The organism is Paenibacillus sp. 1781tsa1 (genome assembly GCF_024159265.1).
Taxonomy (GTDB): domain Bacteria; phylum Bacillota; class Bacilli; order Paenibacillales; family Paenibacillaceae; genus Paenibacillus.
This window is the reverse complement of record NZ_JAMYWY010000001.1, coordinates 2,191,512-2,306,854: the sequence shown is the minus strand read 5'-3', so window position 1 is coordinate 2,306,854 and position 115,343 is coordinate 2,191,512. Positions and strand designations below refer to the sequence as shown.

General features: G+C 46.2%; 109 protein-coding genes, 2 tRNA genes, 1 other RNA gene, 1 pseudogene and 1 riboswitch (2 of these 114 cut by a window edge). Of the genes and pseudogenes, 39 read left to right on the top strand and 74 right to left on the bottom strand.

Translation table 11 applies throughout. The features are described from left to right. From NKT06_RS10415 to NKT06_RS10405, 3 genes are all read right to left on the bottom strand, one after another. Positions 1-1,272: the 5' portion of an extracellular solute-binding protein gene (locus NKT06_RS10415; RefSeq protein WP_253433430.1), read on the bottom strand. It extends 42 nt beyond the left edge of the window; 1,272 of the gene's 1,314 nt are visible here — the first part of the coding sequence; the start codon lies at positions 1,270-1,272; its stop codon lies beyond the left edge, outside the window. Positions 1,273-1,528: 256 nt separating this feature from the next. After that, positions 1,529-3,613 (bottom strand): acyltransferase family protein, encoded by a 2,085-nt coding sequence (locus NKT06_RS10410; protein ID WP_253433427.1) that lies wholly within the window; start codon positions 3,611-3,613, stop codon positions 1,529-1,531. Positions 3,614-4,189: 576 nt separating this feature from the next. Continuing rightward, positions 4,190-4,750: a flavin reductase family protein gene (locus tag NKT06_RS10405; RefSeq protein WP_074094479.1), complete on the bottom strand. Its 561-nt coding sequence runs from the start codon at positions 4,748-4,750 to the stop codon at positions 4,190-4,192. Positions 4,751-4,981: 231 nt separating this feature from the next. Here NKT06_RS10405 and catA point away from each other — a divergent pair, with 231 nt between their 5' ends. Further along, positions 4,982-5,629: a type A chloramphenicol O-acetyltransferase gene (gene catA, locus NKT06_RS10400; protein WP_253433424.1), complete on the top strand. Its 648-nt coding sequence runs from the start codon at positions 4,982-4,984 to the stop codon at positions 5,627-5,629. A gap of 83 nt (positions 5,630-5,712) precedes the next feature. Here the strand turns inward: catA and NKT06_RS10395 are convergent, their stop codons facing one another. After that, on the bottom strand, positions 5,713-9,489 hold the full coding sequence (locus tag NKT06_RS10395) for an LAGLIDADG family homing endonuclease (RefSeq protein ID WP_253433420.1): 3,777 nt from the start codon (positions 9,487-9,489) through the stop codon (positions 5,713-5,715). 460 nt (positions 9,490-9,949) lie between these two features. Between NKT06_RS10395 and NKT06_RS10390 the strand changes: the two genes are divergently transcribed. The 3 genes from NKT06_RS10390 to NKT06_RS10380 all read left to right on the top strand — a co-directional run bounded on the left by NKT06_RS10390 (position 9,950) and on the right by NKT06_RS10380 (position 14,070). Further along, complete coding sequence (locus tag NKT06_RS10390) at positions 9,950-11,713, top strand: DEAD/DEAH box helicase (protein ID WP_253433417.1); 1,764 nt, start codon at positions 9,950-9,952, stop codon at positions 11,711-11,713. 3 nt (positions 11,714-11,716) lie between these two features. Next, positions 11,717-12,910: a YqhG family protein gene (locus tag NKT06_RS10385; protein WP_253433414.1), complete on the top strand. Its 1,194-nt coding sequence runs from the start codon at positions 11,717-11,719 to the stop codon at positions 12,908-12,910. Positions 12,911-13,113: 203 nt separating this feature from the next. Further along, positions 13,114-14,070, top strand: coding sequence for a hypothetical protein (locus tag NKT06_RS10380; protein WP_253433411.1), 957 nt, complete (start codon positions 13,114-13,116; stop codon positions 14,068-14,070). 152 nt (positions 14,071-14,222) lie between these two features. Here NKT06_RS10380 and NKT06_RS10375 read toward each other — a convergent pair whose 3' ends face one another. Continuing rightward, positions 14,223-14,441, bottom strand: coding sequence for a YqzE family protein (locus NKT06_RS10375; RefSeq protein ID WP_253433408.1), 219 nt, complete (start codon positions 14,439-14,441; stop codon positions 14,223-14,225). A 193-nt stretch (positions 14,442-14,634) separates the two neighbouring features. On the opposite strand from NKT06_RS10375, the gene NKT06_RS10370 reads away from it, so the two are divergent. Next, positions 14,635-15,420: an N-acetylmuramoyl-L-alanine amidase family protein gene (locus NKT06_RS10370; RefSeq protein ID WP_253433405.1), complete on the top strand. Its 786-nt coding sequence runs from the start codon at positions 14,635-14,637 to the stop codon at positions 15,418-15,420. Here the strand turns inward: NKT06_RS10370 and NKT06_RS10365 are convergent. Beyond that, positions 15,395-16,231, bottom strand: coding sequence for a divergent polysaccharide deacetylase family protein (locus NKT06_RS10365; RefSeq protein ID WP_483311617.1), 837 nt, complete (start codon positions 16,229-16,231; stop codon positions 15,395-15,397). The two genes, NKT06_RS10370 and NKT06_RS10365, sit on opposite strands and share 26 nt — an antisense overlap. 410 nt (positions 16,232-16,641) lie before the next feature. Between NKT06_RS10365 and xynC the strand changes: the two genes are divergently transcribed. Next, positions 16,642-18,336, top strand: a complete 1,695-nt coding sequence (xynC, locus tag NKT06_RS10360; RefSeq protein WP_301289885.1) for a glucuronoarabinoxylan endo-1,4-beta-xylanase XynC — start codon at positions 16,642-16,644, stop codon at positions 18,334-18,336. A 151-nt stretch (positions 18,337-18,487) separates the two neighbouring features. Here xynC and NKT06_RS10350 read toward each other — a convergent pair. Then, a tRNA-Leu gene (locus NKT06_RS10350) sits at positions 18,488-18,572 on the bottom strand. Between the two features lie 172 nt (positions 18,573-18,744). Further along, a complete protein-coding gene (gene pelA, locus NKT06_RS10345; protein WP_253433398.1) occupies positions 18,745-19,707 on the bottom strand; it encodes a pectate lyase in 963 nt (320 codons plus the stop codon). Between the two features lie 419 nt (positions 19,708-20,126). Beyond that, a riboswitch (cyclic di-AMP (ydaO/yuaA leader) is annotated at positions 20,127-20,258 on the top strand. Between the two features lie 5 nt (positions 20,259-20,263). On the opposite strand from pelA, the gene NKT06_RS10340 reads away from it, so the two are divergent. Then, positions 20,264-20,728 carry a C40 family peptidase gene (locus tag NKT06_RS10340; protein WP_253433393.1) on the top strand — a complete coding sequence of 155 codons (465 nt, stop codon included), beginning with the start codon at positions 20,264-20,266 and terminating at the stop codon, positions 20,726-20,728. A 99-nt stretch (positions 20,729-20,827) separates the two neighbouring features. On the opposite strand, the gene NKT06_RS10335 is transcribed toward NKT06_RS10340, so the two are convergent. The 4 genes from NKT06_RS10335 to NKT06_RS10320 form a co-directional block, all read right to left on the bottom strand. Continuing rightward, positions 20,828-21,157: a carboxymuconolactone decarboxylase family protein gene (locus NKT06_RS10335; protein WP_017689352.1), complete on the bottom strand. Its 330-nt coding sequence runs from the start codon at positions 21,155-21,157 to the stop codon at positions 20,828-20,830. A gap of 141 nt (positions 21,158-21,298) precedes the next feature. Beyond that, a complete protein-coding gene (locus NKT06_RS10330) occupies positions 21,299-21,517 on the bottom strand; it encodes a hypothetical protein (RefSeq protein ID WP_062833668.1) in 219 nt (72 codons plus the stop codon). Between the two features lie 123 nt (positions 21,518-21,640). Then, positions 21,641-21,970 (bottom strand): hypothetical protein, encoded by a 330-nt coding sequence (locus tag NKT06_RS10325; RefSeq protein WP_036609615.1) that lies wholly within the window; start codon positions 21,968-21,970, stop codon positions 21,641-21,643. Positions 21,971-22,067: 97 nt separating this feature from the next. Further along, positions 22,068-22,649, bottom strand: coding sequence for a xanthine phosphoribosyltransferase (locus tag NKT06_RS10320; protein ID WP_036609617.1), 582 nt, complete (start codon positions 22,647-22,649; stop codon positions 22,068-22,070). A gap of 204 nt (positions 22,650-22,853) precedes the next feature. On the opposite strand from NKT06_RS10320, the gene NKT06_RS10315 reads away from it, so the two are divergent. Next, positions 22,854-23,918, top strand: a complete 1,065-nt coding sequence (locus tag NKT06_RS10315; protein ID WP_253433390.1) for a YkvI family membrane protein — start codon at positions 22,854-22,856, stop codon at positions 23,916-23,918. Positions 23,919-24,041: 123 nt separating this feature from the next. Here the strand turns inward: NKT06_RS10315 and NKT06_RS10310 are convergent, their stop codons facing one another. From NKT06_RS10310 to NKT06_RS10285, 6 genes are all read right to left on the bottom strand, one after another. Beyond that, the gene (locus tag NKT06_RS10310) at positions 24,042-25,172 is read right to left on the bottom strand and encodes a glycosyltransferase family 4 protein (RefSeq protein WP_253433387.1); all 1,131 of its coding nucleotides are present in this window, start codon (positions 25,170-25,172) and stop codon (positions 24,042-24,044) included. A 408-nt stretch (positions 25,173-25,580) separates the two neighbouring features. Next, the gene (locus tag NKT06_RS10305; RefSeq protein ID WP_253433384.1) at positions 25,581-26,129 is read right to left on the bottom strand and encodes a GNAT family N-acetyltransferase; all 549 of its coding nucleotides are present in this window, start codon (positions 26,127-26,129) and stop codon (positions 25,581-25,583) included. Positions 26,130-26,235: 106 nt separating this feature from the next. After that, a complete protein-coding gene (locus NKT06_RS10300) occupies positions 26,236-27,276 on the bottom strand; it encodes a hypothetical protein (RefSeq protein WP_253433381.1) in 1,041 nt (346 codons plus the stop codon). Positions 27,277-27,373: 97 nt separating this feature from the next. Further along, the gene (locus NKT06_RS10295; RefSeq protein WP_253433378.1) at positions 27,374-28,177 is read right to left on the bottom strand and encodes a Cof-type HAD-IIB family hydrolase; all 804 of its coding nucleotides are present in this window, start codon (positions 28,175-28,177) and stop codon (positions 27,374-27,376) included. Between the two features lie 579 nt (positions 28,178-28,756). Beyond that, complete coding sequence (locus NKT06_RS10290) at positions 28,757-29,503, bottom strand: pseudouridine synthase (RefSeq protein ID WP_253433375.1); 747 nt, start codon at positions 29,501-29,503, stop codon at positions 28,757-28,759. After that, positions 29,500-31,197 (bottom strand): RsmB/NOP family class I SAM-dependent RNA methyltransferase, encoded by a 1,698-nt coding sequence (locus NKT06_RS10285; RefSeq protein WP_253433373.1) that lies wholly within the window; start codon positions 31,195-31,197, stop codon positions 29,500-29,502. Before NKT06_RS10285 ends, NKT06_RS10290 begins: the two co-directional genes overlap by 4 nt. 221 nt (positions 31,198-31,418) lie before the next feature. Here NKT06_RS10285 and NKT06_RS10280 point away from each other — a divergent pair, with 221 nt between their 5' ends. Next, positions 31,419-31,967, top strand: coding sequence for a thioredoxin family protein (locus NKT06_RS10280; protein ID WP_253433370.1), 549 nt, complete (start codon positions 31,419-31,421; stop codon positions 31,965-31,967). A gap of 218 nt (positions 31,968-32,185) precedes the next feature. Here NKT06_RS10280 and NKT06_RS10275 read toward each other — a convergent pair whose 3' ends face one another. The 3 genes from NKT06_RS10275 to NKT06_RS10265 all read right to left on the bottom strand — a co-directional run bounded on the left by NKT06_RS10275 (position 32,186) and on the right by NKT06_RS10265 (position 34,702). After that, positions 32,186-32,668, bottom strand: a complete 483-nt coding sequence (locus tag NKT06_RS10275; protein ID WP_253433366.1) for a DUF309 domain-containing protein — start codon at positions 32,666-32,668, stop codon at positions 32,186-32,188. Further along, complete coding sequence (gene yjbM, locus NKT06_RS10270; protein WP_124113953.1) at positions 32,655-33,470, bottom strand: GTP diphosphokinase; 816 nt, start codon at positions 33,468-33,470, stop codon at positions 32,655-32,657. The genes NKT06_RS10275 and yjbM overlap by 14 nt, the downstream gene beginning before the upstream one ends. Positions 33,471-33,604: 134 nt before the next feature. After that, complete coding sequence (locus NKT06_RS10265; protein ID WP_253433363.1) at positions 33,605-34,702, bottom strand: quinone-dependent dihydroorotate dehydrogenase; 1,098 nt, start codon at positions 34,700-34,702, stop codon at positions 33,605-33,607. Between the two features lie 253 nt (positions 34,703-34,955). Here NKT06_RS10265 and NKT06_RS10260 point away from each other — a divergent pair, with 253 nt between their 5' ends. After that, positions 34,956-35,093, top strand: coding sequence for a hypothetical protein (locus NKT06_RS10260; RefSeq protein ID WP_017689367.1), 138 nt, complete (start codon positions 34,956-34,958; stop codon positions 35,091-35,093). A gap of 42 nt (positions 35,094-35,135) precedes the next feature. Here the strand turns inward: NKT06_RS10260 and NKT06_RS10255 are convergent, their stop codons facing one another. The 3 genes from NKT06_RS10255 to NKT06_RS10245 all read right to left on the bottom strand — a co-directional run bounded on the left by NKT06_RS10255 (position 35,136) and on the right by NKT06_RS10245 (position 38,458). Continuing rightward, entirely contained in the window at positions 35,136-36,578 is a 1,443-nt protein-coding gene (locus NKT06_RS10255) for a L,D-transpeptidase family protein (protein WP_253433360.1), read from the bottom strand. 218 nt (positions 36,579-36,796) lie between these two features. Beyond that, positions 36,797-37,039, bottom strand: coding sequence for a ferredoxin (locus tag NKT06_RS10250; RefSeq protein WP_090924741.1), 243 nt, complete (start codon positions 37,037-37,039; stop codon positions 36,797-36,799). 117 nt (positions 37,040-37,156) lie between these two features. Next, the gene (locus NKT06_RS10245; protein WP_253442473.1) at positions 37,157-38,458 is read right to left on the bottom strand and encodes a DNA polymerase IV; all 1,302 of its coding nucleotides are present in this window, start codon (positions 38,456-38,458) and stop codon (positions 37,157-37,159) included. A 532-nt stretch (positions 38,459-38,990) separates the two neighbouring features. Between NKT06_RS10245 and cimA the strand changes: the two genes are divergently transcribed. Next, positions 38,991-40,610 (top strand): citramalate synthase, encoded by a 1,620-nt coding sequence (gene cimA, locus NKT06_RS10240; RefSeq protein ID WP_253433357.1) that lies wholly within the window; start codon positions 38,991-38,993, stop codon positions 40,608-40,610. A gap of 78 nt (positions 40,611-40,688) precedes the next feature. Here cimA and NKT06_RS10235 read toward each other — a convergent pair whose 3' ends face one another. Further along, entirely contained in the window at positions 40,689-41,240 is a 552-nt protein-coding gene (locus tag NKT06_RS10235) for a TlpA family protein disulfide reductase (RefSeq protein WP_253433354.1), read from the bottom strand. A 226-nt stretch (positions 41,241-41,466) separates the two neighbouring features. On the opposite strand from NKT06_RS10235, the gene NKT06_RS10230 reads away from it, so the two are divergent. Then, positions 41,467-41,958: a M67 family metallopeptidase gene (locus NKT06_RS10230; protein WP_253433351.1), complete on the top strand. Its 492-nt coding sequence runs from the start codon at positions 41,467-41,469 to the stop codon at positions 41,956-41,958. On the opposite strand, the gene NKT06_RS10225 is transcribed toward NKT06_RS10230, so the two are convergent. The 3 genes from NKT06_RS10225 to NKT06_RS10215 are packed head-to-tail and all read right to left on the bottom strand — an operon-like array spanning position 41,944 to position 45,205. Beyond that, complete coding sequence (locus tag NKT06_RS10225) at positions 41,944-42,681, bottom strand: exonuclease domain-containing protein (RefSeq protein ID WP_253433348.1); 738 nt, start codon at positions 42,679-42,681, stop codon at positions 41,944-41,946. The genes NKT06_RS10230 and NKT06_RS10225 overlap by 15 nt on opposite strands. Further along, a complete protein-coding gene (locus NKT06_RS10220; protein ID WP_483311616.1) occupies positions 42,678-43,763 on the bottom strand; it encodes a DUF294 nucleotidyltransferase-like domain-containing protein in 1,086 nt (361 codons plus the stop codon). Before NKT06_RS10220 ends, NKT06_RS10225 begins: the two co-directional genes overlap by 4 nt. A 41-nt stretch (positions 43,764-43,804) precedes the next feature. Next, positions 43,805-45,205 carry an ammonium transporter gene (locus tag NKT06_RS10215; RefSeq protein WP_253433342.1) on the bottom strand — a complete coding sequence of 467 codons (1,401 nt, stop codon included), beginning with the start codon at positions 45,203-45,205 and terminating at the stop codon, positions 43,805-43,807. A gap of 352 nt (positions 45,206-45,557) precedes the next feature. Between NKT06_RS10215 and NKT06_RS10210 the strand changes: the two genes are divergently transcribed. Both NKT06_RS10210 and NKT06_RS10205 read left to right on the top strand, forming a co-directional pair. After that, positions 45,558-45,986 carry a MerR family transcriptional regulator gene (locus NKT06_RS10210; protein ID WP_017689377.1) on the top strand — a complete coding sequence of 143 codons (429 nt, stop codon included), beginning with the start codon at positions 45,558-45,560 and terminating at the stop codon, positions 45,984-45,986. 28 nt (positions 45,987-46,014) lie between these two features. Next, positions 46,015-46,695, top strand: a complete 681-nt coding sequence (locus NKT06_RS10205; RefSeq protein WP_036609646.1) for a zinc metallopeptidase — start codon at positions 46,015-46,017, stop codon at positions 46,693-46,695. A gap of 43 nt (positions 46,696-46,738) precedes the next feature. On the opposite strand, the gene gltC is transcribed toward NKT06_RS10205, so the two are convergent. Together gltC and NKT06_RS10195 are read right to left on the bottom strand one after the other, a co-directional pair. Beyond that, positions 46,739-47,650, bottom strand: a complete 912-nt coding sequence (gene gltC / locus NKT06_RS10200; RefSeq protein WP_062833647.1) for a glutamate biosynthesis transcriptional regulator GltC — start codon at positions 47,648-47,650, stop codon at positions 46,739-46,741. A 69-nt stretch (positions 47,651-47,719) separates the two neighbouring features. Further along, the gene (locus NKT06_RS10195) at positions 47,720-48,346 is read right to left on the bottom strand and encodes a rhomboid family intramembrane serine protease (protein ID WP_253433339.1); all 627 of its coding nucleotides are present in this window, start codon (positions 48,344-48,346) and stop codon (positions 47,720-47,722) included. A gap of 148 nt (positions 48,347-48,494) precedes the next feature. Here NKT06_RS10195 and tpx point away from each other — a divergent pair, with 148 nt between their 5' ends. Further along, the gene (gene tpx / locus NKT06_RS10190; protein ID WP_253433335.1) at positions 48,495-49,013 is read left to right on the top strand and encodes a thiol peroxidase; all 519 of its coding nucleotides are present in this window, start codon (positions 48,495-48,497) and stop codon (positions 49,011-49,013) included. A 72-nt stretch (positions 49,014-49,085) separates the two neighbouring features. Here the strand turns inward: tpx and NKT06_RS10185 are convergent, their stop codons facing one another. The 4 genes from NKT06_RS10185 to cshA form a co-directional block, all read right to left on the bottom strand. Further along, on the bottom strand, positions 49,086-49,478 hold the full coding sequence (locus NKT06_RS10185; RefSeq protein ID WP_017689382.1) for a DUF1499 domain-containing protein: 393 nt from the start codon (positions 49,476-49,478) through the stop codon (positions 49,086-49,088). A 182-nt stretch (positions 49,479-49,660) separates the two neighbouring features. Then, a non-coding RNA gene (gene ssrS / locus NKT06_RS10180) (6S RNA) lies at positions 49,661-49,852 on the bottom strand. A gap of 51 nt (positions 49,853-49,903) precedes the next feature. After that, complete coding sequence (locus tag NKT06_RS10175) at positions 49,904-50,716, bottom strand: YesL family protein (RefSeq protein WP_017689383.1); 813 nt, start codon at positions 50,714-50,716, stop codon at positions 49,904-49,906. 207 nt (positions 50,717-50,923) lie between these two features. Continuing rightward, on the bottom strand, positions 50,924-52,519 hold the full coding sequence (gene cshA, locus NKT06_RS10170) for a degradosome RNA helicase CshA (protein ID WP_253433332.1): 1,596 nt from the start codon (positions 52,517-52,519) through the stop codon (positions 50,924-50,926). Between the two features lie 304 nt (positions 52,520-52,823). Between cshA and NKT06_RS10165 the strand changes: the two genes are divergently transcribed. The 4 genes from NKT06_RS10165 (at position 52,824) to NKT06_RS10150 (ending at position 56,908) form a co-directional block, all read left to right on the top strand. After that, complete coding sequence (locus NKT06_RS10165; protein ID WP_091017520.1) at positions 52,824-53,645, top strand: YitT family protein; 822 nt, start codon at positions 52,824-52,826, stop codon at positions 53,643-53,645. Positions 53,646-53,818: 173 nt separating this feature from the next. Next, positions 53,819-54,007, top strand: coding sequence for a hypothetical protein (locus NKT06_RS10160; RefSeq protein WP_029880762.1), 189 nt, complete (start codon positions 53,819-53,821; stop codon positions 54,005-54,007). A 161-nt stretch (positions 54,008-54,168) separates the two neighbouring features. Further along, positions 54,169-55,350, top strand: a complete 1,182-nt coding sequence (locus tag NKT06_RS10155) for a putative glycoside hydrolase (protein WP_253433328.1) — start codon at positions 54,169-54,171, stop codon at positions 55,348-55,350. A gap of 205 nt (positions 55,351-55,555) precedes the next feature. Next, a complete protein-coding gene (locus NKT06_RS10150; RefSeq protein WP_253442471.1) occupies positions 55,556-56,908 on the top strand; it encodes an MATE family efflux transporter in 1,353 nt (450 codons plus the stop codon). A gap of 83 nt (positions 56,909-56,991) precedes the next feature. On the opposite strand, the gene pfkA is transcribed toward NKT06_RS10150, so the two are convergent. After that, entirely contained in the window at positions 56,992-57,963 is a 972-nt protein-coding gene (gene pfkA / locus NKT06_RS10145; protein ID WP_253433325.1) for a 6-phosphofructokinase, read from the bottom strand. Positions 57,964-58,016: 53 nt separating this feature from the next. Continuing rightward, positions 58,017-59,096, bottom strand: a complete 1,080-nt coding sequence (locus NKT06_RS10140) for a tetraprenyl-beta-curcumene synthase family protein (protein WP_175623655.1) — start codon at positions 59,094-59,096, stop codon at positions 58,017-58,019. Positions 59,097-59,274: 178 nt separating this feature from the next. Here NKT06_RS10140 and NKT06_RS10135 point away from each other — a divergent pair, with 178 nt between their 5' ends. Both NKT06_RS10135 and NKT06_RS10130 read left to right on the top strand, forming a co-directional pair. After that, positions 59,275-60,615 (top strand): polysaccharide biosynthesis protein, encoded by a 1,341-nt coding sequence (locus NKT06_RS10135; RefSeq protein ID WP_253433322.1) that lies wholly within the window; start codon positions 59,275-59,277, stop codon positions 60,613-60,615. Between the two features lie 40 nt (positions 60,616-60,655). Next, complete coding sequence (locus NKT06_RS10130) at positions 60,656-61,828, top strand: MFS transporter (protein ID WP_253433319.1); 1,173 nt, start codon at positions 60,656-60,658, stop codon at positions 61,826-61,828. A gap of 153 nt (positions 61,829-61,981) precedes the next feature. Here NKT06_RS10130 and NKT06_RS10125 read toward each other — a convergent pair whose 3' ends face one another. Next, positions 61,982-62,179, bottom strand: a complete 198-nt coding sequence (locus NKT06_RS10125) for a cold shock domain-containing protein (protein WP_017689394.1) — start codon at positions 62,177-62,179, stop codon at positions 61,982-61,984. Positions 62,180-62,341: 162 nt separating this feature from the next. On the opposite strand from NKT06_RS10125, the gene NKT06_RS10120 reads away from it, so the two are divergent. The 5 genes from NKT06_RS10120 to NKT06_RS10100 all read left to right on the top strand — a co-directional run bounded on the left by NKT06_RS10120 (position 62,342) and on the right by NKT06_RS10100 (position 66,432). Beyond that, a complete protein-coding gene (locus NKT06_RS10120) occupies positions 62,342-62,575 on the top strand; it encodes a hypothetical protein (protein WP_017689395.1) in 234 nt (77 codons plus the stop codon). Between the two features lie 3 nt (positions 62,576-62,578). Next, positions 62,579-62,764, top strand: a complete 186-nt coding sequence (locus NKT06_RS10115) for a hypothetical protein (RefSeq protein WP_047842378.1) — start codon at positions 62,579-62,581, stop codon at positions 62,762-62,764. A gap of 213 nt (positions 62,765-62,977) precedes the next feature. Further along, positions 62,978-64,768, top strand: a complete 1,791-nt coding sequence (pepF, locus tag NKT06_RS10110) for an oligoendopeptidase F (protein ID WP_253433316.1) — start codon at positions 62,978-62,980, stop codon at positions 64,766-64,768. Between the two features lie 130 nt (positions 64,769-64,898). Beyond that, positions 64,899-65,279 (top strand): LapA family protein, encoded by a 381-nt coding sequence (locus tag NKT06_RS10105; protein WP_253433313.1) that lies wholly within the window; start codon positions 64,899-64,901, stop codon positions 65,277-65,279. Positions 65,280-65,391: 112 nt separating this feature from the next. Further along, entirely contained in the window at positions 65,392-66,432 is a 1,041-nt protein-coding gene (locus NKT06_RS10100; protein WP_253433310.1) for a M42 family metallopeptidase, read from the top strand. Positions 66,433-66,552: 120 nt separating this feature from the next. On the opposite strand, the gene NKT06_RS10095 is transcribed toward NKT06_RS10100, so the two are convergent. The 9 genes from NKT06_RS10095 to NKT06_RS10055 all read right to left on the bottom strand — a co-directional run bounded on the left by NKT06_RS10095 (position 66,553) and on the right by NKT06_RS10055 (position 76,000). After that, positions 66,553-67,491 (bottom strand): hypothetical protein, encoded by a 939-nt coding sequence (locus tag NKT06_RS10095; protein ID WP_253433307.1) that lies wholly within the window; start codon positions 67,489-67,491, stop codon positions 66,553-66,555. A gap of 161 nt (positions 67,492-67,652) precedes the next feature. After that, entirely contained in the window at positions 67,653-69,584 is a 1,932-nt protein-coding gene (locus NKT06_RS10090; protein ID WP_253433304.1) for an ABC-F family ATP-binding cassette domain-containing protein, read from the bottom strand. A 61-nt stretch (positions 69,585-69,645) separates the two neighbouring features. Next, positions 69,646-70,224 carry a TetR/AcrR family transcriptional regulator gene (locus NKT06_RS10085; RefSeq protein ID WP_253433300.1) on the bottom strand — a complete coding sequence of 193 codons (579 nt, stop codon included), beginning with the start codon at positions 70,222-70,224 and terminating at the stop codon, positions 69,646-69,648. A 12-nt stretch (positions 70,225-70,236) separates the two neighbouring features. Beyond that, a complete protein-coding gene (locus NKT06_RS10080; RefSeq protein ID WP_253433297.1) occupies positions 70,237-71,046 on the bottom strand; it encodes a DUF92 domain-containing protein in 810 nt (269 codons plus the stop codon). A 227-nt stretch (positions 71,047-71,273) separates the two neighbouring features. Further along, on the bottom strand, positions 71,274-72,047 hold the full coding sequence (locus tag NKT06_RS10075; RefSeq protein WP_253433294.1) for an ABC transporter permease: 774 nt from the start codon (positions 72,045-72,047) through the stop codon (positions 71,274-71,276). Positions 72,048-72,064: 17 nt separating this feature from the next. After that, positions 72,065-72,841 carry an ABC transporter ATP-binding protein gene (locus NKT06_RS10070; RefSeq protein WP_074094443.1) on the bottom strand — a complete coding sequence of 259 codons (777 nt, stop codon included), beginning with the start codon at positions 72,839-72,841 and terminating at the stop codon, positions 72,065-72,067. A gap of 27 nt (positions 72,842-72,868) precedes the next feature. Next, positions 72,869-73,924, bottom strand: coding sequence for an ABC transporter substrate-binding protein (locus tag NKT06_RS10065; RefSeq protein WP_253433291.1), 1,056 nt, complete (start codon positions 73,922-73,924; stop codon positions 72,869-72,871). Positions 73,925-73,935: 11 nt separating this feature from the next. Further along, positions 73,936-75,384, bottom strand: a complete 1,449-nt coding sequence (locus NKT06_RS10060; RefSeq protein ID WP_253433288.1) for an aryl-sulfate sulfotransferase — start codon at positions 75,382-75,384, stop codon at positions 73,936-73,938. 58 nt (positions 75,385-75,442) lie between these two features. Next, positions 75,443-76,000 (bottom strand): MarR family winged helix-turn-helix transcriptional regulator, encoded by a 558-nt coding sequence (locus NKT06_RS10055; protein WP_253433285.1) that lies wholly within the window; start codon positions 75,998-76,000, stop codon positions 75,443-75,445. Positions 76,001-76,385: 385 nt separating this feature from the next. Here NKT06_RS10055 and NKT06_RS10050 point away from each other — a divergent pair, with 385 nt between their 5' ends. Then, positions 76,386-76,793, top strand: coding sequence for a hypothetical protein (locus NKT06_RS10050; protein WP_253433282.1), 408 nt, complete (start codon positions 76,386-76,388; stop codon positions 76,791-76,793). Positions 76,794-76,913: 120 nt separating this feature from the next. On the opposite strand, the gene NKT06_RS10045 is transcribed toward NKT06_RS10050, so the two are convergent. The 6 genes from NKT06_RS10045 to hemE form a co-directional block, all read right to left on the bottom strand. Beyond that, a complete protein-coding gene (locus tag NKT06_RS10045; RefSeq protein WP_253433278.1) occupies positions 76,914-77,546 on the bottom strand; it encodes a fumarylacetoacetate hydrolase family protein in 633 nt (210 codons plus the stop codon). A 46-nt stretch (positions 77,547-77,592) separates the two neighbouring features. Then, complete coding sequence (locus tag NKT06_RS10040; protein WP_253433275.1) at positions 77,593-78,345, bottom strand: glycerophosphodiester phosphodiesterase; 753 nt, start codon at positions 78,343-78,345, stop codon at positions 77,593-77,595. 24 nt (positions 78,346-78,369) lie between these two features. Further along, on the bottom strand, positions 78,370-79,785 hold the full coding sequence (locus NKT06_RS10035) for a CapA family protein (protein WP_253433273.1): 1,416 nt from the start codon (positions 79,783-79,785) through the stop codon (positions 78,370-78,372). A gap of 183 nt (positions 79,786-79,968) precedes the next feature. Beyond that, the gene (gene hemY, locus NKT06_RS10030) at positions 79,969-81,393 is read right to left on the bottom strand and encodes a protoporphyrinogen oxidase (RefSeq protein ID WP_253433270.1); all 1,425 of its coding nucleotides are present in this window, start codon (positions 81,391-81,393) and stop codon (positions 79,969-79,971) included. Then, a complete protein-coding gene (gene hemH / locus NKT06_RS10025; RefSeq protein WP_253433266.1) occupies positions 81,393-82,343 on the bottom strand; it encodes a ferrochelatase in 951 nt (316 codons plus the stop codon). The genes hemY and hemH overlap by 1 nt, the downstream gene beginning before the upstream one ends. Further along, positions 82,336-83,400: a uroporphyrinogen decarboxylase gene (hemE, locus tag NKT06_RS10020; protein WP_253433263.1), complete on the bottom strand. Its 1,065-nt coding sequence runs from the start codon at positions 83,398-83,400 to the stop codon at positions 82,336-82,338. The genes hemH and hemE overlap by 8 nt, the downstream gene beginning before the upstream one ends. Positions 83,401-83,604: 204 nt before the next feature. Here hemE and NKT06_RS10015 point away from each other — a divergent pair, with 204 nt between their 5' ends. Continuing rightward, positions 83,605-84,816, top strand: coding sequence for an MFS transporter (locus NKT06_RS10015; RefSeq protein ID WP_253433260.1), 1,212 nt, complete (start codon positions 83,605-83,607; stop codon positions 84,814-84,816). Between the two features lie 106 nt (positions 84,817-84,922). On the opposite strand, the gene NKT06_RS10010 is transcribed toward NKT06_RS10015, so the two are convergent. Continuing rightward, positions 84,923-86,125 carry a cytochrome P450 gene (locus NKT06_RS10010; protein WP_253433257.1) on the bottom strand — a complete coding sequence of 401 codons (1,203 nt, stop codon included), beginning with the start codon at positions 86,123-86,125 and terminating at the stop codon, positions 84,923-84,925. 485 nt (positions 86,126-86,610) lie between these two features. Between NKT06_RS10010 and NKT06_RS10005 the strand changes: the two genes are divergently transcribed. After that, positions 86,611-87,819: an asparaginase gene (locus NKT06_RS10005; RefSeq protein WP_253433254.1), complete on the top strand. Its 1,209-nt coding sequence runs from the start codon at positions 86,611-86,613 to the stop codon at positions 87,817-87,819. Between the two features lie 241 nt (positions 87,820-88,060). Here NKT06_RS10005 and NKT06_RS10000 read toward each other — a convergent pair whose 3' ends face one another. Further along, positions 88,061-88,693, bottom strand: a complete 633-nt coding sequence (locus NKT06_RS10000) for an O-methyltransferase (RefSeq protein ID WP_253433250.1) — start codon at positions 88,691-88,693, stop codon at positions 88,061-88,063. Between the two features lie 238 nt (positions 88,694-88,931). Between NKT06_RS10000 and NKT06_RS09995 the strand changes: the two genes are divergently transcribed. The 4 genes from NKT06_RS09995 to NKT06_RS09980 all read left to right on the top strand — a co-directional run bounded on the left by NKT06_RS09995 (position 88,932) and on the right by NKT06_RS09980 (position 93,622). Further along, positions 88,932-90,086 carry a THUMP domain-containing class I SAM-dependent RNA methyltransferase gene (locus tag NKT06_RS09995; RefSeq protein ID WP_253442469.1) on the top strand — a complete coding sequence of 385 codons (1,155 nt, stop codon included), beginning with the start codon at positions 88,932-88,934 and terminating at the stop codon, positions 90,084-90,086. A 216-nt stretch (positions 90,087-90,302) separates the two neighbouring features. Continuing rightward, positions 90,303-92,303: an LTA synthase family protein gene (locus tag NKT06_RS09990; protein WP_253433246.1), complete on the top strand. Its 2,001-nt coding sequence runs from the start codon at positions 90,303-90,305 to the stop codon at positions 92,301-92,303. 74 nt (positions 92,304-92,377) lie between these two features. Further along, the gene (locus tag NKT06_RS09985; RefSeq protein WP_253433243.1) at positions 92,378-92,806 is read left to right on the top strand and encodes a cytidine deaminase; all 429 of its coding nucleotides are present in this window, start codon (positions 92,378-92,380) and stop codon (positions 92,804-92,806) included. A gap of 81 nt (positions 92,807-92,887) precedes the next feature. Further along, on the top strand, positions 92,888-93,622 hold the full coding sequence (locus tag NKT06_RS09980) for a DsbA family oxidoreductase (protein ID WP_253433239.1): 735 nt from the start codon (positions 92,888-92,890) through the stop codon (positions 93,620-93,622). A 342-nt stretch (positions 93,623-93,964) separates the two neighbouring features. On the opposite strand, the gene NKT06_RS09975 is transcribed toward NKT06_RS09980, so the two are convergent. Further along, positions 93,965-94,795, bottom strand: a complete 831-nt coding sequence (locus NKT06_RS09975) for an aldo/keto reductase (RefSeq protein ID WP_253433236.1) — start codon at positions 94,793-94,795, stop codon at positions 93,965-93,967. A 174-nt stretch (positions 94,796-94,969) separates the two neighbouring features. Beyond that, positions 94,970-95,251, bottom strand: coding sequence for a hypothetical protein (locus tag NKT06_RS09970; protein WP_253433233.1), 282 nt, complete (start codon positions 95,249-95,251; stop codon positions 94,970-94,972). Positions 95,252-95,401: 150 nt separating this feature from the next. On the opposite strand from NKT06_RS09970, the gene NKT06_RS09965 reads away from it, so the two are divergent. Beyond that, a complete protein-coding gene (locus NKT06_RS09965) occupies positions 95,402-95,800 on the top strand; it encodes a hypothetical protein (RefSeq protein ID WP_253433230.1) in 399 nt (132 codons plus the stop codon). Positions 95,801-95,911: 111 nt separating this feature from the next. Here the strand turns inward: NKT06_RS09965 and NKT06_RS09960 are convergent, their stop codons facing one another. From NKT06_RS09960 to NKT06_RS09915, 10 genes and pseudogenes are all read right to left on the bottom strand, one after another. Next, positions 95,912-96,133, bottom strand: a complete 222-nt coding sequence (locus tag NKT06_RS09960) for a YuzB family protein (RefSeq protein WP_017689421.1) — start codon at positions 96,131-96,133, stop codon at positions 95,912-95,914. Between the two features lie 21 nt (positions 96,134-96,154). Next, positions 96,155-96,457 (bottom strand): heme biosynthesis protein HemY, encoded by a 303-nt coding sequence (locus NKT06_RS09955; RefSeq protein WP_036670085.1) that lies wholly within the window; start codon positions 96,455-96,457, stop codon positions 96,155-96,157. Between the two features lie 141 nt (positions 96,458-96,598). Continuing rightward, the gene (locus NKT06_RS09950) at positions 96,599-96,856 is read right to left on the bottom strand and encodes a hypothetical protein (protein WP_017689423.1); all 258 of its coding nucleotides are present in this window, start codon (positions 96,854-96,856) and stop codon (positions 96,599-96,601) included. A 192-nt stretch (positions 96,857-97,048) separates the two neighbouring features. Beyond that, on the bottom strand, positions 97,049-98,260 hold the full coding sequence (locus NKT06_RS09945) for a M14 family zinc carboxypeptidase (protein WP_483311568.1): 1,212 nt from the start codon (positions 98,258-98,260) through the stop codon (positions 97,049-97,051). A 228-nt stretch (positions 98,261-98,488) separates the two neighbouring features. Next, a complete protein-coding gene (gene racE, locus NKT06_RS09940) occupies positions 98,489-99,298 on the bottom strand; it encodes a glutamate racemase (RefSeq protein ID WP_367399853.1) in 810 nt (269 codons plus the stop codon). 219 nt (positions 99,299-99,517) lie between these two features. Continuing rightward, complete coding sequence (locus NKT06_RS09935; protein ID WP_253433224.1) at positions 99,518-99,895, bottom strand: YtxH domain-containing protein; 378 nt, start codon at positions 99,893-99,895, stop codon at positions 99,518-99,520. A gap of 186 nt (positions 99,896-100,081) precedes the next feature. Continuing rightward, positions 100,082-100,996 carry a DUF4261 domain-containing protein gene (locus tag NKT06_RS09930; protein WP_253433220.1) on the bottom strand — a complete coding sequence of 305 codons (915 nt, stop codon included), beginning with the start codon at positions 100,994-100,996 and terminating at the stop codon, positions 100,082-100,084. A gap of 10 nt (positions 100,997-101,006) precedes the next feature. After that, the gene (locus NKT06_RS09925) at positions 101,007-101,468 is read right to left on the bottom strand and encodes a DUF86 domain-containing protein (protein WP_253433218.1); all 462 of its coding nucleotides are present in this window, start codon (positions 101,466-101,468) and stop codon (positions 101,007-101,009) included. 173 nt (positions 101,469-101,641) lie between these two features. Beyond that, on the bottom strand, positions 101,642-101,929 hold the full coding sequence (locus NKT06_RS09920; protein ID WP_253433214.1) for a Dabb family protein: 288 nt from the start codon (positions 101,927-101,929) through the stop codon (positions 101,642-101,644). A gap of 285 nt (positions 101,930-102,214) precedes the next feature. Then, positions 102,215-102,598 (bottom strand): annotated as a pseudogene (locus NKT06_RS09915) (phage holin family protein); the annotation flags it as partial. A 447-nt stretch (positions 102,599-103,045) separates the two neighbouring features. On the opposite strand from NKT06_RS09915, the gene NKT06_RS09910 reads away from it, so the two are divergent. After that, positions 103,046-103,642, top strand: a complete 597-nt coding sequence (locus NKT06_RS09910) for a helix-turn-helix domain-containing protein (protein WP_017689431.1) — start codon at positions 103,046-103,048, stop codon at positions 103,640-103,642. 228 nt (positions 103,643-103,870) lie between these two features. Here the strand turns inward: NKT06_RS09910 and NKT06_RS09905 are convergent, their stop codons facing one another. Continuing rightward, positions 103,871-105,019 carry a sn-glycerol-1-phosphate dehydrogenase gene (locus NKT06_RS09905; protein ID WP_253433211.1) on the bottom strand — a complete coding sequence of 383 codons (1,149 nt, stop codon included), beginning with the start codon at positions 105,017-105,019 and terminating at the stop codon, positions 103,871-103,873. Positions 105,020-105,177: 158 nt separating this feature from the next. Between NKT06_RS09905 and NKT06_RS09900 the strand changes: the two genes are divergently transcribed. Beyond that, positions 105,178-105,363, top strand: a complete 186-nt coding sequence (locus NKT06_RS09900) for a hypothetical protein (protein ID WP_253433208.1) — start codon at positions 105,178-105,180, stop codon at positions 105,361-105,363. A gap of 99 nt (positions 105,364-105,462) precedes the next feature. Here the strand turns inward: NKT06_RS09900 and NKT06_RS09895 are convergent. Beyond that, a tRNA-Leu gene (locus tag NKT06_RS09895) sits at positions 105,463-105,547 on the bottom strand. A 222-nt stretch (positions 105,548-105,769) separates the two neighbouring features. On the opposite strand from NKT06_RS09895, the gene NKT06_RS09890 reads away from it, so the two are divergent. The 3 genes from NKT06_RS09890 (at position 105,770) to NKT06_RS09880 (ending at position 107,796) form a co-directional block, all read left to right on the top strand. Then, on the top strand, positions 105,770-106,762 hold the full coding sequence (locus NKT06_RS09890; RefSeq protein WP_253433205.1) for a Gfo/Idh/MocA family protein: 993 nt from the start codon (positions 105,770-105,772) through the stop codon (positions 106,760-106,762). Between the two features lie 54 nt (positions 106,763-106,816). Continuing rightward, the gene (locus NKT06_RS09885) at positions 106,817-107,212 is read left to right on the top strand and encodes a DoxX family protein (protein ID WP_253433201.1); all 396 of its coding nucleotides are present in this window, start codon (positions 106,817-106,819) and stop codon (positions 107,210-107,212) included. Positions 107,213-107,433: 221 nt separating this feature from the next. Continuing rightward, on the top strand, positions 107,434-107,796 hold the full coding sequence (locus NKT06_RS09880) for a winged helix-turn-helix transcriptional regulator (protein ID WP_253433198.1): 363 nt from the start codon (positions 107,434-107,436) through the stop codon (positions 107,794-107,796). Positions 107,797-107,846: 50 nt separating this feature from the next. Here NKT06_RS09880 and NKT06_RS09875 read toward each other — a convergent pair whose 3' ends face one another. From NKT06_RS09875 to NKT06_RS09850, 6 genes are all read right to left on the bottom strand, one after another. Beyond that, positions 107,847-109,463 (bottom strand): sensor domain-containing diguanylate cyclase, encoded by a 1,617-nt coding sequence (locus NKT06_RS09875; RefSeq protein ID WP_253433195.1) that lies wholly within the window; start codon positions 109,461-109,463, stop codon positions 107,847-107,849. Between the two features lie 163 nt (positions 109,464-109,626). Next, entirely contained in the window at positions 109,627-110,364 is a 738-nt protein-coding gene (locus tag NKT06_RS09870) for a spermidine synthase (RefSeq protein WP_253433191.1), read from the bottom strand. A 161-nt stretch (positions 110,365-110,525) separates the two neighbouring features. Beyond that, entirely contained in the window at positions 110,526-111,428 is a 903-nt protein-coding gene (locus NKT06_RS09865) for a LysR family transcriptional regulator (RefSeq protein WP_253433188.1), read from the bottom strand. 4 nt (positions 111,429-111,432) lie between these two features. Beyond that, a complete protein-coding gene (locus tag NKT06_RS09860) occupies positions 111,433-112,116 on the bottom strand; it encodes a DUF1266 domain-containing protein (protein WP_253433185.1) in 684 nt (227 codons plus the stop codon). Continuing rightward, on the bottom strand, positions 112,100-114,703 hold the full coding sequence (locus NKT06_RS09855; protein WP_253433182.1) for a J domain-containing protein: 2,604 nt from the start codon (positions 114,701-114,703) through the stop codon (positions 112,100-112,102). The genes NKT06_RS09860 and NKT06_RS09855 overlap by 17 nt, the downstream gene beginning before the upstream one ends. A gap of 245 nt (positions 114,704-114,948) precedes the next feature. Beyond that, positions 114,949-115,343, bottom strand: partial view of a MerR family transcriptional regulator gene (locus NKT06_RS09850; protein ID WP_253433179.1) — the 3' portion only. 43 nt of this gene lie beyond the right edge of the window; only the last 395 of its 438 coding nucleotides appear in the window; its start codon lies beyond the right edge, outside the window; its stop codon occupies positions 114,949-114,951.

Below are 115,343 nucleotides of genomic sequence, written 5' to 3'. Positions count from 1 at the left end.
CGCAATGTCTTCGGCTTTACCTCCCATGAGCAACTCTTGCAAAGCATTGTTAATAACCTCAACTGTTGCTGATCCCAGCTTGGAATCGTATACTGGCGTAATTTTCACTTCCTGCATCAGATCGTATAATTCAACGAACAATGGATGCGCCTTGGTTTTGTCCAGATCAATCTTGTAACTCACCAATGTGCTACTATCCAATGTGGCCTTCTGACCATCTGGTCCTGCCAGTGCGTAGAACAGCTCCATCGCCGCCTCTTTTTGTGCACCGCTCAGCTTTTTACTTACACCCAACCCGGTTCCCACAACACCGGATGTTGTTCTTGGTTCTCCCTTACCTCCGTCCACTGGAGGAAGGATTGTAATATGTGTGTTGTTCAGCACCTCTTCAGGTGCATTGTTCACCAGATTGGCCAAAGCCCATCCGCCGTTCATGACCATCGCTGCCTTACCTTGGAAATAAAGCTGCATCATCTGTGTCTCATCGATACTGTTGAATCCATCCTGGAACGCCTTGCTGTTGCCAAGCCCCTGCATTTTGTTCAGGGCCTCAATAAATGGTGGATCGGTAAAACTTGCACCATCTTGTGCTGTCGCTTTCAGGAACCAGTCTGTGCCGGTGATCCGGTCAGCCAGGGTACTGAATATGGTTGATTGTGCTACCCAGTTGGCCTTGTTGCCAAGCGCCATGGGAATGACTTTATTTTGATTAAACGTAGCAATCGCTTGTTCCAGTTCCGCCCAAGTCTCAGGCACTTTCACGTTGTACTGCTTGAAAAGAGCTTCATTGTAATAGATGAAGGAGCTCGGCGCCAGATTCATAGGCACGGAGTAGATATTCCCGTCCACGGTGTATCCGTCCAGTGCATTCGGGATAAAATTATCTTTCCACTCCGGCTTAGCGTCCAACTCTGTATTAATGGGTTGTAACAGATCCCCTTTTACAAATTCCTTAGTCATGGCATCCGGCCACATCACGAACAGGTCTGGCATCTCGTTGGCAGCTGCTACCGTGCGAAGTCGGGTTTTGAGACCATCTGTAGGCAGTCCTTCATCCACGACTTCAATATCTGGATGTGCCGCGCGAAAATCTTCAATAATTTGGCGCATTGCAACCGCCTTTGCATCCTGTCCGGTCCAGTTGTGCCAGAGTGTGACGGTTACTTTGTCATTGCTGCTGCCTCCTTCTGAAGTATCCCCGCCAGCACACCCAGCTAGAATAATGGAGAACAACGTTACTGCCAGGAAACCCGAAAGCCATTTTTTCAACATCTCTATATCCCCCTCGGTGATTTGATTACACTTATTGTAAATGGTAACGCTATCATACCGTAAGGTGACGATCCACGGATGCAGGGGTGAAAAATATCGGTTCCCCTGTTTGGAACTTACTTTGCTGACTTATTGTTCATAACAACTAAAAAGAGCCCTCACAATGAGAGCTCTTTCTTGTTGCAACCATCGGCAGCTTAAACCTAGGTTATATATAATGAATAAGTGCTAAATCGTTTTGAATATGGATTGCATATTATTGGATGCTGTTCTTCACCAGTTCTGCAAAAGCTTCTGACCCTTGCGTAGTGAGATGTACACCGTCTTTTTCAAAGTATTCGTCATGTCCTTCACTTGCACTGTTCCAGTCGATCAGCGAGACATTGCTGTAGTTGGATGCTGCCTCATTCAATGCCCTGTTCACCGTTCGTTCCCACGGACGAGGTACACGCACAGTAACCAGATACACCTGATCCTCTTCCTTCAGATAATCAAGCACCGCATTCAAGTTTTTGGAGTTAAAGGAACCATTCGTCCCGAGCTCCAGCACCACCTTGCCGCCCATTTGGTTGTTTTGCTTCAGCCCTTCCAATACATCGCCAGCCTGCCACATCTGTCGGCCAACATGTCCGTCCACGTACACTCCCGATATATTTTGCTCCAGATACGGTTTTGCATCCAAAATCACTGAATCTCCAATGACGGTATAATGAATCTTGCCATCCTGGGCAGGAGGAGCCGTTTCTTCATGTTCCTTAGATGAATCAGGTGTATCATCCGTTTCATCGGATGGGTTCGCTCCAGCGTTGTCCGGAGTATCATTCTCGTTAGTCACGGACTCATCAGCCGGCTTATCTTCAGACGGACCATCCTTAACAGCATTCGTTGAATTGTCCTGATCCCCAGGTTTGGAGTCTGGAGCCGACTCTTCTGTAGGCTTCTCATGTTTCCCCGGATCATCTTTCGTTCCTGCTTCCGGTTTATGGCTATGCGCATCGTTCTTTTGACCTGAGCCCGATGTCGCTGTAATCGCTGGCAAAACATCCTGTCCCTGCTCCTCTGCTACGGAATTCTCTCCATTCAATGTGGTAGACATCGATACCGAATGGGAGTCGGAATTCGCTGCATGCGAGACCATCATCTGAGATACCGTATAAGACAACAGCATAATCGTCATCAACAGACCTGCCCGCTTCCACCATACGTTACGTATACCGATCGATGACCGCCCTCTTCCCCATAATCGGGACCAAGAATCACGGAATCCGTTGTACCGAATCGGATTTTCAATATATTTAAGGGACAATGAGGCCAGCACAACCGTTGCAGCAACCTGTAAAATGATTCGTACAGGATGTGCTCCTCCCGTATCCACCGCAGGATTGGTTAACATAATGACAGGATAATGCCACAGATATAATCCGTAGGATCGCTCTCCAATCCAGCGTAGTGGCTTCGCTCCAATGATACGTGCCAGGAATGACGATGGGTGAGCCAATACCGCTACCAGCAACGTTGTTGCCATAGCCTGAATTACCATGCCACCTTGATACAGAAACGGATCATATTCACTGCTGTTCAGCATCATGTAGATTAATATAGCGAGTGCAGCAAGTCCCGACACATCGAGCACAAGCCTGTTCAGGCCAGACAGAGAGCTCGATAGCTTGCGACTAGGCCACACCACGGCAAGAGCAGCACCGGCAAGCAGTGCGAATGCCCGCGTGTCTGTTCCATAATATACACGGCTCGGGTCCAGATCCGGATTATACATGATGGCCATTGCGCCAGCAGACAACTCAGCTGCGACGACAATGAAAACGACCAGCCATCCCTTTCTTTTGAACACGACGATTGCTGCGATCAGTAGAAGAGGCCATATGAGATAAAATTGCTCTTCCACAGCCAGTGACCAGAAATGTCCAAACGGTGATGGAGGGCCAAAACTTTCGAAATAGGAAACGTTGTGAAAGATATACCACCAATTGCTTATGTATAATACACCCGAAACGATATCACCACGAAGCGCAGCGAGCCGGGATGGGTCTGTACAGGCCAACCAGATCATCACCACAGCTGTCATGGTCAGCATGCCTGGAAGCAAGCGCCTTACCCGTCTTACCCAAAAATCACCGAGTGAAATGCGTCCATGTTCCTGCCACTGTGACACGAGAATATCTGTAATTAAATATCCAGAGAGAACAAAAAATATACCTACACCGAGCAGTCCGCCCGGAATATAATCCAAATTGAGATGATACGCGATTACCGCAAGTACAGCGATGGCTCGCAAGCCATCAAGTCCGTTCATATGTCGCTTGTTGTTAGGCGATTGTGACATGCATGCCCCTCCTTGTTACTGTGAGTCAACAACATCGGTGTTGGGGGCATAAAGGAACTCCTGATCGTTCTGGTTGTCATTAACATACGTATTGCACCTTCCATCTTTCATTTACAACATAAGAAAAGCCTCTGTTCGAAGCACGATCCGATGATGCTACATTCTTGGTGAATTCTATAGTCTTAAGGAAGACGTGTTGCCAGTCCATTAAGTTTTAATCATTACAATATTCTTTATATTGATTTCGTGAGTTCACGTTTAGCATTATACGCCCGAAATAAGACTCATACTTTACAGGAATAGTTACAAACGATTAAACCGATGTAACCTTTCCTGCCAGCTCATATAGCTGTAAAATCATACTCTAATTTTGTCGTTAAATATAGTACTTTTCATCGAGTGGCTAAAATTACCTGTCCCGCTTGCGCAAACCAGCATACCCACGTAACCGTTCATTGAAACAATTGAATTCATAACAAAAGGCTGCCGACTTGCTCAGCAGCCAATATCCATTATAAACCTATGTCAGACCGGATTGAAAGTTTTGCTCATAATTGCTTCTTCTTGCCTAGGACCCTAGAGGTGGAACGGGTGAATCTTTTCTTCTGTCCTCGCATCCATGATCCGGTATGCTGAACGCCCTGTGTACATTGGGATTTGCAACTTCTCCAGATCAACCATTCCATTCTCCAGAAAGTACTTCTGATCCTGATATCGCTGCAACACTTCGCCTGCAATCCATTCATGGTCACCATATGTCGTAATGTCCATAACCTTGCACTCATAAGCAAAATAAGCGTCTGTTAAAATAGGTACACTTACCTTGATTCCTTCCTCATATGGAATGCCGAATCTTGTGAATTTATCCGTATCTCTTCCACTGAACGTTCCTGCAGCTTGAATCCACTCCGATCGATGACCTGGCAGGAAATGAACACCGAATACGCCGCTCTTCTCAATGAGTTCATAGGAGTATGTTTCCTTACGAAGGGAGATGCCATATACGCCTGGTGATGATCCGATGTATGTATGCCATCCGGACGCCATCACATTCTGGACTCCCTCATGTCGTGAAGTCACCACCGCTACCATTCCAGGATAAGAATAAAATATGGGTTCTTCTATCGGCTGACGCATCTAATCCCCTCTCTTCTTCGTTATAAAGACAACTTTCATTATAAAGGAAAGAAACAGGTTGAAAAAGCGTTTTGCGGAGGATTACGCTATAAGCACACATTCATTATTATGTTATACTGAGAGGGATCAATTTCTAAAAATACGATACTAGGAATGTGATAGGATATGGTCAAATCAGTCAAATATACCTCCTAAATGAAGGCATTATTCAAATTTAGGAGGTTATAACTTATGTTTAATCCAATCGTGTTAGATCAGTGGGATCGAAAGCCTTACTTTGATCACTACTTGAATCAGGTCAGATGTACCTACAGCATGACTGCTAATCTGGATATCACGCTATTGATTGCTCAAATAAAACTTAAAGGCATGAAGTTCTACCCAGCTCTTATTCATATGATCTCTACGGTCGTCAATGCACACAGAGAATTTCGAACCTGTTTTGATGCCGAGGGGAAATTGGGCTACTGGGATGAAATGTCTCCGAGTTATACGATTTTTCATGAGGATGACAAACGTTTCTCAACGATCTGGACGGCATTCCATGAAGATTTCGAGACGTTCCACAATCGTTATCTGGAAGATATGAACAATTACAAAGATCACAAACAATTGGTTGCGAAACCCAATGAACCACCGAATACATTTCCCGTTTCCAGCATTCCCTGGGTGAACTTTACAGGATTTAATCTGAATATTTACAATGAGGGAACCTACTTGTTGCCTATTTTTACGATGGGGAAGTATGTTCAACTAAACGATAAAGTCTATCTTCCCTTATCTATTCAGTTACACCACGCCGTGTGCGATGGCTATCATGCTGGGGTTCTATTCAACGAATTGCAAGCATTGGCAGATCGTAGTCATGAATGGTGTTAGTTAGCTAAATGACGAAGAGGCATTCCTGACTCTTGATGGAGTCATGGAACGCCTTTTCTTTTTCTCTTTTTTTCAAATGCTATTTAATTGCACTTGCTATACCCACATTGACTGCATGTTTTACATCCTTCGACATTCATCAGGGATGCTGAGCCACATGAAGGGCACAAATCTCTCGATTCGGTAAAGGTTTTCTGCTTCTCCACTTGTGGATGCGCGCTCTCCACTTGGTTCTGTTCTTTCAATTCTTCAGTTTCGTTCTCCTGCACATTGCTCTGTACATGACTTTCCAATGCTTTGGCGACGGCATCAGCAATCGATTCCACCCGGTTGGCTCCAAAGCCAATCGCTCCTGAACCGCCGATTCCCTTGAGATGTTTGATCAACAGTTCAACCTTGTGCCCATGATCTCCGTATCGCAGGAACAGAGAGCATACTCGACCGAGTGCCTCAGCCATGGCGAACACGTCCGATCCCGCTTTGCCCACGTTCAGGAATATTTCACCCGGCGTTCCCTCCAGATCATTGATCGTAATGTAAGCCATCCCGAATGGCGTATTGATTTTGTATGTGGCACCGCGCAGTACCTGAGGACGGCTTCTGTATTGTTTATCCAGCACTGTAGAAGAGGAAGGGGCTTGATCCGAAGAATGCGTTCTAACACCAACCTGGCTATTGGAAATTCCATCACTTGCCTGCACTTCAGCATTATTCGTCAATTCACTAACTGACACATCAGGAAGTGTCTCCAAGTTAGTATCTAATGTCGACTCTACATCTTCGTCCTTGGTCTCTTCCTTCTTCGACGTGGACAACACCTGCACATCCCTGCTGCCATCGCGGTATATCGTTACTCCCTTGCAGCCAAGGTCAAAGGCCAGTTCGTAAAGCTCAGCGGTATCCTCCACTGTAAAATCAGCTGGACAATTGGCCGTCTTCGAGATGGAACTATCCACCCATTGCTGAATCGCAGCCTGCACCCGTATGTGATTTTCAGCCGACAGATCCATGGCTGTCACATAATAATCTGGTAAAGCTTCACCCGGATGTTCATCCAGCCAATCTTGCGCAATCGGTACGAACTGTTCATCATAACCTAGACGGCTCTGACGGAAATACTTGAAGGCGAAATACGGCTCAATCCCTGTTGATGTGCCCACCATCGTACCTGTACTTCCCGTTGGCGCCTGTGTGATCAGTGTGACATTTCGAATGCCCTGTTTGCGAATGGCCTCTCCAACTTCAGGGTACGTTGCAACCATGTTTTTCATGAATCCACTCTGTAAGTACGGTTCAGCTTCGAAAGCAGGGAAAGCTCCCTTCTCTGCTGCAATCTCTGCCGATGCCAGATAAGCCTCCTTCGCCATGAATCCATACAGTTTATCCAGAAATTCAAGGGATTCAGGACTGCCGTACCTTATACGCAGCTTAATCATCAGCTCTGCCAGTCCCATAGTGCCAAGCCCAACCCGGCGTTCACGCTGCTGATTCAATCTGTTTTCCTCAAAATGATATGGTGTTGCATCGATGACATTATCCAAAAATCTAGCCGAGATGCGAGTGGTTTCCGCCAGTTCATCCCATGCCACATCATCATTCGTCTCATCGTAGAATTTGGACAGATTAATTGCTGACAGATTACATACACCCCAACCAGGCAGGCCTTGTTCCCCGCAGTTATGAGCAACAATTCCACCAGCGATCAGGGAGTGAGTCACAGGCTCAGTTATGTCATATACAGTAACTTGCTCTCCCTTTTCTATTGTTTTTACTTTCGACATAAACTTTTCTGATTTTCTAGATGGTCTGGCAATTCGTTCTAAAGCATGCTGTTTTCTTGTTACATATTTAAAACCAATCTTCTCTTTAAACGTAAGTAAGTTGTTCCCTGACACGACCAATTTATAGAACCCATTACTGGAATATGTCCTGTGATCTCCATCTTTTGTTGTGTATTTAAACATGGCTTGTGATGACTTTGGGCGTGCGTAAATAGAGCTGTTGATTCCATAATTCAGCAAAAGCAGCTGAACGCCCTGCAATAATTTCTTGGAAGATGAAGTTAATCTTGCTGTACGATGCATCTCATCTCTTTCGTATACAGTGCCATCCGCACTAAATAAAGCCTGTAAAAAAGCGGTAATGGTTTTCTTCGAAGAAGTAAATATTATTTCTGGAACTTCCTTCTCAGGTCCTTTAACTGCCTTCACACCTAATCTTAGAATTTCTTCAATCAGCTTTTTACGCCACCAATAAACTTGTTTTGTTCCATTTGTTCTTTGATACACTTTTGCTCTTACGCCTGATATTTTTTCTCCAGCATCAATCAACTGCGGAATAACTTCCTCATCCTCTGCACCAAAAACCATACCAACTTCACCACGCTTAGAGACCCAACCATCTCCGGTTAACCATCCCAGAAAAAGCCCCCATTCCTCTCCCAGCTGATCTTCCTTGGCAAAAGCTCCTTCGGCTGATTGGATATAGATATAGTCCTCCAAAGTCAAGTCTTTAGCTTGTTTCCAACCTGAATTAGTATATAACTGATGATCAGATGTCACGCTAATTTCCAATCCATTTTGAAGATGAACTGTTAACGTCTCTTTTATTCCAGTTGGATAAACGATTGCTGTTCTCAGATGCAATTCTGGAATTTCATATGATCTGCCACCTACAACCTTTGCCTGCTCAACAAGACGATGATCTGTTCCAACTAGAAATGATTTGCCTGCTGTCCGTTTATATAGTTCTTCTATTGTGATAAGGCCGTATTCAGTTGTAATTCTGGTCTTTGGATGAAAACAAGGATTAGTACAGATGATCGGATTAAAGTACCAGCTGTTGGACATCTGGTTGTAGTACTCCATGAATACCACACCAGGCTCTGCCGATTTCCAGGCTGATTCAATAATGGTATGCCAGATTTCGCGCGCCTTCAGCGTACGATAGTGCACCACCGAATGACCTGCGGCTTTCCATTGCTGCATATCTCCGTTCCATACAGTGTCATATTCAGGATCGTTCGTATCGGGAAAAACCAAATCCCACTCTCCGTCCTGCTTGACAGCCTCCATAAATGCGTTGCTTACACACACAGACAGGTTGGCATTGGTCACCTGCCCCATCGTTTGTTTCACGGTAATAAAATCAAGCACATCTGGATGCCAGTCATTCATCATCAGCATGAGCGCACCCCGGCGGCTTCCGCCCTGTTCAATCAGTCCTGTCGTATAACTGAACAATCCGCCCCACGATACGGAACCGCTGGATGATCCGTTGACACCTTTCACCACCGCTCGGCGAGGACGCAAAGAGGACAAATTAATGCCCACACCTCCCCCACGCGCCATAATCTCCGTCATCTCGGTCAAGGTCTTCATGATGCCACCCCGACTGTCCTGCGGAGACGGAATGACATAACAATTGAAGAGTGTCAGTTCATCACTTGCCCCCGCACCAGCAGCAATGCGCCCTCCGGGTACTAACTTCCAATCTTCCAACACGGAGCGGAACTTGGACTCCCACGTTGCCCGCTGATCCGCTGTGGATTCGACTGCAGCCATCGTTTTGGCAAGACGGTCCCACATCTCTTCCGGTGTTTTTTCGATGTTGAGTGTCAGTTTCTCCACGCTGGTCTCGGTGATCTCTCCGCTTCGAGTCCTTACTTGTACGAGCTGACCCTGACGTTCTATAATTTCGCCCACTTCCTTGGTTGGGAACTTGGGGTCATCCTTCGTTAATACCAACACGACATCCCCGACCTTGGCATGATTCGAATCAGCGTCCTTCCAGGCGTATCGGTCCAGAAATATTTTTTCGCTGAGTCCTTCTAATTGGTAAGATCGTTGGTTTGATTTCATCGCTACGTTCAACCTCCCCGAATAACGCTCCATTTTCACTACAAGAGTAAATTATGATGAAACACCACATATAGTGATACAAACTAAGTATATTACACTATATATTGATTTTCTATATAACTTTTATCACAGACCTTATTTTTTAGACTCTCCTGCTCGGACAAGCTTCTCGTTATAAACTGTAGTTCACATTGGTTCAACTAAACTTTTTACACATGAACGGAGAGGACAGAAATAACCTAAAGAAGCGAAGCGTTCGCCTTTATCCCCGGGTTTTCCCCTTTGGAGAAGGGAATCAAAAAAATCTGGGGATAACAGCGATCGGTAGGTTAATCTGTCATCGGAGTGACAAGTGTAAATATTCCTTATTTGAACCCACATAGTTATGAACTGACTCTCATTCGTCCATACTATTACCTACGAATAAAACGTCATCACGTATGGCAGGGGAGGAAGCACCATGAACCGGAAAAATCCGCACCACATGAATCAAACCGTAGCCGAACTGCCCGTTCCGTTGGAATTTGATCGAAGCTGGATCAATCAGTTGGAATCGCGACTGGATAAAGGAGGCCCTTGGGGGGATTATCGACTCTTCCAACTGGGCATTCAAGCCGAAGAAACCAATCTCATTCCCAATTTTGACGAAATTCAATGTTTGAAACATCTACAGGGCCTTACTCCACTCCCTCACCAGATGGACACTGCACGCAGAGTATTATTTGAAATGTCAGGCCGGGCCATTCTCGCCGATGAGGTGGGTCTTGGCAAAACCATTGAAGCCGGTCTCATTCTGAAAGAATATATGGTGCGGGGTCTCGTATCCAAGGTACTTATTCTCGTGCCTGCCTCTCTTGTGCTGCAATGGGTGCGGGAGCTGAATTCGAAATTTGGCATTCCTGCCATTGCCCAGAAAAAGGCCTATTCCTGGCAGAATGAAGTGGTTGTAGCTTCCATGGATACCGCCAAACGTGACCCCCATAAAGATATGCTGCTGAATACGGATTACGACATGATCATTATTGATGAGGCCCATAAGCTCAAAAACAAGAAAACAACCAACTATCAATTCATGTTGAAATTGCGCAAAAAGTATTGTTTGCTGCTCACAGCTACACCTGTGCAGAACGATATGAGTGAGTTGTTCAATCTGATCAACCTGCTGAAGCCCGGTCAGTTGGGTCGTCAGGGTGACTTTGCGGCCAACTTTGTCGTAGACAAACGTGTTCCGAAAAATCAGGAACAGCTTAAGAACGAGTTATCCAAAGTCATGATTCGGAACCGCCGCGGAGAAGGCCCCGTTCAATTTACCAAACGGAACGTCTCCAACGTGAATCTGCAACTATCGCCCGAAGAACAAGCGCTTTATGATGGCGTGACTTCCTTTGTTAAAGATCAGTACCAGGAAGCTGGCGGCAACCTGAGCAGTATGCTCTCCCTTGTTACTTTGCAGCGTGAAGTGTGTAGCAGTCGGGATGCGGTATTCGTGACACTGGTTAATCTGTCGAAGAAACTTCCGCTGGACTCTCCCCTTCGGGACAAGATTTGGGAACTCGTTGCCCATATTAAAGCGATCAAGGAAAATACCAAAGCCGAGAAAACGATGGAACTGATTCGGAACATGAATGAAAAAGTAATTATCTTCACCGAATACCGGGCCACGCAGGAGTATCTGCTAAACTATTTCCGCAACAACGGGCTTACGGCTGTACCCTATCGGGGTGGTATGAATCGAGGCAAAAAAGACTGGATGATGGATCTCTTCCGTGGGCGTGTGCAGGCCATGATTGCAACTGAAGCGGGTGGCGAAGGCATTAATCTGCAATTTTGCCATCATATGATCAACTTTGATCTGCCCTGGAACCCTATGCGGGTAGAGCAGCGAATCGGCCGGGTACACCGGCTGGGACAGCAAAATGATGTGAACATTTTCAACCTATCCACGACCGGAACTATTGAGGAACATATTCTGAATCTGCTGCATGAGAAGATCAATATGTTTGAGATGGTGATCGGCGGGCTGGATGTCATTCTGGAACGGCTGGAGAAGAAGGAGTCCATTGAGAAAAGTTTGTACAAAATCATGCTGGAATCACAAAATGATGAAGATATTCGCCGTAAAATGGATTCACTTGGACAATCGCTGAACTCCATTCAACGGGAGGTTGCCGATGAAGGCCCTGCCGTATCCGGGTTGTTAGATCTTCGCAAAGGAGGTAGCTGACCCATGACCATGTCTCCCCATGAAGTGCAGGCTTATGTGCTCACCTATCTGGAAGCACTCGATTGTCAGATTATGGAGCGTTCCCCTGCCCATGTGACAGTAAAACTTTCGCCCGAGGCGGACAAAGCATTGACCAATCGCCCCTATTATTGGGGATTCGTGGAGCGAACCGGAGCACCCGCTGAGACGATGTCCTTTACATTTATATTCGATCCGGACAGTTATCAGCAGGCCATTGAAGCAGCAGAAGCCAAAGCTGCGCAAGCATTACCTTCAATTGTACCTGACCCTACTGAAAAGAATGGCGTAACCAACGGTAGTCCTCAAGGCGAGCCACCAAAAGAAACCATCCTGGGCCGTTATTTCGGCATTACTCCATCCATGCCACTACTGGGACCAGGACGAATATTGCGTGAAGAAGTGGTGTATGGCAGTCGCAGGCTCCAACAGATTTTCGGCGCAGCCCGTGAAGGCGGTGCCTTCGTGAATCTGTTCGAACAGGCTGCCAAACGGCAATTGCGCGCTACAGCGCCAGCCGTATATGAGCCTTGGCTCGGTGTCTGTTTCAAGGTAGAATTCGCCTGTGATTTGAAACGGGAAGAATTGCATTTTCTCGGCATCTCCCTTCGCTCGGGTGAAATTATAGAAAAATTCGGCACCAAGCTGAACCGACGTGATCTCAGTCCAAGGCTCGCGGAGAACATGCATGTGCAGACAGCCAAAGTTTCGTTATCCGATGCCGGAGCTGCTCTCGAATCTCATTTGACGAACCGCTTGTTGGAACTCGATTATAGCTGGGCCGAGAAAGCCCAAGAGCGACTTGATCTGGAACTGGACGTGTTGGACACCTATTATGAAGCAGTACTCCGAGAAGATACCCCTGAGGTAGAATCAACAGGTAACACAGCCTCAGGCATGGAAAGTGTCCATTCTAACCGCACACCACCTGTACCACTAAAAAAAGTTCTGGATATACCTAACGCTAAATCCAATGGAGCAGATGTAGAACTGGCCGCAGAGGCCGTTGTGCCGATCGATACCGAGACAGATGCCGAAGAAGAGAAAGCCAAACAGGCGGTAATCGATCGTGAAGCCATGAAATTGCAATACGAGACACGCCGGACCGAGATGATCTGGCAATATGAACCCAAAGTGAAAGTGACTGCGATTAGCAGCGGCATGTTTCACTTAAGATAGACGAAGACACTACTTTTCCTGCAAATGCTGGCAAAAGTAGTGTTTATTCATGATCAGCTGCCCGACAGGTTGCGGCAACCTTTGCAGAGCCTGTCCCCTAGAATGAAACTAGGACCCTTCAGGTAACGGATAAATGAAAAGTAGGTGTGAATTTGAAACGACTCTTCCATACGTGTTGGAACAACGCTCGGAAAACAACCTGTATGACCTTGGGTTTGCTCAGTTGTCTTGCCCTATTCTCGTTTTGGTCGATAGCCAATGCTGAAGAACAAAAAACGTCTTCACGATCTCTCGCATCATCCACAGAATATAGTCCCGAACATCATGCATTCCAGAATGACAAGCTAGCTCCCGCTGCCGTACAACGATTTGCAGAGCAACAAGCGGTTACACTTGGTACGGCTAACGCCGAAGCAAATTGGAAGAATGCCGTCCTGGACTTCTACCCTCTGGGGCCCGGTACACATAGCTGGCTGGTGCAAGCTGCATTGGATGGGAAACCAATTGGATATATGATTATTACCGCCACAGAACAGGGACATTTGATGCTTAGTGAATATGGTCAAGGAGAGCAGTCACCATACAACAATGAACTTCTAGGACAAGCCTTGGATCGACAACATGTGAACCTTGAAGCGTTACTTGCTGCTGAAGGAGAGCTTCATCTTGGTTACGCTCTTCCCCTGCTGGCTTATTGGAAAGTGGAACAACCCAACCAGCCTGCACTTTATATTGATGCTACGAACGGTGATGTACTACCCACCGAGTTACTGAAGCTTTTGGAGGCTGATTCCAGACAGGGCTCTTCGAGCATAACTAATTTATCCACTGCTCCTTCTGGTTCAGTCGGTCCACTTCATCTGCGACCCGTCTTCAATCCGACTGACAATCTGTTGTGGATGACATCCAAGCCTATTGCTGCCAATCGGGTACAAGATGTGATACAACACGAGGAGAATCAAGAGATTATTTTCTCAGCAGATGATCATAACGTCGTTTACGGCGGTCCTCTACCCGTTAGCGGTTATCAGGTATGGCATACAGATCAGGAAGCAGAGTCCATTCTATATGTAGCGCTAGGTGGAAAAACATCCATTCAACGCTTTGTGCCTTTGAGCACATTACAACAAAACGGTCAGTTTTACTTCTTGAAGCCTTGATTCTTAGGCCCGCTAAGTAGCTCGTACTAAAAAATAAAAGTCCATTCAGATCAAGTTATAATACCTTAAACATTCATAACAAATAAGACGCCGTCCCATGTTAAAGGGATGGCGTCTTTTGAATTTACATTAGTGAAACAGGTAAGCGTTAGTCATCCTTTGCCTGAAGAACTTCGTTTATGAGAAGGTGTATCCAAATCTTTTTCCTTTTTTCCCACCCACAGGGACACAGCGAACGGAATCATACCGAACCACTTCATTGTCCACGGCTCTTTCCTTTTGGCGCGACCTTTCCGCTCATCCTTCGGTGTATCGATATAATGAACAACCCGCTGCGTAATGTATTTTACCAACTCATCACTTTTGGCCATAACATCTGCCTCCTTCGCTCCTGCTCATTCGCGGAGCTTACGATAGTTCTATTGTGTGCAAGATGCGTAATGGTTAAACATTTTTTATTGAAAAGGGTATGAAAAACCTCAAAATGCACAGTCTAATGCCAAAGGTATCCAAACAGTCATTAATCTGCATCCGATACCTATTTCATGAAGGAGTGTGTATCCCATGTATAAGCTGCTGACCGCTTCGGTAGCCTTGCTAATCAGCTTCCATTGCCTTCCCATGCTGCCCCATGTCGCTTATGGAAAAGCAGCCTATCTTGATTTTGCCGTATCCCAAAGTTCAGATCATTCCATCCCTTCACAGAACAGTCCATCCATGCTGCCGGTGACCGATGGGGATGCTTATCGTTCAAGTCATCATGCCTTTGCAGCACCGGTTATCCTGCTCGATGTAGGCCATGGCGGTATTGACGGTGGTACGTCAGCCCAAGGTGTGCTGGAAAAAGATATCAACCTCGCCATTAGCCAAAAGGTCTATCTTCTGCTTCGCAGCAAAGGTTATGCCGTTATCATCAATCGACTTGGTGATTATGCACTTAGTGATGACAACCGCTGGCTGAACAGCCGCTCCCGTCATACCAGGGATCTTGCCCAGCGTAAGAGCCTTAGCGAAGAAGTAAGTACAGATATCGTGGTCAGCATCCATGCGAACTGGAGTCCCCGATCGGCTGCTCACGGCCCGGTGGTACTGCACCAGAAGGAAGGCAGGAGCTATCTGCTGGCCCAATCCATTCAGGACGCCATGAACCAATTGTTCAAAACGGAGCACGGGGTCGTGTGGGGCAAGCCCTTTTATTTATTGAATTACGTGAAGCAGCCTGCCGTCATCGTCGAAACCGGATTTTTGAGCAATGCCGAAGACCGGGCCAGAATGAGTGATCCTGCTGAGCAAAAACGAATCGCCCAATCTATTGCGAGCGGCATTATTTATTATCTGTCGGTAGTGTAGGAGCAGCATTCCAGTTCCACACTTCGCGCACAAGATCGCCAATACCTACAAACTCAACCTGACCCTGCAGACGGGAAACGGATTCACGAACTACAGCAGATGTGTTCATCCCTGAATGTCCGACATGACCAATGACAACACAGATATCCTTGTCGATTGCACGCTGAGCTGCCAGATCCATTTGCTTGCGAATGTGTTGCTTGGAGTTTTGATCATCCAGGAAAATGTCATTACCTACAGGTGGCATATTCTTGGATATGGCCAGTTCCCCCACTACGGAGCGAAAGTTCGTACGGCTGTCTACAAAGAAAAGACCCCGCTCCTTGCATACATCGAGCACAATGGACATGATGCGTTTGTCCGAAGTAATTTTTGAACCCATATGATTGTTCATGCCAATCGCGTGGGGCACATCATCAATCGCTTTCTCCACGCGTGAGCGGACTTCTTCATCTGTTAGATTGGATGTGATTGCACCCGGGCCCAGCCATTCAGGTCTTCCTTTCTTGGGTTCCATGGGCATGTGCACAATCACATCCATCCCCTTTTCATGTGCAGCTATCGCATCTTTCTTTGTTGTTGGCAAAAAAGGCATAACCGCTACCGTTAGTTTAACGGGCATCGCCAGAATCTCTGCCGTTCCCTTCATGTCATTTCCAACGTCATCGATGATAATTGCTAACCGTTTATGATTCGATGGGGACTCTGAAGCTGCCGCTGTAGGCCCTCCTGCCGATATGCCTGCGCAAATCACAATCAACAATGCCATGCAACCTGCAATGAACCGATAATGCTTTCTCTTTTCCTTCATCATGATTCCCTCCCCGTATGTTTCTGTGATCTCATTGTTTGATAATGAAGGGAGTAATATGTAAGCCAAAGCCTTCCTTAAAACAACATCCCAACAATGGAGACCTCGATCTTAGCCGAGCATCTACAGCTTCCCACTCTTCACCTTTGTATTCAGACAAGAATTGTCATTGAACCGTAGAAAAAAGAGATTAATTAGAAAAAATACTGTAATTTGTCAGGTTTTCAGTATAGGAATTATTTAGTAGAATCAACAAATGAAAGAAGTTAGTTTGTTTCATTTCTTTCCTATGATTTGTGGAAGGGGGTTTTGAAAGGGTTTACATAAAATAAATTCAGACTATCAATTCTTCTTATTTGTTATCCCTGGTCGCGGTTTCTCTATGTAACCATTTACCATTATCGAGGAGGATGAAAGTAGTGAAATTCAAATTCAAAAAAACGATCAATGTTCTATTGGCCTGCTTAACAGCTCTACCCCTCATGTTAAGTCCTACACAAGTTTCGGCGGCAAGTGATGCCAACATTAATTTGTCCTCAGAAAAACAACTGATCAAGGGCTTTGGGGGCATTAACCTTCCTGCCTGGATTGGTGATCTGACTCCCGCTCAACGTGAAACGGCTTTCGGTAATGACCAGAATCAGTTAGGCTTTTCAATTCTCAGAATCTACGTCGATCCAGATTCTAATAACTGGTATCGTGAAGTTGCCACAGCCAAACGGGCTATTGAAAAGGGAGCTATCGTATTTGCATCCCCATGGAATCCTCCGAGCAGCATGGTTGAAACATTCAACCGCAATGGGGACACGAATGCCAAACGTCTGAAATACGACAAATATGCCGCGTATGCGCAGCATCTGAATGACTTTGTAACCTATATGAAAAATAACGGCGTAGATCTGTATGCCATTTCTGTGCAAAATGAACCGGATTACGCTCATGACTGGACCTGGTGGACTCCACAAGAAATCCTTCGTTTCATGAAAGAAAATGCCGGGTCCATTCAAGGCACCAAAGTCATGGCGCCTGAATCGTTCCAGTACTTAAAGAACATATCCGACCCAATCCTGAATGATCCGCAGGCACTTGCCAACATGGACATTCTGGGAGCGCATACGTACGGTACCCAAATTTCGAACTTTGCCTACCCTCTCTTTAAGCAAAAAGGAGCCGGTAAAGAACTGTGGATGACTGAGGTGTATGTTCCGAACAGTGACAACAACTCAGCAGACCGCTGGCCTGAAGCACTGGAGGTTTCCTATCACATGCACAATGCCATGGTAGAAGGTGATTTCCAGGCCTATGTGTGGTGGTACATCCGCAGACAGTATGGTCCGATGAAAGAAGATGGTACCATAAGCAAACGCGGATATAATATGGCCCATTTCTCCAAATTTGTACGTCCTGGCTATCTCAGAGTGGATGCAACCAAGAACCCGGATACGAATACATTCGTCTCTGCATACAAAGGTGATAACAAGGTTGTTGTCGTGGCAATTAACCGTGGAACTTCGGCCACAAGCCAAAAATTCGTTCTGCAGAATGGTAATGCCTCCACTGTGTCCTCATGGGTTACGGACAGCAGTCGCAACCTGGCAAGCGGGGCTTCGCTTACCGTATCCAATGGAGCCTTCACGGCACAGCTCCCGGCTCAGAGCGTAACAACGTTTGTTGCCAACATTACTGGCGGGAATAACGGCGGGAATACAGGCAGCGGTACTACTTATGAAGCAGAGACCGGAACGACACTTACGGAAGCTGCCATTGAAACGATCTATCCTGGTTACACTGGCTCCGGGTATGTCAACTTCAACGCAATGACTGGTTCAGCCATTCAATGGAACGCTATTAACAACACGATTACAGGCACCAAAAATGTAAAGTTTCGTTATGCGCTGGAAAGCGGAACCCGTAACCTCGACATTTTTGTTAACGGAACCAAAGTCATCAGCAATGAGCCTTTTCCGGCAACGGGAAGCTGGTCCACTTGGGTTGAAAAAACAATACAGGTCCCCATGAACACGGGGACCAATACATTAAAAGTTGTGACCACCGGAACGGAAGGACCCAATATTGACAGTATTAATATTACCGCAGCGCAATAAACGATCCGTTTGGCTGATGGAAGACCATTTGTTGTTCATGCACCCAAGCCCTAACCTCTTGGACTCTCAAGTTCTAACGTTAGTATTTCAATCAAAAAATGCAAACAAAAAAGACTCCTTAAGCATTAGCTTAAGGAGTCTTTTGATTAGATGCGGTCGAGAGGACTCGAACCTCCACGGGGGGTTAGCCCACACGGACCTGAACCGTGCGCGTCTGCCAATTCCGCCACGACCGCATATTGTATCTCCGTGATTAATCTCGGCGACAAGAAATAATATATCATGCGGCACCTATCATGTCAACACTGAAAATAATAACATTAAAGCCCGAACCAGACATCCATGTCGATTCGGGCTTTACCTTTAACTACTCATCGTTTGGTTCATTAAAACGAAGGTATACTCAAACTACAGCTTGGAAGGCCAGTTGCCATACCATGCGTAGCCGCCTCTTCTTTCTTTATCAATATCACTTAATTTGTATTTAACTACCCCGTCACGACCAATAAAGATGGGTTTATCCGTTCCGATCTCATAGAAGCGTGCCCAAATCGGTGCCGCTTTGGAGTCAGCGATGATTTTGCTATCTCCATTTGCTCTTTCATACTTGTAACCCGTAATTTTCACCTTGTTAAACCACTCCTCCGCTCCTTTGATGGAGGCGGTAATTTTAGCGTTGGCAGGTCTCGTTTTCAGGAATTTAACAATCGTTACACTCTCTCCAGCCGTCAGCGATGGTACCTCGTAGATTCTTGCGCTCGCTGGTTTAAGAGAACCAGAATCATGTTGTTGTCCCCATGCTGTCAGCTTGCCGCCCGAAACGACTTGTGTATTCAGAATCGCCTCTACACCTTTGGCAACTGAATTTTTACTGCGATTAGCAAGTGTATTGTCGATAAACGAGAAATCACCTTTGCGTGCTGCTACTTCATCGAGCATAATCATTACATTAATCATGGCATCGTCATTGTAAGTAATATGCTTGTGATATCCGGAGCTTTGGTAGACTTGTGGCCATCCGCCGTTTGAATACTGCATATTGATCAAAAAGTTGATTCCTTTGATTGCAGCTGTGGAGTAGCGTGGATCATTCGTCTTTTTAAATTCCTTCGCCAATCTTCTAATTTCTGAGTATGTAGCCTTGTTGTCAATCGTGGACTTCGCCCACTCTCCACTTGTTTGTTTATAATCTTTTCTCCAACCTCCATCCGGCAGTTGGTTCTTCAAAACATCTGAAATACTCGCTGTAGTACCCGATGCATCAGCAGCAGATACCGTCCCTACAGGGAGAACTGCAATTCCAACTGTTGAGAACACCATGGCGCATGCCAGGACAAAAGTAACTATTTTCTTTGCTTTCAAATGTAACACTCTCCCATGTTCATTGTAATAACGTCCACAATTCTACCTTACCTATAAGACCAGTCCTCAACCTCCTTAATTTGAATATATAACACAATAAAATCAATTTTCATCCAATATGTGGATTGGATAATCAGATAATATGCAAAAAATCGATTACTGTCAATATATGCAACTTAATGAATATAATCTCTTAAATCCTACATAACGGAATAGTTCTTTTAACTCATGACAAACCTATTTATTTATCCAAATTCGTCTCAAACGAATCAATAATGACGTTTTTGTCATGAATGATACCCAAACTTGATCTCTTCTTTCATGGAAAAACATTAATTCCGCTAACATTGAGGTATTACGAAGGGGTTTAAAAGGGTTTGACAATTACGCATTTATGCAATATAGTTTCAAATAGTTACAAAAACTTAATTATTCATTTGCCGAGTTTCAGATTTGAAAACGGGGGAACCATTTTGGGTGAATTATTCTTATACATAGGAAATATAGGGAACCTTCTACCGAACCCTTAGCTAACTCCGTAGGCATCGAAGGGAGAACATTGATTTTGAAAAAACTGATTATCTCCATTTTTGGAGCGGCTGTACTATTTACATCCGGGGCAACAAGCACAGAGGCAAGCAGTATTAACTCCGTAGTGAACAACATGACAGGTATACCTTACAAGTGGGGTGGCACGACTCTGGCCGGCTTCGACTGTTCCGGGTTTATGAGATATATTTTCAACAAATACAGCATTGAATTGCCACGTACTTCGCAACAGCAAGCCAAAGCAGGTACTCCGGTAGCCAAGAGCAATGTTCGGACAGGTGATCTGGTGTTCTTTAATACAACAGGCAAAGGCATTTCACATACAGGGGTGTATATTGGCGGCGGACAATTCGCTCACGCCTCGAGCAGTAAAGGTGTAAGCATCACTAAGTTATCGAATCCATACTTCAATGACCGCTACGTGACAGCACGTCGGGTAACTGGACAGTTTATGTATGATAAAATGTTGGGTAAAATGTAGGTATGATATCAAAGAGGAGGCTCCGGATCAACCCGGAACCTCCTCTTTTGTTTGGCTTCCTCTTTATGAGAACAGTTCTTTGACTACCTCCATCTGCACTTAATGGAGCGCCTTTTGCACTCGCATCGCGCCCTGAGACAGGGCGTGTCCGCCTCCTACAGCTCCCGCCACGGCTACGGTCTCCATGATCTCTTGATCTGTAGCACCCTTGGCACGAGCTTCTTCTACATGGTAGAAGGTACATACCTCATTGTTGGCAAACAATCCAATGCCGAGCGCAATTAGCTGTTTTGTCTTGGCATCAATCACGCCAGGTTGGAAACATTCTCCTGTAAACTCATGATACGACTTTACCACACCTGGCAGCACATCGCTTAATGCTCCAATCTGATCCTTGTAGGCATGAACTTTATCATTCATCAATGTCATGTCTTGTAGCACACCCTCTCGGCTATAGTTACAGAATTTCCTCACTGTACCTATCTTCTCTCCCGAGTGAGTCAATTATGCCAAGAAATCATGGTAATTCCAAACATTTATACGCCCCTACTTCTGACATAATGATCGTTGTTACTCACCAAGTGGACTTTGCCGCGGTTCGCTGAACAACTGATAACGGTAACTGCGATCCAACTTGACGACACGTCGATTCTGACGACGGATAAGTACCTGCTCGCCATCCCAGGCAACTACAATCCCGGTTACATCGTTAGATTCCAGCTCGTCCCGTACTACTCTGACTTTTTCACCTGACAGACGCAGGGCGTCCAATTCTGTATCACTAATCATGTTCATGGCTCCTATATTCCAAATTTATTTATTTACAAAAAGAGACCTAAATGAAAAGTCATTTAGGTCTCACGTGACTGTATTGGACTGTCATGTCATTCGAAATTATGTCCCGACTGAAAGTTACCGCTGCGCGTGCTCTTTGCTGTCGTTCTTCTCGAACCAAAAATCAAGCACTTTGGCGGACATCACACGTTCTTCAAGGTACTCCACTTGATGCGGTGTAAATTGTTCTTTCCAAGAGAAGGACAACTCTTCGCACAAGCCTACAATCGTCAGTAATTCTGACCAGGCAACATAGCGTTTGTACCAGAAAAATTGAGGATGTTCAATCATATAGGGATAAAGGTCATCGAATTCCGTATGTTTACAATCCAGGGCACGTTCAAAATGAACTTTCGATTCCGCCAGCTTATCATTAAAGAATTGTTCTGTTGCCGGTTGGTTCCCCATGGTGTTGCCTCCTCTCCCTAACATAACCCCATTATAAATGAAATTCGCGGTCATGCAAAGGCATAGTTCAAAAAATAGGCCCTATTCCTTTAAAATGTCACATTTCGTTATCGTCAAATTGTACCGTTCCATCGTTCAGCGAACGAATGCGTACCAAGGCTTCCACCGGAATACCCTGTTCACGAATCGTGCGTGCCCCTGCCTGAAAACTTTTCTCGACCACAACGCCGAATCCGACGAGTTCCGCACCGGAACGCTCGATAATTTTGATGACGCCACGAGCGGCATCTCCATTGGCAATAATATCATCAATGAACAAAATACGGTCATTCTCATGAATGAACTCGCGAGATACCATAATGTCAGTTACAATTCCTTTGGTAAAGGACGGTACGCGCTCACAGTAGGCATCAGGATCAGCTAGAAGTGTTTTTTTGCGACGGGCGAATACAAGTGGCACCCCAAGTTCATAGGCTGCGGCAAACGCAACCGGAATCCCTGAGGATTCTACCGTGATTACCCGAGTCACTCCACTTTCACGAAAACGGGCTGCAAACTCACGTCCCATCTCCATCGTTAATGCAGGATCAATCTGGTGGTTCAACAGACCATCCAGTTTCAATACTTGATCTGAGATAACAACACCCTCTTGTAAAATTCGTTGTTTCAATAATTCCATGATTTGACCTCCCAAGCCTATCCTATGAGGTAAAAGTATCATATATCTATCTATAAGTTCAAGCGAAATTGCCTGGGCGCTGTCCTTGAGACACAATTCAAACCACAACTCATTATCGATTGTCATGACTTTCGTGGGTCAAGCATACCTTGTACCATGGTACCCGCATGTCCAAACTATACAGGGGCCTGAGAGGGGAAACACATGAAACAGGCATTTCGGGTGCTGCAGATCGCATTTACATACATCGGAACGGTTGTCGGAGCCGGCTTCGCTACAGGGCAGGAAATTTTGCAGTTTTTTACCCAGTATGGCAAATGGGCCACCGTCACCATAGGCTTATCCACCATGCTCTTTGTCTGGTTAGGTACCAAAATGATGCTGATCGCTCACGATACCGGGTCCCGCTCTTATGAGGACCTGAACAAACATTTATTCGGGCCCAAGGCGGGCAAATGGATCACCTGGGTGACCCTTCTCATTCTCATTGGCGTGAACAGCGTCATGCTTGCCGGAGCAGGTTCCGTCTTTGTCGAACATCTGGGTTTGCATTATCAGACCGGTCTGATCGTCACACTTGTTGGGACATATCTGCTTCTCGGTCGGGGCATTCAGGCTATCCTTCAAATGAATAGCATCGTCGTGCCCATGATGCTTCTGTTATCTCTGCTCATGATCACCAGTACCATCCATCATCCTGGAGCTTCCCGATTCATCACACTGACGACAGACTCAAACCCTATTCAAGTATGGCTGTCTCCACTGTTGTATAGTTCGTTCAATCTGGCGTTAGCTCAAGCTGTTCTTGTGCCTGTAGGTAACCAGATTCGTAGTCGGAATGTGCTGAAGTGGGGCGGAGTATTGGGTGGAATTGGCGTAGGTTTCATGCTGATGGCAGCTCATTTTGCCATGTCAGCACAGATGCCCGGTATCATCCAATTCGAAATTCCGATGGGCAGCATTGCCTTTCAACTTGGATGGGCAGTACAATCTGTATATGTATCCCTTATTTTTATGGAAATATTCAGTACATTTGTTGCCGATATCTACGGCATGACCTTGCAACTCAGACAACATATACACGTTCATCCCCGTTTCATTACATTAACCATTATGCTGCTGTGTTACTCACTCAGTCAGTTTGGATTCAGTTCTCTACTATCCATCCTTTACCCTATCTTCGGAAGTTTGGCACTGTTCTGGGCAGCCAAATTGGTATTAAACCGCTGGGGCGCCTTTCGTGGACGCAAAAATATATATAAACGGTGATGTACTTCCTGAATATGAGCATCCGTTTGCTTCATAACCATAACTCATCACTCATGCGCCTTCCTTTTGCATGAAAAAAAAGCCGCTGTTTAGCACAGCGGCTCGCACTTTTTTTTCTCTCGTTTAGGCCTTGCTGGGAAACTGTAGATACATCTTCTTCAGCTCATTGACCGATCTGCCGAGCGAGTAATGTGTTTTGGCTTTTTCACACGCTGAACGGGCAAGCTCATAACGATAAGCCGGATCGAGCATCACCTTTTCAAGCGCTTCAGCCAGTGCAGAAGGATCTTCTGCAGGTACAAGCAACCCATTGCTACCATTCTCAATCTGTTCCGGTATACCACCTACATCCGTACCCACAAGGGCAAGACAACTCAACGCCGCTTCAGCGAAGACGGAACCAAATGCCTCTGCCCGTGAAGGAAGTACAAAAATATCAAAGAATGGCATGAATTCCTCAGGGTGCAGTGTGTAACCATAGAAAATGGTCTCATTATAGATTCCCAATCGCTGCGCCAATTCTTCCAGATCAGGACGAATCGGTCCGTCTCCAATAATATGTAACACATAATCATGACCTCGGCCCTTCAGCTCCGCGCAGGCTTTGAAAAGAATATCCAGCCCTTTTGCCGGAACAAGCCGACATACCGTGACCAGCTGTGGTATCGCATTATCATGAGGAATCGGCTTAAAGCGCTTCTCATCAAATCCATTGGGAATCACACCGATGACATCAGGTTCCTTCACATAGGGAGCCAGATAACGACGGAACGAATCCGACACCGTCAAGAGGCGCTCTGCCTGGTGTTCCAGCTCACCATATATCGCAAGCAGGAAGCGATGCTCCGGTCCATCCGTTTCAATGCGTCCATTAAGGATTAATTCCCGTTCATAACTGGAGTGAATCGTCTGAATAAGGGGTGTATCCGGGAAGACCGTTTTCATCGCAAGTCCAGCAATGGGGTGGTGAGCATGGATCAGATCATAGGGCTTCTGAATACGCAGTTTGGTCCACCATAGATAATCACGATAGGTTTGAATATATTTTTGGACAACAGGACTATCCTGATATTCAGTCCAGTCAAACGTTTCGAAATGTACTTCCTCTCTGCCCTTGTTGCGAATACGCTTCGGCAACGAGAACAGATCCATTTCCCACCTCGGGGTTGTAAATCTCTCTTGCATATACGGAATCATAGAGGATACACCTCCGGGCTGCTCCGGAGGAAAGAAAAGCGCCTGCAGCAATCTCACTGTTAGTTTCCCCCTTTCTACTTACGTTCATTCAGTGCATCTTCATTCATGATATATCAGAACATATGTTCAGTAAAGATACAAAATGAGAATCTCTCTCAATTACCTATCCTCTGTTGCTTGCACATCATTTAATTCCTCTGTATACGGCTCTACTATCCATTATGACATAGGGAAGCCGGAACATCTATATTACGTTAGATAGTGCAAACTTTTGGTTATTTAAACCGCTCAATCAAATCTAAACTGACCAAGCTTTTGTTCATCACTCGTATATACAACATATTCATGAAACGTGCCGCTCAGAAGCAAAAGCTTTAAACCTAACCAGCAGTCAACCACTTGAAGTGGTTGTCAATATATTCATTGATCATAATTAAAATTAAAATCAGAGGACAGTCATCATGCTCAGTTCAGGAGTTCCACGGGCTTCTCATATGTACTGTAACCATCTGTCTCTCCCAAAAAAGTATACCCGTTCCGTGCGTAAAAGGCGTTTAACGTTGCGTTGTCGGCTCCGCAATCCAAACGAACCGTATGTTTGCCATCAAAGTGTATGCCGCTGCTGGACCATTCCAATATTGCTCGTCCCAGACCGCTCTGGGCATATTTTCTTCGGATCGCCAGCCGATGCAGATAGATTGCGCCATCCTCGGCGTAAGCTTTTGATCGCCAGAGATGAATATCCCACGGGCTTGGCTGAACCATAAGGATCACCATCCCCGCTACGTCCGCTCCTTTTTTAAATACAAACACATCCCCGCGCCGAATCGCCCCTGCCGTATCATGTGAATCTTCACCTTTAAGCAAAGCGTTCCATTGAGAAGAACCTTGGCTCTGTAGCCATTCGGCTGTCTCCACCAACAGCGACATCACATCCTCCGTATCTTCGGGCTTCGCCTGAACCGCTTGAAATCCATCGTTAATATATTCGCTACTGATCCTGAATGAGTGCATGATTGTTCTCCTCCACTTCCTGAGCTCTATTAAACTAATGGTACTATACCGGGAAATGGATTTTTCGTCAAAATGAGAACAAAAAAAGGTAAAAGGCAGCTGCCTTTTACCCATCTATTCTGGCTTCATCAATAATCTGATTTCGATACAACATCGTAAGGTGCAGAGTATCAAACTCCATTTCCTTGTCCAACTCCTGCATCAACACTTCGACCAGGCTCTTTCGCTGCACGCTGGTTCCAGGAACCTCGTAATCAATGTATCCCGTCAGATCGGATTGAGAGGTGTCTATTGTTGCTGTTCCCACAGGCAACCCACCCCGTTCTTGAAGAAACAGCTCATATACCCGGAACTCCCGATCCTTGCGCTTCAGCATGACATAACATGCTTCTTCAGCTACTTCCAACTCATCCAGATCCGATTCATCGGTGTCCTCAAATTCCTCGGAGAAATCGCGATGTATCCACTCTAGCGTCTCAAGTTCGTTCCCCTGATGCCACATGCGGATCGTAATCGTATCGATGATGTCCTCATCCAGCTCTCTGACCAGCAGCTCTGCCGCGGCTTCCAATTGATTCTCTTCCGGCTCGTCATACCAGTGTATTTCACCTTGTACATCAGCACCATATTGTTTTAAGGAAGCTTCTGCAAGTTCCTGTCCTTCGACACCATTGAATATATACGTGGATATGCTGCGCCCTGCGCTTACCATTTCCATCTCCAGAACCTGATCCCGATCTTCATATGTAAACGATTCGGTTTGTGAAACAGGAATTACCTTACTTTCACTGCTGTCTATATCGTCATGGCTGCCTTCGTCATAATTCATATCTTCAGACGTCCACATTGTCTCTGACTCAGGCTTATGCAGAACCGAATGTAATGAGCCACAACTAACCATCACTTCATAATATGCAGCTTCCAATGCATCTGCAAGAGATCGGGCATAGGCATGCACTTTTTCCACAATAAGCTGCTCTGTACCATCTGGCAGAGACTCCTGCTCGATCTGAAGACTACCTGATAAACGATCTCCTTCTCTGTATACAAGAAAAAGTGACCCTGCATATTGACCATTGACCATCACATCCTGCACTTCTCCACCTGATGTCCGCAGGTCTGCAACCAATTCCACATCATATTTCATCACGTGTCCTCCTCCATTCCTAACGTTATTCTCTTAGGATGCCCCTAAGGACGGTAGATTATGAGGGAAACGTGCATTTCAAATATAAGATGTAAGGTTAGACGGATAACACATATTTTTGGATTGCGTGTGCAACACCTTGGTCGTTATTCGACAGTGTAACCTCGTCCGCAGCAGCTTTCACCTCGTCCGGTGAGTTATCCATGGCAATACCTTTTCCAGCAAAGGTCAGCATCGTAATGTCATTGAAGTAGTTGCCAATTGCCATGATCTCCGAAGGCATGATTCCTTTGGATTCGGCCAGTCTTTTAAGTGCAGCGCCTTTGGACGCTTCGGGATGCATCAGGTCAATAAAAAAATCACCACTCCGTGTCATATAATAAGGCAGATTCCAGGTAGACCACTCCTGAAGCACGGCATCCATCTGTTCAATCGGTCCAAATGCAGTGAATTTGGCCAGTGGTTCTGTCATATCAACCCACTTAGGTAATTTCAGTGGCTCTGCCATAAAGTTGTAATACATCTCACGCACCTGCAACCCCAGACCTTCTGGTTGATCCACATACAGACCAAATGCCGTATTAATGTCAAAATGTACTCCATTGGTTCGACAGTAGGATATGATCGGCTCCAGTCCTTGTCCATCTAATGCAAAGTGATGAACTACCTCACGGGTATCCACTTGCGCCGTTACGGCACCATTATGTGTAATCACATATCCATCCAGTCCCATCTGCTCCATAAAAGGAATCGTGTTGGCAGGACCTCTACCTGAACACAGAACGATCTCTGCTCCCTGACGGGAAGCTTGGATCAAGGTCTCCTGAGTCCATTCGGTTAGTTCATGATGATCATTCAGCAGTGTTCCATCTACATCAAGTGCAATTAATTTATAAGTCATTCTGGCTTCATTCCTCATCTATTAGTAGTCGCACCCACCCAAACCCTCCCTTCCGAGGGAGGGCCCCAGAGGGCTCTGCCCTCTGGACTCCCGTCTTGCTCACCGGTGGTAGGTCGGGTCTTGCTATGTAACGGTTGGCGTAGGAACGCTTGTCGCCGGGAACACCGCTTTTCAGCAGTGATCCCGCCCAAGCTGAACCGGGACCATTTCGGGCAGGGCTTCGCTTTCTGCCCGGCTCCCTGCTCCGCTTCGCGAAGAACGGGAGCTTTCTCGCCTTCGGCGTTCGTACCGGGGCTTCGCTTCCCTCCACGGCTCCCTGCTTCACTTCGTGAAGGTCGGGAGCTTTCCCGCCTGCGGCGTTCGTATCGGGGCTTCTCGCCTCCCTCCACAACTCCCTGCTTCACTTCGTGAAGAACGGGAGCTTTCTCGCCTTCGGCGGTTAGTATCGGGGCTTCGCCTCCCTCCACAACTCCCTGCTCCGCTTCGCGAAGAACGGGAGCTTTCTCGCCTTCGGCGTTCGTATCGGGGCTTCGCTTTCCTCCACGACTCCCTGCTCCGCTTCGCGAAGAACGGGAGCTTTTACTTCCGCAGAAGGTTTAACTCTTCTGCGGTTAGTTCACGATAACTTCCGATAGCTAGATCGGAAGCTAGTTCCAGCTCACCCATGGCGACGCGTTTCAGATAGATCACTCGCTTGCCTACCGCTTGAAACATACGTTTCACCTGGTGAAATTTCCCTTCGTGAATAATAAGCGAGATCGACGAGACCGTGCCTTCTTCGGTCTCTTCGCGGCCAAGTATAGTCAGCTCAGCAGGCAATGTCTCGTATCCGTCATCCAATTGAATGCCCGCCTTGAAACGTTGCACATCCGCATCATCCACGTTTCCCAACACACGGGCTTCGTAGGTTTTAGGCACATGCTTGCGTGGAGATAACAGATCATGGGCAAGCGGACCATCATTCGTGAGAATGAGCAGTCCCTCTGTATCCTTATCCAGTCGTCCCACAGGAAACGGGTTGAAGACCCGCTCCTCTTTTCGCAGCAGATCCAACACCGTCTTATCTCTGTTGTCCTCCGTAGCAGACACAACACCTGGAGGTTTATGCAGCATCAGATAGATCATCTCCCGATACACAATCCGCTCTCCATCGGCTTCAATAACGTTAACTTCGGGATTCACCTGTACACCACTGTCTTTGACTGCCTTGCCGTCCACATGGATTCTGCCTTGCTTCACCATCTTTTTGAGTTCACTTCGTGTTCCCACACCCATGTGACTTAATATTTTGTCCAGACGCAGCGTTTGTTTGCCTTTTCCACTCATACCGATGTCCACCTCCAGCCTGCCGGATATTCATTCTTCAGTACACCATCCAGCCATTTTCCCCAGCCAGCAGCATAACCATCTACACACACAAGAACGTACCCTTTGGCAATTGTATCCGCCTTGAGCACCACTCGTTCTTCTTCAATATTTAATGTTTCACCCTTGAGGTACCTCACAGCTTCCCCATCAGCGGATGACAGATTCACGCTTCGCCGTGCCTCAGATGCATTCAGAGCACACGCAAGTGGGTGGGACGGAACAAATCGCCCATTCTTGATTGTGCCCATAAACCAGCCTGGACGAATGACTTTCAGTCCCTCCAACCGTGCTGCACCAACCGATGATTGATACACACGATCTCCGTAACATACCGTTTCTCCAGTTAACTCAATCTCCAATTGTTCTTTCATAAACTGACTGTATATCGCAACCGGATCAATACTTGCCGGATCAGCTCCGCGTCCCTGACCCCGTTCCGATTTTCGCCCACTGTAATCTTTACCTTTTTTGCTCGGTCTACCCGAATTCTTGCTGCCACCAGCTTGTCTGTCATGGGACTCTCTGGATTCGATTCGCAGCAAACGTTCCTTTTTACGATCAGCCTTGGTCATAGCAATTGAAGAAGCAGCAATAGAGTGATCCTTGTTCCCCTCTACTTCAATCCTGGACACATCCTCGACCTGTCCATACTCCATTGCTCCTTCTTTAACTACTCCTGGTTGATCTGTTTCAAGTCCTTGCCCTGCACGATGCTGTAATACTGCGACATAATGTCCCTCTCCTTCCAAAAGGTGAGGCCACAATCTTGCGGTGCCACGCGTTTGATCCAGTACAGCTTCCGTCTCTTCCGCCTTCTCAGGCATCATCTGACGCACCCATTCCGGACGTCCTGGAGCGAATCCTGTCTCTTCAGGAATGTCCTTTACAACGAAATCACGGTTCACATTCAGAAACTCCGCAATCATTGCTTCATTTTCCTCCGGCGCAAAGGTACATGTCGAATATACAATTGTACCTCCCGGAGCCAGCAATCGTGCCGCAGTCTCAAGAATATCACGCTGCATAAGTACACATTTATCCACCGAATGATGTTCCCACGATTTCACCATGTCTTCATCCTTGCGGAACATACCTTCACCTGAACAAGGCGCATCGATTAATACTTTGTCAAAATAATGGGGAAATGCATTCGCGATCCGCTCGGGCGACTCATTCAACACAACGGCGTTCCGCACCCCGTACAATTCCACGTTCTTGGCCAGCGCTTTTGTACGTTCAGCATGGATATCGTTCGTGACAAGCACACCCTTGCCTTGCAGCTTTGCAGCAATCTGTGTTGTTTTCCCTCCCGGAGCAGCACACAGATCAAGCACACGATCGCCAGGCTCCACCTGCAATAATTCAACTGGAGCCATTGCACTTGGTTCCTGTATATAATACAGGCCTGCATGATAATAAGGGTGCAGCCCCGGTTTAACACCATGAGGTACATAGAATCCTGTCTCACACCAAGGAATAGGTCTTAGATCAAACGGAGCAATCTCATCGAATTGTTCCATCGATATTTTCAGCGTATTCACTCTCAGTCCCGCATGGGGAGACTGTTCATAAGATTCCATAAATTGTTCAAACTCATCACCCAGCAAACTTTTCATTCGCTCAGCAAATATCAAAGGTAACTTTACACCCATATTCCCACTCATCCTGTCTTGGTAAGATTGCAATATCGTTTTATTTTATCATATCCAAGCTTTGCTTTCCTATCATATCGTATCTATTCCACTACAGCGTGTAATGTAGTATAATGGCAAGTAGATTGATTCCTGAGCAAAAATCCGGGTGTTTATGCATATTATCCCAACCTTTATTTTTGCCCAAACTATATTTCGATATGATCGATGGGGGATGTCCAATGAAATCCAAGAAGAAAAAGAAAAGTGCTGCGATCCTTATATTCCTGGGTATTTTAATCATTATGATTGCAGCATTGGTTGTCGTAGACCAACAATCCAAAAAACAGATGGATTCAGTGGAAAATGCTTATGGCATCGCTGCTTCCAAGCTTAATCCAGCTACACGTGAACTGCTTAGTGATCCCAACTATCAACAAATTATTGTGCCCGCTGATCTCAAAGCCAAAATCGATAACAAAGACAGCTTTTTTGTTTATTTCTTCGCTTCCGACTGCTCGCACTGCCGTGCCACAACACCTCAGTTGATGCCACTGGTTGACAGTGAAGGTATTGAGCTTCCGCAGTTCAATCTGCGCGAATTCGAAGCAGGATGGACCGATTACAACATCGAGTTCACGCCTACACTCGTCTATTATGAGGCTGGTGTCGAGAAAGACCGTATGGTTGGCGGACTTCAAGAGAATGGCAGTGACCAAGGCTATACGCTGGATGATTACAAACAATTCTTTCAAAAATATAAAGGCAGTGCCACTCCTTCGGCAAGCTAACTAATAGATCATTTTCATAATTAAGCACAATAAAGGTACTTATATCACCAGACACTGTTCTGTTGAAGGACAGGCTGTTCTACCTGCAATTATCTGAATATGACGCAACATTCAAAAACACCCCGATCTTTCCCTTTACAGGAATCGTCGGGGTGTTTCATAACCATGGAACTTCATATCCATGAGATGCTCATTTGCATGCTAAGACTGATTACGGCTCAACTTTTACCCTGCTCCATCGCCTTCATCTTCTCTTCGTATATTCGTCCTCTGGTAGGACTCCGGCGTTGCGGAATATTAGGTTTAAGCTCAAGTGATCTACTAGATATCTCCTGTTCTAAGACCTCATCAACAATTCGTATGGACAAATCCCTATAAGACACAGACTGAGCATCTGATTGGGACAGTTCCTTCACGATTTCCTGTACATCCCGTACCAAAGTCCCAAGGTCAATGCCTAGAATCGTATCAGGATAAGGTTCCAAAAGGTCAAGTGAGCTCTGTAACATCATCGTGCCTCCGCGGAGATTGCCATTCCTGAAGTGGTATAAACCAACCGCAATCTGCAACAATCCTTTATAGAGAGAATCCCGGTTTCGTTCAAGCCACAATTCTTCCAGCACCTCATGACACTCGAAATAATCCTGATCCCGATTGAAGTAGATTAAGTAGTCAATGTACAGAGGCTCATAGATGCTCATCCGGGTTTTCGCCCTTTCTGGCGTTGTTCAGAAGTGTTTTCACATCATCCAGCAAGTCTTTGAGCCCTTCCATATCATGTCGTTCCCAGTAATCGTTAAAACGCTTCTGTGCTTCAATCGCTTCACTGACAAGGTGGTAGAAGTATAATTGATGAATGATATTCAATGTTCTTGACACAATATTGGAATCATCCTCAAATGCCTTCTGCGCCTCCAAAATCTGTAGCCGAATGGCAGACATCTCATTATCCAGTACAAAAGCAGCCTCCGCTGTTTTTTTCAACCTGGCTCGCATGTCATCCGGTAAGCTCTCCCGAAATTTGTAACTCAGAGAATGTTCAATGGTAGCCCAGAAATTCATGGCAAGTGTCCGGATCTGAATCTCTGCCAATACGATCTTCTGTCCCAGAGCCGTCTGAACGGGATACTCAATAATCATATGGAAGCTGCGATAGCCGCTCTCTTTGAAATTCGTAATATAATCTTTCTCAATGAGTACCGTGAGATCCTTGCGGCCTCGAATGTATTCGGCAACCCGACGGATATCATCTACAAATTGGCACATGATACGGATACCTGCAATATCCTCAATGCCTGTCTCCACGTCATCAAGCGACACATTCAGTCGTCTGGATTTCTCCAGAATACTGGATATTTTTTTGACACGACCGGTAACGAATTCAATCGGGGCATACTCTTCCCGTTTTTTCAGCTCCGCCCGCATTGTCTTAAACTTGACTTTTAATTCCTCTACCGCTTGTTCATAAGGAAGTAAAAATGTACCCCAGTCTCTACCGTCCATGCTTATGCCTCCTGTCTCTATAGCGTCCCCTGTTCTATTCCATTATACATGATGTTTGGTGGGGGGAAGAGTCCCGAACCATTTTACGCTCTCCCATGCTTCTATAATTTCATTCCGGGGATTCACAATCCTTCTTAACGATGCTCCGCACCAACTGCTTCAGAGATATGACGATAACCGTCCTTGCGCAGTAACTCACGCAGTCCGGCATGAATACGCCGATTCACCTCAGGGCCTTCGTAGATCAATGCTGTATATATTTCGACCAGGCTTGCTCCGGCTTTAATCTTCTCGTATGCATCTTCACTTGTGAAAATGCCCCCTGAACCGATGATCGGAAGTTTACCTTCAGTCTGACGATAGATCTGGCGAATAATCTCCGTCGAACGCTCACGCAGAGGTTTACCACTCAGACCGCCAGTCTCTTTCGCATGTTGGTGAGAAAGTCCTGTACGACTGATGGTTGTATTCGTTGCAATAATGCCAGCAACACCGCTGTCTGCAATGGTGCGAACCATATATTCAAGTTCCTGATCATTCACATCCGGTGCGATCTTCACCAGAACGGATTTGGCCGCTCCGCCCGCTCGCGCATGCTGCACGTTCATCTCGTTCATAACCGCAGCCAGCAATTCCTTCAATTCATTCCCATGTTGCAGATTACGCAAATCCGGTGTATTTGGTGAACTGATATTGACCACGAACAGATCAGCATAATCGTATAGTGCCTGAATGCACTTGGAATAGTCCAGGTGAGCTTCCTCATTAGACGTTGCCTTATTCTTGCCGATGTTAACAGCCACTGGAATACGCCGCTCCTGTAGACGTGAAAGTTCTCCTGCCATGGCTTCCGCACCAAGATTGTTGAAGCCCATTCGGTTCACCAAAGCCTCATCTGGAGGCAAACGGAACAGCCGTGGTTGATCGTTACCTGGTTGTGCAAGTGGTGTCACGGTTCCCACTTCCATGAATCCAAATCCGATGGAAGAAAAGCCCGTTACGGCCTGTCCGTTTTTGTCCAGACCCGCCGCCAGACCAACAGGTGTAGGGAAATGACACCCAAACATGTCAACAGCCAGATCAGACGTTTCACGTACGCCGTACATCACTCGCAATCCGGAAGGAACCGGACGGATGCTACCCACGCCACTAAGGCCGCCAATAATCAGATGATGGGCCTGTTCAGGGTCCATTTTGAACAACAAAGGTTTAGCAAGACTTCTGTATAACAAATCACTCACTCCGTTCTGGTCCGGTACGCCAATAAGCCGTTGTCCGTCTTTTCATATGTAAAAAACACTCTACACACAAGTCTATCTGTTTCTTATTAAAAAGGAAAGTAGTTTGCGCATAGACACCACAAATCGAATGATGCAAAATGCTCACAAGAAATCCACCCGTCCACTGGTAATGACGAGTTGAATTCTTTACAATGAGAGCATGGTTACTCTACACCAGTTCTATTCCAATAAGGAGGAATAACTCATGGCTCCCAAACGTAAACCACCTGCATTACAGCAAAAGAAAGAAGAAGTGAATCGCAAAGCCATTGCATGGACTGCAGCAAGTGTAGGCGGCTTGATCATCATTATTGGTGCTCTTATCATTATTGCCAATATGTAGATGATTCAGGCTGAATCCATCTGATTCTACATATCCAACAGATCAATTCAGCCAGTGATACGTTTTGTTCGGATTATCTTGCTTTGGAACAAGCGTATGCTGATAACGCTGCTTTGCTTCTGGAACAAGCGTCAGATCTGGCAGTACATCTTCTCCAATGCGTACTGGAGTACCTTGCGGAGCAAGAGCAAACAACTCTTCTACATCTCCTGTACGCATTCTCACACATCCAAGGGACTCATCCAGTCCGATACTGTCCGGCTCGTTGGTCCCATGGATGGCATAATTCGTGTTGGAGAGCTGCATCCCCCTGCTTCCAAACTCACCATTCGAACGTCCATTCGGATTCACCACTTTATCTGTAATGACAAATGAACCTTCCGGTGTTCGATCACCGCCAAGTCCCACATCATACATACGAACAATGGTATCCCCACTGATTAATGCAAGTTTATGTATATCCTTATCAATGACAATCTCAAAAGGTTCCTGCAAAATAGGCTGACTTCCTAGCGTATCCGCAAAAGCGGCATTTTTGCCTTGAGACGAATCTGAAGCATTCGAACTTTCCTCTGTTCCACTTGCTTCGCCCTTTCCTTGCTGTGCCTTTCCTTGATGCAAGGCTAGCAGCTTCGGAAACATCTCGGTCATGCCTGGCGCAGTCTCTCCGAGAATATTATTCGGAAATGGCTGAGCCATTTGCGTTACACTCTTGGGCCAAGCGTCATTTTTTTTACGATAGGCAACGATTGCACTTGATAATGATGCAGCGGCTTCCTGCTTCGCGGTCCAAGCCATAGCCATCTTTTTGATTTTCGGCGTGACTTCAGGAGGTTCACAGTTACACTGCTTGGCATCATAACTCTGTGCAGTTAGTTTCCCACTTGTATTCGTCTGCACGATGTATTTCACAGGCATATTTCGCCTCCATAAAGACCAATCCTCCGAGGTTTGCATTCCCAATACAGCCGAAGTCTCTACTTTCGGTCCAGAACCGGACCATGCAGCTGCGAGAGCAGCCTCGCCATGACTGCCTCCGCCAAACGCCGCAGCGGTGAACACATTACTTGGTGGCGTGGCCGTACTCACAGCCTGTTTATCCGCCTCTACAGGCTCTGCGATGTCATCTGTAGATTCCAGTGCCGCCGATAGTGCATCTGCCGCTTCACGACTGAAACCTGGAGCGTCCGCAGGTGGCAGGCCTGCCAGTACAAGCAGCATGAATAACGTAAGCCACATTTTGCGTCTACGTTGTTTTTTCTCCTTTTGCTCCGACATCTCCACCAGTTTCTCCTGATAGTCCACCCAGATGTCAGCAGGAGCTTTACTGCGTTCAAATGCCTCATAAACCTCGCCCGCTTGCTGGAAGCAATAGTTGGCTTTAGCCTCCTGTCCTTCGCCCAGGTACTCCTTTCCAAGCAGATACCAGGCCATTTTATTGTCTGGATGTTTCTTGACATATGTTCTTAGATGAGTATTTTGCATCCGATCCTCCACTATTTCGCCTTTTTCCGTATATCCTTATATATCGGCATAACTAGGCGCTGAATGCATAGGACTTGAGTACCCGGTGGGAAAAAGGGTATTTCGACAATTCTCGTCCTTGATCCACAGATCAGATAATCACAGTTAAATGAAAACAAAAAAAAGCACCTTCCCTCGTCGTAAAGACAACAGAAAGTGCTCTGTGTTCATGTAAGAAATTAGCCCTCTTTATTGAAAGGCTCGTCCGCTACTTTGATTGAATCTGTAGGGCAGCCGTCGCATGCATCCTGCATATCGTCAAACAAGTCGTCTGGAATAGCTTTGATCCCTTTGTTAGCGTCGCCGTCAAAGATAACTTCTGCCAAACCTTCATCATCGTAATCGTAGATGTCTGGAGCCGTTGCTCCACAAGCGCCACATGCGATGCAAGTATCTTTTTCAACCCAAGTATATTTACTCATTTACATTCTCTCCTCCTAAAATTCGAAACGTACAGTGTTTTTATCTAGAAACATATTAAACCAAAGTAAGAATAATTACAAATCATTTTGCAACCACAAGTCTCTATTATCCCCTATTTAATCAAGACTTTGCAAGTTATCTTTTTGCAGGGAAGTCCCCCGCACTTTATGATTACGAAGCAGTACGGAAGGATCGTCCCCAAGCATGCCTGCAGTCACAACAGCATTCTCACCAAATTTATCACGTAACTGATCCATAATCCGAATCAGATTGTCCTTTTTGGGTTTCTGCTCATATTCGAACAAGTCCATCTGCACAGCGGATTCTTCTCTTGGAATCAGGTTTTGAAGTGTCACACCCAGCATACGTACAGGCTTGCCACTTCCCCAATGCTTCTCAAATAATTGACATGCCTCACGGTAAATGACCGCTGCATCCTCCGTAGGAACTTCCATTAGACGTGATCGGGTGATCGTCTTCATATCCGGCGTCCGAATCGTAATCTGAATACCCTGACTGAACATTTCGTGCTTGCGCAACCTCCTGGCCACCTGGTCACTTATATTGAGGAATACCCGATGAATCTCATTCATATCCGATACATCCGCCGGTAGAGTGGTTGTATGCCCAATGGACTTATTGGCTTCCCGTTCCGCGTGAACCGCGGAATGGTTAATACCATTCGCAGAGTTTTTGAGCCAGGCTCCATTGACTCCAAATAGTTCGGTCAACATGTTCTCATCCGACTTGGCCAATTGACCAATCGTTTCAATGCCTATTTTTTTCAGCTTTTCAGCCGTTTTTTTGCCAATGCCAAACATTTCGTTACATGGCCTGTGCCAAAGAATCCGGGGTACGTCCCTCATGCGTAAAATGGAGATACCGTTCGGTTTTTTCAGATCCGAAGCCATTTTCGCCAATAATTTGTTGGGGGCAATGCCAATGGAACAAGGCAGTCCCAATTCATCCTTAATTCTGCGCTGAATGCTCTCCGCAATCTCCATTGGATTCCCAAATTGCCTTGAGCCTGTAATATCAAGATAACACTCATCAATGGATGTTGCCTCAAGTTGAGGGGTATAACTATACGCAATCTGCATGAACGCTCTTGAATATTGACGATACAAATGAAAATCGGGACGAATCACAATGAGGTCAGGGCACTTTTTCATGGCTTGGTGCACAACCATACCTGTTGAGATCCCTCGGTTACGAGCGGTATATGAACAGGTTACAATTACACCCTTGCGCAGTTCACTACTGCCCGCAACGGCTGTTGCTTTTCCTCTATATAGATCCGGTTCCTCCGCTTCATGTACAGAGCAGTAGAAAGCATTCATATCCACATGCAGAATCACCCGTCCGGCTGTAGGGTAATATTGATCCACATTCGCTGGAGGATTGCCGTCTGAAGACATCATGACCCCCGCCCTTTCATGTACACTAATTAATGAAACTAAATTACTTTCTTCTATAGTATATCAAACCCGTTATGTAAATTCAGTCGCGGGCTTTTTATTTTCTCCAAGATCTGATCAGAGATCGAATAATCAACCAGCCTACACTCACAAAAAGTATCAAAGTAATCAGGGCAATAACTGTATTTTCCCATACAAAAGTCAAAATCTGCCCTCCTTTTCTTCCATATATTCCAATTAAAACTCAATAATAAAGTATAACATACATCCGGATTATGAATAACATCCTTCTTTTTGCTCTAAAATCCGTTAATTGTTACATGAAACTGCGATTTCTATGTAGCATTTGGCTATAATGGTGCTATAATAATTAATTATACAAATTGACGACTTTAGGACAAATCAGCGCACCCAGTTTAACACAGTGTAGCGTTGCCGAATCGAAGGATTCGTCCACTAACGTTCTTAACAGATTTTCCCAACTTATAATCCAAACTTTTAAAAGAGCGCTTTATCTCAAAGGAGGATCTTTATGTCAAAGGCCATTTCCATCTTCGATACGACTTTACGTGACGGCACACAAGGGGAGGGTGTCAGCTTATCGGCAGACGACAAACTCAAAATTGCCAAGAAGCTTGATGACCTGGGTGTCCATTATATTGAAGGCGGAATTCCCGGCAGCAATACCAAGGACATTGAGTTTTTCAAAAGAGTCAAGGAATTAAACCTGAACGCAAAGGTCGTTGCTTTTGGCAGTACACGCCGTAAAGGCAGCGTTGCTAGTGAAGACGCCAACCTGAAACGCATGATCGAATCTGGTGCTCAGGCTGCAACCCTGGTCGGTAAATCATGGGACTTCCATGTGCATACCGCTTTGCAGACTACATTGGAAGAAAACTTGTCCATGATCTATGATTCCATCGCCTATCTGAAACAGAATGGTATGGAAGTCATCTTTGATGCAGAACACTTCTTTGACGGATTCAAACATAACCCGGAGTATGCTCAAGCTGTCTTGACCAAGGCTCACGAGGCAGGAGCGGACTGGCTCGTCATGTGTGATACCAACGGCGGGACAATGCCTAACGAGGTGCACGAGATCGTATCCACACTGCATAGAAGCCTGCCTCACGCACATCTCGGCATACACACACATAATGACTGTGAACTTGCTGTGGCCAACACACTAAGCGCTGTACAAGCTGGAGCCCGTCAGGTTCAAGGAACGATGAACGGTTATGGAGAGCGTTGCGGTAACGCCAATCTCGCATCCATTATCCCGAACCTGCAACTGAAGCTTGGCTATGAATGTGTTACTGAGGATTCCATGAGACAACTTACAAACGTGGCTCGTTATGTTAGCGAGATTGCCAATGTAAATATGCCGATTAATCAGCCTTATGTCGGCAATGCTGCTTTTGCTCACAAAGGCGGAATCCACGTCTCTGCCATCCTGCGGGATTCGCGTACGTATGAACACATCGTGCCTGAACTTGTTGGCAATAAGCAACGTGTGCTGGTATCGGAACTTGCCGGTCAGAGTAATATTGTATCCAAAGCGCAGGAACTGGGGCTTGAATTCGATCCAAGCAGTGCCAATTCACGTCAGATTATCGAAAAAATCAAAGACCTGGAGCATCAGGGTTATCAGTTCGAAGGCGCAGACGCCTCGCTTGAATTGTTAATTCGTGAAGCGAACGGTGACATGAAAGAATTGTTCACTTTCGAATCATTCAAAATGCTTGTGGAGAAAACAGCGGGCAAATCCGTTGTTTCTGAAGCTTTTGTCAAACTTAATGTAGCTGGAACAAGTGTCTATACCGCTGCTGAAGGGAACGGTCCGGTTAACGCTCTCGATAACGCGCTTCGGAAAGCACTGGTACAATACTTCCCTTCACTTGCCAATATGCATCTCTCGGACTACAAAGTACGTGTACTGGATGAGAAGGATGCCACTGCTGCCAAAGTTCGTGTTTTGATCGAATCCAAAAATACGGAAAACACATGGAACACGGTTGGTGTATCCGAGAACGTCATTGAAGCAAGTTGGGAAGCTCTTGTGCATAGTTTCCGCTATGCACTGCTACAAGAAAAATTGCAGGATGAGCCAGGTACACTCCCTATTCCTGCTCACGGGCTAAGTAATCATTAAAGTGTATTTCCCGGAAAATAAAAAGAAGCCTCTGTACCCATGATTCATGGATGCAAAGGCTTCTTTCTTTGCAAAAAATTAATTTGCAACTAACGCTTTAATCTTACGTTCCAACTCTTTCTCAGGCAATATGCCTAGAACAATCTCCTGTATAACGCCTCTGGAGTCAATCAGAACATTGGTTGGAAAAGCCACTCCGTTATATTGAGCATACACGGTCCCCTTCTCGTCCAAGGGAATAGGGAACTTCAGTTGGTATTCATCCACAAAAGCTTTGGCATCTTTCAGTTTATCGTAGGATGTTACATTAACGCCATAGAGGTCAAGCTTATCCTTATATTTCTCAGCCATTTTGTTCAGCTCGGGAGCTTCCTGTTTACACGGCTCACACCACGATGCCCAGAAACTGACGAAAGTCGCCTTGTCTTTGGCGCCGCCCACACTGTACGTTTTCCCATCCATTGCTGTCAGAGAAAAAGCAGGTGCCAGAAGACCCGCACGTGGCCCCGTCTCCGTAGGCACGGGTTCATCCTGCTTAAATACGGCGGCAATCCCGCCTTCTGTATTCCGGGCCATTGTAATACTAACAAGCAAGATAACACCGAGGAGTATGTATTTGTTTCGTTTCATAACCCGCCACCCTTTTTGTATAATTAGCCTGTTGAAACTGAAACCGTATTTCTGTGCATGCTAGATGTTTATCACGCTCTATTACAGTTCACCAGAACATGATTCACATACTTTCTCTTTAATATTGTACCCTTTTCCTTTAAAATTTTACAATCCACATCTCAGAAAATAAAATGAAAAAGGACTCCTGCCTAAGCAGGAGCCAAAGAGAGAGGGGTGAATACAAATGGCAGCACTTCACGGACAGCAGAACACCTTCTACATCCCTTCTTCCGTAGAACAAGAGATGTGTGAGCACATGTTCATTTCGCTGCCGCAAGAAGCCTGCGGGGTTATGCTGGGTGAAACCGCAGCGGGCGGTATACGAATCAGTCGGTTTCAGCCCATTCGTAACGTAGCACCTGACCCGCTGCACCATTTTGCTCTGGACGATGCCGAATGGATTCGGTGCGTATTCTCCGAACCCAAACTCATCGGCATCTTCCATTCTCATCCGCAGACTAGTCCTGTACCTTCCCTAGAGGACATGCAAGCCCTTCCGGCCTTTGCCGGTTTGCTTCAAATGTACCTCATCGGCTCACCAGACCTAACAAGCGGGTTGCGATCTCATATGCATCTGAACGGTTATCAGATTGTATCTTCGAAAGAATCACAGGATCAGGCTCACCGCGTTGTGCCTTCATACAATCTGCTTCCCGTCCCATTACGCGTGACTTAGCTGGGTATACAAATCCCCCAAGGTCTCCACATTTTTACGTATCATGTCCTCCAGATAACAGGACCATAACTGTGCAGTCATTTTCGAATCTTCCAGTGCATGGTGACGCCCATAGATCGGAATCCCTCTGGATTCCAGTAATTCATCCAGACCATACCCCGGCCTGCTTGGTTCAAGCCAGCGGGCCAACATCATCGTATCAATTAAACGATGTGTCAGTCTTACTTTTGAAGTCCGCCACAGAGCAGCATTCAGAAAGGCTCGATCATGCGCACTTGCGTGTGCAATCAGAACACTTCCCCCTACAAAAGACATGAAATCATGTAATCCCTCCAGCAAAGTTGGCGCGTCCATAGTCATCTCCTGTGTAATACCTGTAAGTTCAGTAATATGTTCCGGAACCTCAGTCTTGGACTGTACAACCGTATAGAACTGCTCTCCTTCCAGCACCACACCACCATGTATACGGACCGCACCAAATGAGATAATCTCATCCCCATGCTGGGGTGAAAAACCCGTCGTTTCGAGGTCAAATACAACTGCGTCCAGCTCATTTAGAGGCGTATGCAGAACCTCAGGTCTGCGCTGTTCTCTCATCATCGAACGGATAAACGCCATGTGTTGCGCCGTAGGGGCTCCCATAATGGAAGCGATGGCGGAAGGAACCCCTCCCTGACGCAGCGAATTCCAGAATCCTGTATTGCCCCTTGCCGGCTCTCTCATGGACGTCTCCTTTCTGCAAAACGCAACTGTCTTTGCAAAGCACGATGCACTCGTCGTACCAACCCGAGCGTATCCCTGAGCTCATAATGAATCTGTTTTTGTTTCATCTGCTTCTCATCCAGGAACCCACTGCTATTTTGCAAATTCCCTTGGATGACAACCGGTGTACTTCTACGAAACTTCAAAGCGGCGATGAAGGCCCGCTGACATGCATCCAGTAATGTAAACGGAACAGCCTCAAGTGAAGTCAGTCTCTCCATTCTTTTTAACGTAGATGACTCCTTGATCCCATGTTGCAAAGCCAAATAACGGGCACTGTTCACAAGCGGAATGTACAGACCATACTTGACATCAAATCCGCCTGCATGTTCACCAAATCGTTCTGTGACCACACGTCCAAGTACATTTAATGTAGCTTTATGTTTAACCGTATTACGAAGAACTGCATCCGAAAGTTCAGGAACGAGTCTGAACTGTTCATAAAAACTCGTGATCCATTCCTCTGCCAGACTTTGCTCCCCCGCAACAAAACGCATGTCTGAAGCGATGATCAGATTACGAACTGGCTCCCAATTCAGATCTGAACTCCACTCTGATAATTGTTGCTTCCATGACGCCAGCGTTTTTCTCCACAGTGGCTCTGAACACATGACTTTTCCTTCGCACTTGGCGTAACCAAGCCCTTCCAATATATCCGTCATTCGCTGTCCAAGCTCGGCAAAGTATTCCCCTTTACCCTCATGCGGGATATCGCTAATGATCATGCCATTGTCCTGATCACTCCATAACGTTGCTTCTTCCCTGCCAGAACTGCCAAATACGATAAAGGCATAGGGGACGGGAGGTTGGCCGAAGCCTTCCTCAACCATCCCCTGAATGCATAACTCTACTGCTTTCCGTGCAATCCGGTCATGCAGTTCATTTACCGTCTGGTACCACTCGATTGGCGACAAGGAAGCGGACAACAATTCCTGGAGCTCATTCTGTAATATCACACGTGCCTGGCGCAGTTCTGGAACAGACACCGCACCATCGATTCCCCGATAAGACCAGGAATAGTTTGTAAACGAGATGGGTTCCATCATGTCCAGCCTCCTTGAAGCATGTTTCAGCATTATTCACCTCAGGAGCTGAACGTACCGCCACCCGATTTAGAATCTACATTTTTCATTTGTTCAGGGTATCCGTAAGTACCGTGCTCACTGATATCCAGACCCATTGTTTCTTCTTCTTCAGTAACACGGATGCCCATGATCGCTTTCATTCCGCCCAGAATAATGAAGGACATCACCAGTACGAAGGCAAAAGCACCTGCCAGACCTAGAAGTTGTACGCCCAATTGGTGGAAGCCACCGCCATAGAACAGACCCGCTTGACCTACACCCGCATTCTCGGCAAGTTCAGGAGTAGCGAACAAACCTGTGGAGATCGCACCCCACATACCAGCAATACCATGCACGGAGAAAGCGTAGATTGGATCGTCAATTCCTTTACGATCGAAGTACTGTGCTGTGAAGAATGTGATGATACCCGCCAAAGCACCGATAACCAGAGCTGCCCAAGGTTCAACGAATGCACATGCTCCTGTAATCGCAACGAGTGCCGCAAGCACACCGTTTAACATGCTAGGAATATCAGACTTACCAAGTACTGCCCATGAGATCAACAGCGCAGCAACACCACCGGCTGCAGCAGCTACGTTAGTAGTCAATGCAACATAACCGAAGAATCCATCCCCCATGGCAGATAACGTACTACCTGGGTTGAATCCGAACCAACCGATCCAGAGGATAATAACCCCTAGTACGGAATACACTTGGTTGTGACCTGGAATGATGTTAGGTTTACCGTCTTTGTTATATTTTCCAATACGTGGTTTCAACAAGATGGTAGCTACCAATGCTGCAGTCGCACCAGTCAAGTGAACAACCGTCGATCCTGCAAAGTCTTGCATACCCAGTTCAGCCAACCAGCCGCCGCCCCATACCCAGTGAGCAACAACCGGATACATGATAATGGTATACAGTGTACCGAAAACAATATATACGCTCATCTTTGCACGTTCAGCCATACCACCGCAGGCAATGGCCAGAGATACCGCCGCAAAGGCAAGGTGGAATACGAATTTAATAGTCAGTGGAACATCGGAGAAAGCAAGTGATTCGAAGGAAGCAGCCATCTTGTCACCACTCAGGAAGAATCCTGTTGTTCCAAAGAAGCTGTTACCATTACCGAAACCAAGACCGAAGCCCAAAGCCCAGAAGGCAATTACTGAAATTCCCAATGTCAGGATGGTCTTACCCGCAATGTGTCCTGCATTCTTCATCCGTGTTGAACCCGCTTCGAGTAAAGCAAATCCCCCTTGCATCAAGAACACGAGTACCACAGCCAGAAACGTAAAAGCTGAGTTCAAACCGCTTTGAAGTTCAATGTTAGTCGGACCCTCCGCAGCCGCAAATGCGCTGACCGGAAAAGCGAACAAAGTAAGCATTACTAACATGGAAACCAACCATTTCTTTCTCATATACCCCACTCCCTCTTATGTTAAGTTTCTTCACATAACGTGAAACTCTTAATGTCATTATAAGCAGAAGAGAGGAAAGTTGACAAGAGTATTTTCATCAAATCTGAAAATTATTTCTGGGAATAAAGTCATACGTCTTTTTCTTGCACTTAAGTACATAATCACATTCTATGAGTACATAGATATAGAAATGCAGTATGCTGATTGCCAAAGCATAACGTTTGACTGTACGGTTAAAGATCATGTATCATACTTATTAGTAAGAAAAATTGGGCGTAGTATAGAAATTCGCAAGTGGAAACTACAATTCCCTACATTTGAACTTGCAAGCGAGGTGAATATCATTGGGGATATGAAACTTTTTCGGATTGGCGAGCTCGCCAAGACCGCTGGTGTTAGTGAACGGACGATTGATTATTACACAAAGCTTGGACTGATCGCTCCCGAAGAACGCACACAAAAAAATTATCGTCTCTATAGTAATGAAACTTTAACGAGGCTTGAACGTATTGTACAGATGAAACAAGAGAAGTATAGTCTCGACGAGATTAAGCAATCTCTTGAGAAGTGGCGTCTGGTTAGTACAGAAGAACAAGTTGCCAGCAAATTGACAACATTGGAGCTTCATGTACAACAACTTGAGCGAGAGGTTAACGAACTCAAACCGCTACTTGGAGAGATGAAACCTGTACAAGCACGTAAAATGATGGCAGGACTTCTCACCAAAAGTGCCGGTACAATGGAGGCACTTAAAATCTTGCTTGAGAACACCATGATGTAGCTTATTTTTAGAAAGCGGAGGAATGAATATGAGTTTTAATAACGGTATGTTCGTATTGATCATTATCGCCTTTTTGCTCTCTTTATGGGCGCAATTTCGCGTTAAAGGTACATTTAGACGTTGGTCGGAGGTACCGAACCAGAACGGAATGACTGGTTACGATGCCGCTCGCCAGATGCTCGATGCTAACGGCCTGCATGATGTTCCAATTGAACCTGTACGTGGTACGCTCTCTGATCACTATGATCCGATCAATCGGGTTGTACGTTTATCAGAACCAGTATATTATGAAAACTCAATCTCAGCTGTTTCGGTAGCGTGTCACGAAGTTGGCCACGCCATTCAGCATAAAGAAAGTTATCCAATGCTGGCACTGCGTCACCGGATCTTCCCAATTGTGAACTTTGCATCCGGATTAGCTCCATTCCTGTTGATTGCAGGATTCATCTTCAATGCCATGAACCTTGTAGGTATCGGTATCATCTTCTTCTCCGTAACTGTAGCATTCCAACTCATCACTTTACCGGTTGAGTTCAATGCAAGTAATCGCGCCAGAGAGATTATGGTATCCGAAGGGTACATCCGTAACGAAGAAGAAAAAGGTGTTGCAAAGGTTCTGAATGCCGCAGCTTTGACTTACGTTGCTGCAGCGTTGATCTCACTGCTTGAGTTGATTCGTTATATCGGAATCTTCAACAGCCGCGATTAATCGGATACCTAATACAACAAAAACAAAAAACAATACCCCACCGTTAATCGGATGGGGTATTGTTTTGTTGTAAACCGAAATAATGAAGTAAAAACGAACGAAAGGACTGGGCAACCAGCGGCAGTTTGTCATCCGCACGGTGAATTAACCCGATGGTCCGTGTTACTTTTGGATGGGAGATGGCCACGTGTGCCGGTTGCAACGGATTCGTCTGGAATAACGCCATCTCAGGCAGCAGACTGACCCCCATGCCCGCAGCGACCAATCCACGGATGGTGTCGGTCTCTTCACCCTCAAAAGCGATTTTGGGTGTAAAACCAGCTTCCAGACAGGCATGCCACACAATAGGACGAAGCGAATAACCTTTGCTAAATAATACAAATTTATCATCCTTGAGCTGTTCAAGCGCAATGGTCTCTTCACCAGCCAACGGGTGATTGGGAGGAAGGATCGCATGTAATTCTTCCGTGAGTACAATATCGCCATCTACTTGATCATGCTTCTCTGGGAAAGGAGAAATGAATGCCAAGTCTACCTCTCCCGATAACACATCACGAATCAGTGTAGGGAACATCCCCTGCTTGAATCTGAATTTCACGTTGGGGTAGCGCTGACGAAAAGCAGCCACAACGGAAGGAATGAGATGAATCCCCAGGCTATGCGGAAATCCAATTCGAATCTCCCCATGCTCCGGGTCCAGAAACTCATGAACTTCCCCCACTGCTTTGTCCAAATCTTTTAATATGCCTTCAATTCGTTTGCAAAAAAGCTGTCCCACTGCAGTCAACTGCAGGTTTCGTCCCTTTTGCATAAAAAGGTCCACGCCCAGTTCTTCTTCCAGCTGATGAATCTGACGACTCACCGCCGACTGTGCCACATGCAACTCTTCAGCAGCCTGTGTTACATGTTCCTTCTGTGCCACTTTCAAAAAGTAATGCAACTGTCTTAATTCCACTCGCCTGATCGCTCCAATCTGTTATACCCTACTTATCCTTGATTGCATTCCATCTTGAGAACGTTCTGACTACCGCTTTAAGCTGCGGGGTTTCCACAGCCTGATCAACAGTCCGTAAATAAAGAATCCACCCAACAATCCTCCGAGGTGTGCCATCCAATTGATGCCCGACATGGCGAAGGAGAATATGATCCCGAACAAAAGCAAAGTGTACATCGTTTTGCGCGAAGCCTCGTCCATCATCGTTCGCTGGAACAACGCTACATACAGAAATGCACCATAGACGGCATAGATCGCTCCTGAAGCACCTACAGAGATGGTGATACTCCCAATCGAGTTGTACCATGCAACAGCAAGGATATTACCCAACACACCGCCACCCAGGTACAATACACCATACCTTACCGACCCGAGCAACCGTTCCATTGGTGGTGCAAATACAATTAACGCAAAGCTGTTAAACAATAAATGACTGAAGCCCGCATGCAGGAAGATGGATGTGATGTAACGCCACCACTCTTGTGCGAACAGTTCATGATTCGTAAGTGCCCCGAATTTCAGCAGCACCATATTGTTCGTTGAGCCACCGTTCACAGTTAACACAATAAACATCACAACATTGGCAATTAAAAAAATCGACGTCAAAGGGAAATACTTCAAATAACCTTTCCAGTTCTCATAGCGAATAAATATCATAAATTTCTTCTTTCACTCCACCCTGTTCAGATCGGACTTACATCTCTGATCCATCGTAATGGTACATGTCCGAATTGGACAATGCCTTTCATAAAAGATTATAATGGATTTTGGCACGGATCACCAATTTATAAGGAGGAACATTATTATGACACAAGAACGTACAGGCGCAGCCACATTCAAAGGCAACCCTATTACATTGATCGGACCCGAACTGAAAGTGGGCGATCAAGCACCTGATTTTACCCTGAGCAAAAACCTGGTTGAAGATGCTTCCCTGAAAGACTTCGCAGGCAAAATCAAATTAATCAGCGTTGTTCCTTCCCTGGATACTGGCGTATGTGATGCGCAAACTCGTCGTTTCAACGTTGAAGCTGGAGATCTCGGAGACAATGTTGTTGTCTTGACAGTAAGCGTTGACCTTCCGTTCGCTCAAGCCCGTTGGTGTGGAGCAGCTGGTGTTGACCGCGTAGTTACATTGTCAGACTACAAAACACGTTCTTTCGGTGAAGATTATGGCGTTCTGATCAAAGAATTCCAACTCGACATGCGCTCCATTTTTGTTTTGGATGCCGAAGACCGGATTACATATGTGGAGTATTTGCCTGAAATGACAGACTCCCCTAACTTCGAACAAGCCATTGCTGCTGTAAAAGCATTGCTGTAGAAGTTACCACACGTTCAGAACAAAAGCGAGGAAGGTTAACCTTCACTCGCTTTTTGTTATTTATCATCTATTTCAATCATTCGCTTTATACTTGCTAAGCTTCTTATCCAATACAGAGAATAAGTTCATAATTGTGCGATAATTCGAACCCAAGTCTCCAAGTGAACCACGTGAAGCTGAATACATATCCACCGCACTACGAACAGGACTTACCGAAATAATGGAAACTGTAATATCCATCGTCCGTCCAAAGGTAGTCCGCTTCTCCAGTATAACTTCTCCAACAGAAGGCACTTCATGCAGCACTTTATAACCCGGAATCTTTTTGAGTGTCGAAGAGACCTCTTCCCAGGCTCTGTCTTTGGATAAGTTATAATACCGTGTTTTTAATTTGGGATCCTTGGCTCGATCGCTGGTCCCCTCCATGCTGCGGATGATACCGACGAGCGTTCTCTTTAAGGTCAAGACCCTTCCTCCTTTGAATGTAACCGTTCCATTTATGTATCTAAGTGTAACATTGTTCAAGTAGCAACAAAAGGGTAAGCATCATATTTATCACAAAACCAATCAAAACCATTCATCACAACTTAAAAACACCCTGAAATTCCTTCAGAAGAGGAAAAGTCAGGGTGTTGTACATGAAAATTTAGGAACCCGCCTATGCCGTCCGGCTACATTGTCTTATGAACCTGCTTGGCAGGTGGGTGACCGCAAAAATGCCTTTTGAAGTCCCCATGTCGTATAGACAGGGCTTTTCAGCAACATTCTGTGTTGATCTCCCGAAGACATCATCATTGGTTCAAAACAACGAATAACCGAAACGTACATCGCAGGATGTACAATTATTATATCCCTAACTGTGTAAAAAGTAAATGGCGATCCATCATGTTTTATTTTTGCAATGTAATGTTTTTGTCGTCTGATGGCTCAGATGTCTCACCATTCTCTGCTGATTGTTCAGCCAGCGCAGCAGCTTCCTCTTCTTCCTTCTTCAGCTGCATCTTCTCCATCTGCTCCTGCATCTTGTTGAAGGTTGCGTAGAAGTTAAAGAACGCGAACCAGGCAATGATGCTGATAATGAAGAAGACGAACAAGACCGGATAACGGAAACCAATGTAGAACAGCAGTCCGCTTCCCAGCAATGTGGAAAATACACGGAATGGTCTGATCAGCGTTAACAGTACTGCATTTTTGATAATGAGTCCAATGGACATGTGATAATGTACAACCATCGAGAAAAAGTTAAAGAGTGATACAAATAACAAGAGAAGCAGCACAAGCATAATGATTCCCACGAGCTGCATGTTGCGGAACTGCGTCATGTACACGGTATAATCCAGATACATGATCGCGAACAACAATGTGTAAAAAATGCCCCCGATTAAACTTTGCTTGTAGTTTTCCTTGTAACCTACAAAGAACGTACGGAAGATCGGCACATCCGTATCCCCCATATTCCATTTACGAACAACCGTAAACAGCGCCGACGTCGCCGGGAACAGTGTAAGCGGTGCCACAATGGCTATAGCCCAGTTCATTTGCAATGATTCGTTGGCGAGGTTCTGCTGCATAACGAGCAGTTTCATAATCAAGAAAAACAAGAACGGAGACGAACAAATAGCCCACAACAGATTGGTTGCGGCCAGTCTCGTAATCCACTCTGTAAGCCGGTAGATCCCACCCATAGCTCCTTTAAATTCCAAACATTTCTCCTCCTCCGCAGCCTTGCGTATTACCTGAAGTCTAATATTAATATACCTTATTATAGATAGGAAAAGCCAGTACTTCCCGAAAAGAGATCAGCTCTGCCTTTGACCATTGCTTTTGATCATGAGCAAAAGAGAAAATAGCCAATTGAAAATAAAAAAATGGAGCAGTTGCCTGCTCCATTTCCTGTTCACACATTTATATTACTCGAAAGAGGAATCTTTCGCTGGACGACGTCCTTCGTTGGAGCTTGGACGAGGTTTGCGGTCACGGTTGTAACCACCTTCTCTGCTTCCGCCACCAGTGCTGCTGCCGCTGTTACGATCACGGTTGTAGCCACCACGTCCGCCGCCACTGCTGTTGCGATCACGGTTGTAGCCACCACCACTGCCGCCGCTACCACTGCTGCGGTTACCGCTATAGCCAGATGGTTTACGTCCGCCAGAGCGAACATCCGGTTTGCGACGCTTCGCACGGATTGGATCTTCAGGAGTCAGGTCAACTTGAGCATCTTTTTTGTCACCTGTCAGGAGCTTCAGAGCAGCCGACAACAGTTGAACAGAATCATATTGCTCAAGCATCTGAATCGCGATACCTTTGTATTCGTTCAATTCGCCCGATTGTACGATTTCCAGCAAGCGCTCTGCTGTCAAACGTTGTTTTCCTTCAACCGCTTCTGCCATTGTTGGCAGTGGTTTACGTGGAATACGGTGACGTGTCACACGCTCAATGAAGTGCAAGTGATCAATCTCACGCGGTGTAACGAAGGACCAAGCAGCACCCTCTTTACCCGCACGACCTGTACGACCGATACGGTGAACATAGCTCTCCGGATCTTGCGGAAGGTCAAAGTTCACAACGTGAGTTACGCCGGATACATCGAGACCACGCGCAGCTACGTCTGTTGCAACGAGTACATCAATGCTGCCGTCACGGAACTTACGCATTACTGTATCACGTTGATTCTGGGAAAGGTCACCATGGAGACCATCAGCAGAATATCCACGTTTTTGCAGAGCTTCAGCCAATTCATCAACACGACGTTTGGTACGTCCGAATACGATCGCCAGTTCAGGAGATTCCATATCCAGCAAACGGCTAAGTGCTTCGAATTTTTGACGCTCAGGAACTTCAATGTAAGCTTGGTCGATCAATGGTGCACTTACTTGTTTAGGAATTACAGATACATGTTCAGGGTTGTTCAAGAATTGTTGAGCCAATTTTTGAATGTTAGGAGGCATTGTTGCTGAGAACAGCATCGTTTGACGCTCGTCTGGTACTTGTTTCAGGATAGATTGAATATCCTCCATGAAACCCATGTCGAGCATTTCATCTGCTTCATCCAATACAACAGTTTGTACATCATCAAGTTTGATTGTTTTGCGGTTGATGTGGTCAAGGAGACGTCCAGGTGTACCAATGATAATTTGTGGTTTTCTTTTCAGTGCACGAATCTGACGAACGATATCTTGTCCGCCATAGATTGGCAGGGAGCGCAGACCTTTGAAGCGAGTGAGTTTTTCGATCTCTTCTGCAACTTGGATTGCAAGTTCACGTGTAGGTGCCATAATGAGGGCGCGGATTTTTTCGTCACTTTTGGTGATTTTGCTGATCAACGGAATACCGAATGCAGCAGTTTTACCTGTACCTGTTTGTGCTTGACCAATCAAATCTCTTCCTTCGAGTGCCAAAGGAATTGCTTTGGATTGAATCGGTGTTGCTTCTTCAAACCCGAGCTCAGTGATGGCTTGCAGCACCAGCGGTTCAAGATTGAAATCTGAGAAATTTAAATTTGTCAAAATTATTCATACTCCTTTTATATGGTGGACATGGTGGACAATCCACTTTGTTGTCTGTATTCTTAAGTAGCGTTAATATTTATAGGGTATCCCAACTGGGCAAATTATTTTCACGAACGATTATAATTCCATGAATGGGTCCCCAACATAAGACTAAAACTACATACATGTGTTTGAAACATTTCAAATTTTATCGTTCCATTTGGGAAAAGTTTCCTACTCAAGAATATCCACAAATCATTATATCACAAAACAATTCAAGATTACCAGCAATCTGGTTTTAAATATAAATGAGGTGATTAAATTGCCCAAAATAATTTGGCACTCTTTAGTGATCATTTTGGGTGCTGCAGCGATTGCTTGCGGCTTTAACTGGTTCTTGGTCCCCCATCAGCTTTTAAGCGGCGGGGTGTCCGGTATTTCAATGCTTCTGGGTTATTTTACAACGTTGAATCTTAGTATAATGTATTTTGTTCTTAACATTCCCTTGCTCATTGCAGGTTGGTTTATTCTTGGACGACGCTTCATTACATTAAGTATTCTTTCGGTAGCAGCCACTTCTTGGTTCATTGCGCTCCTGCCTGTTTTTGCTGTGGCTACAGACCCTTTACTTAGTTCTGTATTTGGCGGTGTGCTTATTGGAATGGGTACTGGCGTTTCCTTCCGAGTCGGCGGCTCCACAGGAGGACTCGACATTGTTGGGTCCATTTTCACGCGTAAACGAGACTTTCCGATTGGTACAGTGATGGCCGGCATGAACGGTTCGATTATTATGCTTGCAGGGTACCTGAGTGACAATTGGAATACAGCCTTGGCCTCCATGGTATCCATTTACATTACAGGCAAAGTGCTTGATCTGATCCATATCAGTCACGTCAAAGTAACCCTGTATATTATCACCAACGAAACCGAAGCCATGTTAAAAAAATTACTTGTTCGGCCTCGTGGAGTTACCAAAATTAAGACTCAGGGAGCATACACGGATATTGAAAAGGACATGCTCATGACCGTTACCACCCGCTACGAGTTGGTTGAAATTAAACGTATTATCAAGGATACCGATCCAAATGCTTTTGTTAACATAGTGGAAACGGTTGGTGTTATGGGCTCATTTCGCAGAAGTTAAGACACCTGTACGGTTAACAATTCACAACATTGTGGTATAATAACGGTGTACGGCTCCTAAATATGTTGTATAGCAGGTTCAACCCTTCGATTTCACAGGCCATATGCTTTCCCGAATGCACCGAATGACTTACCATTTTGGAATTCGAGTAGGAAAGGGTGATTAATGTGGATATGGAAACGGTAAAACTGTTTGAAATTGTCAACAGATGGTGCCCGGAAATGCTCCCTTTCTTGAAACCGAATGAACTCGACTCACTGATTGTCCTCCGGGATGGGCTGGGCATCCTGGAACAGGGAGACGCAATGGAAATCATTCAGTACAGTATTTGTGAGCATCAAAATGAGATTTACATTCAATAATTTTTTTCAGATTGATCACGCCGCTTTTTGCAGGGGATTTCCTCAGCAGGAAGCGGTTTTCATTTTTTCCATGTGTTTCATTACTTGCTTAATATGGTTAAAAGCCCGGAGGCTTTAATGTATAATTCATACATGGAATGCACATAAGGGAGTGGAAATGAATGAACATGTTTTGGGCCTTATTGGCGATGGCCTTTGGAAGCTTTGGTGGTGCCCCCGCAGTAGCGGATCAGGGAAATCCCCAGTTCCAATCGTTAACCAACAGTTTTAACACCGCAATTATCCAATCTCAAAAAGATCAGGTCGTTATTGATGCCGATAACCCACCTGCTAAAATTGATCCTCAACCTGATGCACCTGTGGTCAAAGGTATTTATGTCACGGCCTACAGCGCTGGCGGCGCACGTATGAAAGAATTGCTGGAACTGACAGACAGTACCGAACTGAATGCCATGGTCATTGATATCAAAGACGATCTTGGATACATAACTTATCCCACAGAAAACAAAGCGCTACAGAAAATGGGCAAATCCCAATCCTTTATTCGGGATATTGATGCCTTGATGAAACGGTTGCAAAAACATGACGTCTACCCGATCGCACGTGTCGTTGTATTCAAAGATACGATTCTTGCCAAGCAAAATCCAGAGCTTTCCTTCCGAAATAAGGATGGATCTGTATGGGCCAATGGCAAAGGCGACAGCTTCGTGAATCCGTACAGCAAGGAAGTATGGGACTATAATATCGAGATTGCGAAGGAAGCAGCCAAACTTGGATTCAAAGAGATTCAATTTGACTACGTTCGTTTCCCGGAAGGTTTCGAAACTCGAGCCGATGTACTGAAATATACCAAGTCCGACAAGTCACGGGTCGATGTTGTGGCTGAATTCGTGCAATATGCACGCAAGGAGTTGGCCCCGCTAGGTGTTCGTGTCTCGGTGGACATTTTCGGTTATGCCGCTTCTGTACCAGCGGCCGAAGGCATTGGACAGGATTTTGTTAAAATATCCGAAAATGTGGACGTAATCTCACCGATGGTATACCCTAGTCACTATTCAACGGGATGGTATGGGGTAAAGGACCCTGACAAAGATCCTTACACCACCATCAAAGGCTCGATGGAAGACACACACAAGAAACTGGACCCTACCAAAGAGCTCAAACCCGTCATTCGTCCGTGGATTCAGGACTTCACAGCAAGCTGGCTGGGAAGTGGGCATTATATCAAGTATGGCAAGAAACAAGTGGAAGACCAGATTAGAGCGATGAAAGACATGGATGTGCATGAATATCTGCTCTGGAATGCGTCCAATCGTTATACATCCGGTGTGCAATATAAGTAATCGGCACTTTTGCATATTTTTGTATTCATCCAACCTCGCTCCGCTTCAGGCGGAACGAGGTTTTTTCATGTTCATCTATTTCGATTATGCCTCTCCTCTGCTTCTGTCCCTATTCAAAACGGACAAAATCCACTACAATGAATAGCTGTCCAGATATGACACCCGGATGACATCATTTTAGAATAGCGAGGCACTGCCAGTGAACATGAACACAACAAGTTTTTCACAAAAAGTGAAGCAATTCCTGATTATATTTTTGCCCATCTTCACCACTCAAATCGCCCTCTCTGCCATGTCGTTCTTCGATACGAATATGTCAGGCAAGTTTTCCCCGGCCGACCTTGCAGGTGTTGCTATTGGCACAAGTCTGTGGATGCCAGTTCAAACTGGTCTAAGCGGGATTCTAATTGGTATTACACCCATCGTATCCCATCTGTTAGGTTCCAAACGTAATGATCAGATCGGATATAACGTCATACAGGCGTTGTATCTTGGCATTGCTGTCAGTCTCGTCGTGATCGGAGCCGGGGCCTTGTTACTTGGCCCTATACTGAACGGAATGCCTTTGGAACCCCACGTTGCCCAAGTCGCCTTCTATTTTTTGTGCGCACTCGCTTTTGGCATTATCCCGCTCTTCGGATATACCGTGCTGCGCAGCTTCATGGATGCACTAGGTCAGACGCGAACGACAATGTTCATTACGCTGGTCTCCCTGCCTGTTAATATCTTGCTAAATTATCTGCTGATATTCGGCCGCTGGGGCTTCCCACAATTGGGCGGCGTTGGTGCGGGAGTCGCTACAGCTTGTACGTACTGGCTCATCTTTCTCATTAGTCTCTTTTTTGTCCATCGGATGGAACCTTTCGCCCAATACGGCATTTTCCGTCAGTGGACCCGTGTATCCTTGGCCAAGTGGAAAGAGTTACTCAAAATCGGGATTCCGATTGGATTCGCGACTTTTTTTGAAACGTCCATCTTTGCTGCTGTGACTTTAATGATGAGCCGTTTTGACACCACAACGATCGCTGCCCATCAGGCGGCTCTGAACTTCGCTTCTACGCTCTACATGCTGCCTGTGAGCATATGTATGGCTCTTACGATCCTTGTAGGCTTTGAGGCAGGTGCAGGGCGTCTGAAAGATGCCAAACAGTACAGTCTGCTCGGCATTGGTGGAGCCATCGGACTCTCACTGCTGACAGCCATCGTGTTGATTGTGTTCGGCGAACAGATTGCAGGCGTGTATTCGAACGATCGAGAGGTTATTGCACTTACGCAGCATTTCCTCATTTACGCCATTTTCTTTCAGATCTCGGATGCCATTGCTACACCAACCCAGGGAGCATTGCGTGGCTACAAAGATGTTAATCCGGCACTAATCATTACGTTCGTAGCGTATTGGATCATTGGCTTGCCTGTTGGTTATCTAACGGCTACATATACTTCTCTCGGTGCCTTCGGATACTGGATCGGACTTATTGCCGGCCTTGCTGTAGGAGCAACAGCGCTTCTCTGGAGACTCTTTCGGGTACAAAAACAAGCCGCACTGCGCAAGGCTTAACATTGATATACGCACGCCGTAAAACAACAAAAAGAGCACAATCCTCGTTCATGCGGGATTGTGCTCTTTGCTTATGAATCGAATTATTGGGACAAACGTTGTGCAAGCTCGTAAGTCTCCATATCGAAATCTTTTTTCGTATTAACTACTTTATCAATATCCGTCAGGGTAAGTTCACCCTTGATAATGCCACAACCTTTGTCTGTCTCGCCTGCGATCAGACTACGAACAGCGAAGTCGCCCAGACGGCTCGCCAGGTTACGGTCGAAAGGTGTTGGCGTACCCCCACGCTGAATGTGACCCAGAACGGTTACACGCGGCTCATACGTCGGGCAACGTTCCATCAGTTCTTTCGCTACATCCTCACCCTTGCCCACGCCTTCTGCAACGATGATAATACTGTGACGTTTACCATGTGCAAAGTTAGCTTTCATCCGATCTGCCACTTCGTCCATGTCAAACGGAACTTCCGGCACAAGAATGGTTTCAGCACCCGAAGCAAGTCCGGCATGCAACGCGATATCCCCACAGTGACGACCCATAACTTCAACGATGGAAGAACGTTCGTGTGAAGACATCGTATCACGCAATTTGTTTACTGCGTCAACCACAATGCTTACAGCTGTATCAAATCCGATCGTATAGTCGGTGAATGAAATATCGTTATCAATTGTTCCTGGCAGACCCATTGTGTTAATGCCCAGTTTGCTCAGTTTGTTTGCTCCGTTGTAGGAACCATCCCCACCGATAACAACCAGACCGTCAATGCCACGCGCACGCAGAATGTCCGCACCTTTTTGCTGACCTTCAGCGGTATAGAACTCCTTGCAACGTGCCGATTGAAGAACCGTTCCCCCACGTTGGATGATATCCCCTACACTCCGCAAATCCATTGGGAAGATGTCATTATTCAAAAGACCTTGGTATCCACGTTGAACTCCATATACTTCGAGACCGTGAAACAGTCCGCTGCGAACAACCGCACGAACAGCCGCGTTCATCCCCTGTGAATCACCACCGCTCGTTAACACTGCGATTTTCTTTACTGCTGTCATGATGTTTCTTCCTCCTCTAGTTTCACTTCAGGCTCCGCAATATTACACCTGACTTACATATTTTTCCGTATCCAGCGACTGAAAATGAAGAAAAATATTCTCGTCATCGGACTATTCTTCATCAGACGTTTGGATACGACGCGAACTTCCTGCTGTTCGCTGACTTTGGGATCAGACAGGTAAATGGCAATCAGTCCTTCGATGATCATCCGGTGAAAGGAACTTCCCGGGATCTTCTGCACATCGCTGCGTGCCATCTCCACAATAAAAGCAATTCTGTCCAGCATGGTCTCTACATTCTCATAATAGTTGCAGAAATTGAGATCTCCCCCGATGCGGTCCTCATCCTGATCAATTAAATAATCGAGCATAATGTGCAATGCGCATACATGTGGGAAATAGGCCGTGTGGATCGAGGCCGCTTGCTCTTCAGTCAACTGATCGTCACTCGCAGCCAGAAACAGCATGAAAACGCCCAGTGTAGAGCCAGTCGCAGCAGCAAATTCGTTCCAACGAAACTGAGGTGTGCGATGACGATGCTCCGACCACCATTCGAGCAGTGCCGTTTCTCTCAGTTCCGGCTTGATATGCTTATATACCTGCAGGTCCGTGTATAGGCCTGCCAGATCCTGAATTTGGGGCTTGGCGGACGCATAGCCTGGTAACTGACGAGTCAGTTCCTGACATGTGGTCACCAGATTCCGCAGATATCCACCGTCATCCTGCTCCTCACGGAGGGCATAATAATTGACGGGAATTGCTTCGGGATCTACCGCATCAAGCATAGATTGATGGAGGAGACGAAAGTCATCCGGGTCCATCGATGTGCTGCGGTCACACAGATTGTCCAAATAATCACTAATAGTTTGATATGAAACGATCAGCGGAATCAGAATGTGTCTGTTGGGCAAATCAGCTAATGCGTAGACGGTTCCGCCTTCACAGTGAAACTGCTTATCCTTTAGACTGGCAAGTGCCTGCGTACGCAATTCCTCATTCGGAATTGCCTCAGCCTGAGCACGCCATCCATTCAATGCCTTCCGTGTTTCCGGAATGGTGTATTTGTACACCCCTCTCATCAATGCCAGCGGTCCACGCGGATATTGATGACGTTTTCGATTTGATTGGCTCAAAATAAATGTGCCTCCACTTGGTTGAATACGTATTAGAGCGATTTTAACCATTCCTATTATAATATGATCCCCTTAATTGTACAAATGATCTGCCGCATATTCAGCACAAAAAATCGCATCCGCGCTCAAAGCTTTGTGATATACTAGGCATATTTCATCCATCAAAGGAGTCGTTGACATGTCGTCAAGTGAATCACTTTCGTGGAGACGGTTATTTTCTTTTTTTGTGCCACTTGGCATTTCCGCCTCTCTCGTCACTATTTCTCACGTCATTATAAACAGCACATTAGCACGTTCCGCTCATCCCGAGACGGTGATTGCCAGCTATGCCATCGCCGGCAGCTTGTTAACCCTCACGGAACGCCCCTCCACCCTGCTGCGGCAAACCTGTTCCGCACTGGTTCGCGATCGCCTATCCTTTCAGGCCCTCACGTTTGTGACCAAAATATTTCTTGCCTGTGTGCTTCTCATTGGTTTTCTCATCGTATATTCTCCTGTTGGTACCGGGGTGTTCAAATATCTGTTTGGTGTAAGTCCGGATCTGCTGAACAAAGTCATCGACGTATATGAAATTCTCATGTATGTGAGTATCTTCTCAGTAATCCGCAACATCTATCAGGGGATTATCATTACGAATAACCGAACCAAGTGGTTAACCATCGGCATGATATTCCGTTTAGCCGGCATGTACGGCCTATCCCTGTATTTCATCTACACAGACAGCATTGACAGTGGACGTGTAGGCGCTATCATTTTTGCTGCGGGCATGATGATTGAAGCGCTGGTCAGCTTTTTGGAGGGAAACAGCATCAAGCGCAAGATGCCAGCCAAGCTTGAGGATCATCCCGTCGAGAGCAGGGGAGACGTATTTCGCTTTTATAAGCCCCTGCTGCTATCCAGCTTTGTAGCCCTGTTTATAGGACCCGTCATTAACATCGTACTTGGCAAAACGACCGGGATCGCACTGGCCATTTCATCCTTTGCCATAGCAAGCAGTCTGATGCAGTTGATGCTAAGCTTCTTTACATACATTCATCAGATCGTGCTGAATTTCTATCTTGTAGACGCCAAACTGGTACGAAAATTTGCACTTGTCACCGGATTTATTCCGTTTGCGATGATGGTGTCGATTGCCTATACCCCCTTGGGACCATGGGTACTCGAAAATGTCATGAGCGTTCAGGGCGAACTGTTGAAACAAAGTCTGTGGACACTGCGTGCGTTCGTCTTATTTCCGCTGATCTTCCCTTTTCTGGATTTCAGCAATGGCATCATTTTGCTTCGCGGTCAGACAAAAACGATGTTTCGTTCGCAAACGGCGAATGCAATCTGCACGGTAATCGTGCTGCTTATACTTGTTAGTATTTTCCCTGCGTGGAACGGCATGATTGGCGCTTTAGCCCAATCCCTTGGCCTGCTCGCCGAACTTATCATTGTCTGGCTTGTCATCCGGCGAACGCAGCAGGAACCTACAATGTCCGCACCGCCTACTGGTAAATCATCACCCCTAAAAGGGTAATAAAATTATTGAACTGTTATCAGGATTGGAGTCTCTCATCATGAAATTAAGTCACAACGCCCGCCCGGATCAGAACTGGCTGCGGGCTCTCATGTTCACCATTTTTGGTTCCACCGTTCTGGTGGTTTCCTACTTCCAGCTGTACTTCAGTCATTTGGGCTTCAGTCGGGCTGAGATTGGTTATCTCTACGGAATTGGCCCCCTCATCTCTGTGTTCTCCAATATGTTCTGGAGCATGGCCAGCGACCGCTACCAAACGGTACGCAAAGTGATGATCATTCTGCTTGGTGGTCAATTGATCACAGGTATCATGCTCGCCAATGCAACAACCTTCGGTCAGGTATTTGTACTCGTCACTCTGTTTTACTTTTTCTATTATCCGGTCTATCCACTCTCTGATACGATGGCGATCACAACGGCCAGCAAGTACGGTCGAAATTTCACTTCCATTCGAGTCTTCGGATCGATCGGATATGCCTTCTTTGCATTAAGTATCGGGTATTTCCTTGGATCTTTTGGTCCAGCCTGGACGATCTGGGTTTGCGTTGGTCTTGCTGCCACTACACTATTAATCAGTTTTCAATTGAAGGATCAACCTTCGGGAAGTAGTAGCAAAATGGATCTATCGGGGCTATGGGCTATTTTGAAACGCAGAGAGGTGCTCACCTTTTTTGGCTGTGTATTTTTGCTTGCCATGGGGCATCGAATGAACGAAGCTTTTCTGACCATCACGCTGAAAGAGCTGGGTGCCAGTGAGGGGCTGATCGGTTGGTCTTTGCTGATCTCTTCTGTGAGTGAGATTCCCATATTTCTGCTGCTGAGCAAGTATGGAAACCGTTATAAGGAACTGCCGCTCATTGCTTTTGCTGCACTGATGTATACAGTTCGTTTGCTTCTCATGTCCATATCCGATACACCGGCAGCTGTCGTTGCGATACAGACGATGCACAGTGTGACCTTCGGTATTTTCTACGTTACGGCAGTCCGCTATATCATTCGCCTGGTTCCGGACGGCTACAGGGCTACAGGTATGGCTTTGTTCACCATTGTCTGGTCCAGTGCTTCGGGACTGCTTAGTGGAACGTTGGGCGGACTGCTGCTGGAACATGCGGGCAGACAGACCTTCTATCTCACCGCTATGGCTTTCTCCCTGGCTGCACTGATCGGTTTCGGATTGAAGTTATGGTCCAGCATGACCAATCGTGTGTCTTGAACACCCAGGAAACCTGAACCATATTCATCCGTTACTTACACCGGAAATTTAGAATCAAAAAAAGCACAGCCTCCCTTAGGGGACTGTGCTTGGATTCTTAATATTCAGCTATAAATTTATCATATATAAGAAGTCCGTTGACCGGAAAAATTCTTACAGTTTGTTTACGTTAGCTGCTTGAGGACCACGGTTTCCATCAGTGATTTCGAATTCTACCGCTTGACCTTCTTCCAATGTTTTGAAGCCATCTCCTTGGATTGCGGAGAAATGTACGAATACGTCCTCGCCGCCTTCAACTGAAATAAAGCCATAGCCTTTTTCTGCGTTAAACCATTTAACTGTACCTTTCAAATGAAAAACCTCCTAAAAATATCGCCATCTATGGCGAATACCCTTATTATACTGTATGGGCTTCCATTTTGCAATTTATCTTTCCATAAATGTCGAAAAAATTTGCTTTGAATCGTAGGGTACGGTATCATTTTACCAAAACCGTTAGTTTGGAGACTACCTATGATAAAAAAACATGAAATATACAAAACAGACAAGTGGAATATGATGACCGTAGAAGTTCAAGGCAAATATCTCGTACTGCGAGAAATTTCGGAAGAGTGGGGCGAAGAATGCCATACTTTCCTAAGCCGTCCTGCATTAATGCACTGGGCTGAACGCCGTTTCCCAAAAGCAGATTTTGAGAACCGTGAGGATGAATGGCGTCAATTGATGGCTGCCTTCAAAGGGGTCTAACCCATGCAGCTTGACTCAAGCAATGTCGTCATCTTTATTATCCTTGCCTTCTCTCTTGGTATTGTGCTTATTCTGGGACGCAATTCCATCCCGGATCGACTGAGACGGGGAATGGCGCTTATTGCTACCCTGCTCATTTGTTTCGCCTTTTTCCTGATCGTTTATTTTCTGTATAACATGGGAACCTAATCACGGGGACCCAGATATTCAAATATTTCAACGTGCCTAAGGTCATACTATACGAGATTATTCGTATCGTAAGGAGGAAGGCCGTTGAAATACCAGAAATCTCTATCTGTTATCCTGGTACTTAGTCTGATTCCTTCGTCTCTCTCCGCACAGGCAAACGAGACGAAGGCAGCTTCGTCCATACATTCATCAGATCATCAAAGGAGGATTTCCATGAGTCAATTATTGAAACGTTCCGAGGTGCCGGCTGAGCATAGCTGGAAACTGGAAGATTTATTTGCCGATCAGAAAGCCTGGGATCAGGAATATGAAGAAGTATCGACTTTGACCAAGAAGGCCTCCGAATTCCAAGGCAAATTGAATCAACCTGATGTACTCAAATCTTGCTTCGAATTCGAAGATGAGATCAGCCTCAAAATAGAACGCCTCTTTGTATATGCACGTATGCATCAAGATGAAGACACAGCGAATCCTACATATCAAAACCTGTCCCAAAAAGCCCAGAAATTAGGCGTACGGGTTGGTGAAGCACTTTCTTTTGTAACACCGGAGATTCTTTCCCTGCCGGATGATCAGTTGGACGCATTTATTGCGAACGAAAAACTTTCTGCTTATACATTTACCCTGGAAGAGATGAAACGCGAAAAAGCCCACGTTCTTAGCCAAGCAGAAGAGGCTTTGCTTGCACAGGTAGGCAACCTTTCACAAGCACCACAGACCATTTTCAGCATGCTGAATAACGCCGATCTCAAGTTTCCAAGAATCAAGGATGAACATGGTAACGAAGTCGAGCTGACACACGGCAGCTACATTCAGTTCCTTGAGAATCCTAATCGTGAAGTTCGCGAACGTGCTTTCAAAGCGGTATACGAAACCTATGCCAAACAGAAGAACACAATTGCGGCTGCCTTGAATGCAAATGTAACCAAAAATATGTTCTATGCTAATGTTCGGAAGTACCCTTCCGTAATGGAAATGTCCTTATATGGAGATAACATCCCAACGGATGTGTATACAAATCTGGTAGACACGATTCACGAGAGCCTTCCGTTATTGCATCGTTATATGAACCTGCGCAAAAAGTTGCTGGGTGTGGATCAATTGCACATGTACGACCTGTTCGCTCCACTCGTAGACGAGTACAAAATGGATATTACCTATGAGGAAGCGAAACAAACCGTCAAAGACGGTCTGAAACCACTCGGCAAGGACTATGCAGATGCATTACAGACTGGATATGATAACCGCTGGATCGATATATATGAGAATGAAAATAAACGTTCCGGCGCATATGCCTGGGGCGCTTACGGCACTCACCCTTATGTCTTGTTGAATCACAAAGATAACCTGAACAGCATGTTCACACTCGCACATGAAATGGGTCACGCTCTGCATTCACATTACTCGGATACAACACTTCCGTATCGTGATGCCCAGTACACCATCTTCCTGGCTGAGGTTGCATCCACAACCAACGAAGCGTTACTGATGGATTATCTGCTTAACAAATCAACAGATCCAAAGGAAAAATTGTATCTGCTGACCTATTACGCCGACCAATTCCGTACAACGGTATTCCGTCAGACTATGTTTGCTGAATTTGAGAAAATCATTCACGAACGTGCGGAACAAGGTGACGCCTTAACACCACAATTGTTATCCGAGATCTACTATGATCTGAACGTTAAATATCACGGTAAAGACATGGTTGTTGACAAAGATATCGAGATGGAATGGGCTCGTATTCCCCATTTCTATAACAGCTTCTACGTTTACAAATATGCAACAGGCTTCTCCGCAGCGACCAGCTTCTCCAAGCAAATCCTGGAAGAGGGTCAGCCGGCTGTTGACCGTTATCTCGGTTTCCTGAAGAGCGGTGGCAGTGATTACTCCATTAACATTCTGAAAAAAGCAGGTGTGGATATGTCTACACCACAGCCAATTCGTGAAGCCATGAGTGTGTTCAAGGAATTGATTGAACAAATGGAGGAACTAACCAAGTAAGGTTGACATTCAATGTGACCTGCATCCCTTGCCCGGTGGGCAAGGGATTTTACAATCATTGAAAGATGCAATATACCCGAATATGGGTAATGCATACTAGTTCTCAATTGTTCAACAAGGAGGCAACACCATGAAAATGCAATGGGCACTCATAGCAGGTCTTGTTTTTGCACTGCTCACAGGAATCTTTGCGGTTATTAATGTAGATTCCGTACAAGTGAACCTGTTATTTAACACCGTTCAAATCCCGCTGATTTTGCTGATCCTCGGTTGCACCCTGATCGGTGGAATTATTGTAGGTTCATATGGCATCTATCGCCAATACCGACTGCAACGCGAGAATAAGCAATTGAAATTGCGTGTATCTGAATTGGAAAGTTCGGCAACAAGCAACGCTTCGCTCGATTCTTTTAAATCGATGGATTCGCTTAACTCAACTGAACCGGACGGCCTATTGGAGAATGATTCGATTCAGAGTCAGCGCAAAGGAAACCCTACGGGGACATTGTAACCAACAGAATCAGCCTGCTGGCGAGTCAGGAATGGTAGTATCACATTCACTCCCCCAGACAGGCTGTATTTTGTTTCACACCATACCCACGTTCCAAGGAGGAAATTACACAATGAGTTTTACAATTGATGAATCTTACGTTCTGTCTTTTCTGAAAAAATTGTTGGACACACCAAGTCCAAGTGGTTACACCCATCATATTATCGAGATGATTCGCAAGGAAGCAGAATCACTTGGCATCGCTTGTGAGCTGAATAACAAGGGTGGTGCAGTGCTTACATTGCCAGGGCAGGATTCGTCCAAGACGATTGCTTTGAGTGCCCATGTGGATACGCTAGGGGCCATGGTACGCTCCATTACACCTTACGGCACATTGAAACTGACTTCTGTCGGCGGATTTTCCATGCAAAGTATTGAGAATGAGTACTGCAGCATTCATACTCGGGACGGAAAGACATACACAGGCACCATTCTCTCCCTTCACCCGTCTGTACATGTTTATCCAGATGCACGTACCTTTGAACGGACCGAGAGCCATATGGAAGTTCGAATCGATGAAGTCGTCTCCTCCAAGGAAGACGTCTTGAAGCTCGGGATCGCTGTCGGAGACTTTATTTCCTTTGATGCTCGTGCAATTATTACCCCAAGCGGTTACATTAAATCACGTCATCTGGACGACAAAGCCAGCGTAGCTGCCTTGTTCGGCATCCTTGAGTCTGCACATCGCGAAAGCTGGAAACCAGTACATAATGTTTCTCTGCTTATCTCTAACTACGAAGAAGTCGGACATGGCGCATCGTATATCCCTGCGGAAATCAGTGAAATGATTGCAGTAGACATGGGAGCCATGGGCGATGACCTGAGCTGCAAAGAAACCGATGTATCCATATGCGCCAAGGATTCTTCCGGCCCGTATGACTACGATATGACCAATCGTCTCATTGAACTGGCCAAACAAGGTGGGCTGGATTACGTCGTGGATATCTATCCCCAATATGGCTCAGATGGCAGTGCAGCATTACGCGGAGGAAACAATATCCGAGCTGCACTGATCGGTCCGGGCGTTCACGCATCTCATTCCATGGAGCGTACACATAAGGATGCTGTCCTGAATACGGCACGATTGCTCGCTGCCTACATTACAACGAAGTAAAATAGAATCATCCATCTACGAAAAATTCGTGGATAACATCCATATGTTCGTCTAAGCAGAAGGACACTTCCAAGCACAGTAATTCGGTGCGCCCGGAAGTGTCCTTTGCCTTCTTATCTCTTAATCTGCCTGTTCCACATAGGCATGATATTTATTCTCCAAAATCTCTAATTCTGCCTTATGGTCACGCATTTCATTGCTTAACACATGCATGGTCTGTCGAACCGCACTCAGTCCATCTTTTACCTGGCGTTCGGCTTTGCGAATTTTGTCCTGAACCATCCAGTCCACAAAGAGATTATCGAAGAAATAGTCTGCGAAAGAAAGCAGACCTCCCAGATGCAGATCCGCGTGTACTGCCATCTCCACATCCTCCAATTCCTTTTGAAAACGTCGTAGACGCTTTCCTGCATCCATAATGGCGACCTGAGCGTCATCCATACGTCCCCGCTTGATATGGGTAGATATTACCCCACCACCCATCATGTCATATATGCCCCAATTACCTGCCGAAGCCAAAGCCTTCTCGGCACGTTCAAGGGCATAGACCAGGTATTCCCCTTCCCGGAAAGCTTCATCCAGTTCCTGCAGCTCACTCGCCAGATGTTCCCGATTTTCAGCCATGTGTTGCAATTCAGCATCCTGGTCCAGCAGACGACCTTCCTTCTTTCCCCATAGAGCGTTGTAATCGCTTTGCCAGTACTGATACTGCCGCCCGCCCTCCAACTCCTGCTCCACATGGATTCGTTGCTCCTGCACGTCTTGTAACATGCGACAAGCGGTATCGTACGCAGCCTTGCTTTCCATCAGTTCGAGTTCTTCCTTCTCCAGCCGCTCCGTCTTCTTGCCAATCAGTTGATAGAAAAATGCTGCCAACGTCATACTGTTCAGTCGATCAACATCTTTCTGCTCCTTCTGGAGATGCTCCTGACGACGTTTTACCTTTGCTTCCCATTCGGTTTCTTCCGTTTGAAGCTTTTCCAAACGCTTGGTCCATTTCTCGTAAATTCTGCCCTTTTCCTTGAGTACCGCCAACTGTTCATTGATTTCTTTATACATAAGAATGGTGTTCTCTCCCTTCTATGGAATTCTTTACTTATACAACGTAATGAATATAATGAACGTTTCACTTTCATGCGAAATTCACAGACAAAAAATCGCCCTCTCCTCCAAAGGGACATCAAGTCACTCTAGAAGAAAGGGCGATGTTTAACTATAAATCAAGACTTGCTCTGTTCAATCTGCTCTGCAAGTTCATTCAGAATGGTCCAGCGTTCCATCAATTCGTCCAGATGACGCTCAGCTTCAACCTGCTCCGCCATCAACTCCTGCAGACGGGCAGAATCACTAAATGACTCTTCCATCTCTTTGTTAATTCGGACAAGATTGGCTTCAGCCTTCTCAATATTTTCATCAATCTGATCGTATTCACGTTGCTCCTTGAAGCTGAATTTCAACTTCGGTTTAGCCGCAGACACAGCTGGAGCCGTTTTCTCCGATGACTGCTTCACCTTTGTTGCTCCTGTGTCACTCTCTTGCGTAGCTCCAGGTGCATTTTTCAGCATCCATTCCGCATATTCACTGTAGTCGCCGACGTGTACACGTACAGCACCGTTGCCCTCAAAAGACAGCACTTTATCCACAGTACGATCAAGGAAATAGCGATCATGGGATACCACAAACACAACACCCGGAAAATCGTCCAGATAGTCTTCCAGTACAGCGAGTGTCTGAATGTCCAGGTCATTCGTCGGCTCATCCAGCAGCAATACATTCGGCGCAGCCATCAGAACACGCAGCAGATACAAGCGACGTTTCTCTCCACCAGACAGCCGGGAGATTGGCGTCCACTGGGATGCCGGGGTAAACAGGAACCGCTCCAGCATCTGGGATGCCGTAATCAGAGAGCCATCGGCTGTTTTCACATTCTCGGCCACTTCCTTGATGTACTCAATGACACGAAGAGATTCATCCATCTCCTGATGCTCCTGGGTGAAATAGCCCAGATTGACCGTCGGACCGACGTCAACCACACCTGCATCGGGTTCCAATTTGCCGGATATCATCTGTAGCAGCGTGGACTTACCACTACCATTCGGTCCGACAATCCCTACCCGATCTCCAGGTACGGCAATATAACTCAGATCTTCAATCAGTGTGCGACCACCGACGGATTTAGAAAGATGCTCAATCTCCAGAATTTTTTTACCCAGACGCGTGGAGCCAACCGATACTTCCAATGAACCGGAGCGCTGGATTCCCTGTTGATCTTTGAGTTGTTCGAAGCGATCTATTCTCGCTTTTTGTTTCGTTGTCCGTGCCTTGGCACCACGACGAATCCATGCAAGCTCCGTCCGAAGCAAGTTTTTACGCTTCTGTTCGGAAGAAGCTTCCCGCTCTTCACGCTCTGCCTTCAGTTCCAGAAAACGTGTATAGTTGGCTTCATAACGGAACAAACGACCATGATCCAATTCCAGCATGACATTCGCCACTCGATCTAGGAAATACCGATCATGCGTAATCATAAGCAGTGCGCCGCGGCGCTTCTGCAAGTACTGCTCGAGCCATACGACCGAATCATTATCAATGTGGTTCGTCGGCTCATCCAGAATGAGCAGTTCGCACGGGTGAATAAGAGCAGCAGCGAGTGCTACCCTTTTGCGTTGTCCGCCAGACAACGTGCCCATCAGTGCATCGAATTGGCGAATACCCAGTTTGGACAAGATACTCTTCGCTTCACTCTCCATCTGCCAGAGCTGAAGCTGCTCCATTTGCTGATTCAGACGTAACAATCGCTCTTGCAATGCCGGATCGGAGGAATTCAGTTCCAATAATTCCATCGTTTCCGTATAGTCACGCACGGTTTTCATTTCCATGCTGTCACCTTCGAATACTTGTTGCAGTACCGTATTATCCGGATTGAAGTCCGGATTCTGCGCCAGGAACTGAATGCGCACATCATTACCAATCGATATCTGGCCCGCATCAGCAGGTTCCATTCCGGAAATCACACGCAAAAACGTGGATTTCCCGGTGCCATTTACCCCAACGACACCAATCTTGTCCTGATCAGCCATGCCAAATGAAGCATCCTTGAACAATATTTTTTCGCCATAACTTTTTGTAATTTGCTCTACCGTCATTATGTTCATTGCGTGTACCCACTTCTCTGTAAAATAGTATTCAATATTCCCCGTATCCCCACATAAGCACTTACGTTTTCAAAAAGGACCGACAGCCGTCCAGAAACAACGCTGCGGAGAAAGCAATTCGCTTGTTCAGATCCTCTTCGTTGAACTCTGGATTAAGCATGATATCCATCTTCAGACGATCCAGAATCCCAATATACGATTTGGCCAACAAGACCGGCTCAGGTACACTTGCACTCTCCAGCACCTCACACACCATGCTCATATATTGATTCATGAAAGCTTTCATGAATTGCATCAGGTCCGGATCATTATTGGGTGCCATAAAAAAGAGCTTGGTATGATTGCGGCGCTCATAATAATACGTAAGGTGGGTCTTGGCTATTGCTCCAAGTTTATCACCGGTGTTCTCATGCGAGTTCAAAGCATATTCAAGGCGACTGATAAAGCTGTTACAGTCCCGCTTGGATACTGCGATAAATAATTGTTCCTTGCTTTTGAAATATAAATAAATGGTGCCTTTTGCGATGCCAGCCTCGTCTGCAATATCAGACATTTTGGTCTCATAAAAACCTTTCGAGCCAAAAATACCATAAGCCGCATCCAAAATAGCCTCCGATTTGTCTCCATGTACCGTGCTCAAATGTACTCCCCCTTACAACGCCAAAATGTTACCTAAACCTATCGCCACGCATCCTCCGATTACCGAACTAAGTACGTTCACCAGGTCGTTGCTCATCCATGCCCAGCCACGAGCCCGAACCGTTGGATGCCCGCAATGTTCATGTACCTCAACTTCACGGCCACACACAGTGCAACGATACATCATCTGCACCGTTGCGCCCAGATAGGAATCGGCAAAAGCACCTGCCAACCCGCCTACAAGACCGACAAAAGTCCAACTAAACAGACCAAACCCTTCGATCCCGGCGATCCACGAAAACAAGAAGGCTCCCGCACCAATCAGAGCCCCGCCTACGGCTGCAGCCACGGTGCCGAGAAATGAGACACCTCCTGAAGCACCTGGCGTAAGTACCTTCCATGTGAGAACAGAGCGCGGCGGCTTGCGACTGAGACTCCCGAGTTCAGTTGCCCATGTGTCCGATGTCACGGTAGCCATTACACCAATGAAAGCATATATCCAAGCCGGATGTGGAAATATCCAGAATCCCAGACATAGGAACATGCCCATTCCACCATTAGCCATTACTTGCCCGGCATCCCGATTTCCTGACTTGGCATAGGATTTCTCCAGCTCCTGCTTCCGATCTTTACGATACCTGGAGAGCAACGTTGAAGTAATGAAGAACAACAATAACGTGCCAAACCAGAACAGGTTACCCGCTCCGTAATATATCGTTCCCATCATGATTGCTGCCAGGCAGCCAGACAGGGTTAGCGACTTTTTCGCATAGGCAGCACCTGCCACCATAGAAGCGCATACGGCGCCAATAATCCAATCCATAATGTCTCCTGCATGCAGCATATGTACAGCCCGCATGACGTTAATTGTATTTTTGAAATTCAATTATACCACGGTTTGATGCCAATGCCGAAACTCCTGAGGCCAGCACACAAAAAACCTGTTCTGGCCTCATGTAGAAGTGCCAAAACAGGTTATTGATCACACGTTACAACAACATAAATCCCTTTGCAAGTAACGTCTGTAATTCGGTGTTCCTATGTTTTCATTCAGACCCGCTTCGCTCCGCCAATCACCCCATATCGGTAGAGTACCCTGCGACCAAACCAGTTGAACAATCGATCCGTCAGGAATCCCATAAAACCCAGGGAAATCAGCCCGACAAAGATCCAGTCCGTCCGGAAAAAGAGTCTTGAATTCCAGATCAGGTAACCCACTCCCTCATTTGCGGCAATCATCTCCGCACCAATTATGGCCATATAAGAGGTTCCCATTGCCAGGCGCACACCTGTGAAAATAAACGGGGTTGTCGCCGGAACAATCACATGCAGCAGAATCTGGCGTTCATTGGCTCCCATACTGCGGGCCGACCGGATTTTGTCTTCTTCAACGGAGAGTACACCTGTTAAGGTATTGAGCACAACAATGAAGAAAGTTGCGTACATGATGAGCGCAATCTTGGATTGCTCTCCAATACCGAACCACACCAGGAATAAGGTAATAAAGGCGATCGGCGGGATAAAACGTATAAAGTTAAGGAATGGCTCGGCGAACAGCCGGATGATATGCACCTTGCCAATAATCAGCCCTACCGGAATAGCAATGATGCTTCCAAGTACCCAGCCCGCCAGTACACGAGTGAAGCTGATTCCGATATACTGCATCAGAGTACCGTCAGCAATCAGTTCACGTGCTCCCAGGATCGTATCCCAGGGACCAGGGATTACGTCAGGCCCATAGATGAGGGCACCAAGCTGCCAGATCAGGATGACCGTTACCCATAGGAGAGGGATGGACACCGATTTTTTCTCCAACCATTTCATCTCACATATCACCTCAGTTATTCTTCAAAGTGGCCTTGAATTCGGTCATACAGGGTGTTGAACTCAGATGAGGCAATGTTCCTCGGGTAAGGTAACGTGTTGTGGTAAATATCCGTTATATTCGAAGATGGACCTACGGACATTATGCCGATGCGCTCACCAAGCAATAGGGCTTCCTGAATATCGTGGGTGACAAAGATAACGGTCTTATGGGTTTCTTTCCAAATATTCACCAGTTCCTTCTGCATGGTTCGCCTCGTCATCGCGTCCAGTGCACCGAATGGCTCATCCATCAGCAAGATCGCCGAGTCATTCGCAAGCACCCGAGCCAACTGAACTCGCTGCTTCATGCCACCCGAGAGCTCTTTCGGAAATTTCCCCTCATGAGCACTCAGTCCCACAAGCTGGATGTATCGATCAGAGATCTCACGTCGTTGTGTCTTAGGCACCTTGGACATTCGGAGTCCGAATTCAACATTCTCTCTCACGGTTAACCATGGGAAGAGAGAAGAATCCGCCTGCTGGAATACCATCGCCCGATCCCTGCCTGGTCTGTCGATCTCCTTGTTGTCTACCTTGAGCTGTCCGCCCGACTTGGAGATAAAACCTGCGATCATATTCAGCAGCGTTGACTTCCCGCATCCGCTGGGACCAAGCAGGACAAAAAATTCTCCTCCCTTGATAACCAGATCGACATCCTTGATGATATAATGCACGTCCCCATTGGTCGGGGCATGATACGTTTTACGAAGCTGTTCGATATGAATGGTATGCTGAGTTGCAGGTAAGGACATCATGAACACCTCCCATTTGAATATGAATTATTTGCTATACGTCACTTTTTCCGGCAGAGCCTGCTGGAGAGAAGTCAGATTGAGTTTGGTGTCGAGATCAAAATCCTGTTCAATGATTCCGGTGTCCACCATATATTGCTTCTGACCTGCCAAACTATCATAAGCGGCCTGTGTAAATCCAACTTCCCATGGATTAATCGGAAGATCTTTCAACGTGGCATCTTTAGGCTGTTTGGTCTCTTGATACATCAGATCCGCAACTTCTTCAGGATGCGCTTGGGCATACGTGGATGCCTCATCCAGCGCCGCAAGGAAGTCACTTATCTTTTCGGGGTTCGCCTGGATGAATTCATTACTTGATACCAGTCCCATACCAAGGCGTATAGGCGTCTGAGACATATCCGTCAGCTGATGTACTCCTTCGAGTGCATCGAATTTATCAGTTAACGCGGAACCTATGACCCAAGCGGCATCAAGGTCTCCCTGTTTCAGTGCGATGTAGGCTTCATCAAAAGCCCCCTGACCAATTTGCGTCACATCACTCAGCGCCACCCCCTGATCTTTCAAATATTCATCCCATAGATACGGAATAAATGTGCCTCGAATGAAACTCACTTTCTTACCCTTCAAATCTGCTCCACTCTGGATATCCTCCCTTGCATACAGCTTCCAGGCGGCTGCCGCTTCATCCGTAGTCTGGCCTGCAGAAGCGATAACTGAATATTCACCTTTAGCCAGAGCGTTTAATACAGGGAAATCCGCCCCGTACGCAATATCTACCTGTTTGATAAATAATGCATTTACACCCTCTGCCGGCGAGCCAAACGTAATACTCTCTGCGTCAATGCCCCTTTTTTCAAAGAAACCTTTGGCAATGGCTACCCTGAACGTTGGGTTGGTACTTGTATCTGCGATTCGAATTTTTACAATTTCGGCATGTTTACCCGAAGCGTCTTTGGTTCCGGACCCTGCTGCGCTTGAACTGCATCCGGATAATAGAAGTGCTGTAGCCAGAAATAATATCAATACGCCGGTAATTATGGATGGTTTTCTCACAATATACACCCCATTCGATCTATTCATGTTCTTGACGCCTAACCGCCGGACTTACCTTCATCCGACGTTGCCACACAGGCTGCACCCTCCACAAATGGAAGAGTTGTTTCCACACTCACGATGGATGCAGAACCTTTGGGTGCTGCTCCCGGCACCCTGTAGTTGGAGACATCAATGGCTTCGATCGCAATCTCCTGCGGTTTCTCTAACTGTGGAACCCACTGATAAGGAACTCGATACGAACGATAGACCATATTGGTATTCCGCCCATCTGTGTACGGGGAGACATACTCCCAGACCAGCTCATGCTCCGCTGTCACTTCGAACAATCTGCCATTGGAACCTTCGGTTATCAGGGTGTTGCCGTTAGGTAAACGCTGGGCGGAACTGATGTATGGGCTATAAAATTTATAAGAATCCGTCGGAACCGAGAAACCTGCTTCTGCCGAGGTATACTGCCAGACAATCTCCAGGGTGACCGGGTTAATCTCCAGTACACGGGAGTGATCCCGGATCGCATGTTTTAATCCAAATGGAGAAGCCGGATTTGGGAGGCCATAACCTGCCCAGCCGCCATTGTCGAATACAAGCAAGTTCCCTTCTCCAGGAAGGCCCTGAGGAATGATATGTGCATGATGCTGCCCGATAATTGTGCCGATGTGTTTCACTTCAGGTGAAGTATAGTCTGGCCCTAATCTCCACACGATCTTTCCGCTCTGTCTGTCTGTAATTGCGATTATATTGGCTTCTCTTGCATCCCAGATAATATTGTCGGGGTGAAACCGTTCGTCTCCGTCTTCATAGAAGCAGTTGGGTCCAACATAAGAAGCAGAATTAATATGTAACCAGTCACCGACACCACCACCCAAATGACCGAAAGAACGTGTATTCGGATCACGAAACAGAACATTTCGAGCCGCTTCATCAAAACCTAATTCTTCAAAGTGCTCGTTAGGCAGCCATTCCCAAAGTACCTTCCCCTCCCAATCCACTTCAATAATGGCGTCATCAAGCAAGGGCTTATCTGAAATTTGCGGGTTACTCACATTTTTGTGAGCCAGAATAAGGGTTTTGCCACTCTTCGTCTTCGGTGCAAGCCCAGGTGCGTAGTACCCTACCGGATTACCCTCACGCTGATAATCATGATGCTGGCGGGCATACCATAGTGGCTCATACCCCGGATCTTCAATATGTTCGTAGCTATTGTATTTCCATACAATGTTGCCGTCCCAATCCACCTGAACCAGATCGACATTATCCTGAATACCGAACTTCGGATCTCTCCGGCCTGTGCTGCCCAGCACGTAGCCGCCAGGTAATATTTTAGCCGGAAAACCTAACAATCCTTTCCACAGGTGAACCTCCTTGCCATTCATATCGATCAACACTACGCCTTCCTCACCTGCCTGATAAACGGTATAACCGCCCCAAGCTTTGTCCGGATTGTATAGCGTCGCTCCAGTTGGATATATTGTTGAGTGTCCCATTGATCATCTCTCCCTAGAATGTTTGTGGTATATCAAATGTCCTTACTGTGACCCAACCTCAATAACTGAGATAGTTCCTCTTCCCGGTATTTTCCCGTTGCTTCTGCTCAAGGTCACTTGTGGAGGACCGATCATGTTCTTGTATCCCGTTGCTCTCCGCCAATTCCAGCACCGTGTCCGAGAATCCCTCCAGATTCGCTACTACCCGCTCGTAGAATTGACTTTGCTGCTCCAGTTCCTCACTCGTAAACCCCTCAAACAGAAGCGTGATACATCGGGCACCGATGTTGCTGTTTCTCGCATACATCTCCCGCCCGCTGGATGTGATGTCCAGTAAAACCGTCCGGCGGTCGTCTTCCTTTCGCCTGCGGATGGTGAGTCCCTTTTTCTCCAACTTATCGGTCAGAGCTGTAATGGCACCTGATGTAAAGTCCAGTTGTTCCGCCAAATCTCCAAGCCGCTGTTCTCCCTCACGAATGATCTTGTGCAGGATAAGCATGCCTGGCAGGCTGATGCCTTCTACAGAGATACGATCCCGCTCTTTGACGAATCGTCTGACCATTTTGCGAAATAACCAATCCGTCCGCTCCAACGCTTCCCAGTCTCTATCACTCAATTCATAACCTCCTTGATCGTCTGAAACCTCAACAGCACACGAAAAAAGGCCCCCGTGGACATTCCATAGTGGAGTAGTCCCGGGAGCCTTTGGTGGTCCAATCAGCTCGATATATTTTCACAATTCAAATTATTTCACTGTTCATTTAATGAGTATTAAAATAATTGAGATTATCATATAACCAACTAACCCAACCTGTCAAGTGTGAATTATATTAGTTATCTTTTTTACGGTCATTCTCCGTCGGGTTGAAATTACTTATCCTGTTTTAAGTTTCACTTCAGGTTTCCCGTTTACACTATTCCCAGATCGATATATCAGCAAATACATCTATGACAAGTTACGATTCAGTTCGTACTCAACTACAGAAATGAGGATTATGCATATGAACATGAAAAGAGTCATTATTATAGGCACCATGATTGTCACCATGTCCTTCGCCGGAACAGCATGGGGCCAATCCTCCATCTCCCCCATACCTACTGCTAAATGGTCCATCGTTGACCTGGATACTCGTGAGGAAAGCTGTGACGAGCTGCTCAGCGCTCTGAATCAGCCTTCAGAAGAGCATCTGTATCAGGAGCTGTACAACGGCAAATCGCTGAGAATGATTACGGAAGAAAACAACGGGGACTTGGATGAAGTGATTGCTATACAAGTAAGACAGCTCAGAGAGCAGTTGGATGAGCGACTCGCAAGTGGAAGTATCCGTTCGAAGCAACACGCTGCACAACAAGCTGAACTGGAGGCGTTGGTCACGCAGAGCGCAAATACAGCTTATAAGCTTACGTGATTAGCGACCTATCCGTACGATGAAAATATGAAGTTGCTATTAAAAACATGGCAAAAAGGAGCGTATGCACGCCCCTTTCTTGTACCCTATTTCTTCTCAAGCAGGTAGGATGTGTAATCCTTACTGCGCTGCCCCAATCGTGCATGTACCCAAGGATTCGCCGTCCCATGTCAGTTCGAGCACATCTCCTGCTTGAGTTGGTCCAACACCTTCCGGTGTTCCTGTAAAAATGACATCTCCCGGCCCCAGGCCGTAATGGTGACCTACATAATCGACAATATCCTGTAAACTGAAGATCATGTTACGAATATTACCACGCTGGACTTCCTCACCGTTTTTAGTCAACGTAAAGTCTTTCTCCAGCAGTGCTGCCGCCCCCGGGAACGCCTGAAATGCAGTAACCGGAGCCGAATTTTTGAATCCTTTCGCCGCTGTCCAAGGGTGGCCCTTTTTCTTAATCACGGACTGTACGTCACGTAACGTAAAATCAATACCAAACGCATACGCATCCACCAGCTCATCTACCGCCATACCCGGCTCATAACTCCGGCCGATCTGAACAACCAATTCAGCTTCATAGTGAACTTCACCCTTGGTAGCAGGCAATTCAAGCGTTTCACCAATCAGGGGCACGACTGCATGAGAAGGTTTCATAAAGATCATTGGTTCATCCGGAACCGCGTTGCCCAATTCTTCCGCGTGAAGTTTATAATTGCGTCCTACACAGTATACATTGCGAATGTTAGTCAACATGGGTATATTACCACCTTTATTGGATTCAATAGTGCATTTAGGGTAATTACGGTCTGAAGAATCGGCTGCTCGTCTCCTGAAATGCCAGCTCCCATACATCAGGACGGTTCGTACATAACATGAGCTCTGGATCAACTGCGGCCAGTTTCTTCATAATGGTCTTGTCATCGACTGTCCAAGCCATCACCCGAATGCCTGCACTCCGCATCTCGTTCATTAAGGATTTGTCTACATTGGTGTATCCAATCGAGAGGAATGTACAATTCATCTGCTGCAGGGCGGTTAACAAATCACCTGGTCGTGCATCGATAATCAGCCCCGTCTGGATCTCCGGTGCAAGTTTCTTCACTTCGATCAGAGCGGCTGGTTCAAATGAGGTGATCACAACATCATTTTGCATATGTCTTTTTCTCACTTCATGTATAACAGCCGCAGGCAGACCCGGGTACATGTCTCCCTGCGTTTTCAGTTCAATGTTCAGACGTACTCTGCCGCACGAGCGATCTAACAATTCACTTAGCGCTGGAATCCGTTCGCCCTTGTAAGACTTGTTTTTCCATGCTCCCGCATCCAGACGTTGCAGATCAGCCCAATCGGTTTCCCGAACCAGGCCCTTGCCATTCGTCGTACGATCCACTGTAAAATCATGAATGATCACTGGCACACCATCACGCGACAACTGCACATCCAGCTCCATCCACTGAACTTCAGGCCGTTCCATGGCCATTAGAAACGCAGCCATCGTATTCTCTGGTGCAATAGAAGAAAATCCACGGTGCGCTACACATAGGTTGTTCATTCGATTCCCTCCTCAAAAAGGTTATTAATTAGGCGAAGCGACTCCATTTCCATCATATCGAATGCCTGGGGAGAGCTTTGCCATCTGTTGTAACAGCAGTTTGTTTGCCTCATCGATCATCGGAATGGCCTGACCGAGCCCGGCCTCATAAGGGATGACTCTCATGCTGCAAGCTGCATCAGGACTACAGCGTGCCTGAAATACCGCTGTTTTCCATGTCTCTTCGGTTGTTGATCTGGAGAAAATGAAATTCCCCGTACTGTATGCAATCCATTTCCCCTTATAGTACTCCAACCCTTGCAACACATGAGGATGACCACCTATGACCAGATCCGCGCCGGCATCTACAAATTCATGAGCCAATCGGGTCTGATCACTGTTCGGAGTACTTACACGTTCCTCTCCCCAGTGTGCAACCACGATCACCAGATCAGCCTTCTTACGAGCCTCCTGGATCGCTTTGACTGCTCCTGTGGAATCATAGGCTTCAGCAACGCCAGCCCGATTGCCCTCAGCCTTCCAACTCGTTTCTGGTACAACTCGGGAGAACCCAAGCAATGCAATCTTCATGCCTTTGCGTTCCAGATACGCTGGTGCATAGGCTTCATCCCTGTTCATACCAGCCCCGGTGTGAGCTATGCCATATTCCTTGAGATAGGTTAACGTATCTACCAAACCCTCTACACCCTGATCCAGAATATGATTGTTAGCCAAATTGACAGCATCAAAACCCGCAGAGGCCATTGCCGCCAATGCTTTGGGCGAAGATTTGTATACATATGTTTTGTCAGCTGCACCAGTACCACCTTGGGTTATCGGAGTCTCCAAGTTGCCGATGGTAAGATCATCATCCTTGAATAATCTGCCGAGTTTGGCAAAGGGATAATCATAACCGTTCTTATCCAGCAGTTCAGCAACTTTGCCCGAAAATTGAATATCGCCCACAAAATTAATGGTGACATCCTTCGCTGAATTGGAAGGTTTCGACGTCCCTGATTCGGTATCCACACCTGCATTTCCCTTGGTGCCGGACGGAGTCGAATCTGTAGCAGGTTTTTTCGTTCCGGATTCGGCTTTCCCATTATTGGTATTGCCTGAAGTATCAGGTTTCGCTACGCCAGATGGCTCACCTGCATCTGCTGTTGTTTCTTCATTCGTTGCTTCGGGTTCTTCTTCCGGAGTCTGATCAGTCTCCTCCGAGTCTGGAGAACTTACCTGATCCCCGCCTTTGGCATCGTCTCCAATGGAAGGCTGATCCTGATCAACCATTTCTTGCTTCACCGGCGGGTCTGCCTGTTGCTGACGTGTATTAATGACATAAAAAATGCCTACCAGACCAATTGCCATGATCAATACAAGATTAACTGTCCAGATGATTCTATCGCGGGTGCGCTTTCTTTTTTTTCTCTCTGCACTTCGATCTGATCTTGGGGGATACATAAGCAACTCCTCTTCTTCTTCACAGCCATACATACCATTATATCAGGCATATTCTGGATTTCCATCATTCCTTGGAACTGTATCGATTGAAAGGGTATTAACTCGGTTAGCTTCTAGATCTTCACATAAAAAAGCCATCTCTCCAGTAGATAATTCTACGGTGAGACAGCTCTCTTGCTGTACTTAATCTGCTGCAAGCTCTTGTGTTGCCAGGATAGACATTTCCTTCGCTTGTCTGATGCAATCAGGCAAGCCTACACCCTCATAACCTGCACCTGCAATGTACACACCCGGTAACTTGCTGCCAAGCTCCTCACGAAGGGCGGCAATATGTTGGAGGTGTCCCACCGGATACTGAGGCATGGATTTACGAAGCCTTGTAATCTCGGAGAAGATCGGCACTGCTTCGATACCCATCGTCTCTCTCAGATCTTTGAGAACCAGATCCGTCAGCGCTTCGTCTGGAAGCTCTACGTTCTGTTCGTCACCGGAGCGACCGACATAACAGCGGAGCAGTACTTTATCGTCCGGGCTGGTATGCAGCCATTTCGTCGATGTCCACGTGCAAGCCGTAATATTCCGACCCTCTTTCCGTGGAACAAGGAAACCCGACCCGTCAAATACATGCTCCACCTCTTTTTTCTCAAAAGCGAGCACTACATTGGCCACAGATACATAGTTAATCGCATCCAGTGCCGCTGTGTCCACATGAGGCTTCAACAGATCTGACGCGACATATGTCGGCACAGTAACTACTACATCATCAGCTTCAAGCATTTCACCATTTTCCAGCTCAACATGATATCTGGTCTGCGTTCCATCAAGACGTTGCAGTGACTTCACGGCGGTGTTCAGACGTTGATCCACATCCTGCAACTCATGGACGAGTGCATGAACAAGGCTCTGCAGTCCCTGACGAAAGTTCAGAAAAGCGCTCCGTTTGGTTCCGGTATGCGTCTCAGCCGGTTTACGACCTGTCATCATGCCCCGAATCAAGCTGCCGTATTCGCGCTCTACTTCGCCGAACTGCGGGAAGGTAGCCTGAAGGCTTAATCTCCGCATATCACCTGCATAGATTCCCGCGAGCAGTGGTTCCGTCAAGTTCTCCAGCACTTCCGCTCCAAGACGGCGTTCAATCATATAACCAAGCGATTCATCCTCTGTTGTACGACGCGGCGGGATGACAAAATCCATCAACGCCCGCAGTTTGCCTGCCGGAGAGACCAGACCACTTCTCAAGAATGGTCTTAGTTCTGTCGGAATACCGAGAACAAGTCCTGCTGGCATAGGATGAAGCTTGCCACGCTGCATGATATACGTTTTCTTCGACTCCGGATTCTGACTGACCAGTTCATGATCGATCTCCAATTCTTTAGCCAGGTCAATCATGGCTGTTTTGCGAGCCAGGAAAGAATCCGGCCCCTTTTCAATCACAAATCCATCCCGGTGCAGTGTTTCAATCATGCCTCCCATGGACGAGCTTTTCTCGACCAAAGTAATCACGGGTTCAACTCCCGCTTCCCGGTAATGCTTGCGGATATAAAATGCCGCGCTGAGGCCGGTGAGGCCACCGCCGACGACAACAACACGGCGTTTCTTATCACCCATTACTCATCCGACCCTTGCTGCCATTGGCTTATAATAACGTCGCTTAACGTCTCCATGTATAGAGGATCGCTATTGAGAGAATCAATACGCATCAGGCGCATATCAATTTCTTTGGCAATCGATTTGGCCTCAATATCGAGATCATAGAGTACTTCGAGATGATCCGAGACAAACCCGATTGGTGCAACAAGTACATCCTCTACCTGTTCACGCGAAAGTTCCTGTAACGTATCCAGAATATCCGGTCCGAGCCAAGGCTCAGCTGTTCGTCCGGCACTTTGCCACGTAAATTGCCAATTGGTTATTCCTACGCGTGAGGCAATCACTTCCGAAGTCTCCAGCAGTTGTTGCGGGTATGGATCACCCATCTCCACAATACGTGCCGGCAGGCTGTGAGCACTGAACAACACCTTCACATCTCCGCGTTTTGCTCCAGCTTCCTCAAACGCATCCAACTTGGCACTGACACGCGTGGACAACGCCTGAATTAATTTTGGATGCAGATGATAACTCTCAATAAAGGACATGTGAATGCCCAGTTCTTCTGCTTTTTCACGCGCACGTTTGATATAACTGCCTACACTCATTGTGGAGAAATGAGGAGCCAGTACAATACCAATCGCTGTCTGAATTCCATCCTTCGCCATCTGTTCCACGCCGTCCTCAATAAACGGATAGGCATGCTTCAGTCCTTGATAACAACGGAATTCTACATCAACGCCACGCTCATCGCGGTTTAAAGTCTCCTGAAGAGCCTTGACCTGATTGTCCGTGTTCTCACGAAGCGGGAATACACCGCCAACAATGGCTTCATATCGATCCGTCAGTTCCTTCAACTGCTCCGGTTCAGGCGGACGTCCTCTGCGGATATGTGTGTAATATGCTTCAACACTTTCCATATTTTCCGGTGTACCATATGACATCACCAGTACACCTACAGTATTAGTCATTAGTTATCGTCACCCCTGTCTTTAATGCTTCAGCAGAATACTCATGAATATAAGCCGTTAATTCTCTGAGCTTCTCAAGGGAAGCTTCGGGGAATAGTCCGTGCCCCAGGTTGAAAATATACCCCGGCTCCTTGATTCCTTCGTCAATAATCAATTTGGCTTGTTCCTTGATCAGTTCCATCGGTGCAGTCAGCAAATAAGGGTCCAGATTTCCTTGTACGGCAAATTTGCCACCAAGACGTTGACGCCCTTCCGAAATCGATACTCTCCAGTCCAATCCAATCACATTGGCTTGCAGATTATGCAGCGCTGGCAACAATTCGCCCGAGGCGACACCAGGGAAATAAATCTTCGGTACATTCAAATCCGATAATTCGGTAAAGATACGGGTAATCGTAGGCAACACATATGTTCTGAAGTCTTTGGGAGAAAGTGCTCCAACCCAGCTGTCAAACAACTGGAATGCCTTACCGCCATTCGCAATATGCGCACGGACATATGTAATAACCATATCACCAAGCTTCTGCATCAGCTTATGCCACACCTCAGGCTCGCTGTACATCATCGTTTTGGTGCGGATATAACCTTTCGAAGGTCGGCCTTCGATCAGATAACTCGCAATCGTGAAAGGTGCGCCTGCAAACGTAATCAAAGGCACGTCAAGCTCCTTATCCAGAATTCGAATGGTCTCCAGAATATGTGACAGATCTCCTTCTACGTCGATGGGGCGCAGCCGATCCACATCTGCAGCTGAACGAATCGGATTATCAATGACCGGTCCAATATTTTTTACAATGTCAAAATCAATACCCAATGAGGCAACCGGATTCATAATATCGGAATACAAAATAGCCGCATCTACACCAAGTTTGCGTACCGGCATGAGTGTAACTTCAGCCGCCAGCTCGGGTTGTTTGCAGATTTCTAGCAAGGAGTACTTTTCTTTAATTTTGCGATATTCAGGATCGTAACGTCCAGCTTGACGCATGTACCATACCGGGACACGGTCTACCTGTTGTTTGAAACTCGCCCGAATCAGTCGATCATTATAGCTCATGTAAGAAGCCTCCAATAGTTTTTGGACTCATAATTACCATTATGCCCTTTTTAAACAGCTGTAACAACCACATGCGGATGCGTTCTACGTGACAATACTATGACATTCCTTACACCCATCCCCCATATGCCAATTATGTTATAATGAAAAAATGGTGTTTTTTTGAGAGTTACAGAAATATCTTTGAAAGGAAGTGAAAGCACTTTGAAAACATGGAAAGTAAACCTCATTGTGCTTTGGTTCGGACAATTTTTGGTCAACTCGGGCATGACCATGATTACCCCATTTTTGTCTCTTTATCTCGCAAGGGATCTGGGCGTTGTTGGCGAACATGAAATTGGCATTTGGGCAGGATTTATTTTTGCAGCCAATTTCCTAACCTCATTTTTGTTCCAACCGCTCTGGGGCAAGTTATCAGACAAGTATGGCCGAAAAGTTATGCTGCTGCGTTCGGGATTCGGGATGGCCATTGTAATTGCCCTTATGGGTCTGGCTCAGAACCCCTGGCAGCTTCTCTTATTGCGTTTGCTTAACGGTACAATCTCCGGTTTTAATCCTGCAGCTGTTGCGCTGATATCGGGTACCACTCCGAAAGACCGCATGGGTTTTGCCATGGGAATCAGTCAGTCCGGGCAGGTTGCCGGCACAATCCTGGGTCCACTCATTGGCGGTTTGCTAGCTGATGCAGTAGGCTTCCGCCCCATTTTCTACATTACAGGCGGACTGATCTTTGTTGCTTCCATGCTCGCCATGTTCCTGGTGAGAGAGAAATTCGACCGTCAAGAAGCAGCCAAACTGCCGGCACAATCCGTATTGTCCGGTCTGAAGGAATTGAACAAGTCACCTCAACTTCCTGCACTGTTTGCTGTGACGTTTCTGTTGCAGTTTGCAATGATTAGTCCCATGTCACTCTTGCCGCTGTATGTACAAAAATTGCATGCTTCGGATGTAAATGTGGCCTTCTGGGCAGGACTTGTCGGTGCAGTTACGGGACTATCCAATATGGCCATGTCTCCTGTTCTCGGGAAGCTGAGTGACCGGATTGGTCCTCACAAGGTGCTGACGTTCTCCCTCATAGGAACAGGACTCATGCTTATTCCGCAGGCATTTGTTCAGACTGTGTGGCAGCTCATTCTTGTTCGATTCATGATGGGTGTGTTCATGGGTGGCCTGCTTCCGAGCGTCAATGCCTTGATCCGTTCCTATACAGCAGATAGCATGATTAGCCGTGCATTCAGTTTTAATACGAGCACCCTTGCGTTAGGCAACATGCTCGGAGCGATCATTGGAGGTTTTATGGCAGGATTCATCGGAATCGAAGGTCTGTTTATCGTCTCTGGCGGACTGCTGCTGCTTAATATGGTTTGGGTCAGATTCAAATTGTATAACAAACCTGCTTCTACTCGGGAATCCTGATTTCCTATCCATTTCTTAACTAGTCCATCTTACTGTTCTATTAGAAAAAGCCGCTTCCAGCGCCTAATTGGCCTGAGAGCGGCTTTTGTCATTCATGAGCCATTCATTATTTATTTATTAGACTGAAGTGTATCGGATAATGTTTCACACCAAACACAAAGGCACTTTGTATCGGTTCCAGGACTGTTCCCGGCACAAGCTGAATATGTTCCATGTGCTGAAGCAATGTATGAAGAACGACCCTTGCCTCCAAACGAGCGAGTGGTGCACCCAGACAAAAATGAATGCCAAAACCAAATCCCATATGTCTGTTCGGCTTGCGATCAGAGATGAATTCTTCCGGGATTTCGAACTGGGCACTGTCCCGATTGGCTGCTCCAACCCAGGAAATCACCTGCTCTCCAGCTTGAATCGTCTGACCATTCAACTCTACAGTTTCCTTGGCAACCCGCCCAATTGCGACAATCGGCGGATAATATCGCAGCGTCTCTTCAATCGCAGAAGTAATCCGATCAGGATGTTCGCGCAACTCCTGCTGTAGCTCAGGTTGTTCAGATAGGATACGAACCGCATTGGTAATCAGGTTGGTTGTTGTTTCATTACCGGCTGCAAGCAAGAGAATACAGAAGCCTACCACCTCATCTGCAGTCAATTTCTGATCATCAATCTCCGCAGCAAGCAGTAACGAGATCAGATCATTCTTCGGCTGCAACCGACGTTCTTCCATAATGCCAGTGAAATAGATGTGCAACTCCTGCATATTTCTTTTTTTCTCTTCCAATAACTCCTGAAAAGCCTGCTCGCTATCATCACGTGCGCCTTTCACCAACACATCAGACCAGTCTTTGAACTTTTGTCGATCCGCCGCAGGGACTCCGATCAATTCCGCAATTACAATGACGGGCAATGGGGTTGCAAGGTCATCAATAAGTTCCATCTGTCCTTCTGACAGGTGTGGAGCAATTAACTCATCTGTAATTTCCTGAATACGTGGAGCCAGCGCTTCGATTGCCTTGGGCGTAAACGCCTGGTTCACCAGATCACGTAGCTGTTTGTGTTTCGGAGGGTCTGTTGTCAACATGCTCGTATTGGCACGATCACGTGCAGAAGAGAACAGTTTCGGATTTTTCAATACGTACTTCACATCTTCATAACCAAAAACATCCCAACATTCTCGATGCTCATCATATCGGACTGGAGTGTTATCACGAAGTTCTGCATACACCTTGAAGGGAGATAACCTCTCTTCCAAAGTCTCCAGTTCCCGAATCGGAATGTAATTCGCATACTTTCTCGGTGCCTGTTTCATCGTTTCTCCTCCAATCAATATTATATATTTATTTACATATGTTTATCACCTCTATTATAAACATAATGCCATAACGAAACCAATCTTTAGACCGTAATTGAGCCCCATGACCTAGTAAGTGCTACTACCTTCCTCTCATTCTGTTGCCTACCTCTGATATGAGTTCCAATTCGACAATCTTTTATTAAAACACTCGTTTTATCAGGACAAAAGACTCATTATGTAATATTAACTAACACTAAAAACACTTATTTATCTTAATTACCACTATAATCAGCTCTCTTTTAACTCTAATAGAATGAATATTCTTTCATTTTTCCTTATAAACAATCATTTTACTCTCATTATCTATGAATGTAACCGATTACTCTACCACATTCTTTTGTTGTCATATTACTTAACATGAAATACAATCAATTTGAAATGGTATACATATTCTTCTTAACAAACTTAACATCACACTTACTTGAAGGAGAGTGCTATTCATGAGTAAAACATCCAATCTTCGTCCCTGGGCCGTATGGAGTACCGCAGCTTTAACAGCTTTAACGATTTCGTTGTCCCCCATCGGTACCTATGCTGCACACGCAGCTACAGAGGTAAAAGGTACAACAGGCGCTGTTCAGACAGCAACCACTACGCCAGCTCGCAATACATCCATTCCTGCAATACCCGACTCTTCCAAACAATCCGCACTTCCTAATGTATTGGTAATCGGGACTGGCGGAACGATTGCCGGACAATCCGAGGATGCCACCAGCTTCCAGAATTATAAGGCAGGTACGCTTCCCATCGGAGAGATGGTAGACGCCTTACCGGATAAACAGAAGATTGCTGATGTTAGCACACTCCAATTCGGAAACTCAGGTTCAGGTTCCTATAGCATGGCCGACCTCTATGACTTGTCGCAGACGGTAGATAAAGCTCTTGCAATATATGACAGTGTTGTTGTAACCACGGGTACAGATACCATGGAGGAAATCGCTTATTTCCTCGATATGACGGTTCAGAGTGACAAACCGGTCGTGATTACAGGCTCCATGCGTCCATGGACTGTCATCGGCTCTGATGCTCAAGCGAATCTGTACAACGCAATCAAGCTTGCAGGCAGTGGTCGTACCACTTCATTCGGCACTGTACTCATGTTGAATGACACAATCCAGCTTGCTCGTGGCGTAACCAAGACGAATGATTATCGGACAGATACATTTGAAACCCCAATGCTCGGCGCTGTAGGATATATCGATGAAGAAAACATTCGAATCTATCGTGCCCCTGCACGTGCGTTGAAACCTGAAGGCACATTGAAGCCCGTATTTGATCTAAGTAAAATCACAAAAGCAGATCTGGCCAAAGTTGAAATTGCAATCTCGTATCAAGAAGCTGGAGGCGGAGCGATCGAAGGATTCGTGAGTAGCGGCGCCAAAGGCATCGTGACTTCCGGTACCGGAGCCGGCGGCATCTCCAGAGCGATGGGACAAGCGCGTACCAAAGCCATCGAAGAAGGTGTCATTTTCGTGACCACCACTCGGACGGGTTCAGGAAGTGTGTACGGCGGCGGCAAAGGTATCATTGCAGGCGATAATCTGAGTCCACAACAAGCTCGTGTATTATTGATGCTGGGCTTGTCCTTCAGTGATGATTTTGACACCATCAAAAAATGGTTTGAAACGTACGGAACACCTGAAGTATAACTAAAACTACTGCAACGATATCTGTAAATACAAAGAAAGAGACGACACATTTTCTGTCCTTCAAAATGTTGTCGTCTCTTTCTTTGTATGCTCAGAAAAATCAAGAAAACCAGGATTGCAATGAGCAGAATATACACGGCAAAATTAAAAACGGCTAAAAAACTCCGATCACGATCCCCCTCACAACATAAAAGCGTGAGATCGTGTTCCATCGGAGTTTTTATTCAGGAATTTTTGACTTTTACTTCACCCAGGCAAGTACGAGCCCATCGTAGTCCGGCAACATCGTCGTCACCAGACGCGGGTCACTTGCCATCTGTTCATTGAAGCGACGAACAGCAAGCACAGCCGGACCTTGCTTGTCCGGATTTAGTGTACGACCACGCAGGAAACAATTATCACCTACAATGACAGCACCTGGCCGGGCCAGCTTAATGGCATAGTCAAGATATACCGGATAATTCTCCTTATCTGCATCTATAAAGAAGAAATCGAATGTACGTCCTTCCTGCTCCAATTGCTCCAGGCTGTCTGCCGCCGGGCCAATCCGGTACTCCACCTTTTCGCCAAATCCGCCTTCTTCCAGATGTCCACGCGCCATTGCCGCATATTCCTCTTTCAGTTCCAGCGAAGTCAGGGTTCCACTCTCACGCAATCCACGTGCAATGCAGATCCCACTGTAACCGCCCAGCACGCCGATTTCGAGCGCAGCTTCTGCTTTGGATGTCTTGGCTAGAAACGTGAGCAATCGTCCATACGCAGCAGCCACCGAAACTTCCGGCATACCGTTCGAACGGATAGCTTCTTTCACTTTCAGCAAAAGGTCATCTTCTTGAAATAATTGATTTACATATTCATCAGGGGTCAGATTCACCACTAAAATCCTCCTTGGACACTTGGACTGCTTTCCATATGGATGCCAATGTTCTATAATAAATGTTTGTTATCAACACAGGCGGTTGACTGGTGCATCACTTCGAAAGAGGAATGCATACGTTCACCGCATTTCTCATTGTAAGTTTTTTCACGGAAAGCGGCAAGGCCGCACCGTTACTATACAGCAGAGAGAAGGATATCCTTCTCCAGCTTGAAATGGAGTTGAAATGAATCACATGGCTCAATTGCAATTGATTGCAACCTCGGCGATGGGACTCGAGGCTGTTGTCGCCCGGGAACTGAAGCAACTGGGGTATGAAGATGTTACGATCGACAACGGACGGGTTTTCTTCACAGGAGATTATATTGATATTTGCCGTTGTAATCTGTGGCTGAGAAGTTCAGACCGCGTATTGGTGAAAATGGGTGAATTCCCTGCCACGACATTTGACGAATTGTTTGAAGGCACCAAAGCACTTCCATGGGAAGAGTGGATTCCAGCCGACGGCGAATTCCCTGTAGAAGGTCGCTCTCAAAAATCCCAGTTAAGCAGTGTGCCTGCATCACAAGGGATCGTGAAGAAAGCAATCGTAGAGAAACTGAAGTTGACCTATGACACAGAGTGGTTCCCCGAAGATGGGTCTCGTTATGTGATTGAAGTTATTTTGCTGAATGATCGCGCCCTGCTTACGTTGGATACGACCGGACCAGGCTTGCACAAACGGGGTTATCGTAAACTCGTTACTGAAGCACCACTCAAAGAAACCCTTGCTGCAGCTCTGATTCAGCTCAGTCGCTGGAATGTTTCCCGTCCCTTCTACGATCCATGCTGTGGATCAGGTACAATGCTGATCGAAGCCGCTATGATCGGCTGGAACATTGCACCAGGACTTCGTCGGACCTTCAACTCTGAGGACTGGGCTGTCATTCCTGAAGAATTGTGGGAACAGGCGCGCGAAGAAGCATTCGATGCTGTACGTGACGATGTCCCGTTACAAATTTCAGGTAGCGATATTGATCCGGAAGCGATTGAAGTTGCTATGGCAGCGATCAAAAGTGCTGGTTTTGCCAAAGATATTGAAGTCAGCGTCCTGCCCGCTCATCGCGCAAGACCACAGGGTGAATATGGTGTCATCATTACCAATCCCCCATATGGTGAACGTTTGAGTGAAGAAAAAGAAGTTCAGAAGTTGCTCCGCTCACTGGGGCGCAGTTACCTCGACATGCCGACATGGTCCTTTTTTGCAATCACATCGACCAAAGCTTTCGAGGAGTATTTCGGTCACAAGGCAGACAAACGGCGCAAGTTGTTCAACGGACGAATTGAAACCCAGTACTATCAGTATTTGGGCCCATTGCCCCCACGAAATAAAGCACCACAATCTTTATAATTGTTCCAAATATAAAGTGCTTCTGCCATCCATGGCCGGGGCGCTTTTTTTGTGCGCTTTTCTGGTCAAATGAATTCTCCTTCATCCACCTTTAATTGACCAGGAATAGATTCTACCAGAGGCATAGTTGAAAACCCATGAGGCCACGCTATAATGGATGGAGCTCTATTTTACATTCCGATTACAAAACAACAAAAAACAAAGGGGACATAGATTATGGTTGTCACTCGGCCTACGCGCAGCTCCATGCCACGCGGGCTTCTGAATCATCCACTAACGTTATATCTTATTTTTCTTGTGTTCATGCTGCTCAAACTCATGTGGCTTCATCACAATCTGCACGCCTATAACATTACGATGGGACTTCTGGATAAGGTTATTGCCATTGGATCATTGCTCCTCCTGTCCTTCTGGACCTGGTGGTTGCCTCGCAGAGGCATGATCCTATCTCTGGTCGTGCTTAACCTGCTGCTTACCGCACTAATCTACGCCGATATGGTGTATTATCGCTATTTCCAGGATTTCTTGACCATCCCGGTATTGTTGCAAGCCAGACAAGTTGACGCATTGGGGGACAGCATCGCTACATTGATCTTCCCAAGCGATTTCTGGTTTTTTGCCGATTGGCTTGTCGTCATACCTTTCGCAGCGATTGTATTGTTCAGCAGACGTTACCGTTCAAAGCACTCCAGTGCATCGGTTCAAGGTTATGGAAGTTATTCGTTCAACGATCGCAAGGGGCAGATGCGCCGCCGACTTACTGCTGGCAGCATTGCCCTTGTGCTAGGGCTGGGACTCGCTGTTGGCCCGATTTATTTTTACAGCAAAACATGGGCCAAGGGCCTGTTCGATAACAACTGGTGGAATGTATCCATGTACAATGTGACCGGACTCCTCGCTTTTCACGGTTATGATCTGTACAACTACGCCAAAGACAACATCGGCTCCGGGCCAGAAGCTGAACCCGCTGATGTTGAACAGGCAAAGGCGTTCTTCGCTGAAAGGCAGCAAAACGCTCCGCAAAATGATGCTTTGTTCGGTAAATACAAGGACAGCAATGTCATCATTGTCCAGGGTGAGGCCTTTATGAACTTCATGATTGGCCAGAGTATTGGCGGTCAGGAGATCACACCCCATTTTAATGAACTGATGAAAGAAAGTCAGTATTACAGTCACTTTTACCACCAGACCGGTCAGGGCAGAACGTCAGATGCCGATTTTGGAGCAAATATTTCCCTACATCCACTTCCGGTTGGTTCAGCCTTTGTACGGTATGCAGACCATACGTATGATTCCCTCCCTTCCATTCTGAAGGATAACGGGTATAGCACCAACGTATTTCATGCTTATGAGAGCGGCTTCTGGAATCGGTATACGATGTATCAGAACATGAAGTATGACAAGTTTTATAGTAAAAATGATTTTGCACAGGATGACCCGCTTGGCTGGTCCCTGTCTGATGAATCCTTTTTCCGGCAATCCGTTGAGAAAATGAGCAGTGAGATTACCGAACCGTTCTATTCGTTCCTCATTACACTCAGCAGTCACCATCCGTATGCATTGCCGAAAGAGAAACAACAGCTGGATGTAGGCGAGTTTCAGGGAACCATGTTCGGTAACTATCTGCAATCCGTACATTACGTGGATTCTGCACTGGGCAAAATGGTGGAGGATTTGAAAAGTCGGGGACTATGGGAAAATACCATTTTTATGTTTTACGGAGACCATGACAACTCAATCAAAGAACAATCGCAATACGAGCAGTTCCTGGGACGCTCCCTGAACGATCTGGATATGGCACAGATCATGAACGAGGTTCCCCTGCTGGTGCATTTACCGGATGGGGCAGCGGCTGGAACCATCGACGAACCTTCGGGACAACTGGACATCACGCCATCCGTGCTGCATCTGCTCGGGGTGTCCGACCAGTCCTATTATCATATGGGTAACGACGTATATGACGGGTCTGCACGTACGGTTGTGCTGCGTAATGGCGCATTCTCGGATGGTTCTGTATTCTATATTCCATCGGATGATTATATCTACGAGAGCGGCGCTTGTTATGACCTGTCCACACGTGACAAAACAGATATCAACACTTGCCGTCCCGCTCATGATGAAGCAACCAAGCGCTTACACGTCTCGGACACGGTGATTACCTATGATTTGATTCAGCGCTTTCGAGAGGAAGACAGTGGAGCAGCAGCATTGCAATGAGCAAAATCATAATGACAGGCACAACAAATACACGAAATGAATTGAATTGGATTTAAAAGGGGAACTCTCATTACATGACAACACACACTGAACCACTCAATATAGAACAGAAATTGTTCGATGCAGCTGCAAAATTTGTGAAACAACGTTATCCTCAGGGATGGGGCGGCGCGGGTGCTGTCTATACCGAAGCTGGCTCCCTGCTGATTAGTGTAGCTCCAGAGGTCATTAACGATGCCACGCATCTGTGTATGGAAACAGGAGCTTATCTGGAAGCCCACAAATTGAACGAACGCGTCACCCACTCCCTCTGTATCGCTCGTGATGATGAGCATTCAGAATTCAAGGTCCTCACACCTTGCGGCGTATGTCAGGAACGATTGTTTTATTGGGGTGAAGAAGTCAAAGCTGCCGTATACGACCCTGAAGGTCAGCTGGTCTTCAAGAGACTGGATGAGCTCCAACCTTATCATTGGTCCAAAGCATATCGGGATAAATCGTAATCTTCTTGCGAATTATAGAAAGTGGCTTTATAATTGTAACTATAATAGTTTCAACTAAAGAATAATGGAGGTTTTAACATCATGAATATTGAGATATGGTCAGATTTTCTGTGCCCATTCTGTTATATCGGCAAACGCCGCCTGGAGAATGTATTGCAACAGTTTCCACACCGTGATGAAGTGAAGCTGCAATTCAAAAGCTTCGAGCTTGATCCAAACGCTGCATTGAACCCAGGCAAAACCAATACGGAATATCTTGCTTCCAAATATAATATGAGCGTGGAACAGGCCAAAGGCATGAATGCTCAGATGAATGCCAATGCTCGCACGGCAGGACTGGAATACAATATTGATGCCATGATCCCTACGAACTCCTTCTCCGCACACCGATTGACACACTGGGCGGATACACAAGGCAAAGCGCTTGAACTGAGTGAGCGCATATTCCAAGCTGTGTTCATTGAAGGTAAACACTCCGGTGATCCTGAAGTGTTGGCTCAGTTGGCAGAGGAAGTAGGGTTGGATCGAGATGCAGCTACGGCAGTGCTGTCGAGCGATCAATTTACTGACAATGTCCGCGCTGACCAAGCGGAAGGCGAACAACTAGGCATCCGCGGCGTACCGTTCTTCGTATTCGACCGCAAGTTTGCCGTGTCAGGCGCTCAGCCGGACGAGGTGTTCCTGGACGCCATTCAGAAAGCATGGGACGAACGTTCCCCGTTCACCATGGTTGAGTCCAATACAATAGATGCTGACGGCAGCGGTGTCTGCACAGATGACGGATGCGCAGTGCCACCATCCGATTCGAATAAATAATACAAAAGCAGCAGGATCAGGGGATACCTCCCGATCCTGCTGCTTTTTTATATGCTTCTTAATTACCCACCAAATCTAAAGATGGATTTATAATTTTCACGATAACGGAGTGGGCAGAAAAAAGCTGGAGAAGCGGAGCGCTCGCATTTATCACCGGATTTCTCCCTTGATAGTAATTTCAAAATAAATCTGGGGATAACGGCGATCGAAAGATTGTTCTGCACACGCAGTGTCTTAGTGTGACCGATTATGCTTACATCTTAAACCCACGAAGAATGATTCCGCAACCGGAACAACCACAAGTAGTTCATCAAACACTTATATTCAATTATCGCCTACCACTTAATCCCAAAACAGTTGATCCGGATGTGGACCCGTCCGCTTATTCGAATCCAGCGCATCAATTTGTCTCAACTCGTCCGGTGTCAATTCAAAGTCAAAGATGTCCGCATTCTCACGAATTCGGTCCGGGGTAACCGACTTCGGAATCGTTACAATCTGATTCTGAATGTCCCAGCGCAGAATGATCTGTGCTGGCGTTTTCCCATATTTCTGGGCCAATGCTTTGAGGGTGGACTCTTGGTTCAGCTTGCCTTTCATGATCGGGCTCCAAGCCTCCAGTTGAATCCCCTGCGCCCCACAGAAATCCTGCAATTCCTGTTGAATCAGACCCGGATGCAATTCCACCTGATTCACTGCTGGCACCGTGCCGCCTTCATCTATGATATCTTGCAGATGATGTACTTGGAAATTGCTCACACCAATTGCGCGAATACTTCCTTCGCTATATAGACGTTCGAACGCTCTCCACGTCTCCTTATACTGGTCTCTGCCAGGCCAGTGAATTAAGTATAGATCAATCACATTCAGTCCAAGTGCCTTCTGACTGGCTTCAAATGCTCTCAGCGTTGAATCAAATCCCTGATTCTCGTTCCAGAGCTTGGTTGTCACAAACAGTTCGTTACGGGCAACACCACTGCTTGCAATAGCTTGTCCCACTTCTTCTTCATTTCCATAGATGGACGCGGTATCAATACTGCGATATCCAACCTCCAAAGCGGTCTCAACCGCCTGTTGTACTTCCTTACCTTTTGCTTTATATGTTCCAAATCCTAGCCATGGCATCGTTACTCCGTTGTTCAGAATCGTACAATCTGTAATATGTTTTGTCATTCTGTACCTCCCGTATGGAATTTTGCCTGCTCTCGTTCTATTAACCTTCTCACAGAATTTTAAGCGACCATTCGACATACTGTTGGAGTAAACCCATGGATCGAGAGTCGTTGCAAAAGATATAAAAAACCCGCAAAGCATTGCTGCCCTGCGGGTTCTGATGTGACAGGAACGTTATAAATTCCCTTGACCGTGCTGACTCTGGATTGAATTCAATCTTCTCTTCTCCTCGATGAACATCTCTTCTGCCAACTCAACGCCTTGTCCTCCGAGCGAAAGCTCTGCTTGACGCATTGCCTGCTCCGTATGTGCCAGACGACGTTCCGCCTGTACTATGGTTTGTGCTGTCGGGTGTGACAGGGCCTGAGATACAGCATAATGAAGCTTGTTCACCGCATTTTGCGCCTGAGATGCGGTGGTATCGGCTTGCAAACTGGAATCATAACGCTTCGGCATGAGTATTCCTCCTTGGGATTATCATGTTCCTGTTACCCCTTTAGGATGGATAGCACAAGCCTTCCTTATTCTTCTTTTGTGATTTTATCGTAACTTTAATTGATTTCGCTACGTTTATTAGGTAAACATGCTGAGTCGGGAGGAATTCATTTGAAGAAAATATTACTGACACTCTGTATGTTGCCCTTGCTCATTTGGGTACAAGGTTGTACTCCTGCAACATACGAGATAGAAGGATATACAGAATCATCCATTAACCCCGATATCCCGGTTCCAAGCAATGCGAAGCTCATTAGAATCATAACTGATTCAGGCAATCGAAACATTAAAGAAGGCGTGATGTATGAATTGAAACATATTGGAGGAGAGCAAGGACTATACCCGCCAATGGATTATTTTCAGAAGTTAGCGGATACAGGCTGGGACGAATTGGAGGAAGAACGAATGGGGCATGTACATTTTCTGAAAAAGGATAATACGGTCATTGCTATTGAAATTAGAGAAGATACCTTCAAAATTTATGAAATGATTAAGGGCACTGTATTCTAACACAACTTTTGTTCACTACTACCCAAACGCAAAAAAGGAGAGGCTCGTAGCCCCTCCTTTCCGGTGTGTGGACAGTTTTTCCCCATTCACCTTATTATATCCTTATATCCTTTACTTAACGAACTTCGCAACTTTGGCGAGCACTTCTTCTTCAGTCGGCGCACTGATATACCGACCATTAATAAAGACAAATGCACGTTTCGCGCAAGGACCGCAATAGGATTTGCACCCAATCTTGATCTCCGTGTCTGGAGCCATTTTTTGTAGCTTGGGCACAATCGATTTCAGTCGAACATGATTACACTTTTCGCATACACGGATATCGTTAGCCATGAGTTCCCCTTCTTCGCGCCCTTAGTGGTCGCCGTGATTGCCTTGGGACGGATTCGTAATAACAAATCCCTCTTCCGGGAAGTAGAGGTAGTCAATTTTAACACCGTTCAACAAAGGCTGATCATTCGCGAGAATGACATCAATCTCTTTATCGGTAGATACAACCGTATCATTTTCTTTTGGTGTGTCGAGATCAAGCCCGTAGTGAGCATGGTCACCATGTGCATGTGTGATGACAACGCGCAGTTTTTTTCCTTCGTTCTCCGGCTTGTCCAATTCAAGCTTCAATACTTTAGCAGCATTACGCGTAATTTTGCAGTTCATTCTCTTCATCTCCTATATTGTAATTGCTGGGTTCAACAATTTCAGCATTCTTAAACTACAGCATCTATTGTAAAGAAAGTTACCGCTCTTCGCAATAACATTGATGCGAATTCAATGTTAAAATGATCCATGGGCTGCAAATTAAGAAGGTGCGCCCTCCTGAAGCACAGGATATTTACGTTCTGCCCGGCTCACAAACCAGTTCATCAGAATCAAAGTGACCCCGATATCATCAATGGGCATAAACGGCATCACGTCAGGAAGCACCCAGTACAACAGCGCCGGAATAATAAACAACAGCTTTTCTCCCAAAGGAATCTGCGGAGCCCGGAGCAGCCGGGGGAGCCTTTTGAAAACTTGTGTCCATCGTTTGAACGACAGCAGTCTTCTCCACTTCATGCGAATCCCTCCGTATAATAATATATATCGCCAAACGGTACATCCATCATTACCCGTTCGAAAACCATCCAGAACGAATGACATAATAATCCACTATAAAAAAATAAAAACGGAACGTCGCTCATAGTGTCCGTTCCTGTTATACGAATGATCTACTGTTAAGTTTCACACCTTCATCTTCGGGGTCTTGCCTCATTGTCCATTGGATAACAGTTCAGCCAGCAACATTCCCACTTCTATACAGATATCATCGAACTGTTCTACGGGAAGCGGATTAACACCCAATCCAACTTCCACTGTGAAGCCCGGCTTACCAAAAGCTTGGATAAACCAGTCTTTGTATCCGGCATCACTGCCACCGAGCTTCACCGCTTTGTAACCCGAAGCTTTGGCGAGTCTACGCGACAGCGGTGCACTCTCTCTAGGTTCCAGATCACGGTAGTTCCAATAGATTTCCTGTCCTTGACTATGCAGGGATACAACCGCCTCGAATGTGTGTTGCTTCGTCCACTGCGCAAGCGCCTGTGCCTCCGGTTCGGTCAATGGAGCTGTCCCTGCATAATCCCTGGGACCAGGTGAGATCACACCTCTTCTCGCTACCTCTTCATCCCAATGAGCGGGAAATTGATCATTCAGATCCACACCTCTGATGTTGGCCTTCCAATGGGTGAAATTTGATCTACCAGCATTCCAGGCTAACAACTGCTGTGCATGTGGGTGGTGATTGACTACACCTTCCTGAACCAGTTCGACACCGTCCGGATTAACCATCGGCACTGCCCAGAGTGACGTCTCTTGCATCCAGCGTTCTGTCTGGTATTGATGCCATGTCCCATGTGTACCATACGCTTCGGCATACTCTTCGATAAACTTCATCAGAACCGCCGATGTCAGCCACTCATTGGCATGAACAGAAGCGTTAACATGGATATGTCTCGGTCCTTGCCCAATACGTAAATAAGGCAGTGACTTCCCCATGACACTTGTTCCAATGGACCCCGTTTCCATAAACGGGTATTGATGCTCCAGCTTGTCTATATCCTTGATTAATTCTCTATATCCATACTCTCCCTGAATCTTTACAATAGTTTTTCCATTCGAAGCCGGAATATGAATACAGCGACCAACCCAGTCGGTAATATTGGTGATTTCGGGATTGGCCTGGCGCAACGCTTCTTCCTCCAGACCAAATCTCCCTGCAATCTCTCCTACACTTTCTCCAGGCGGTACAGCATATCTGCGACCTGTCCCGGGGACAATACGCAGCATCTGACCTGCCAGCAAGTAAGGCTGGGCGGCTGCTTCCGGGTTCAGTGCGGCAAGTAACTCCCTGGTCATATGGTGTGCTGACGCAATTCGCGGCAGTGTATCTCCCCGCTGAACGATGATCCATTGCAGTTCCATGTTGCTCTCCTTTCCACAGGAAAAGACAGGTCTCCTGTCCGGTTCTCACCAACTTCGTCTATGTAACATATGTATGCAGGTCGGGTTGTCCGTCATGTGACATGAATCATATTCATCACCTGTTGATCCAAAATCACGACAAAAAATCCCGAAACTTCACAGTTCCGGGATCGTTCACAACCAAAATACATGAATTAAGAGTCTTTTTCTTGGATAATTGGAGTATAACTATGATAATTGCGTAACCTGCCAGACAACAGGGGTCTTGGAGATCTGTTCTCCCAACCATCGACGGGTGATATTCTGGAACATGCGTGGGTCGCCAGTGCAGAAAAATTGATGCACCGGTGTCTCATCCCCACTGGCCAGCTTTCGTTTATCATATAAAATCGTACTAATTTCACGTGCCGTTTCATCTGCCGAACTGATTAACTTCACTTCCTGTCCCATAACTTCCTGAATGGTGTCCATGAGAAAGGGATAATGCGTACAACCCAGAATAAGACAATCTATTGGCTGCTGTTTGATCTCGCCCAATGATTGCTCCACCGTATGTGTCGTGTGCTCGGAACGAAATTCACCTTGTTCCACCAACGGCACCAGCGCCGGACAAGCCTGACTGACCACATCAATATAGGGGGACAACTGCTTGAGTGCCGATGTATAAGCCCCACTACTTATGGTCCCCGTGGTACCAATCACACCAATACGTCCTGTACGTGTCGCTGTGATTGCTGCCCGCGCACCCGGATGTATAACACCAATGACAGGCATACTCACCTTGGAACGGATATACTCCAACGCTGCTGCTGTTGCTGTGTTACAGGCGATAACGATAACCTTCGGATCGAATTGGATCAAGAAATCAACGATTTGTTCCGTAAATTGTTTTACTTGTTCGGACGAACGGGGTCCGTACGGTGTCCGGGCAGTATCCCCAAAATAAATGATCTTTTCCCGCGGGAGCTGACGCATCACTTCCTTGGCGACGGTCAATCCCCCCACACCGGAGTCTAATATAGCGATTGCTTGCTGCACGAACACACCGCTTCCTTCTTCATTGAATTGGTTCTCATTACGTTTGTTTCCCAGAGCTTTCTTCCTACCGTATGAACATTCCGGCAAAAAGGTACCTACATCTTACCCGATTTCATCACGGGGTTCAAATTAAATCCGCGCCACGTCATCTATGTGTGGACACGCAACAAAGCAGGCTCTCCTCTAAATAGAGGAAAGCCTGCTGATCTCAAGCTTTGCTTAGTTGTCGTCCTTGGACTCATCCGCAGGAAGCTTCGCTACGATGTCATTGCCGGATTCATCAACTGCTTTATCGATATCGGTATCTACAATGGCTGCCGATATACGAATTTCTTTCCCTTCACCGCAATTGCGCCAGGATTGAATATCCTGAATCACGACATCTGCGGTCTCTTTAACTTTGGATACGATCTGTGAACTTTGTTCTCCCACGATACCAGCCAGTTCCTGACCTTTCTCCGATACCTGACGAGCACCTTCTGTAATATCCTGACGAAGTTCACGTCCCGATTTCGGTGCCAGCAATAATGCTGTTACAGAACCTACCACGGAGCCAATAAGAGCTCCCCACAACAAACTTTTGTTAGAATCCTTCACGTCACATCTCTCCCTTTACTATGGTTTAAGTACCGGATCAGAAGCAACGGTCTGCCGCTCAGCCATCCGGGCGAATGCCTACTCTGTTGATGCATTATAAGCAGCACAGGCTTGGCTTGACACTCCAGATGTTAAAAATAATCTGAACGCCCTTTTTGAATGGCTGCAGAATGTCTTGGCTTAAACTCAATTCTGACGAGCCGGCTCGAGATCAGCCGCCGCATGCTCATCCCCCGGGTCCAAATCAATGACATATCGTCCTGGTGCAACTAATGCCGCCTGATGTTCACAACGCCAACGACGTCCACCTGAAGAACCCAGCGTCTGTCCATCTTGCAGGACATCTCCCTGATCAAATATGTAATACGCTGCACCCAGTAAGGTCTGAGCCACCGTATCTGGATCAAGACCAACGAAGTGACACTGTACATCAGGAACACCGAGCGCAGACAATCCTACGGTATCCATGACCAACCCGCGCTGTTCCTCCGTACCTCCGGCCTGATACATTCGAACGTTCATGGCTGCATACAGATGTTCCTCACGTTCCTGGGCTTGCGTATATGCTTCCGGTTCAACCAGCTTATCACTGCCATACCAATACAGCGCATCACAGGTCAAACTCTCCATGATTGCCAGTACAGTCTTCTGAAACAGCTCCAAACGCTGTTTACGAGGCATTGCAGCCGTGAACATATCATGTATCCGAATGGAGTAACGCGAAGCTTCTACAACTTGTCCCACTTCGGGCCAATGCCATGCTTGTTGCACAGCCCCGCCAAAGCGTGCACGATCTGCGATTTCATTCACAGGAAGCATGCAGGTTTGAGCAGGGATATCCCCTTCCTGAAAGGATACCTTATGGTCCAGATGATAGAAGACCAACATCTCATGCTCTTGCTCTCCACTTCCTTGTTTCACATCCAGTCGGACTTGTCCTGTATGAAGAATCATCGCTTCCTGCAAACGCAGGCGATCCACCTCCGGACGTTCCCGGAACAAGAGTTCAACCATATACACCGGATGGAATCCGGAAGGCGTTTCATTCGGTTCATTACTTTCAGTATTTACTTCATTGAATTCTTTTGATTCATTTGTCATGCGATTTCCCTCATTCCTTACGCTGTCCCTCGGCTTGTGCCGCATTGAAAGGACCAAGTTCTGTTTCCACGTATGCGCTAACCTGTGTCGTAAAATGTTCAAGTATGCTCGGCAACTCTACGCTAAGCGGATGGAGCTCAGAACGCTCCCAACTGTAATAATCCTGCACCAGTGGTTTGCGTAACGTGACAAGCTGACGCAAGATCTCATAGGTCGAATGGTCAAAAACCTTTTCTTCATAATTAATCTGAATAATATCATCATAGCTGCTCGCATCTCTCATGATGAAGCCGTCAATCAGATAACTTCCCACATCGGTAACAATCTCGATCGCCAGGTGAAGACACCGCTCCTGAACCATCCCCAGCATGAGACTGCCATCCCAAGCCTGTGCTGTCCGGCGAAGTCCTTCAGCTACTTCCGGTACAGCAGCAAGCCGGCGGGCAATCTGTTCTCTGTTCACATAATACATTCGTTCACTTCCCGTTCAGTGAGTTATCGGTTCCGTTTCCCTCTTCGCTTAAGCCAGAATATCATCACAGGACAAGCGATTAGAAACACAACAAAAATATATAGAAATTCCATAACGTCTCTTAAATCGCTCATGCAGAGTCCCCTTTATCTCAACGTAGTTTGAATAACAGATCAGAACTCGTAGTCCACTGCAATCGACTGTTCTCTGACTTCATTCATGTACTTGATTACTTCCTGATGAAGCGGGTGTACCTGATACGCCTGAAGATCCTCCAGTGACGCAAACTCAGCCGTGAGTGAAATGTCGAACGATCTCTCCGAGCGAAGCACATCAATCCCGATTTCAAGTGAAACCAGAACATCAATTTTACCGTCCAGGTTACGAAGCACCTGGGCAGCAGCTTCAATACTTTCTGCTGAGCGATCTTTCATTTTGAACAGGACAATATGTTTTATCATCTGATCAAGCACCTCGTTTAATATAATAGTAGTAGAAATGAATGAATTTTCGTGTATCCAAAATATATCATAACGTTCTCTATTACGAAAGGATACTTGGAAACGTTCTCTTGAAAAGAAAAACTAACCCGAACCATCTCTTTTCGGTTCGGATTTTTCTTGGGAACCATCTTCCACCTTTTTCGCGGATTCATCCTGCGAAGTTTGTCCTGTTTCAGCCTGCTGTTGGCGGCTATCCTCGCTTGGTGGAATTGACCATTCCCGATCCGGCAAATACTCCTGATCGTCCTGTTTCTTCAACACTGCTATAGCCTGTCTGAGCTTTCCGGGCAATGGAAGGCCGATTCTCGCATAGTTTTCAGTTATCGAGATCAGTTCATTGACGAGGTAGAAATAAATAGCCCCTCCCTTGATAATATCGGTTCCCATGATCAGGTCAATTCGGTGAGCAAGCAGAACAACGGTCAGCATGAGCCCTTTGCGAGCAAGCCCCCAGAAGCCAATGTTGCTATTCAACCCGGTACCCGTTCTTACCGCCGCTGCCAAACCTGTTATATAATCCACAGCCATCGCGACCGCGAGCAGGCTCAGCAATTGATCCCATCCACCAAAAGCAAACGTAACAATTGCTCCCGAGATGGCAGCAAAGGTATTCACAGACAGATTCACGTTCCTCACCTCTCCCTTCACTTGAGTACCCTACAATATATGTAAAAGTAAGAGATTTGACAGGTCACATGTCATGCTGAACCTGCGGATTTATCTTTCAGATTTGTGCACACCTTCTACCGGATACGTTGAAGCACATTCAATATTTTTTGGGGAATTCAGGGAAATAAACCGCATCATATCAACAAAAAATAGATAAAAGTTCTTTAGACCTAATAATAAGTAATTAGAACTATATTATCTTTAATCCTGCTCATTTTGCCCCCTCATTTTTAGTGAAACATTGTAATCTAGGAATATACTAGGATGTGAATTGCGTATGGTCTAGTTCGTAGTTCCCTCTTTATCAGGAATTGACGCATTGACGCATTTGAAACAGGTAAACCCGGCACTTGAAAGTACCCCGTTGTTTATTGTAGTATTTGGTTAAAAAAAATCGGAGGAAATATGCCTAATCAACCAGAACAACATTCCATCCAGGCGTGGTCTCTGATCAACCGTAAATACTTGGGAAAAGGCGTCCGTGTTAAACGATTCCGAAAACCGACACGCTGTCAAATCCGTAATCGTGTTCTTCTTGCCGTGCTGATGGCCAATGATATCAAATTGTCCCAGCTCGCAGAAGACCTCTCCATCTCTTCACGCAGTGTCAGTGCGTGGGTATATGAAGGACGGATACCCGGCAGTACCAATTTGGACAAGACATGCCAATTACTCGGCTATCCCCGCCACATTCTCTTTAATGAGGAAGTTGTGCGTAATAGCCCTGTCATATGTCAACCCGAGTCATCTCGCTTCATGAAGCGTACGGTCACCCGTTCTCCGGTTAGTAACCGTATTTTGACAGGCTTGTGTATGGTCCATGATTTGTCGGTGACAGATGTCAGCCACTGGATCGGGGTTCATCCCGGCACTTTCCGCAAATGGCTGCATCAGGGAACACTGCCTTCCGCTGCGTTTCAGGAACAAGCGGAGCAATTTTTCCGCATCCCAAAAACTATTTTGTTCGCAGATGTCATCTTGAAAGATCGTCGCAACAACTAAATAAGCGAACAGCCAAAAGGCTCTGATCTCCTTCCAGGAGGCCAGAGCCTTTTTAAAATGAAACATATCCCTCTTCTCTCCCGACCTTGAAACAGCCTCCTGGCTCTTCCGTCAACAACGTCAGGTAAATCCCCCTTCTCTACTTTCTAATCCCAATCAAGGCCATTTTAGCGCTCTAGAAGCTAAGTTTACACAATCTTGGAGACCGAACCTCCTTAAAAGTCACCTTTACCTCGTGTTTAACACTTCATTGATGTATTTCAATCCGGTATATCGAGGACGAAGTGTATGCGCGGTGGTAAAGGCATGTTCCACCATCTCCGGGGTTACACCAAGCTGTTCAGTAGTCACAGGTCCACCTACTTGCTCCAACCATGCGATGAGCTGAGAAGCCTCCGGCAATTGGTTATATATTCTAAACACTGGTTCATCCGATGTCTGTGCAAGTTCTTTATATTTCACCGTAAGCAATGCACAGGCTACGCCAACTTTGGCACCATGCAGAACCGGTCTTTCTCCCGCTTGCATGAGATCCATCTCCAAGATGTGGGACAGGTGATGTTCACCTCCGGATGCCGGACGGGAATGGTCAATGATCAGCATGGAGATACCAGAAACAATTAATGCGTCCATTAATACAGCTACTCCCTCTGCCCGCCCCTCCGCAATAGCTTGTACATGATCAATGCAGGAATTCAGCGCTTCTTCTGTCATTCGATAAGCGACCGGACAGAACGGTTCTCCTCCCAGCTCACGAGAAACAATCCAGTCTGCAAGGGAAGTATATTTGCCAAGCATATCTCCGAATCCAGCAGCCGTCATCTCTTGGGGGGCTTGCTCCAGGATATTCATATCCGCAAAGATGGCCTCAGGCGGAACAGCCTGAAAGGTCTGTTTGATGCCGCTTACAATTAAGGGTGCACCTGCAGAGGTAAACCCGTCCACTGAAGCCGCTGTCGGTATCGACAGAAAGGGCTTGTTCATTTTGGAACATACAAATCGCACCAGATCATGAATGGTACCTGAGCCCACCGCAATGATAGCCTGACTTTCCAATTTCACACCCAACATGACCTGCACGATAGCTGCTTCATCCGCAATAATATCACCCGTACGATTCTCCGGCAGAGCGATCTCATCCACATGCATTCCCGCTTCTCGAATACTGTTCAGCACATCAGATCCAGCAGCCCGAAACGTATGTCGATCATAAACAACCGTCACATGATGGTACCCTTGTTCAGACAAATAGCCCGGTAGCCTCTGAATGGCCCCAGCTTCCAGATGAATGAGCATATCTACCATTCGGTGTTGATGACCGCAAGCGCACTGCTGTGCTTCCTCATTCCATGCTGCAATTCGTTCGTTCATATTCATTCGCTCTTACCCTCCCATATGAGATATCATGCATAATTAACCGGTTAATACCACAAGATAAAAAAGGAAATAAAATGTGATGATTTTCCTGATCACACTTTACTTCCTGTACCCCATATTTGCAAATCCATATCTCACATTTCCAAGTAGGTGACACAATGAAATTAACCAAAGAATTAGGAATTTCGCTCGGATTTCTCGCCGGAACCACCTTAGGCAGTGGTATCGCTTTTTTGTTTCGTCTCCAGTCGGTTGAAGTTATTGCCAGTGTTACACTGTTCGGAATAGCAGGAGCTATCACCGGACTCATCATGGCAGTCATTTTGCGGCAGCGGCAGTATTAGATGCCAGCAGCAAAATACTTGATTCACAATAATATAGTAAAAATAAAGAAAGGTTCGTGAATTGCATTAGAGCAACTCACGAACCTTTCTTTGATTTGATGCGGTCGAGAGGACTCGAACCTCCACGGGGGGTTAGCCCACACGGACCTGAACCGTGCGCGTCTGCCAATTCCGCCACGACCGCATAATATGTATCTCCTCATCCATCGATGAAAAGTGTTCCGGTGAAGCAATTCCTTGTTTTACCGTAATTCAGAGTATACATGCTGCAAAATAAAATTGCAACTTCTTTTTATCCATTCAGAAATAGGACATATGTCCTTTTTTATCAACACCAAACCCCCTATCGTATCATTAAGCAAATAAACCACCAATACGAATGATACAATGAAGGAGAGATCCCATTTTGAAAACAACCCATCTGTGCTTTATCGGTGCCGGGTTTCATGCATCCACGAATATATATCCTTCTGTCGTTGAAAGCGGAGCGCAGATCCAGGCCATTGCCACTCGCAGTATGGAACGATCAGAAACAGCTCTGCTGAAATTTGGCAGCAATGGCAAAGCGTATGTTAACGCTCAGCTTATGTTACAGCAGGAAACTTGTGACGGAGTCGTTGTGGTCGCCCAGCCTATGGATCAGACTGCTCTTGTCCTTGAATGCATTCGGGCTGGCAAAAATGTATACGTGGACAAGCCGCTTGGATGGAACGCTGCGGAAGCCTCCACTGTAGCAGAAGCTGCCGAGCAGGCTGGCGTCGTTGTCATGGTCGGTTTTATGAAACGTTATGCTCCGGTATACATGAAGCTAAAAGAGCTCATTGATGGGGGTTCGCTAGGTAAAGTGCGTTCATTCCAGATGAAATTCGCTGTAGACAGTACCCCATTCTGCAAGGATGAGGAACAGTTCATGAAGCTCGCTGCCATTCATATGGTCGATCTGATGCGCTACTTATTCGGAGAAGCTATACGAGTTACAGGCACAACCGTGAAGGATGGGGAACATATTAATCAGAGCATTTCCTTTGTATTTGAGAATAACGTGGTAGGCAGTGCTTATTTTACCGGCATGAGTGCCTGGTCACGTGAGAGTGAAAGTGTGCTCGTCACCTTCGACAATGGATTTGCGTCAGCTGAAGAGATCAACACACTTACTGTTCATCAATCCCGAAGCTCCACCAGCGTTCCCTGGAAATCTCTCGAGGAGCAAGATACTGTATACACACCTTCCGGATCTCCCATGTCAGGAGCTTATCGCGACCTTTATCTACGTGGTTTTGTTGGTGAGATGGCGCACTTCATCGCCTGTTGCCAGAACCAAACAGTCCCACATTCCAGCGCCAAGGATAATATTGCAACGATGGCTCTATGTGACTCCATTCTATCGTCACTGAAGTAGCGTATATACGCTCATTATTATACTTTATACATCCAGAGAAGAGGAAATCATCTCATGTTGGACACGGGTTTACTTATCATTCGTCTCGTTATCGGTTTTATTATGATCGGACATGCATGCAAGAAACTGTTTGGTTGGTTTGGTGGTGAGGGTGTATCAGGGACAGCTAAATTTTTCGGAGCGATTGGCCTGAAACCCGCTAGAGCCTTGGCCGTGTGCGCCGGACTTGCTGAATTGATTGGTGGATTCCTGTTTGGAGTCGGTCTATGGATTATCGTCGGAGCCATTCTACTCATGCTTCCGATGGTTGTAGCCATAGCCAAGGTTCACGCAGATAAAGGTCTATGGAATCTGAACGGAGGATTCGAATATAACCTTGTGATAATAGGATCATTAGCTGGTGTTGCTCTCGCTGGAGCCGGTGCATATTCCCTCGATGCCCTGATATAGTGTACAAAATTCATCCCATTTATGGAGCCTCCATGTTTCGCAAGACGAAACTGGGGCTCTTTTTTCTTACAGACATCATCACAACTGTCTGCGCCTAGGATTAGGGTTTATAATATGCATAATAAGTGATATGCTCTTTCATGAACTATACGTACTTTATGTAATGTAATCACCCAAATAGATACCATAGATTATCACCGTAAAGTGGAGGTGCACTTATAATGAAAAAGGATGCAATCAAGCCATGTCCAACGCCATACGGCTGTTCCGTGGAAGTTACCCTTAGCGTGATCGGAGGCAAATGGAAAGGTGCCATTTTGTATCATTTATTCTCTGGTCCTTTGAGATTTAACGAGCTCCGAAAATTGTTTCCTGACATTACCCAGCGTATGCTCACCCTGCAACTTCGAGAGTTGGAAAGTAGCGGAATTGTTCATCGTGAAATATACCCCCAGATCCCACCTAAAGTGGAGTATTCCCTCACACCATTTGGTGAAACATTACGGCCGATCATCTTCAGCATGCGAGATTGGGGAGAAACGTATACCAATGAGGTTCTGGCCAGATCCTCACAAGAGGTATAGAAAACAAAAGAAGCTGCCCCTTATTTTTAGGGAACAGCTTCTTTGTTTGCTTATTTAATAACCGTCTGGATCGTAACCGTACGGTTACGCCCCTCTTCCTTCGCTTGATACAGTGCATTATCCGCCAAGTGAAACAGTTCTGTGGATGTTGTGGAGTGCTTCGGATATTCAGCAATTCCAGCCGAGATGGTGACGGAACGATCTATAGGCAATATGCTTTCTTCGACCGTTATTCGGATACGTTCAGCAATCTCAAAAGCCACGTTAGACTCGGAATTTCTTAACAAGACTACAAATTCCTCTCCACCAAACCGGGCGCAGACATCTTCTGGGCGAACAGACAATTGAATGATATTGGCAATGTGTTTCAGCACTTCATCCCCAGCATGATGCCCGAATGTATCATTGATGGACTTGAAGCGGTCAATATCCAGAACAATAATGGAGAATGGCACCTCATCCTGAATCCATTCCTGAATGACTTCTTCGAAGGTTCTGCGATTGTTCATGCCTGTTAAAACATCGGTTCTGGCATCATAGACAAGCTGGTTTGTCTGTTTCCTAAAGTTCGCCAATGCGCCAACAACTGCTCTTGTTAGAAGGTCTGCCTCTCTATTCCAGTGAGGCTTCATCACAGGCAGATCCACTTGTCCCTTATCGACCTGATTCACCAAATCAGCCAACATAGCAAAAGGACTGGCCAGCTTGCGTGCAACCCGAACCACAATAAGGGTCAGAATCAGGAAAGGCACTGAAGTGTAAAGCAACAACATACGGATATGACGGTTCAACTGATCGTACACCGTTTGGGCTGGAGACACGATTACGACGCCCCAATCTGTTGATGGAACTTTGTAATAACCTGCAAGTGAATCTACACCTGCCAGGTTTTTGTATTGTTCTTTACCGTTCTCGTTTACTAACAGCTTCTGCACCACTTCATTTTTACTGACATTTTCACCAATGCGGTTGGTGTTTGGGTGAAATAACAAAGTGCCCTTCTTATCCACAATAAAAAAGTAGGAACCATTACTCGTCTTGAGTTGACTGCCAAAAGACAAACTTAATATATTATTTTCCTGCAAAAAAATATTTCCACCAAGCGTTCCTTGATACGTCCCTGCTGAATCAAAGATCGGTTCACTGACAAATACAATTCTGCGTTTGGTTCTGGGTGTCTTGTACACTTCAGAGATATACGAAGCCCTCAATTTAACCGCTTCTTTTGCTGCATTGGAACTAACATGGTGACCTACACTAGCCTGTGTGTAAGGTGAGGTAGACCTTATTACTCCCTCTTTATCTACCAAAGAAACGGAATTGAAAAAATTACTGCTATTGCGAACCAAATCCAATGTGGAATTCAATTCTTTTGTATTGGAGTGATCCATATCCGGGAAATAACTGGCTGCATATTTTAAGCTCTCCTGCATGGAATCAAAAAGCGAATCCAGAGTTTGGCTCATTTGCACAGCGCTTGCATAGTTTAACGATAGGGTGTTATCAATGAGAGACTGTTTCTGAGATGTATAAGATGAGATGACCATGATGGTCAGTGTCATTAAGACTGAAATGATGACCAGCCCGCCGAGTAAAGCCGTAAGGCTAATTTTCTTGATGTTTTTTATTTTTCTCCGTAATCTAGATCTCTTGATCTGTGCAATCATCTTTTACTTCCCCCGGATTTTCATGAAAAGGCATATTCCTTCTATTTTATACGAAAGTTGTTAAGATCAAATAAAGAGTTTGAGAAATCTTAACAATTACATCGTAAGATTGACAATTTAATGACATTTTAATTTCTTGGAAAAATCACTGTTCAGGATCGCCCTAATCGACAATGATATATCCTTCTTCTGGCTCCTGCTCAACAAACCCCGCCATGTGGCGAATCTGAAATTCGATCGGATGATGACTGCCCATTAAAATACGATTTTGAACTTCATCCGCTGTTTCTGTTGGCAATGCGAATGCACGTGTATAAGTAAATTGTGCCTGAAGTGTCGTATAGATCGCGTTCACAAGCCGATCATTGCCAGCACGCCCGAACACATTAAGGAGCACAGCTCCATCCGAGTCCAGCCTGTCCTTGACCAAGGCAAAAAAATCACTGGATATAAATTGCTCGGGTGTACCCGTTGCCGTAAACGCATCAATAATAATATAATCGTATGTCCCTGCAGGTTCCTGCCCTAATAATTCACGACCATCCCCAATGAGTACAGGACTTCCCTCATATCCAAAAAAGGTTTGGCTCAACTCCACGACCTCTGCGTCCAGCTCAGCCACCTTTACCTGACGATCAGACAAGTAGGTTGGCAATGTGCCAATACCATGTCCCACCACAAAAACAGTATCAAATTCAGGATCATTCCGTTCCATTAGATGTACCATCGCTCTTGGATACTCCAACACCATTCGGGCAGGCTCATCCAGATCCATTGCGCCCTGCACAGCTGCGTTGGAGAATTCTAATACACGAAATCGCCCCTTCTCTCCATAGAGCTTTTTGGTATCATATACTGTCAGCTCATGCTGTTCACTTTTATTTCGATACAGAACTCTCACTAACCGTTCTCCCTTCGTTCTTTTCACACCTATTCGACATATACCTTCATTCTATTACACGGGATGACAACATACCACCCTATACTTGAAAGATCGTAGCACAACAAAAAAACCGTTCCGACTCATACGGAAACGGCCTTTTGATGAACCATTTAGCACCACTAAGACCCTATGGCCTCATGCAGAGCCTGGACATATTCCACGCCCAGATTGGAGAGAGAAGTGCTCTTATGGCTTATCCAGCCTACATTAATGGTTTCCTCACATTCCAACGGTACAGGAATAATCTCGTTTCCGTTCAGATCAGCGCTAAGTACGCCCGTAGAGATCGTATAACCATTCAAACCAATCAACAGGTTAAATAATGTTGCGCGGTCATTGACCTGTATGCTTTTGGGATGAGATAACGTACTCAGGATCTCTTCGGAAAAATGAAAGGAATTGTACTCTCCCTGGTCAAATGACAGGTACGGATAATCTTGCAGCTGCTCAATCGCGACCGAATCTTGCTTCGCCAGCGGGTTCTTCACACTGATAAAGATATGGGGCTTCGCTGTGAACAAGCTTGTGAAGACCAGACCTGCATCTTTTAACAATTTGTTAATCACCTTGGCATTGAATTCATTCAAATACAGGATGCCAATTTCACTACGCAGGCTTTTCACATCCTGAATAATTTCGTAGGTCTTTGTCTCCCGAAGTGCCAACTCATATTCATCCTGACCATACTGCTGGACCAGACGAACAAAGGCATTCACCGCAAACGCATAATGCTGTGTCGATACAGAGAAATGCTGCGGAGATGGCTTGGCGTTCAGATAACGATTCTCCAGCAACTCAGCTTGCTCTACCACCTGACGTGCGTAGCTTAGAAACTCAACGCCTTCTTTAGACAGAGATATGCCCTTATTGGTACGTTCAAAAATGGTGATTCGCAATTCCTGCTCCAGATCCCGGATGGCATTCGACAGGCTGGGTTGCGAGATAAACAGTCGTTTGGCTGCTTCATTCATCGAGCCGCGTGTGGCAACTTCAATTACATATTTTAATTGTTGTAGGGTCAAGGTCTTATCCCTCTCTTTCTGGTTCAACAGGCAGGCCAACAGTTGCTTCTTCCCACGGAAGTACATTCCATGGACTGTCTGCCCTTTCGAACAAATGCTCTACAAGCGAAAAGTGCTCCAGGGCTGACTCCGTCTCCAATTCTTCATACCCATATTGACGTCCTATGAGGTAGGCAAGTCCGAATTCCGTCCAACTTGAATACGCTTTTTGAATTCTCTGCGCCATTTCATACATAAATGTCCATGCCGTCTCCTCATCTACATAACCGACCTGCATCGCCATCCGTGTAATTGATATGGCTCTTCCCCAGTCCCAGGCGCTGATGCTTGCCGCATTCAGGCGACTGTCATAGAGTTGGATGGCCCTCAATTGGGTTCTGATCGTCTCATCCTCCAAACCAAGGATGTAGTTTTCTTGCTCCTGATGAGTCATTACAGACAATAACGCCCTGCGTTGATCAAATTTATCATGGTGCCCGCTTCCTTCTCGAAAACTTTCCATTTGCTGATGAAATGACTGCTCGTCCCGAATACTCCATGCTCGACCAAACATTTCAATGATGCCTTCCCGTTTCCCATCCAATCGTTCAATATCATACCCTGTGGCGAATTCCAAAGCATTTGCCTCAAGTAAAATAGCTCCCGCTGCCAGTGTCCACTGCTGTCTTGCATCAAGCAAAGAATGCATCGTTGTATACCTCCACGTTATAATACGGTCTAAGCTCTTCATCATTCAAAAGATCAGGGAATTGAAGTGGTACCGTTTGTTTCAATCCCATCTGGAATATATTGAACTTCAGCTTATTAAACCAGGCTCCCCGTTGACTCAGACGCTCTTCCATATCCTGCAGACGTGCAAGGTAATCCGGATGATCAGGCCGGTCTGCCACAGCCTCTCTCGCATACACAAGTGCCGACTCTCCTTGACCAAGATGCATATAGGATAAACTCAGCAAACTGCATGTATCCCCGCGCAAACCGAACTCGTAAGCACGGGTCAACATTTTGCGAGCGACATCGTATTTACGTGCCTGATATAGATGTAAGCCCCCATAAAAATAGCTGTAACCATCAATCTTGGCAGGTTCTACTGTTTTATAATAATGCACCATAGCGCTGTCCAACTCATCCCACTGCTTGAGTTCGGCAAAGATGCGAATCATCTGTAAAAGCGCCCACGGATTATTAGGCTCGTGATCCTGAATCTTCAGAATCCATTTTGCTGCCTCCTCAAACTTACGATCCGCAAGGAGACAAACAGCAATCATTTTTTGAAGATAGAGACTCTCTGGTATGTCATGATAAAATGTCAGCAAGAAATCATGGGCAATGCTCCATTGCTTTCTATAAAAATGAATATCCGCTGCTGCGCCAAGAGCCTCTCCCCGATACGAAGTGTCTCCAGTTTCCAAATATTGATCAATTACAGTCAACGCAAGATCAAACTCACATTGTCTTCTGTAGACTGTGAATAGATAATACAGTGTGCTCGGATAACTCTCGATGCGCAAAGAAGCTTGGAAACACTGAGCGGCATCTTGGAATCTGTCCACGTTCATATACGAGATGCCAAGGTAGTAATAGAGATCAGCACTTTCATTATCTTTATTCATATAAGTCTCAAAGCACGTTATAGCCTTATCATACTTTTCTAAATGATAGTAACTGAAAGCTAATCCAAATTCGTAGCCTGCGCCACCATTTAATGTTTTTGCCTGCAAATAATTCAAGATCGCCTGTTCATATTCTTCAAGCATACGATAGGATTCCCCGAGATAAAAATAAACTCCCGGCTCTTCTGCCATATGTCCTTTCAGAATAAGACCGTCTGAGATTACTGCCTCATAATGATCAAGATTATAATTGACCTTTATGCGTAAGTACAAAGCCTCTTGGTGAACAAAGACCTCTTCTTTAGCCCTTGTGACAGACTGATTAAGGTAGTGTAAAGCAAGTTTTAGATCAACATCGTATGCCATTTGAGCAGCCAAAAACCAAGCATTACTGCTTAACAGCACTTCTGATCCAAATCCTTCAACCATGGATATTACCTTGTCTGATTGTTTCCTTATACGGTAAAGTCCAATCAGTTCCTCGATCTGTTCCGTTCCAGGAAGGCTGTCATTTTGAAGCTCCTCTTCCAAAATCGTCATGCGTTCTTGCTCATATTCATGCCGTACATGCCATAGACGAGTTCGTAGTTCCAAGTCCGCTGGGAATCGTTCTAACGCTGCCTCATATACGGCTATGGCTTCATTATTTCTACTCAACTGGATTAGACACTGCGCTGCAGATGATAAAGCAGGACTATAGATCATCGCTTCAGTTGCCTCCGACAACTGCATGTTGATGGATAACGCTTCTTCCGCATGTCCACACTTCAGTAACATGTCTGCCAAGTGACGGAGAATTTGAGGCTCATTCGGTAGTATAACTGCAAGCCTGGAGTACATGTGGAGCGCAGTCTCCCAATCCTCAACGTTCATCGAATATAACGCAATCAAGCGCAGTAACACTGGGTCTTGTTCATACATGGCGTAAGCTTTGCCCAACATCTCGTGCGCTGTGTCCAAGTCTTGATGAATGAGTGCACGTCTTGCGAATTCACGAAAATATAAATAATCGTCGATCTCCAAACCAGCTGCTGCCGCTTGGTGTAAATATTCAAGTTGCAAATCATATAAACTTTGACTCTGGTGACGAATGTGATTTAGAAACGAGGAAGAAAATCGCTCGCTTAACTCCAGTTCATTGTCCATCCAGCCAAACGTATCATCTAATAATTTCCAAACCATACCAGGCAGCCAGCTTCGTTCTGCCAAAACATCTAACAATTCGCTGTGTAGTCTTTCCCGAACCTGAATGCTCCAGAATTGCTCATCCTCTACAAGGTTCACCCATAGATCGTAACGAATGCGTGAGTCAAAATCTTCATACAGTCTAATCGTTCTCTCCAGAAAATGATTTACAGCTTCACGCAGCGGGTCTTCCCACTTTGGAGGAGTTATATGTAAGTCTTCGATATGTATACCTTGAGCTAAATCCTGCGTATCTTCCGTAAAGTGGTGTGGAGGATCATCATCAGACTCAACATGTATCGGTTGAATTGAACCTGTTGACGCAATCTCTCTAGCTTGCTCGTAAGCTGCTCTAAGTTCCTTGAAACCTTCGGGATTATCTTCTGGATGATTTTGTTTTAACCGTAATGAATAAGCTCGTCTAATCGCATTTAAATCTTCAGTAGGCTCTATACCAAGTATTCCCCAGTAATCCATGCTGTCGTTCGCCTCTCTTATCTGGAATTCTTCTCAATCTGCAGATGTGGTTGCTATCAAAACAATGTAACATTGCTCTTTAATATATCATATCCCTGCTTCATTAAGCTTCTTTTCAGACAACCCTCTATGTAAAAAGCGATATCTAATAACCTGGCCATACACTCGATATTACATGCTAGAAACAGCAAAAGACCCGCGTCATCATGACGTGGGTTTTCGGATTCAAACAGGTAGCAGCGCCATCAAGAGAATATGTTCTGTTTCTCAAAAACAGACATCTGGTTCTCCCCGGTAATGGGACATTCATCAGGATACATACTTCGTTTCTCCAACTTCTCATCGATAAAATCAACGACCTGCTGTAGCGAAGCAATCTGTGCTTCAACTTTCTTCCGGTGATTCACCAGCATCTCCCGTTCATCCGGGAAATCTGCGAGATCTGAATCCATGGACATTTGGAGATAGGGCTTCATTTCTTCCAAAGACATGCCAGTTTTTTTCAGACAAGTGATCAACCTCATGGTATGGATGTCCTCCGAGCGGTATACCCGATGGCGATTGGCCTTGCGTTCAGCTCGGGGAAGCAGCCCAATCTTCTCATAATAACGAATTGTATCTTCTGATAATCCGGCCTGTT

Coding starts and splice junctions, on each gene's coding strand:
- NKT06_RS10245 (WP_253442473.1), bottom strand. CDS start 38,458: ATGTCTTCAGACGGCAATCCTCCAGCGAATGTGGATCAATATTACCCT.
- NKT06_RS10220 (WP_483311616.1), bottom strand. CDS start 43,763: ATGGAACCCATCTCGTTTACAAACTATTCCTGGTCTTATCGGGGAATC.
- NKT06_RS09945 (WP_483311568.1), bottom strand. CDS start 98,260: ATGGAACTGCAATGGATCATCGTTCAGCGGGGAGATACACTGCCGCGA.
- NKT06_RS10250 (WP_090924741.1), bottom strand. CDS start 37,039: ATGAGTAAATATACTTGGGTTGAAAAAGATACTTGCATCGCATGTGGC.
- NKT06_RS10410 (WP_253433427.1), bottom strand. CDS start 3,613: ATGTCACAATCGCCTAACAACAAGCGACATATGAACGGACTTGATGGC.
- NKT06_RS10280 (WP_253433370.1), top strand. CDS start 31,419: ATGAAATCCAAGAAGAAAAAGAAAAGTGCTGCGATCCTTATATTCCTG.
- NKT06_RS10075 (WP_253433294.1), bottom strand. CDS start 72,047: ATGAAATGGTTGGAGAAAAAATCGGTGTCCATCCCTCTCCTATGGGTA.
- NKT06_RS10255 (WP_253433360.1), bottom strand. CDS start 36,578: ATGCAAAATACTCATCTAAGAACATATGTCAAGAAACATCCAGACAAT.
- NKT06_RS10065 (WP_253433291.1), bottom strand. CDS start 73,924: ATGAATAGATCGAATGGGGTGTATATTGTGAGAAAACCATCCATAATT.
- NKT06_RS10390 (WP_253433417.1), top strand. CDS start 9,950: ATGAACCGGAAAAATCCGCACCACATGAATCAAACCGTAGCCGAACTG.
- NKT06_RS09955 (WP_036670085.1), bottom strand. CDS start 96,457: ATGAACTGCAAAATTACGCGTAATGCTGCTAAAGTATTGAAGCTTGAA.
- NKT06_RS10375 (WP_253433408.1), bottom strand. CDS start 14,441: ATGGCCAAAAGTGATGAGTTGGTAAAATACATTACGCAGCGGGTTGTT.
- NKT06_RS09930 (WP_253433220.1), bottom strand. CDS start 100,996: ATGACAAATGAATCAAAAGAATTCAATGAAGTAAATACTGAAAGTAAT.
- NKT06_RS10195 (WP_253433339.1), bottom strand. CDS start 48,346: ATGATATTTATTCGCTATGAGAACTGGAAAGGTTATTTGAAGTATTTC.
- NKT06_RS10225 (WP_253433348.1), bottom strand. CDS start 42,681: ATGAGAGAGCCGGCAAGGGGCAATACAGGATTCTGGAATTCGCTGCGT.
- tpx (WP_253433335.1), top strand. CDS start 48,495: ATGACACAAGAACGTACAGGCGCAGCCACATTCAAAGGCAACCCTATT.
- NKT06_RS09980 (WP_253433239.1), top strand. CDS start 92,888: ATGAATATTGAGATATGGTCAGATTTTCTGTGCCCATTCTGTTATATC.
- NKT06_RS10070 (WP_074094443.1), bottom strand. CDS start 72,841: ATGTCCTTACCTGCAACTCAGCATACCATTCATATCGAACAGCTTCGT.
- NKT06_RS09975 (WP_253433236.1), bottom strand. CDS start 94,795: ATGACAAAACATATTACAGATTGTACGATTCTGAACAACGGAGTAACG.
- NKT06_RS10135 (WP_253433322.1), top strand. CDS start 59,275: ATGTCGTCAAGTGAATCACTTTCGTGGAGACGGTTATTTTCTTTTTTT.
- NKT06_RS10335 (WP_017689352.1), bottom strand. CDS start 21,157: ATGACATTGATGAATGATAAAGTTCATGCCTACAAGGATCAGATTGGA.
- NKT06_RS10230 (WP_253433351.1), top strand. CDS start 41,467: ATGGCAGCACTTCACGGACAGCAGAACACCTTCTACATCCCTTCTTCC.
- NKT06_RS10385 (WP_253433414.1), top strand. CDS start 11,717: ATGACCATGTCTCCCCATGAAGTGCAGGCTTATGTGCTCACCTATCTG.
- NKT06_RS10130 (WP_253433319.1), top strand. CDS start 60,656: ATGAAATTAAGTCACAACGCCCGCCCGGATCAGAACTGGCTGCGGGCT.
- NKT06_RS09880 (WP_253433198.1), top strand. CDS start 107,434: ATGAAAAAGGATGCAATCAAGCCATGTCCAACGCCATACGGCTGTTCC.
- NKT06_RS10395 (WP_253433420.1), bottom strand. CDS start 9,489: ATGAAATCAAACCAACGATCTTACCAATTAGAAGGACTCAGCGAAAAA.
- hemH (WP_253433266.1), bottom strand. CDS start 82,343: ATGACTAATACTGTAGGTGTACTGGTGATGTCATATGGTACACCGGAA.
- NKT06_RS09900 (WP_253433208.1), top strand. CDS start 105,178: ATGAAATTAACCAAAGAATTAGGAATTTCGCTCGGATTTCTCGCCGGA.
- NKT06_RS09875 (WP_253433195.1), bottom strand. CDS start 109,463: ATGATTGCACAGATCAAGAGATCTAGATTACGGAGAAAAATAAAAAAC.
- NKT06_RS09995 (WP_253442469.1), top strand. CDS start 88,932: ATGGCTCAATTGCAATTGATTGCAACCTCGGCGATGGGACTCGAGGCT.
- NKT06_RS10290 (WP_253433375.1), bottom strand. CDS start 29,503: ATGAGTGGAAAAGGCAAACAAACGCTGCGTCTGGACAAAATATTAAGT.
- NKT06_RS10100 (WP_253433310.1), top strand. CDS start 65,392: ATGAGTTTTACAATTGATGAATCTTACGTTCTGTCTTTTCTGAAAAAA.
- NKT06_RS09920 (WP_253433214.1), bottom strand. CDS start 101,929: ATGATAAAACATATTGTCCTGTTCAAAATGAAAGATCGCTCAGCAGAA.
- NKT06_RS10275 (WP_253433366.1), bottom strand. CDS start 32,668: ATGAGCATCTATGAGCCTCTGTACATTGACTACTTAATCTACTTCAAT.
- NKT06_RS10060 (WP_253433288.1), bottom strand. CDS start 75,384: ATGGGACACTCAACAATATATCCAACTGGAGCGACGCTATACAATCCG.
- NKT06_RS09860 (WP_253433185.1), bottom strand. CDS start 112,116: ATGCATTCTTTGCTTGATGCAAGACAGCAGTGGACACTGGCAGCGGGA.
- NKT06_RS10325 (WP_036609615.1), bottom strand. CDS start 21,970: ATGGGGAACCAACCGGCAACAGAACAATTCTTTAATGATAAGCTGGCG.
- yjbM (WP_124113953.1), bottom strand. CDS start 33,470: ATGGACGGTAGAGACTGGGGTACATTTTTACTTCCTTATGAACAAGCG.
- NKT06_RS10210 (WP_017689377.1), top strand. CDS start 45,558: ATGAAACTTTTTCGGATTGGCGAGCTCGCCAAGACCGCTGGTGTTAGT.
- hemE (WP_253433263.1), bottom strand. CDS start 83,400: ATGAGCTATAATGATCGACTGATTCGGGCGAGTTTCAAACAACAGGTA.
- NKT06_RS10005 (WP_253433254.1), top strand. CDS start 86,611: ATGAGTAAAACATCCAATCTTCGTCCCTGGGCCGTATGGAGTACCGCA.
- NKT06_RS10405 (WP_074094479.1), bottom strand. CDS start 4,750: ATGCGTCAGCCGATAGAAGAACCCATATTTTATTCTTATCCTGGAATG.
- NKT06_RS10295 (WP_253433378.1), bottom strand. CDS start 28,177: ATGACTTATAAATTAATTGCACTTGATGTAGATGGAACACTGCTGAAT.
- NKT06_RS09960 (WP_017689421.1), bottom strand. CDS start 96,133: ATGGCTAACGATATCCGTGTATGCGAAAAGTGTAATCATGTTCGACTG.
- NKT06_RS10080 (WP_253433297.1), bottom strand. CDS start 71,046: ATGGATTGGATTATTGGCGCCGTATGCGCTTCTATGGTGGCAGGTGCT.
- NKT06_RS10120 (WP_017689395.1), top strand. CDS start 62,342: ATGATAAAAAAACATGAAATATACAAAACAGACAAGTGGAATATGATG.
- NKT06_RS10010 (WP_253433257.1), bottom strand. CDS start 86,125: ATGAAACAGGCACCGAGAAAGTATGCGAATTACATTCCGATTCGGGAA.
- NKT06_RS10315 (WP_253433390.1), top strand. CDS start 22,854: ATGAAACAGGCATTTCGGGTGCTGCAGATCGCATTTACATACATCGGA.
- NKT06_RS10365 (WP_483311617.1), bottom strand. CDS start 16,231: ATGAAGGAAAAGAGAAAGCATTATCGGTTCATTGCAGGTTGCATGGCA.
- NKT06_RS10370 (WP_253433405.1), top strand. CDS start 14,635: ATGTATAAGCTGCTGACCGCTTCGGTAGCCTTGCTAATCAGCTTCCAT.
- NKT06_RS10090 (WP_253433304.1), bottom strand. CDS start 69,584: ATGAACATAATGACGGTAGAGCAAATTACAAAAAGTTATGGCGAAAAA.
- cimA (WP_253433357.1), top strand. CDS start 38,991: ATGTCAAAGGCCATTTCCATCTTCGATACGACTTTACGTGACGGCACA.
- NKT06_RS10205 (WP_036609646.1), top strand. CDS start 46,015: ATGAGTTTTAATAACGGTATGTTCGTATTGATCATTATCGCCTTTTTG.
- NKT06_RS10380 (WP_253433411.1), top strand. CDS start 13,114: ATGACCTTGGGTTTGCTCAGTTGTCTTGCCCTATTCTCGTTTTGGTCG.
- NKT06_RS10035 (WP_253433273.1), bottom strand. CDS start 79,785: ATGTATCCCCCAAGATCAGATCGAAGTGCAGAGAGAAAAAAAAGAAAG.
- NKT06_RS10105 (WP_253433313.1), top strand. CDS start 64,899: ATGAAAATGCAATGGGCACTCATAGCAGGTCTTGTTTTTGCACTGCTC.
- NKT06_RS09925 (WP_253433218.1), bottom strand. CDS start 101,468: ATGTATTATGTGAACAGAGAACAGATTGCCCGCCGGCTTGCTGCTGTA.
- NKT06_RS10045 (WP_253433278.1), bottom strand. CDS start 77,546: ATGTTGACTAACATTCGCAATGTATACTGTGTAGGACGCAATTATAAA.
- NKT06_RS09905 (WP_253433211.1), bottom strand. CDS start 105,019: ATGAATATGAACGAACGAATTGCAGCATGGAATGAGGAAGCACAGCAG.
- NKT06_RS09910 (WP_017689431.1), top strand. CDS start 103,046: ATGCCTAATCAACCAGAACAACATTCCATCCAGGCGTGGTCTCTGATC.
- NKT06_RS09985 (WP_253433243.1), top strand. CDS start 92,378: ATGACAACACACACTGAACCACTCAATATAGAACAGAAATTGTTCGAT.
- xynC (WP_301289885.1), top strand. CDS start 16,642: ATGAAAGTAGTGAAATTCAAATTCAAAAAAACGATCAATGTTCTATTG.
- NKT06_RS10160 (WP_029880762.1), top strand. CDS start 53,819: ATGGAAACGGTAAAACTGTTTGAAATTGTCAACAGATGGTGCCCGGAA.
- NKT06_RS10260 (WP_017689367.1), top strand. CDS start 34,956: ATGGCTCCCAAACGTAAACCACCTGCATTACAGCAAAAGAAAGAAGAA.
- NKT06_RS10215 (WP_253433342.1), bottom strand. CDS start 45,205: ATGAGAAAGAAATGGTTGGTTTCCATGTTAGTAATGCTTACTTTGTTC.
- NKT06_RS10040 (WP_253433275.1), bottom strand. CDS start 78,345: ATGAACAACCTATGTGTAGCGCACCGTGGATTTTCTTCTATTGCACCA.
- NKT06_RS09950 (WP_017689423.1), bottom strand. CDS start 96,856: ATGAAGTGGAGAAGACTGCTGTCGTTCAAACGATGGACACAAGTTTTC.
- NKT06_RS10305 (WP_253433384.1), bottom strand. CDS start 26,129: ATGCACTCATTCAGGATCAGTAGCGAATATATTAACGATGGATTTCAA.
- NKT06_RS09990 (WP_253433246.1), top strand. CDS start 90,303: ATGGTTGTCACTCGGCCTACGCGCAGCTCCATGCCACGCGGGCTTCTG.
- NKT06_RS10050 (WP_253433282.1), top strand. CDS start 76,386: ATGAACATGAAAAGAGTCATTATTATAGGCACCATGATTGTCACCATG.
- NKT06_RS10285 (WP_253433373.1), bottom strand. CDS start 31,197: ATGGGTGTAAAGTTACCTTTGATATTTGCTGAGCGAATGAAAAGTTTG.
- NKT06_RS09885 (WP_253433201.1), top strand. CDS start 106,817: ATGTTGGACACGGGTTTACTTATCATTCGTCTCGTTATCGGTTTTATT.
- NKT06_RS09855 (WP_253433182.1), bottom strand. CDS start 114,703: ATGGATTACTGGGGAATACTTGGTATAGAGCCTACTGAAGATTTAAAT.
- pepF (WP_253433316.1), top strand. CDS start 62,978: ATGAGTCAATTATTGAAACGTTCCGAGGTGCCGGCTGAGCATAGCTGG.
- hemY (WP_253433270.1), bottom strand. CDS start 81,393: ATGGGTGATAAGAAACGCCGTGTTGTTGTCGTCGGCGGTGGCCTCACC.
- NKT06_RS10300 (WP_253433381.1), bottom strand. CDS start 27,276: ATGAAATATGATGTGGAATTGGTTGCAGACCTGCGGACATCAGGTGGA.
- NKT06_RS09970 (WP_253433233.1), bottom strand. CDS start 95,251: ATGCCGAAGCGTTATGATTCCAGTTTGCAAGCCGATACCACCGCATCT.
- NKT06_RS10320 (WP_036609617.1), bottom strand. CDS start 22,649: ATGGAATTATTGAAACAACGAATTTTACAAGAGGGTGTTGTTATCTCA.
- NKT06_RS10155 (WP_253433328.1), top strand. CDS start 54,169: ATGAACATGTTTTGGGCCTTATTGGCGATGGCCTTTGGAAGCTTTGGT.
- pfkA (WP_253433325.1), bottom strand. CDS start 57,963: ATGACAGCAGTAAAGAAAATCGCAGTGTTAACGAGCGGTGGTGATTCA.
- NKT06_RS10330 (WP_062833668.1), bottom strand. CDS start 21,517: ATGATTAGTGATACAGAATTGGACGCCCTGCGTCTGTCAGGTGAAAAA.
- NKT06_RS10095 (WP_253433307.1), bottom strand. CDS start 67,491: ATGTATAAAGAAATCAATGAACAGTTGGCGGTACTCAAGGAAAAGGGC.
- catA (WP_253433424.1), top strand. CDS start 4,982: ATGTTTAATCCAATCGTGTTAGATCAGTGGGATCGAAAGCCTTACTTT.
- NKT06_RS10115 (WP_047842378.1), top strand. CDS start 62,579: ATGCAGCTTGACTCAAGCAATGTCGTCATCTTTATTATCCTTGCCTTC.
- NKT06_RS10235 (WP_253433354.1), bottom strand. CDS start 41,240: ATGAAACGAAACAAATACATACTCCTCGGTGTTATCTTGCTTGTTAGT.
- NKT06_RS10150 (WP_253442471.1), top strand. CDS start 55,556: ATGAACACAACAAGTTTTTCACAAAAAGTGAAGCAATTCCTGATTATA.